The organism is Streptomyces sp. NPDC026672, assembly GCF_040638185.1.
Taxonomy (GTDB): domain Bacteria; phylum Actinomycetota; class Actinomycetes; order Streptomycetales; family Streptomycetaceae; genus Streptomyces.
In genome coordinates this window covers 1-113,127 of sequence record NZ_JBEZXS010000026.1, presented here as the reverse complement: position 1 = coordinate 113,127, position 113,127 = coordinate 1, and the positions used below count along the sequence as shown (strand labels likewise).

Genomic DNA, 113,127 nt, shown 5'->3' with positions numbered 1-113,127 from the left:
ATCAGCTGCGCCAGGACCGGTACGACTTGTCGGACGGACGGCACGAGCAGCTCGGCGTCCTCGTGGTCGTATGTGTTGATCATGTCGATCACGATGAGGGCGAGCCCCGTCGCGCTTGAGGTTCGTTCCACGGCCCTCGCCGCCCGTCCGGTGTTCCCGCGTCGTCAGTCGCGCAGGTGGGGAAGCATCTTGGTGTACGGACGGGCGTTCTCCACCGTGTAGTGCTTGCCGCGGTGGCTGATCTGCTCGCCGGTGAACAACTGCCGGATGATCTGCACCGCCTCCTCCGGTGTCGACCCCGAGCCGGCACCCCCGAGTACCCGGCGGGCAGTCGGCCTAACGGCGCGTGAGGGGTGTCCGGTGCGAGAGGGGCCACTGGGAAATCGATCGCGCGATCGGTCACGGCTGAAGTGACCCTCTCGGCCACGGTCAGCTCCATGCCCATCTCGGCCCGTTCTTTCGTTACAGCGGCGGCCCAGGGGTACCCGTGTGACGCGGCCGGCGTCGTCCGTCGTCCGTCGTCCGGCACCCGTTCCCCCACACCCCGTGGAGCAGGCCCGTGAAAGCCCTAGTCATCGCATCTCGGCCCCGGACCGGGCCCCGACAGCCCCGGTCGGGCGCACGGCCTCGGCCGCACGATCGCCGACAACCTCCACGGAGTGGCCCGGGCGCTCGCCCAGCACCCGCTGACGGCACACGGCTGACAGAAGTCCCGCGATGACGGCCGAATCCCTCACCTCCGCCTCCCGGTTCCGCTGCTGGACCCCGCCCGGGGTCTACCGGCCGCAGACCGACACCGGGCTGCTGCGGCGGGCGCTGCACCGGGAGCGGATCACCAGCCGTACCAAGGTCCTGGACCTCGGAACCGGCAGCGGAGCGCTCGCGGTGGAGGCGGCACGGCTGGGTGCCAGGGTGACTGCGGTGGACATCTCGTGGCAGGCCTTGGTCTCCGCCTGGTGCAACGCCCTGCTGAACGGGCAGGTGGTGCGTGTCCGCCACGGTGACCTGGCATCCGCCGTCCCCGGCCGCCGGTTCGACCTCGTGGTCACCAATCCGCCGTACGTCCCCGCCCCGCCCGGCGACGGCCCGCCCCGGGGCCCCGCCCGCGCCTGGGACGCCGGGACGGACGGCCGACTGCTGATCGACCGCATCTGCGCGGCGGCGCCGACGGTGCTGCGGCCGGGGGGCCGACTGCTGATGGTGCACTCGCACCTCAGCGGTGTGGCGGAGACGCTGACACGGCTGCGGGCTGCGGAACTGCGCGCCGAGGTCGTCGACCGTACCCGGTTGCCCTTCGGCCGCGTACTGCGTTCCCGGCTCGACTGGCTGCGCGAACGCGGGCTGGTCGCCGACAGCAACGACCGTACGGCGGAGGAGCTGGTGGTGATCCGTGCCGAACACATCTGAACGGCCGCGCCGTATCCGCGTCCAGCGCGACGGCCCAATCCTGGTGGAGGGACCGGTCGAAGTGCTGGGCGAGGAGGACGAGGCGACCGTGTCCCGGCGCATCACTGCCGCAGCACCTTCGCCACCGGTCAGTTGCTGCACATCGCCCTCGACGGCAGCGGCGCCCGGCGACACCGCCACCGAGCATCCCCGTGAGGTCGTACGCGCCCTGATCGCCGCGGTCACCGACGTCTGCCACGGACACCTGGCCGACGCGACGCCACCGTGCTCTGTTTGGACTGGCACGGCCCCCGTACCGAAGAAAGCCCCACCCCGGCACCCCCGAACACATAACAGGCCGGCCTGCGAAAGGGCAGGACCAGGGTTGACGCGCACGACAACCCCGGGGGCTGCTTCCTGTGCCGAATCAGTCGCGACGGGCTGTGCAACTCCGGCAGTGGACCGACCAGTTGCAGAGCGACGGAAACGCGCACCGCGTGCTCTTCCCGCACGCCGTGGACGACCGCCGGCAGCACGGAGCCGAGATCGCCGTGGAGGTCGTTGCGACCGGCCACTCCTACGAACGTTCACCGGACCACGGACACCGAATAGCCGCCGCCAGCCGCGGAAAAGACCCCGTCCGCCGAACCGTTCCCGGCCGACCGGACGCGCGGTCGTACGCTGCACCTGCGGCCTCGACAGCGGCATCGTGAGTCAGAACGACACCGGCGGCCGTTCGGTTCGCACAGCGCCGAGCATGATGCGGCCGATCGCGGCAGTCGCCTCGGTGTGACTCATCCGGCCGGCGCTCGCCTCGCGTGCGAGCGCTTCGGCGGCGCCGATGACACCGAGCATGAGCACCTTGCCCTCCCTCTCCGGCAAAACCACAAACTGTTCGAGGGCCGCCAGGTAGGTTTCGGCGTAGCGCTCCCGGCCTTCGCGTAGAAGTTCCTCCGTCTCCGCACCGGCGGACAGCGCCGCCGTCACCGTTCCGAACTCCTTGCCGATATGGAGTACACAATCCACGTACGCCTCGGCGAGGATCACGACTGCCTCTTCGAGCGTGTGGGCTTCGGCCTCCAGAGCGGCTCGGGCGGCCGCCGTCTGCTGGTCGTCGATCCGTTGGTACAGCGCCTGCAACAACCCGGTGCGGGTCTGGAAGTGCTCATAGGCGATCGGTTTCGACACACCCGCGTCCTCGGCCACGCGAGCCAGGGTCAGGACGTCGGCTCCTTCGGCGCGCACGATGGCCAGCGCGGTGTCGAGGAGTTGGAGGCGTCGCTGGGCCCGTGACATTCGCCGCGCAACCACAAGATGCCTCCGTCGTCCCTCACCGGCAGGTTACCGAAGCCAGCCTACTAGGTGTAACTTACCGTTGGCTCGGCCCTGCCGACGCGGACAGCGATGTTCGTCGGCTCACGACTCTCGGGCCAGAGTCGTGATGGCATCGGCGACGTCCTCGTAAAGCGCGGCCGGCAGGTTGTGGCCCATGCCCGGGATGGCCAAGAGCTCGGCGCCCGAAATGCATTCGGCGGTGTCCTGACCCGCCTCGATGGGCACCAGAGGATCATCGGTGCCGTGAATCACCAGCGTCGGAGCAGTGATTCCCTTCAGTTTGTCGCGCCGGTCGCCACCGGTGGCGATGGCGGCGAGTTGACGGCCGCAGCCCGCGGGGGCAAAAGCGCGCCGCGCCGCCTTCAGCAGACGGGCACGCAGTCCCGCCTCGTCGTCCGGGTATCCGGGGCTCCCGAGGGTCTTGGCGACGTGGAGCGCGTGAGCGAGATAGGCATCCTCGTCCGATGGATCGGGTGTGGGGGCGATGAGAACCGCCAGGGCTTCCGGGCGTGCCAGGGGGATCGCCGGGTTGCCCGTGCTCGACATGATCGAGGTCAGGGACAACACACGTGCCGGGTGGTCGGCCGCGAGAAGTTGGGCGATCATGCCGCCCATGGACACGCCGACCAGGTGCGCACGTGTAACTCCGAGTGCGTCGAGTACCGCCAACGCGTCGACGGCCATGTCCTCCAGGCCGTAAGGCACGTCGGGCGCCAGACCTTGAGCGGCTTCCGCCAGTGCGGTGGTCCAGTCCGGCACAGGTTCTTCGTCGAGATGTGTCGACAGGCCGGCGTCACGGTTGTCGAAGCGGATCACCCGGAAACCACGGTGAACGAGAGCCTGGTGGAACCCGTCGTCCCATTTGACCATCTGGTCGCCCAGTCCCTGCACGATCAGCAGAGGCTCGCCCGACACGGGCCCGAGCGTGTCGTACTCCAGCGCTATCCCGCCGACATGGACCACGGCCATGTGAAGTCCTCCTTCGCGAGTACGGAAGCACGTCAGTCGAGCGCCTGAGCGAGGTCGGCGATCAGGTCGTCATGGTTCTCGATGCCGACGGAGATACGGATGAGCGCGTCCGACAGGCCGATCTCTTCCCGAAGGTCCTTGGGCACACCCGAGTGGGTTGTCGACGCGGGGTGGCAGATGAGTGTTTCGGTGCCGCCCAGGCTCACGGCGAGCTTGCACACGGCAAGTCTGTCGAGGAAGGCGAAGGCTTCCTTCTCCCCGCCCTTGACGGAGAAGGAGAAGGTCGATCCCGGCTCGGTCGACTGCCGCAGAAACACCTCACGGGCAGGGTCGCTCGCGTCGAGGAAGCCCAGGTAGTCGACCTTGTCGATCTTCTCGTGCCGCCGCAGGTACTCGGCGAGGCGACGAGCGTTGTCGTTGGCCCGCTCGGCACGGATCTTCAGGGTCTCGAGGGATCGCAGCAGCATCCAGCTGGTGTGCGGGTCCAGTTGTGTTCCCAGGGCGCTGCGGGTCTGCACAACCTTACGGACGTACTCCGCGCTGCCCGTCACTCCGCCAGCGATGAGGTCGCTGTGTCCGCCCACGTACTTGGTGAGCGAGTAGACGGCCAGATCGGCTCCGTGCGCAAGCGGCTGCTGGAACATGGGACCGAGAAGGGTGTTGTCCACCACGACGAGCGGACGCCGGCCCTGACGGCGGCCTATTTCGTCCGCGACATCCGCCGTCAACCGGAGATCGACGAGCCCCCCGGTGGGATTGGCGGGTGTCTCGACGAAGATCACGCCGACGGAACCCTTGCTCATCGCCTCGTCCGCCGCGGCTCGGACACAGTGGATGTCGAGGCCGTCGGTGAAGCCGACAGCGTCGATACCGAAACCCGACAGCGTGTTGCGGATGAACGTCTCCGTGCCACCGTAGAGCGGTCGGGAGTGCAGGATCACATCACCCGGCCGAAGAAAAGTGAGCGCGGTCGTGGAGATCGCCGCCATTCCCGAGGCGAATACCGCACCGCGTTCGGCATCGTCCCAGACGGCCAGTCGGTCCTCCAGCATTTCGAAGTTGGGGTTGTTGAAGCGCGAGTAGACGAGACCGGCCTCCTCCCCCGCACGCGCCTCACGCCGTCCAGCCGTGATGTCGAACAGGTCCTTGCCCTGCTGCGCCGTCTCGAAGACGAACGTCGAGGTGAGGAATACCGGCGGCTTGAGGGAACCCTCCGAGAACGCCGGCGAATAGCCGTACCCCATCATCAACGTCTCCGGCCGCATGGACCGCCGGGCGATGGTGCGGTTCTTGTAGTCTTTCGACTTCATTTCACTTCCCTCTTCGAGATGATCGCTGACGGTGGACGGAGATGAGTCTTCTACGCCGACTCACGGAGAACGAGGAGAACACCGCACGCCTCTTGCGGCGGCACCACAAGCCCCGCGGCCGTCTCCTCGAAGGTGACACGGCCCTGGCGAAGGCAGTCGGCCGCCGTTTTCGCATCGCGCACCTTGACCGCCAGGACCGCGGGTCCTTCGGCCGCCACGGCGGACGTGTCGGCACCGGCATACCTTCGCGCCAGCGCGGCCCGCGTCGTGTAGAGAATCGGCGTGCCGCCGGTCGCGACCGTTACCTCCCCCTCTCCATTCTTCGAGGGAGTGCTGTCGAAAAGGCGCGCGTTGTCCGACGCGAGACCCTCCGGGTCCGGAGTTGTCACCGCGAGGTGTTCGATGCCCCACGCGGTGTTCGCGTGCTTCATCAGCGAGGGCACCCAGGTGTGTTCCGGAGTGTGCGCCTGACTGCAGAAGAACTGGCAGTACGGCGCCTTGACGTCGGGGAACTCCGCGATCATGAACGAAGCCTCCGCTTTTTCCCCACCGGGCAGGTCGACCGGCCTGCGTACGTGGTGCGGCTTTCTTGCCTCGATACCGGCCGACCGCACTTCTACCGATGCGGCCACGACGTCGTCCGTGCTCAGGGCAATCGCAGCGATACCTTCACGGAAACTCAACACGTGGCGCAATTCCTGGTTGAACGCTGTCGGCTCGATGATTCCGATGAGCTCTACGTAGTCACCTTCGAGCATGACGGTGTAGTTGCCGGTTCCCATATCTGCGCCGTGACGGCCGAACGGCGACAGCGTGAACCCCATTCTCGTGAATGCGTCATGAGCTCGCCCGAAGTCGTTCACGAGGACGCAGCAGTGATCGATGCCCTTCAGATGACGTCGCATGGGACATTCCCCTCGATGCTTGACGACGCGCCGAAACGGCGCGCCTGCCTTGTTTGGGAGCACATGAAGTCTGTTCCGAAGCGGACCGCAGGATCGCATGCCGATTTCCGCCACCGGCGCTTGCAGGTAGGTCTTCCTGGGGGTGTGAAGTCAACCTGGGATCGGTAACCTACCATCCGTAGCTTGCGCGTCAAGAGCACAGGCGAACGAGCTCCGGGAGGACGTCGTGCCGCACACCTTGAACCTTCGGCGGCCCGTGGAGCAGCGCGCCGATGGCCCACACGGACGTCGCCGAGGCCGCCGTTACCGACGGCAAGCGGGGCGGACGCCGACCGGCCGGTCTCCCCGGCGCCGTCCGACATCCCCTGCCGCCCGTCTCCGGCTTGGCCGTCCCCTCTTCCGCTGCCGGGACAGCCCTTAGGCTGGCGCGGTGACTGATGAGCAGGGGCGGGTGCAGCCGTCGGGAGTCTGGGCCACGGCGGTGGGAGTGGCCAAGGTGCGGGCGCTGGAGACCGAACGGGAGAACGCGCTGTTCCGTGACCCACTGGCACAGGCCTTCGCCACCGCCGGCGGCCTGGGGCCCTCCACGCCGCCGCTGCCCGGCGACGAGGCCGCACGGCGCCGCCGACTGGGCGTGGCGTTCTCCATCGTCATCCGGACGAAATTCCTCGACGACCTGTTGCAGCATGCCTCCGCGTCCGGGATCCGGCAGGTCGTGATGCTCGGCGCCGGCATGGACAGCCGGGCCTTCCGGATGGACTGGCCCGAGGGCACCCGGCTGTTCGAGGTCGACACCGCCGAGCCACTGGACTTCAAGGCTTCGGTTCTGCGCCGGGAGCGGGCCGTCGCACGCTGTGAGCGGATCACCGTCCCGGTGGACCTGCGTGAGGACTGGCCCACCGCGCTGGCCACCGCGGGGCACGACCCGGCGGTGCCGACCGTGTGGATCGCCGAAGGACTGCTGATCTACCTGCCCGAGGACGCGGTGGAACTGCTGCTGACCCGGATCGGCGCGCAGTCGGCGCCAGGCAGTCGGATGGGGCTGACACTGGGCTCACGCGGCGTCATCGAGCGCTTCGGCGCCGACGCCGTGCCGGGATCGGCGGCGTCCATGTGGGTCTCGGAGATGCCCGACGACCCGGTGGGCTGGCTGGCCGGACACGGCTGGGAGGCCAGCAGCCACACCCTGCGCGAACGCGCTGCCGCCTACGGCCGCCCGATCAGCACGCCGCCGCAACGCGAGGAACGGCCCGGCGGACTGATCTCGGCGATCCGCCGGTAGAGCGCCTCCCGGTTCCCCCGATGATCGAGCCTGCCGGAGGACTCGGAGGGCCGGAAGACCATGTGGGAGCGCGGCCCTGAGGCGTTACTGCGCTCCCACATGAATGTCCTCCCGCTGCCGCCTCCTGAACAGCGCATCGCCCCGGAGGTCGATGGATCACAGCACTGCACCCGCGGCTGCGGGCACACCAGAAAACGGTCAGAGAGCAGGAGCGCCGGCGGTGCCGTCCTTGGCGGATGCCGGCGCGAACTCGGCCTCGCCCGCCGACGTGAGGGACGAGGCCGGGTCGGCTGCTCGCGAGGCCATGGCCGTGCGGGCCTGAGATGTGTGCAGTCGCAGGGTGTAGACATCGGGGCGGGTGTAGTGACCGACTGCGTCGCGTGCCGTCTTGATCAGGGCCGCCGCCGACAGGTCGAGGTCGGCGAACAGCATTCCCTCCGCGTCAGGAGCGAGCGGTTCAGCGAGATCGCTGCCGTCCGGGCCGTAGATGCGTGCGAAGCCGCCACCGGATCCGAGGAGTTCCTTGTGCTCGGGCTTCGTGCAGAAGAAATCGACAGCCGTGGGGGTCACGACCTGTGTGGCGCACACGACGTACGTCTGGCCCTCCAGTGCGTACATCCGGGTGGCATCGCTCTGCCGGTCAGCACTCATCAAGGGGATCCCGGGCTGGTACCACGACATCCCCGGCCAACTGGCGACGTGCACCTGCTCGTTCTGCATGAACATGGCCTGCTTGGTCAGGGGCTGGAAGTGCTCCCAGCAGTTCAACGCTCCGACCCGGGCGAAGGGGAGCTGGTGGACCACCAGGTCGGAGCTGTCGCCTCGCCCGAACACCGTCTGCTCGACGTAGGCCGGCTGCAGCTTTCGGCGTGCCTGGATGAGGTTGCCGTCAGGGCCGATGATCAGCTGGCCCATGTAGAGGGTGCCGCCGGAACGCTCGCTGATCCCGATGACGACGGCGATCTCGTGTTCTCGCGCCGCGTCCAGGAGCTTGGCCACCTGCGGGCCGTCGACCTCGGGCGAGTTGGCCAGGTAGCGGCCCGCGAAGTTCGTGAGGCTGTGGGCCGGGCTGTCGAGCCAGATGTGGTACGGATAGCCCGGGACGAACACCTCGGGGAACGCGATCAGCGCCGCGCCGCCACGAGCGGCTTCGCCTATGAGTGAGATCGCTTTGTCGACGGTGGCGTCGAGGTCGAACCACACCGGTTCGGCCTGGACGGCGGCCACCCGGAATGTCGAGCTGTAGTCGATCACCTGTTGCTCCTCTCGAACGGGGTAGGGGCACCGTAGATCGCGCAGTCAGGACGCTCTTGTCCTCAGGTGCCGCGGCTCTTGTCCGATGACGCCGGAGTTCTTTCGTACGATGACCTCGTGGCGATGGTGTGAGGAACACGGCTTCTCCGCGCGGGAGTTCGGAAGGTGCCGGGCCGTGCGGATCGCCCACGTCGATCGCCGCCGAGGAGCTGAGCGCGAAGGAGCGGGCTGGTGAAGACGCCGATGGAACGCCGGGGCGGCGAGCCGGGTGCTCACTGGCACGACGCGCTGTGGCGTACCTGCCCGCCGGCTGCTCAGGCATTCGACGGGCGGGTACGGTCGCGTTGTGTCGGGGACATCCGGATCTCGACATCGGCCCTCGGAGCACGGGACGTGTTGTGGTCCCGGCAGCACATCGCGCAGCCGATGGATCGGTTCATGCTCATGTGGGTGCAGCACTCAGGCACCACGGAAGTCCGACAGCGCGGCAACCGAGCGGTTCTCGCCGCCGGCGATCTGACGGTCGTCAACGTCAGCGAGCCCTACCGGATCAGCACATCGAGCGACTCACGCTCCCGGGTGTTCCGCGTGCCCCGGAGCCGGTTCGGCAGCTCGCAGTCGTCAGTCGCGCGTCTCGCCGGTGTACCCATCTTCGGGACGACGGGATCGGCGCGCGTCGTATCGAGCTTCCTCGACGCCGTGGCCGACGAGACCACCGGCTCGGGCACGGACGTCAGCCCCGCCATCGTCGGTCAGGGGATCAGCCTCATCAGCGCCCTGGCCGAGGAGCTCGCCTCCGCCGCGGACGCCTCCACCGCGGAGGGCCGCGACCTGATGGCACGCATCGTCTCGTACATCGACGAGCATCTCGGCGACCCCGAGCTGACGGTGGCCTCGGCCGCCCGCGCCCACAGCATGTCCGTACGGTCGCTGCAAAGACTGTTCGCGACCACCGGCCGGACGGTGTCGGAGACGGTCCGAGACCGTCGCCTGGAGGCGATTCGCCACGAGCTGGAACAGCCCCGCTCCCGGACACGCACCATCGCAGCCATCGCCCGAGATCTCGGATACACCGACGCACCGCACTTCAGTCGCTCGTTCCGCCGCGCCTACGGGGTCAGCCCCCGGGAGTGGCAACGGCTTTCGGCCGCGGCCGACGGCTGAGGCACACCGGCCGATGACATCGATGGGGACGGTTGCGCTGTGCAGCAGCTCAGCCGCTCGCCGCAGCCTGTGAGTCCTCGCGTACCCATCGGTTCTCGGTGAAGTCAGTTCTCGGGGAGTTCGGCTCTCTCGCGGGCTTCCAGGACCTCCCCGGCGTGCGCTTCGGCCCATTCCCGCACGGCTGCGATGGACTGAAGCAGGCTGTGACCGAGGCCGGTGAGGCGGTACTCCACTTTGGGCGGGACCACCGGGTAGACCGTGCGCTCGACCAGCCCGTCCCGCTCCAGGGCGCGCAGTGTCTGGGTGAGGACCTTGGGGGTGATGACGGCGATCCGGTCGCGCAGTTCGGAGAACCGGTGCACTCCGTCGCTGAGGGCAAAGATGATCAGCATGGTCCATTTGTTGCCCACGATGCCCAGGGCCACCTGGGAGGGGCAGGTGGGATCGAGCACGTCCCTCACAGTATCCATAAGGTGAGTATGGCACTTTGAAGTACTCAGTTTCCCATGTATAGCGTCCGATTCATGAGGCGCTCACGGCGGGCGCCGTCAGGGATCCGGAGAAAAGAAATGCACGTTTTTCTGACGGGTGGCAGCGGCTATGTCGGCTCGGCGGTCCTGCGCCGTCTGGTCGGGGCGGGACACCGGGTGACGGCACTGGTACGCAGCGAGGAGTCGGCGGCGAAGGTCTCCGCGGCGGGTGCCGGGGCGCTGTTCGGCGACATCACCGACGTGGCATGGCTGGCGGAGCGGATGGCGGAAGGGGACGGGGTCATCCACACGGCCAGCCCCAACGACGCGACCAGCGAGCAGGTCGACCGGGCGGTCGTGCAGAGCGCCGGGCGAGCCTTGGGCGGAACCGGCAAGCCGTATGTCCACACGAGCGGAATGTGGGTGTTCGGCAGCGGTGACCGCATCACCGAGCAGAGCCCCTTCGACCCGGTCGCCGCGCTCGCCTGGCGTCCGCAGGTGACGCAGGAGGTGCTGGCGATGCCCACCCGGACCGGCATCGTGCTCCCCGGTGTCGTCTACGGCCACGGCCACGGCGGCAGCATCCCCACCCTCATCACCCAGGCACCCCGCACCGACACCGGTGCGCTCACCCTGCTCGGCGACGGCACCCAGCACTGGGTCACCGTGCACGTGGACGACCTGGCGGACCTCTACGCCCGCGTGCTGCTGGACGGGCGAACCGGCTCGTACTGGATCGGCTCCGACGGAAGGAACCCCAGCGTGCGCGCGCTCGGTGAAGCCGCCTCCCGGGCCGCGGGCGCACACGGTGCGGTAGTTCCCGAGAGCACCGAAGACACCACGCGGCGGCTGGGCGCATTCGCGGAAGGAGTGCTGCGCAGCCAGTCGGCCACCGGCGACAAGGCCCGTTCGGAACTGGGCTGGAAGCCTGTCCGGTCCTCCCTGCTGGAGGAACTGGAGCACGGCAGCTACGCCCCCGGCGGTAGGGCCTTGAACTAGGCGTTCTGCGGCTGCTTGAAAGATCTGTACGGCACGGAGGCGAAGCCCTGGCCCGACCCGCCCCACCCTCCACCACGTCACCGGGGCCCGCCTTCTGGATCACCTCGCGGACCAGATGAGGATGCCCGCGACGCGGAGGGCGGCGACGCGGAGGGCAGCGAGGCGGGGCCGGCAGCCGTGCGGCGGACCGCCCAGGCCCGGCTCGCCCCATCGTGCCTCGGCCTGGTGGTGGCCGTCGATGACGAACCGCGCCGCCCGTGGGACATCCACAGGCGGCAGCCAGGCGAGCCGGCCCTCCTTGAGTGCGCCGAGCGCCTTCTCACGGTCGAGTCCGATTTCAGCAACGAGGTCGGCGAGATCTTCGTCTCGGCCCAGGTGACACCCCTCCTCAAAATGAGCGGCGACAATCCGCGGAACTCCCGGTAGTCCTGTTCGCTTCCCTCGAACTCCTCGGACAGATCCGGCGCGAGTTCGAGCACCGATTGAAACGGCATGCTCCTCGTCGACTTCAGCAACCTGTAAAAAAAACAGAAGTCTGCCGACGGCCGCCCGCCGTCCCGTCGCATACTCCCCGGCGTCGGGACGTTCCCGAGCCGGACTCCGGCGCTCTCCTCCAGAGTGCCGGAGTCCGGCTCTTTCCTGTCCCCGTACAGGCTGGGCGGCAGTACCCCCACCCACAGCACGCCTCGGCACCTCACCGGCCACATCCGTCATGTGACTGCCCCCAACTACCCATCCCACCAAGGCCATTGAGGCAAGCACTGCGGATATGCCCCGGCCAGGGACACACGCGGCACGGCGGATGGCCGCAGGCGGCATCCGGACCGGCAGGTGCTCCAGGGCATCCTGTTCGGGCCGCGCACCCGATCATCCGGGAACACCACCGCGGGAACGCGTATGACCGCGAGATCCGACGAAGCCCCGCCGACCGAGGCAGGACGAGCAGCGAACCGTGTGTCCCGTCCAAGGCGAACCTGCGGGACAGCCAGGGGTTCCAGCCGCCGACCCTCGCGGCACCCGCCATCCGCTTCCGGTATGGACCGCGCCGACGGTGACATGCATGCATCCGGGCCAAACCTGCCGCCAGAAGCTCGCGAAACTCAGCTCACCAGACGTCTACCTACCTCAACGGCTCTCGCGGGGTGGGTAGTTCGGGGCAGTCACATGACGGATGTGGCGATCGGGGCGCCAAAGCAAGCTGTGAGTCGTCGCCGAGGCCGGGTGCAGGAGTGGTCACCGTCGACACCGCACCATCGCCGTACCTCTCGCACCCCTCGTCACCCCGCAGCGCGCCGCCTGGTCTCCGCGCTGTCGAGCGACGGGCGTGCACCCCACCCCCACGCAACCAACTGGATGGTTGCGATGTGGCGAGGACGGTGCTAGCTTTCCAGCAAGCCAAACAACCAGTTGGATTTAGGGGAATGATCATGGCAGCGAAGACGTGGTTCGTCACCGGAGCCTCGGCCGGCATCGGCCGTATCGTCACCGAGCAGCTGCTCGAACGCGGCGATCTGGTCGCGGCCACCGCCCGCCGTCCCGAGGCGCTGGCCGACCTGGCCGCCAAGTACGGCGCCCGGCTGTGGACCGCGGCACTCGACGTGACCGACACCCAGGCGCTGGGCGACGTTGTCGAGCGCGCCTTCTCCGAGCTCGGCCGGCTCGACGTCGTCTACTCCAACGCCGGCCGCGGTTCCCTCGGTGCCGCCGAGGAGATGACGGTCGAGGCCATCGACGAGCAGATCGCGCTCAACATGACCGCCCCGATCCATCTGCTGCGGGCCGTACTCCCCCACTTCCGGGCCCAGGGCGGAGGCCGGTTCATCCAGATGTCCACCATGGGTGCCCACATCTCGACGCCCGGCGCGAGCATGTACCACGCCTCGAAGTGGGGGGTCGAAGGCTTCTTCGAGTCGGTGATCCCCGAGGTGTCGTCCTTCGGCGTCGGCATCACCATGGTCGAGCCCGGCATCATCCGCACCACTTTCGGCGCCAACCTCGACATCGCACCGGGCATGCCCGAATACGCCGGCACCCCGGTCGGCCGGATGCGCCAGTACGTCGAGGCTGTCGACAACGTGACGGCCGAGGCTCCCGGCGACCCGCAGAAGGTGGCCGCCGCGATCATCGCCTCCGCCGACTCCGCGGTGGCTCCCCGCCGCCTGGCCCTCGGCAGCGACGCCTACAACGCCATCCGCGCCGCCCTCACCAACCGTGTCGAGGAGCTCGACGCCGGCAAGCAGACCGCCGCGTCCGTCGACTTCTAGAGCACACCGACCTCCCGACCACCGAACTTCCCGACCATCAAACACCCACAGGGGTCGTCGACCCGACGGCCTCATCCCGTCCTGCGTGCACCGAGCGCGTTCGACCCCCACTCACGAAAGCGGAAACATCCCATGTCCCAGGTTCTCGCCATCTTCGGTGCCGGCTCCGGCCTCGGCACCGGCCTCGCCCGACGCTTCGGCAGGGAGGGCTTCCGGGTCGCGCTCGTCGCCCGCCGCGCCGACAAGCTCAACGCGCTGGTGGAGGAACTCGCCGCCGACGGCGTCGAGGCCGCCGCGTTCCCGGCCGACCTGTCCGACCCGGCGGGCGCCCGCACCGTGGTCCAGGCCATCCAGGACCGCTTCGGACGCATCGACGTCGTGTCCTACCAGCCGCTTCCCGGCGGCACCGCCTTCGTCCCGGCCGCCGAACTCGACGCCGAGCGCCTGAGCCACTGGGTGAACCTCTTCCTGCTCACCCCGGTCGAGATCGCCCACGCCGTCCTGCCCGACATGATCTCGCGGAAGACCGGCGGGTTCATCGTCACCGGCGGCTTCACCGCCGCCGACCCGCAGCCCTTCATCAGCGGCATCGGCCCGGCCATGTCCGCCATCCGCAACTACGTCTACTCCCTCAACGGCGAGGTCGCCGACAGCGGCGTCTACGCCGGCGTCGCCACCCTGGCCGCATTGATCAAGGACAGCGAGTCCTACCGGGCGATGACCCCCGACCAGCTCGCCGAGATCACCGGCGGCACCACCGGCCTGCACGTCATCGACCCCGACGAACTCGCCGAGACCTACTGGCAGCTCTACACCAAGCGCGACCGCACCGAGTACCGCTTCCCCGCGCCTGCCGCCGGCTGAGACACCACCACACCACCCATCCCACCCGCAACTCAGAACTCAGACAAGGACAGAACCATGACCGACCTGACCGGCAAGACCGCCCTCATCACCGGCTCCGCCCGCGGCATCGGCAAGGCCATCGCCCTGCGCTACGCCAAGCTCGGCGCCAACATCGTCCTCAACTACTCGGCCAACGCCGCCAACGGCGAACAGGCACTCAAGGAGGTCCGCGAGCTCGGAGGGCAGGCGATCGCGGTCCAGGCCGACATCTCCAAGGCCGCCGACGTCGACCGCCTCTTCGCCGCCGCCACCGAGCAGTTCGGCTCCGTCGACATCGTCGTGGCCAACGCCGGCCTCGAACTCCTCGGCACCCCGATCGCCGACCTCAGCGACGAGCAGATCGACCGCATGGTCGACGTCAACGCCCGAGGCACGCTCCTGACGTTGCAGCGGGCCGCCAAGAACGTCGCCGACCAGGGGCGCATCATCTACGTCGCCTCCACCGCCATCGCGAACCCCGTGGCGGGGGCGGGCCTCTACACCGCGACGAAGGCCCCCGGCCGCTACTTCGCCGAAGTCCTCGCCCGGGAGACGGCCGAGCGTCGTATCACGGTCAACACCATCCAGCCCGGACCGATCGACGAGGCCGGAGTCTTCATCGACTCCATCCCCACCGACTCGCCGTTCCGCGGCATCCAGGCCGCCGGCCGCATCGAAGACCGTATCGGCACGCCCAGCGATGTCGCCGACGCCGCCGAATACCTGGTCGGCGACCTCGCCACCTGGGTCAGCGGCACCACCATCGCCGTCACCGGCGGACTCCCCCAGTAACAACGGTCGGTCCCGAGGCGACAAGACCACGGGACCACCTGCACCACCCCAACCCACACGGCGCGCCGGGCCCCCGGCGCGCCGTTCGTTCGTCGGAGACACCACGCACGACATCCGCGGGGCCGACGACGCGGGTACACGGTCCATCACCGCCACCTGCGCGGAGGAGGCCACGTCGGATCGGGAGTATCCCCGCGGTGGCGGGGAGCAGTTGTGCGGTGTCGCTTCTGGTCCTGCTGCGGGTGGAACATCCCCGCGGGTGCGGGGAAGGGATCGGTGGGTCTCCCGCAGCGATGCCCATGGAAGATTCCGTCCTCAGCACGGCGGCGCCGGGAGCTCAGAGGGCTATGCCGCCGCTGGCCTCCAGGCGCTGGCCGGTGACCCAACCGATGTCGGGGCCGAGGAGGGCCGCGATCACGCCGGCGATGTCCTCGGGCTCGCCCATCCGGCCCATCGCGGTCCTGCCACCGAGGGCTTCACGCAGCTGAGGAGTGCGCATGACTCCGCCGGCGAAGTCGGTCGCGGTGGCACCGGGAGCGACGGTGTTCACGCTGATCCGCCGCGGCCCGAGTTCGGCGGCGAGGTAACGGGTCAGTGTCTCCTGGCCGCCCTTCATCATGGCGTACGCCGTGGAGCCCGGGTAGTAGTAGCGGGTGAGCGCGGTGGACACGTTCACGATGCGGCCGCCGTCCCGGACCAGCGGCAGCAGCGACTGGGTGAGGAAGAAGACGCCCTTGAGGTGCACGTTCATCAGGGCGTCGAACTCTTCCTCGGTGACGTCGGCGAACGCCGTCCCGGATCCGATGCCGGCGTTGTTGACGAGGAAGTCGAAGTCCTCGCGGCCCCAGACGTCCGCCAGGACCTTCCGCACCGTGTCGGCGAAGGCCGCCAGTGAGTGGATGTCGGCGACGTCGAGCCGGAATGCCGCGGCGTTGCGTCCCATCGACCGTACTTCCTCGGCGACGGCGTCCGCCTCGTCGGGGTGGGTGCGGTAGGTGATGATCGGGTCGATGCCGTCCGCGGCGATGCGCAGTGCGGTCGCGCGGCCGAGCCCGCGACTGCCTCCCGTGATGAGGGCGACGCGGGATGTCGAGTGGGCAGTCATGAGTTTCCTTTCCTGAGCATTATTGGTCACTACTTCTGACAGTCACTGATGCTTACTTATTTGGGGGTGTGCCGGATCGTGAGGGTGTGCTTCGGACAGGGCCGCCGTGCCGCTCAGCCGGCGTGGACCAGCCCCGACTGGTAGGCGAACACGACGAGTTGGGCCCGGTCGCGGGCGTTGACCTTGGTCATGGCCCGGGATATGTGGGTGCGGGCGGTGGCCACGCTGATCACCAGGCGGTCCGCGATGTCGTCATTGGTCAGCCCCTGCGCGGCCAGGGCCGTGATCTCGCGTTCGCGGTCGGTCAGTTTGTCGAGCAGCGCGGTCTGTGCCGGGGTCCGCCGGGGTGTGGCGACGAACTCGGCTATCAGGCGGCGGGTGACGCTCGGGGAGAGCAGGGCCTCGCCGGCGGCGACAACACGGACCGCGTTGCGCAGGTCGTCGGGGTCGACGTCCTTGAGGAGGAAGCCGCTGGCGCCCACGCGCAGCGCGGCGAAGACGTACTCGTCGATCTCGAACGTCGTCAGCATCACCACCCGTACGGTTCCCAGCGCGGGGTGGGCGCAGATCTCGCGGGTGGCCTCGATGCCGTCGAGGCCGGGCATCCGCACGTCCATCAGCACGACGTCCGGGCGGGTGCGCACCGCCAGTTCGACGGCGGCCCGACCGTCCGCCGCCTCCCCTACGACCTCGATGTCCGGGGTGTTCTCCAGCAGCGCCCGGAAGCCCGCGCGGACCAGCGCCTGGTCGTCGGCCAACGCCAACCGCACCGTCATCGAACACCTCCGAGGTCGAGCCGGGCGGACACCGTGAAGCCGCCGCCGGGGGCCGGTCCGGCGTCGAAAGCGCCGCCGACCGCACGGACGCGTTCCCGCATGCCGATCATGCCGTGGCCGGGCTGTGCACCAGGTACCGCGGTCCCGTTGTCGGTCACCTCCACGTGCAGGCAGTCCGCGTGGTGGGTGATGCGCACGGTGGCCGTTGTCGCGTGCGCATGCCGGATGACGTTGGTCAGCGCTTCCTGCACGACCCGGTACGCCGTCAGCTCGACACCGGCCGGCAGGTCCGGCGCGGTCCCGGTCGTCACGAGGTCGACGCGTATCCCCGCGCCCCGGGCGAGGTCCATGAGCTGGGCGAGCTGGGCGAGTCGGGGCTGCGGATTCAGCGAGTCGGCGGTGTTGATGTCGCGGAGGACGCGCAGGGTGCTGCGCAGTTCGGCCATGGCGTCCTTGGCGGCGCCGCGGATCGTGCGCAGCGCCGATTCGGCCTGTGCGGGCCGTGCGGGCAGCGCGTCCAGGCCCGCCGCGGCCTGCACGGTGATCAGCGTGATGGTGTGGGCGAGTACGTCGTGCAGCTCACGGGCGATGGTCAGCCGCTCGTCGACCAGGCGCCGCTCCGATTCCCGGGTGACGTGCCGGAGTTGCTCGTCGGCCGCGAACCGCAGGGCCCTCCGCGCCTCGGCCAGCGCGAGCATCGCCGCCAGACAGGTCACGATGCCGGCGTTGGTGCTGAAGTCGATCCCGTTCGGTGGCAGCGGCGGCAGCATCGAGATGGCCGGCACCCCCAGCGAGGCCACGGCGCCGACGACCAGGGAGCGGCGGCTGTCGCCTTCGGCGACGAGCGTGTAGCACGCCGGGTAGAACGCCGCGGCCAGCGCGAGGCCGGGGTATCCGAGCACGTGGTAGACCAGGCACACCGCCAAGATCGCGACGACGACGGCCAGCGGGGCCCGCCGGCGCAGCGCCGCCACCACCACGGTGAGCACGGCCAGTGCGACGGCCAGGGCGAGCGGCGGCATCGGACGTACCGCGTACCGGTATTCGCTGATCACGCCGACGACACCGACCACCGCCGTGGCGCCGAGCACCGCGGCTTCGGCGAGATGCCGCTTCATCCGTCCTCCCACTGCCCTCACAGCACTGTCACGGTGGCCATCATGGCCATGTCCTCGTGCTCGAGGTTGTGGCAGTGCAGCACATAGCGTCCCCGGTAGTCAGTGAACCGTACGATCACTTCGGCGACTTCGGCCGGTCTGAGGTCCAGGGTGTCCTTCCAGCCGGCGTCGGCCGGGCCGCGTCCGTGTCCGTTGCGCGACAGCACCTGGAACGGCACCAGGTGCAGATGCACGGGGTGGTGGAAGTCGGTGACGAACCGCCAGATCTCGCAGTCGCCCAGCCGGGGCGTGGCGATGGGGCGCCTGGGGTCGAACAACTGGCCGTTGATTCCCCAGTACTTCGGCCCCTTCTGGAACCTGAAGTCCCGGATCGTCGTGGCCTCGCCGCGGTGCAGCCGCTGTACGTCGCTGAGCCGGTCGGGCACATAGGTGTCGTCCGGCACCTGCTCACCGACCTGGAACCGCATGACCGATGCGGTGCCGCCGGAACCGAACTCGTTGGTCAGGGTGAGGACCCGGCCGGCGTGCCGGCTGAAGTCGACGATCACGTCGAATCGTTCCGCCGGTGCCACGTCGAGCGTGTTGTGGGTGACGGGGTGGTTGAGCAGACCGCCGTCCGATCCTATTTGGACGAAGGGCAGGCCGCCGAGGCGGAAGCGGTAGCGTCGCGCGTTGGAGGCGTTGAGCAGGCGGAGCCGGTACCGGCACGCCCGGACGTCGGCGACCGGCCAGGGTGCGCCGTTGACGAGGATCACGTCACCGAGGGCGCCGTCCATCGCTGCGGAGTAGCGGAACGAGCCGTCCTGGTCGAACGACCGGTCGACGACCATCAGCGGGATGTCGCGGTCGCCGGAGGGCAGCGGCAGGGCGTCCTCCTCGTCGTCGTGAACGAGGTGGAATCCGGCGAGGCCGTTCCAGACGTCCATGCCGGTCGCGCCCATGCGGTGGTCGTGGTACCAGAGCGTGGCGGCGCGCTGGTTCATCGGATAGCGGTAGTCACGGTGCCCGACCATGGTGACCGCCGCCGGGTCGTCGACCATCGGGGGCATGTCGGCCATGCCGGGCATGTCTGTCATGTTGTGCCGGCTCGGCCGGTAGTTCTCGGGGAAGACCAGATCCGTGGGAAATCCGTCGCTGGCCGACGGCACGTGGCCGCCGTGCAGATGGTTGACGGTGGGCACCGGCAGTCGGTTGATGCGCCGGACGACCGTGGGCCGGCCGGACCGGGAGACGACGGTCGGCCCGGGAAAGGTGCCGCTCGGCGCCCAGATCCGCGTCCACGTGTTCGGCACGATCTCCTGGTGGGCGACCTGGTCGGTGATCTCGTAGTAGTCCGCGCCCGGATGATCGGGGTGGCTGCCCGGCGTGAGGGTGGGCGGGACGGGGAGGCCGGTCCGGAACGGTGCCGGCAGCGGCAGTCGGCTGGGAATCAGCGTCCCCGGTTCCACGGTGCCCTTGAGTGTCGGGATGCCGAATCCCATTGCCGCCGCGCCGCCGAGGTAGCCCAGCAGCCGCCGTCGGGTGTACGCGGCGCTCACCTGCGCCACGCCCGGACCGCGAGGACCGTGGTCAGCGCGACGATGGCCACGCCCAGGGGGATGTGGACGCCGAGCTCCCGGTTGAACCCCATGGAGATCTGCACGAAGATCATGGCGGTCAGCACGACGGCGAGCACCGGCATGTGGCCCGAGACGTGCTTCGCGCGCCAGGCGATCACGGCCATGACGATGAGGACGTACGACAGCGTGGTCAGGTTGTTCGTGCCGTTGTCGCGGTGCAGCAGCAGCATGCCGACGTCACCGGACAGGAACCGGCCGGCGAGTATCGCCTGTGCGTAGGCGTCGACCGCGACCACCGTGGTCACGAGCCGCAGCCCCCACCGTATCCACGGTCGGGTCGACGACTCTGTCGTTCGGGATGTTTCGGTGAGCATGATGCAAGCGTCTCGGAAAGCCCTGCCCCGGTCGTCCGTCCAGAACATGCTTCGCCCTACCGGATCGAACGTAGTCCACCAGTGTCCGGCCTACCGCATCCACGGTAGAAACCCCGAGTTGCTTAGGGTGGCGACGTCACCGGCTGTAGTAACTGATCATTTCAGAATGAGACGGGCAAGCTGAGAAGGCGGTCAGCCCTCAAGCCGTTGAAGGATCTGGGTGAACTCGCCGTTCTCGATCAGGCCGATGAGGACCTGGGTCATGTTGCTGATGCCGGGATCGCGGACGATGAGCCCGTCCGAGCACCAGAAGTAGCGGCCGCCGAGGGCTTCCCCGCTGGCGGCCCATCGCTTCATGAGGATCTCGACCTGGGCGAGGGTGATGATGGTCGTGCTCCACCGGGAGCCGTCCTTGAGGTCGACGAAGACGTCGACGTTGTCCACGGACTCCAGGTCCTCACCGGCGTTCGGCAGGAACGCGGCCTCAAACTGCTCGGTGTGGACGCGGTACCAGGGCCCGTCCCAGTTGCCCAATGGTGTTGTGTCACTCACTGGGCGAGTGTGTCGGGCCGAATCGGCCTCCTCAACTGCTTTGTTCTGGCACGCTTCCGGCGTGAACAGTGATCTTGTGCCCGATGACCTGTGGGAGCGGATCGCCCCGCTGATTCCGCCCCGGCCACCGCGGCGGCACCGGTTTCCCGGTCGGAAGCCGATCGACGACCGCACCGCGCTGGCCGGGATCGTGTATGTCCTGCGCAAGGGCGTCTCGTGGGCGGATGGCCCTGCCGAACGGATCGGCTGCTCCGGGGTCACCTGCTGGCGGCGGCTGCGGGACTGGACCGAGGCTGGGGTATGGACCCGCCTCCATGAAGCCCTGCTCGTCGAGCTGCGACGTGCCGGGCTGCTGGACATGGACGACTGCGCGATCGACGGCTCGCACGTCAGGGCCCTCAAAGGGGGGATCACACCGGGCCTTCACCAGTCGACCGCAACCGTCCTGGCAGCAAGCACCATGTGATCGTCGATCACCACGGCACCCCACTCGCCATCTCACTGACCGGCGGCAACCGGCACGACGTCACCCAGCTCATCCCGCTACTGGAAGCGATCCCGCGCATCCGGGGCCGCCTCGGCCGTCCCCGCCACAAACCGAAGCGCCTGTACGCCGACCGCGGCTACGACTTCCGCAAGCACCTCCGACTCCTGTGGGCCCGAGGCATCGTCCCGAAGATCGCCCGACGCGGCGCCCCGCACGGCTCCGGCTTGGGCAAGACCCGATGGGTGGTAGAGAGAACCTTCGCGTGGCTGCACCAGTTCAAGCGTCTGCGCATCCGCTACGAGATACGCGCCGACCTTCACCAAGGACTCCTCCAACTCGCCTGCACCATCATCTGCTTGAGGCGGCTACGCACCGCATTCTGAAACGATCAGTAAGTCCCCATGAACAACAGCGCGTAGCGTGTCGAGGCATGACGCAGCTGCCGAACCTGCCTCAGAACGCGGCGTTGCTCGATCTGCTGCGGCAGCAGGGTGTTCCGCAGGAGCGTGGTGCCTACGCCTACGAGGGGTGGGAGTTGCATACTCACCCCGATCTGGTCGAGAGACTTGAGGACCTTGCCCCCCAGTGGCCCGTCCTGGCGACGTTCGGGGCGCCGGTGCTTTCGGGCAAGGGCATCGCCGCGGTCGTCGCCTGGGGCACGGACATGCTGCTGGTGCGTCTTCCCGAAGCGCCGGCCGAGCCCCTGAAGCCCGCAGATCCCTGCCCGCCCCTGACGGATCCGGGCCAGGACTGGTACTCGCTCTGTCCATGGCAGAGTGAGCTTCCCTCGGCGGAGTCCAAGCGCCTGTTGTCGCTGCTGATCCAGCATGCGCTCTCGTATGCGGCGGGCCTGTCGGAGGACAACAGCATCGGCTGACGGGACGCTCGGGGTACGGGCCGTACCCACCGATCGGCAGGTACGGCCCGATGAACTCCCCTTCCTCGTCCCTCAGTTGCACTCGCGTCCCGTGAAACGATCTACCACGTCAAGACCCGGAGTGAGGGCGCGCCCAAAGATGATCACGACTCAACACGCGCCCCAGGTGCGTGCGCTTCGAGGGTCGGTGCGTCGGCGGTCGGGTCGGGATGGTTACAGGCGGGTCAGTCCCTCGATCTGCCAGACGGAGCCGTTCTGCGCGTTGGAGATGGCGTGTGCCACACCCTGCGTGTCGATGGTCAGGAGGTACGAGTACAGACCGGACAGCCTGGTGACCAGGGTCTCCCGGCCGGTGGCCGGGTCGTACCGGTGCAATTCGTCGCTGACGGCGAAGTACACACGGCCGTCCGGTCCGTAGGACAGCGAGTCGGGCTCATAGGCTTCCGTGGCGACGGTGGTGACGGCGCCGCCGGCCAGGTTGATGCGCAGGATGCGCCCGGTGAACATGTCACCCGTATAGGCGGCGCCCTTGCCGTCGAGGGCGATGCTCTGGGAGTAGCCGATGTTGCTCGCCACGGTGCGGACCGGCGCGCCCTCGCGCACCTCGAAGAGCTTGCCGCTGCCTCCGGCGACGTACACCGCTCCGTCGCGGTAGGCCAGGCCCTGCGCCGAGCCCAGGCCGGAGGCCAGCCGGACGGTGGAGCCGGTGGCGAGGTCGATCTTCGTGATGTTGCCGTCGAAGTCGCCCGTGAAGACGTGGCCGGCGCCGTCGGCGGCCACGCCCCGGAGGTTGCCCAGCCCTCGGGCGACGGTGCGTGTCGCCCCCGTCGCGGTCGTGACCTCGACCACTCTTCCGTCGCTGAACGTCTGGTAGTCGTGGCCGGCGTTGTCGGTGGCGACACGCACCGCGTCGCCCTGGCCGGTCACTGCGACCTTGCACACCGCGGACGGGCAGGCAACTGACGCGGGAGTCGCGGCAGACGCGCCGGAGGCGAACGGGTTCGCGAGGGCGATGGCCGCGGCCACCAGGGTCAAGGCTGCCGCGCGGCGGAGTCGGGGGGTCGAAGCGGGTGACGTCATCGTTTTTCTCCCTTGGCTGGTGGGGAACAGGTGGCCGTCGAGGTCGGCCACCTGCCGGTGGTGAGAATCCCGTGACCGGCCGACGCCGCGGTGGGTCCGCGGGCCGGCCTTCATCAACTGAACGGACGTAGGCGGGGGTTCGGTTCACAGCACGTCGTGTCACTGCCGCGGCGTGGGGAGCCCCGGTACCGGTTCGCTCCGGCACGCGGACATGGAACGGGCGAATCGCCCCTACCGTCGGACTCGACCTCTGGATATCAACCAGCCGGTTGGTTTAGACTGGGTCCATGACATACGACTCTGCTGCCACCCGAGCCAGGTTGCTCAACGCCGCCTATGACGAGTTCGTCAAGGTGGGTCTGGCCGGTGGACGCGTGGATCGCATCGCCAGTGCCGCATCGGCCAACAAGCAAGCGATCTACGCCTACTTCGGTTCCAAGGAAGCTCTGTTCGAGGCCGTCATGGCGGACCGACTGCGTGTGCTCGCCGACGTCGCGCCGATCACGCCGGACGATCTCCCCAGTTATGCCGGCGCCCTGTTCGACGCGCTCGTCGCAGACCCCGGACTTCAGCGACTGAGCCAGTGGCGGATGCTCGAGTTCCCCGAGGCGTCCGAGCGGGAGATCGCATCGCACGTCAGCAAGGCCACCGAGATCGCCGACCGGAACGGCGTGTCCCTCCAGGTGGCCACTGACGTCATGATGATCGCGCTGGCCGCGGCGTTGGCGTGGAACACCACGGACCCCAAGATTCGCAACCCACTCGACGACGAGGTGGTGGAGCGCCTGGCTGAGCACCGGAACGCCGTCGTCACCGCCGTCGCGGCGATGACGAACGCGCTCCTCGGTACGAAGGTCACCTCAGCTCAGGGTGCGAAGGCGGTGACGGTCTGATGGCCCGCAGTTGGTTCATCACCGGTGCCACGAGCGGTCTCGGCCGTGAGATGACGGAGCAGTTCCTGGCCCGTGGCGACCGGGTCGCGGCGGTCGGGACACGGCCGCGCTGGAGGAGCTGAAGGGGAAGCACGACAGCGCCTTCTGGCCGGCCGTCCTCGACGTGACGGACGTCGACGCGGTGAGAGCCACGGTTGATCAGGCGGCTGAGGCGCTGGGGCGGCTCGATGTGGTCGTCAACAACGCCGGTTACGGCCTGTTCGGCGCAGCCGAGGAGTTCACCGACGAGCAGATTGATCACCACCTGGCGACGAACCTCGGCGGGCCCATCGCGGTCGCCCGCGCGGCGCTTCCGTATCTGCGAGGCCAGGGCGGCGGTCGGATCGTGCAGATCTCCACCTACGGCGGCCAGGCCGCCAACGCCGGTGGATCGCTGTACAGCGCGGGCAAGTTCGGGATCGAGGGCTTCGTGGAAGCGCTCGCGGCCGAGGTGGCACCGTTCAACATCGGAGTGACCATCGTCGAACCTGGCGGAACCGGTACCGGATTCCGCCGCAACGCTCTCTTCGGCACACCCATGGCGGCCTACGACGGGACCCCGGCCGCGGCGGTACGAGGCCTCTCGGGCAGCTCACGCCCGTCCCCGGACGACCCCGTCAAGGTCGCCGCACTGACGATCACGGCAGCACTCCGAGAGCCGGCACCCCTGCGAGTGGTACTGGGCAGCGACTCCTACCAGTTCGTCCACCAGGCATTGACCGACCGTGTGGCCGACGTGACCGACCAAGCCGCCACGGCCGCGGCCTCTGATCGGGACCAAGTGCCTTGGGGGTTGGCCGGTGAAGGTGAACAGGTGAACAGGTCCTCGCCATGACCGTGAGAGGCAAGTCTCTATGGCACCGGGCCACGCGGGCCAGAACGGTTCCTGGGCAGTCCGAAGCCCGCCATCTGCTTCTCCTCGTAGGACAAGAAGCCCAGGCTCCGGTAGAACGCGTGGTTGCGCTTGCCTTCCGGCGACGACGCGTGGTCTGTGGAGAGGAGGAAGAAGCGGCAGTGCGAGTAGCGTCGCATGAGGTGTTCGACCAGGGCCCTGCCGACGCCCTGCCGTTGATACGCAGGATTGACCACAACGTCCTGGACATAGCAGATGTGTTCGTCGTCGGAGACGGTCCGGGCCAGTCCGAGGAGTGTTCCTGAACCGTCTCGTGCGGTGATGACGAGGTGAGAATTCCGCAGACCGCGGCAGAGTCTGTCGACGTCGGCGGTGTAGCCCTCCCAACCGACCGAGTCGTAGAGGGTCAGCATCTCCCCAGGATCGAAAACGTCCTCTTCCGTGATGAACACGCCAAACCCCCTGCGGTGGCGCCGCTCCTCGATGCCAACTCCTCACTGCATCTGACTTCACGCTCGTCAGTCACGTCAAGATCGGCAGCAGTCGAGCCCAGCCCAAGGAGTCGCGCTCGTGAACGCCAGTCCGGGTGGCCCAAGGGGGACCGGATACAGTGCGCGAGACAGCAGCCTGGGTAGAGAGGGCAAGCGTGACCGATACCAGCAACACCCGGCCCGCCGAGGGTGAAGCGCAAGCGCCGCGGCAGAGCACGCTGCACCGCGTGATCCGCTACATCCCCCTGATCGCTCCCGTCCTGCTGTGGGCCGTGCCCTACTGGGTGCTTCTGCACGGCGGCCAGCACTGGCCGCTGCCCGTCACGCTGGTCGGCACCGCCCTGTTCGTCCTCGGCCTCATCGGTATGCCGCTCGCGATGGCGCGCGGCCACGGCCGGCGCCAGCAGGACTGGGCGGCGATCATCGGTGACACCCTGCTGGGCAGCAGCTGGATCCTGTTCACCTGGTCCGTTCTGCTCGGGATCTTCTTGCGGCTCGCCCTGACCGTGGCCGGTGTCGGCGAGAGTCAGGACCGGGCCCGAATCGTCACTTGGGCCATCCTCGGCGTATCCGCCGTACTGCTCGTCTGGGGGTATGCCGAGGCCCGCCGCGTGCCACGCGTACGCCGACTCGACGTGCAACTTCCGCGACTGGGTGCCGGGTTGGACGGTCTCCGCGTCGCCCTCATCACCGACACCCACTACGGCCCGCTCGATCGCGCTCGCTGGTCGGCACGGGTGTGCGACACGGTGAACACCCTGGAAGCCGACCTCGTCTGCCACACCGGCGACATCGCGGACGGCACAGCCGAACGCCGCCGCGCCCAGGCCGCCCCACTCGGTACCGTGCGTGCCACCCGGGCCCGTGTGTACGTCACCGGCAACCACGAGTACTACAGCGAGGCCCAGGGCTGGGTCGACCTGATGGACGAGCTGGGCTGGGAGCCGCTGCGCAACCGTCATCTGCTGCTCGAACGCGGGGGCGACACCCTCGTGGTGGCCGGTGTGGACGACGTCACCGCCGAGTCCTCCGGCCTGGCAGGCCACCGCGCCCACCTCGCCGGAGCCCTGGACGGCGCCGACCCCGACCTGCCCGTGCTGCTCCTGGCCCACCAGCCGAAGTTCGTCGACCGGGCGGCAGCCGCGGGCATCGACCTCCAACTCTCCGGCCACACCCACGGCGGCCAGATCTGGCCCTTCCACCACCTGGTCCGCATCGACCAGCCCGCCCTCGCCGGCCTCAGCCACCACGGCGCCCGCACCCTCCTCTACACCAGCCGCGGCACCGGCTTCTGGGGCCCGCCGTTCCGCGTCTTCGCCCCCAGCGAGATCACCCTGCTCGTGCTCCGCTCCCCCACCTCGCTGTAGCGCTGGGCGGGCGTTCCCTGACCCGTCAAGCACTACGCCGACAGTTCTTTGTGCCACTCCTGGGGGTGCGGTCCGACAAGGCCGCACCCCCAGGGGTATTTCCCCAACCCCCCGGTGCCGACAAGTGCGCCTGGGCGAACTCGGCATGACCCGCGCCGCCCCGGAGTGCGCGCCAGATCCCGCGGCTCGGGGACCGATGGCGCCGCGGACGGTTCCGCGAAGAGCGGCCTTCACATCCCCTCGGAGCCGCATACCGCCTCGTAGACGGCACTCGGGACCGAGCGAGCGTCCAACTCGGACTCATAATTTAGGAATTATTATTGACGTGCGCCGGTGACCCCTGCAAGATCCTGCCAAGCAACCCGTAGGCGAGCGGGCGTTGACCGGTTCCAAGAACAACCGCCGCCCCACTGGGCGGCGGTGCCTCGGACTCACGACCGGGGACGGTTCAGCACGCCTGATCGGACAACGAAGGATCCGATGTGAAACGACATCTCACCGTCCTCCTGGCCCTCCTGACCGGCCTATTGGTCGTTCAGGCGCCCGCCCACGCCGCCCCACCGGCCGGCGGCCCCGCCACCACGGCGTCGGCGCCCAAGCAACTGCTGAGCCCCACGCCCTACATGGGCTGGAACACGTACTACGCGGTGGGTGGCGACCCCACCGAGGCCGAGATCAAGTCGACGGCCGACTTCCTGGTCAGCAGCGGTCTGCGCGACACCGGCTACCAGTACGTCTGGATCGACGGCAACTGGGCGGCGCCGACCCCGCGCAACTCGGCCGGCGACCTCGTGCCCAACCCCGACCAGTTCCCGAACGGGCTGAAGCCGCTGGTCGACTACATCCACTCCAAGGGCCTCAAGGCCGGTATCTACACCGACGCCGGCCCGTACATCCCGGGCAAGTGCGGACTCGGCAGCCACGGCTACTACCAGCACGACGCGAACCAGTTCGCGGCCTGGAAGTTCGACGCCGTCAAGGTGGACTACCTCTGCGGGATCGCCGCGAACCTCGACCCGAAGACCGTCTACACCGAATTCGCGCACGCGTTGCGGAACAACTCCAGCGGGCGCCCCATGATCTTCAACCTCTGCAACCCGGTGACCTCCCCGGACTGGGGCAACTACCCGGAGGAGCAGCAGTCGACGTACTCCTGGTCCTACGCGCCGGCGATCGCGCAGTCCTGGCGGACGTACACGGACGTCGGTTTCGTCGGTGAGATCAAGTTCAAGGACGTACTGCGGAACTACGACGCGAACGCGCGGCACCCGGAGGCCGCCGGGCCGGGGCACTTCAACGACCCGGACTACCTCGGCCCCGAACTGGGGATGACGGACGAGGAGTTCCGTACCCAGATGACGCTCTGGTCGGTGGCGGCCGCGCCGCTGGTGATCGGCAGCGACATCCGTAAGCTCAGCAAGACCTCCCTCGACATCCTCTCGGACCGCGATGTCGTCGCGATCGACCAGGACCCCGCCGGCGTCCAGGCCGTCCGCGTCGGCCCCGCCGGAACCACGGAAACCTGGGTGAAGCGCCTCGCGAACGGCGACCGCGCCGTCGTGCTGCTGAACCGCGGCGACAGCCCGGCGACCCTGACCACGAAGGCGTCGTCGGTCGGCCTGTCCGGAGACCGGTTCACCCTGAAGAACGCCTGGACCAACAAGGTCACCGAGAGCGCCGGCACCATCAGTGCCGCCGTCCCGGCCCACGGCGCCGCCCTGTTCCGCGTCTCCCGGGCGACGGGCAAGCCCGCCGCTCCGCACGTCGTCGCGGGCCTCCCGCAGGTGACGAAGGTCGGTGACGACGCGGTGGCGGCCGGGACCGCCCCGGTGGCCGCCGGCGGCGACCAGGCCCAGGTCGAGGTCACCGTCCGCAACGACAGTGCACGGCCGGTCTTCGCGCCGCGCGTCGCACTCACGGTGCCCGCGGGCTGGACGGCCCGCCCGATCGGCACGGCGCCGAAGCTGCTGGAGCCCAACCGCTCCACGACGCTGGCCTTCACGATCACCCTTCCGGAGACCGCCGCAGCGGGCAACGCCACCCTGACCGCCACCACCTCCTACGAGGTGCCCGGCCAGGGACGGATGTCGCAGGAGGGGGCCACGGCACTCGTGGTGGCGCCGGCTCCGCCGCACGGCGACGCCGTCCTGTCGCACCACGACTGGATCAGCGCCACCAGCGGGTGGATGAGCCCGACGGTCGACCAGAGCGTCGGTGGGTGGACGCCGATCAGCATGCTCGGCCAGGTGTACCCGACCGGCATCGGGGTCGCCTCGCCCTCCACGATCCGCTACTACCTCGGTGACCGATGCACCCGACTGACCACGACCGTCGGCATCGACGACGCGGTGCGCAATGTCGGCCCGGAGGGCGGCACCTCGACCTTCCAGGTGATCGGTGACGGCAAGGTGCTGTTCGACAGCGGTGTGCTCGGCCGCGACGACACCCGTCAGGCCGACATCGACCTGACCGGTGTCCGGGTGCTCGACCTGGTGGTCGGCGACGGCGGCGACGGCGGCTACAACGACCGCGCCGACTGGGCCGGTCTGAACGCCACCTGCTGATCCGACTCGGCCGCACCCGGGTGACACCACACCTGGGTGCGGCCGCTCCATCAGGAGGTACCAAGAGCTGGGCCGTCGTCGTGGCGTGGCCACGGTCCGCTCAGGGCTGGGAGCGGCCGATGATGGTGTCGATCTGCGCCGCCGTCAGAGGGGCGTGCAGGAGCGCGGGAGTGTCGGGACCCCAGCCGACGAGGACCATCTCCAGGTGTCGTCGCCAGCCATCCGTGGACGCGCCTCGTTCGATGTCGAGGATCCCCGTGACGGCGAAGAGCACAACCGCTACATCCTCGGGAACGAGGTCGGCTCGGACAGAGCCGTGATGCTGGGCTTGGCGCAGCAGGGCGGCTTGTGCCGCGCGCGAGCGGTCCGTGAGCGGGGCCGATCCGGGGAAGTTCCAGATGGTGCGGATGATTCCCGGCTGGGTCGACAGCAGCTCGCCGACCTCCCAGAGGTAGTCGCGCAGAGCGTCCTCGCCGCTCGCCACGTGGCGCTCCGCGATTCCGACCGCCGCCTCCAAGAGCTGCCTGGCCAGCTCGCTGACCAGAGCTTCCTTGTTGGCGAAATGGCGATAGATCGTGCCGAGCCCGAGGCCGGAACGTTCCGCGACGGCTTCGATGCTCGTCGCCGTGCCCTCGGCGGCGAACACCTCACGCGCAGCGTCGATCACGCGGACGAAGTTCTCTTCGGCGTCGCGTCGACGTCTGCGCGTTCGCGGGGCACTCTTGTTGTCGCTCATGCCACGAGCATGCCGCATGCGAGGCCGGCAGGCCCCAAGGGCCTCGGCACGGAGGCCGGTGAGCGCACGCCGGTCGCTGCTCCGCTTCTTCGAGCGGTGCGACGTCGGGTTCGACGGTGACGTGGCCACGGTGCGCTTCTACGAAGAGGCGCTTCACGTCCACCCGACGCACTCCACGGGCAACCCGAGGTTCCTCGCGGACGTCGCCGCTCTGACCGCATGACGGGCGCCATGACCGACCAGCCGGCCGCTGCGGCGGTAAGACTCACGAGCACGGATCCGGAGGCTTGAGAGCACCGAGCAGGTTCACGAGATGACCGGAGGTCGCGGTACGGATGCCGTGTTCGGCGGCGCGGGGCTGTTGGCCTGCGCCGCCTCCGGCACCTCGACGGTCTCGATCGGAGAGGTACACCCGACCTACGGTCGTCGCGCCCGAGCGATCAGGCGACGAGCGTGCCCCCGTCGACCACCGAGACGGTTCCGGTCACATAGTCCTGGTCCATCAGCGCGAGGAACGCCTTGGCGACGTCCTCGGGCTCCCCGACCCGGCGCAGCGGGAGCGAGGAGGACAGACCGGCGTACATGCCCTCGCGGTCGGCCTCACTCATCTGGGACCACAGCGGCGAGCGCACGACACCGGGGGCGACGACGTTGACGCGCAGCGGAGCGAGCTCGACGGCGAGGCTGCGGGCGACGGAGACGACGGCGCCGGAGACGGCCGTGCCGAGGGTCCAGCCGGTGCCGCCCTTGAACGCGGCCGTTCCGCTCATGAGGGTGATGGAGCCGTTCGGGGTGAGGTGCGGGACGGCGAGGCGGACGGCGTCGAGCATGTGGAAGAAGCGCAGCGCGAAGAACTGCTGGGCGCTCTCGACGGTGTAGTCGGCCAGCGGGAATCCGGTGAGGTTCTCCGCGGCGGTGTAGGCGAAGTGGTCGAACTGGCCGACCTCGTCGAAGAAAGTGGCGACCGCCTCGCTGGAACTGGCGTCGACCGCGCGGCCGACGACACCGGCCGGGAGCTGACCCAAGGCGCGCTCGACGGACTCGGGGCGGCGCGAGGCGATGGTCACGGAGGCACCGGCTTCGGCGGCGCGGCGCGCGGTGGCCAGGCCGATCCCGCTGGTGGCACCGATGAGGACAACACGGGAGTTGGCTGAAACTGTCATGCCTCCAGGATCTGTCGGGGCTCGGGTCCCCGTCCAAAACCCTTTCCGTCGTCGGTGATGTCCGCAGGGTATGAGCCGTCCCGACGGCCGCGCCAGGTGCTCCCGCCGCAAGCCGCAAGCCCGTGGCTCATTTACACAATCTCTTCTGTTAAATACAGGACTTGATTGGTACTACTCTTCCTCAAGGCGAGACCCCACTCCATTGGGCGTCCGATCCCGAGAAGGGCATGGCACATGGGAGCATCACCGACAGCGGGGGCGTCCCCGCCGAAGGCCGCGCGAATGATCGCCCGCGGATGGGTCCAGGCGGCGATCCTCGTCACGCTCGGCGGATTCTGCGTCCTCGGTTTCCTGGCGATCCGGACCTACCAGGCCCAGCCCCCCATCCCCGACCGCACGGTCACGGCCGACGGCGGCCTGGTCTTCACCGGTGACGACGTCCGTGACGGCCAGAAGGTGTTCCTGCGCACCGGCCTGATGCAGTACGGCTCGATCTACGGCCACGGCGCCTACCTGGGACCGGACTTCACCGCCGACTACCTCAACCGCAGTGCCACGATGGTGCGCGAGTACTACGGTGGCGCCAACTCGGGTGACGCCGCGGGCCGGACGGTGAAGGACTACCGCACCAACCGCTACGACGACAGCACCAAGACCCTGGTCTGGAGCGAGGCGCAGGCCGCAGCGTTCACGAAGCTGACGGAGCACTACGCCGACACGCTCGGTCGGCCCGACGGAAAGCGGGGCCTCAGGCCGGACGCGATCACCGATCCGGGCGAAATCCACGACGTCACGGCCTACTTCGGCTGGACGGCGTGGACCGCGGCGGCCGAACGTCCCGGTCACGACTACTCGTACACCAACAACTGGCCGTCGGAGCCCCTGGTCGGCAACAGGCCGACCGGCCACACCGTGACCTGGAGCGTCCTGTCGCTGGTCTTTCTACTGGCGGGGACCGGCGCGCTGTTCGCCGCGTTCGGGCGCTGGAACTTCCTCGGCTGGCACCAACGTGACCACCGGGAACTGCGCTTCCACTCCCCCGACAGCGTCCGGCTCACCCCGGCACAGCGCAGCACCGCCTGGTTCTTCCTGGTGATGGCCGGACTGTTCCTGGCCCAGGCGCTGTTGGGAGCGGCCGCCCAGCACTACCGGGCCGACCTCGGCAGTTTCTTCGGCATCCCGCTCGACCACTGGTTGCCCTACAACCTGGCCCGCACCTGGCACACCCAGCTGGCGATCTTCTGGGTGGTCACCTCGTTCCTGGCCATCGGCATCTTCATCACCCCGCTGATCGCCCGGGGTTGGGAGCCGCGCAGGCAGGCACTGCTCAGCAGGATCCTGCTCGGCGCGCTGGTCGTCGTGGTCGTCGTGGTCGTCGGCAGCCTGCTGGGCGAACTGGCCGGTCAGCGTGGCCGGCTCGGCAACTTGTGGAGCGTGCTGGGCAACCAGGGCTGGGAGTATCTGGACCTCGGCCGGCTGTGGCAGGTCCTGCTGACCGCCGGGATGGTGCTCTGGGTCGTGATCCTCTTCCGCGGACTGCGCCGCAGACTGCGTCGGGAGAGCGTCGCGAACATGCCGTGGCTGTTCTTCCTGGCCGCGCTCGCACTGCCCGCGTTCTACGCCGTCGGCCTCCTGGCCGGCCCCGACACGCAGTTCACCGCCGCCGACTTCTGGCGCTTCATCGTGGTGCACCTGTGGGTCGAGGACTTCATGGAGCTCTTCACCACCGCGACCGTCGCCTACCTCTTCGTCCTCCTGGGCGTCGTCCGCGAACGGGTGGCACTGTCCGTGATCTTCCTCGACATCGTGCTGTACGGCGCGGGCGGTGTGATCGGCACCATGCACCACCTGTACTTCTCGGGTGAGCCCGCCGAACACCTGGCACTGGGCGCGACGTTCTCCGCCCTCGAAGTGGTGCCCCTGCTCTTCCTCACCGTCGAGGCGTGGAGCTTCCTCCAGATCGGCGCCCGTCGGCACAGCCCGTCGAGCACACCGTTCCCGCACCGCTGGGCCGTGATGTTCCTGGCCGCGGTCGGCTTCTGGAACTTCCTGGGGGCCGGCGTGTTCGGCTTCCTGGTCAACCTGCCGGCCGTCTCGTACTACGAAATGGGCACCGGTCTGACGGCCAACCACGCGCACGCCGCGATGATGGGCGTCTACGGCATGCTGGCGGTCGGCTTCGCGGTGTTCGCACTGCGCTACCTGATCCCCGAGGACAAGTGGTCCGACCGCTGGCCCCGGCTGGCCTTCTGGTCGCTCAACCTCGGTCTGGCGTGGATGTCGTTCGCAACCCTGCTGCCCAGTGGCGCACTGCAGTTGTACAAGGTGGTCGAGAGCGGTTACGCGGACGCCCGCAGCCTCGGCTATCTCCAGGGCGACACCCATGTGTTCCTGGAGTGGCTGCGCATGCCCGGAGACGTGGTGTTCCTGGTCGGCGGCGTACTGCCGCTCCTGTGGATGACCTGGCTGGGCGTGCGCCAGAGCGGCGGCCGGACCAGGCAGCCGGAGGACGCCGAACCGAGTCTGCTGTTCACCGAGGTGGGACCCGACGTATCGGAGACCGGGGCCACGCCGACCGGCCCGTCCCCCGAGCCGCCGACCACCGAGCCGCCGACCACCGAGGCAGCGGCCCCATGAGCGCGGAGACACTGCTCGCCGCCGGGTACGTGGCGGTGCTCCTGCTGGTCGTGATCGGCCTGGATGTCCATGGCCGCAGAGGCACCGGCGCCTGGGAGTCCCGCGTCTTCACCGGATACCACCGGTCGATCCAGGAGACTCCGGAGCCCGTCGGCCCCGACGACTGGCCGCACTCGGAGGTGCACCGCTTCCACCGGGCCGTCTCACTGTCCGTCTCCGTGGTCGCCGTCGTACTGGCGGGCGCGGAGACGATCCGCCACCACGCACCGGCGGAAGTCGCGCTCCTCGTGGTGGTGTCCGTCCCGCACGGGGCACTCCTCGCCCTGCTGGGCCGCAGGCTGCGCCACGCAGAGGTTAGAAACAGAAGTTCCTGTTTCTAACCCCTATGCCTGTATCATCCTCGCATGGCACCACGACCACAGCTCACCGACCCCGGCACCGGCGCTCCGGCACAGCGGGGACGGCGCACCGCCGTCCTGCAAGTACTGCGCGAGACGGACGGCCCGGTGAGCGTGGCCGACGTGGCCGAGCGTGTCGGTGTCCACCTCAACACCGCCCGCTTCCACCTGGACGCACTGGTCGCCGACGGCATGGTGACCCGGGGCACCGCACCACGTGACGAGCCGGGGCGGCCGAAGGTGGTCTACTCGGCCGTCGCGGGTGACGGACCGGACGGCTCCCGCAGTTTCCGTCTGCTCTCCGACATCCTCCTCGGCGTCGTCTCCACCTCGGTGGAGGATCCGGTGGACGCCGCCACCCGGGCCGGTCGTTCATGGGGCTCCTACCTGACCGACGCACCCGCCCCCACCGAGCGCGTCAGCGCGGAGGACGGGGAACGCCGACTGGTGGCGGTCCTGGAGGACATCGGCTTCGTCACGGAGACGGAGACGGCGGCTGACGCGGACGGCCCCGGCGAGGAAGGCACGCCGGTCCGGAGCGCCGACCGGCGGCTCCGCCTGCATCACTGCCCGTTCCGCGAAGTGGCCCAGCGCCGCCCCGACATCGTCTGCGCGATCCACCTCGGTCTGATGCAGGGCACGGTCGAGACGCTTCGGGCCCCGCTCACCGCGGAGAGTCTCCAGCCCTTCGTCACGCCGCACCTGTGCGTGGCGACCCTACGGCGCACCGACGCGGCCTGAAGTCCGGCCTCAGGCCGGTTCCGCACCGTCCGTCCCACCACCGGCACCGCTGTCCTGAGCAAGCCGACAGCCGGAGGTCTCCTCCGCGATCCGGGCCATCAGCCCGTCGAGCACCCGCTCCGCCTGCTCCGGATCGAAGTCCTCCCCCAGCCGCTTGCGCACTCCGTCGTCGCTGAGGAGATGGTGCACGGTGGGCGTCACGCCGTGCCGGGCAAGGCAGTTGCGGGCGCACTGGAGCACACATCCGTCGACGGCGACGATCGGACGGTCGCTGCGGGCCTTGCGGACGAGGCTCGGCACATCCCCTCCGACACCGGCGATGCACGACATCTCCGCGATGCCACGCCGGTCGAGCTGGACGGCGATCCAGTTGGTCATCTGGGCCGCGCTCGAACAGCCCGAGCAGGAGTAGACAAGCGGCAGATCACGGCGGCGTTTCACCAAGGGGCCTCGCTCACGACGGCAGGGGTCGCCCGTGCACGATCCGGCGCACGGCGGCCGCGCACCGCACGGAACGGTACGCACCCCGCGAGGCTAGGCCGGGCAGTTGACGGGAGGAAGGGCCGAACGGCGGTGCCCGCCAAGGCCGTTCGGCACCCGCTCCGGCACGGGAAGGGCGTCCCCGCCTTGCTCGTCCCGTCGTTGACGAGGGTCGGCTCACTCAATCACCTCACAGCGAGCCGACGTTCCGTACTTCCAGGGGACCCGGATGGCATCGGCGCAGGAGCCGTTCCAGGCGCTGGTGCAACGTGAACCAGGCGGCGGGGCAGCCGTGACAGGCACCGCGGAGGCGGACACTGACGACGCCGTCACACACGTCGACGAGCTCGATGGTGCCACCGTGGGACCGTGCGAGGTCGCCCACCGGTCCTGCGAGGACTTCCCGGGCCGCGGTGTACAGCGCCGTGTCGTCGTGGCCATCACCCGCGTCGGTGGCCCGGACCCATCCCGCCGGGTCATCGAGGGCGAGGTGCAGCGCGGTACGGACCCGCGCACCCTCCTGGGACCAACGGCGGTCCGCACCGAGACAGGTGACGACCGTGCCGGACTCCGTCATGACCCGGGCGAGCGTGCCGTCGTCCAGCAGCGTGGCCAGCGGTGCGGGCACCTGCGCGAAGGGGCCGGTACCGGTGAGGATGCCCGCGGGGACGATCCAGCGCAGCCGGTCGGACCGGCCCGGCACCGCCTGGGGATGCAGGGGGATCATCGGCTCCGCTCACCCGCCCAGCACGATGACGAGTGTCCGGGCCAGATAGGCCATCAGCCAGGCCAGTGCCGTCAGACAGACGAATGCCGTCGCCGGCCATTTCCAGGTGCCGGTCTCCCGGCGCAGGACGGCCACGGTGGCCATGCACTGGAGCGCGTAGACGAAGTAGACCAGCAGTGCCGCGATGGTCGGCGCGGTGAACACCGCCTCGCCGGCGCGGGGCCCGTCGGAGTAGGTCATGTCCCGCAGCGCTCGCGCCGGGTCGTCGGAATCCTGGGCGGCGACCTGTCCGAGGGTGGCGACGAAGGTCTCCCGGGCGGACTGGGCGGACAGCACACCGACGTTGACGCGCCAGTCGAAGCCCAGGGGGTCGAAGACGGGGGCGACCAGCCGGCCCAGCCCTGCCGCATAGCTGTGGTCGACGGTGCAGGCGGACACGGCGACCGAGTCCGCGGGATCGACGCCTGCCGCACACGCCTGCGCGGCAGAGTGCACCGGCAGGTTCAACAGCAACCACAGGACGACGCTGGTGGCCACGATGACCGTTGAGCACTTACGCAGGAACGAACGTGCCGAGGACCACATCGCCACCAGCACCGCGCGTGCGGCGGGCAGCCGATAGGGCGGCATCTCCATGTAGAACGGCACCGCGCGGCCGTCGCGGTCCCCGAATCTCTTGAACACCCAGGCGGCCGCCAGCGCGGAGACGGCACCGAGCAGGTACAGGCCGAACATGACCAGGCCCTGCGCGCCGAACGGCCCGATCCTGACCGCCGGATCGACCAGCAGCCCGATGAGCAGGACGTACACCGGCAGTCGCGCCGAGCAGGTCATCAGCGGGGCGGCCATCATCGTGGCGAGGCGGTCCCTGGCCGAAGGCAGCGTACGGGTGGCCATGATGCCGGGGATCGCGCAGGCGAACGACGACAACAGCGCGACGAAAGCCCGGCCCTCCAGCCCGAAGCGCGCCATCACCCGGTCCATCAGGAACGCCGCCCGCGCCATGTAGCCCACGCCCTCGAGCAGGGCCAGGAGCAGGAACAGCAGCACGATCTGCGGTACGAAGACCAGCACGCCGCCCACCCCGCCGATGAGGGCGTCGCCCAGGAGCCCGGACAACCAGGGGTTGCCGACATGCGCGTCCACCTGGCCCGACAGCCGTGCGAACAGCGACTCCACCCCGTCCTGCAACGGTGCGGCCAGGGTGAACACAGTTTGGAAGAACAGCACCATCACCGCGAAGAAGACCACCGTCCCCCACAGCGGATGCAGCAGCACCGCGTCCACGCGCTGCGTGGTCCGGTGGCGCTCCGGTGGCCGGTAGTCGGCGAACGCCAGGACGGACTCGGCCCAGGCGTCCCGCTCGCCCGGCTCGGAGGGCGGTGCGAGAACCGGAACCGGCCAGGAACTCCACGTGGCAAGCTGCTCGCGCAACTGTGTGACGCCGTATCCTCGGTGCCCGACCACGGACAGCACCGGCACGCCGAGTGCCCGGGCCAACGCGTCGACGTCCAATCGGCCCTGACGACGGGCCAGTTCGTCGGTGAACGTCGCCACCACACAGGTCGGCAGCCCACGGGCCAGGATCTGCGCGAGGAGCCCCAGCGACCGCCGTAGCGTGGTGGCGTCCACGACGGCGAGCAGTGCGTCGGGCCGCTCCGCCCCCTCCAGTCGGCCGTCCAGCACATCGACCGCGATGCGCTCGTCCGGGCTGATGGGTTCCAGTCCGTAGGTCCCCGGCAGGTCCTCGACCACATACCTGTGCCCGCCGGACCGGCAGACGCCGATGGACTGGGACACGGTCACCCCGGGATAGTTGCCGGTCTTGGCACCCAGCCCCGTCAGACCGTTGAACACGCTGCTCTTGCCCGAGTTGGGACTGCCCACCAAAGCGATCCGCGGCGCCCCGGTCCGTGACGCGTCCCGGCCACCGCCCTCGTGGCAGCCCGCGCTCACCGCTTCTCCTCTGCGCCGGTCTCTCCTGCGCCGGTCTCCTCTACGACGGTCTCCTCTACGACGTGCACAGACACGGCCTGCTCCCGACGCAGGCACACCTCGTAGTCCCGCACCCGGTAGATGACCGGGTCGCGCAGCGGTGCCCGGCACACCACCTCCACGGGCGTCCCGGGCGTGAACCCCAAGTCGCCCAACCGGCGCGCCACTTCAGGTACGCCGTCGGCGATGACGGCCGCGACCTCGGCGCGAGCACCAGGTGCCAGGTCGGCGAGAGTACGCGGGGCGGCCTGGACGACGGCGGCCCCCTGTCCGACGGGCTTGCCGGATTCCCCTTCAGCGCTGCTCATTCGTCCCTCCCACGCATGGAGCGGGCAAACCCCACCCCAAGTGTTAGTAAGGCTAGGCTCACCTTATGAGTCGAGCTGGGGTTGTTCGGCCCGTACGCCTGGGCCTTCCGACCCCACCCATCGGGGCCGCACAGCCCCGAGGCAGCCTGCTGTTGGGAGGCGGCGGCACGAGCGGCGTTCAAGCCGGATACACAGCACCTGCCTTCGATTCCTCGCCGTCAGGCTTGGCGGGCGTAGGACGCGAGGCGGTCGGCGAGCGCGGTGACGGCGTCGCGCAGTTCATCGGGGCGTTCGATGACAAACGGCCGGTCGAGTGAGGCGAGTACGGGAGGCAACCAGTCGAGCCGCTGCGCCCGTAGTTCGACGCGCATCCAGCGCTCGGCCGCCCTCTCCCGGCCTGCCGCGGGCTCGTACTCCTCCAGGGTCGCGATGCCGGCGGGCAGGCGGGCGCGGATCTGCTCGACCGTCCCGTGGATCCGCAGGACCACCTCATGCCGGTACTCGGCCGTGGCGAATCCCGACAACAGGCGCTGTGCCGGACCGGGGCCCGCGGGCACCTCGAAGGAGCCGGGCAGCGCCCTCGCGTCCGCGATGCGATCGAGCCGGAAGGTCCGGTCCTCGCCGATCTCGGGGTCCGCGCCCGTGACGTACCACCGGCCCGCATGGGCGACGATCCCGAACGCGTGCAGCGTGCGTTCGCTGCGCCGTCCGTCGCGGTCGGTGTAGCGGATCAGGACCGGTCGACGGTGGCGCACCGCATCGGCGACGGCCAGCAGGACCCCGGCGTCCGGGGTGTCGAACTCGCCGGGCCGGTCCGTGAAGGCAAGGGCCTCCATGAGTGTGTCGAGCCGACGGGCGATGTGCTTGGGCAGCACCCGCCGGATCTTCGCCGACGCCGTCTCGTTCGCCGTGCGCTCCGCCGTCGTCAAACCTGCTCGGCGGCCGGCGACCAGGCCGAGCAGCACGGCAAGCGCCTCGTCGTCGCTGAGCATGAGCGGCGGCAGGCGGTACCCGGGGGCGAGCCGGTAACCGCCGTAGCGGCCGCGCACCGATTCCACGGGCACGTCCAGGTCGATCAACTGGTCGACGTACCGCCGCACGGTGCGCCCTTCGACGCCGAGCCGGTCGGCGAGTTCGGCCACGGTCCGGGTGCCGCCCGATTGCAGCAGTTCCAGGAGTGTCAGCACGCGGCCGGTGGGTCGAGACATGTGCACAATCTAAGGCGGATACCGGACCTATTCTGTCCGCTATTTCTCCTAGCCTGCGGAGCGCACGCCTTCAGCACAGCCAGGGAGATCCCATGGACTTCGTTTCCATCCGCATCATCACCAGCGACGTGGCGCGTCTCGTCGCGTTCTACGAGCGCGCCACGGGGGCGCGGGCGACATGGGCCACCGAGGACTTCGCCGAGCTCAGGACCGCGGGCGCGACCCTCGCGATCGCCGGCACCCGCACCGTCCCGCTGTTCGCCCCGGGCTCCGCCCGCCCGGCGGACAACCACAGTGTGATCACCGAGTTCCTCGTGGACGACGTGGACCGTGTGCACCGGGACCTGACCGGTTTCGTCACGGACTTCGTCACCGAGCCCACCACGATGCCCTGGGGCAACCGGTCGCTGTTGTTCCGCGACCCCGACGGCAACCTCGTCAACTTCTTCACGCCCGTCACCCCGGCGGCCATAGTGAAGTTCGCACGCTGACGTCACGCACCTCCGCTCACTTGAGGTCGGCGGCGGCGTCGTACGTGCGCTGGTGGCTGCGGATCTCCTCGTGCCGGTCGGCGGACCAGGCCGCCAGTTCCAGCACGGTGGTCAACAGGGACGTGCCGAGCGCGGTCAAGGAGTACTCGACGCGGGGCGGGACCTCCGCGTACGCGGTCCGCTCGACCAGCCCGCTACGGCAGAGCTGCTTGAGGGTGAGGGTCAGCATCCGCTGGGAAATGCCCGGGATGGCGTGGGCGAGGTCGGAGTAGCGCACGGGGCCGTCGGACAGGGTGCCGACGATCAGCACGCTCCACTTGTCCCCGACCAGGTCGAGGATCTCGCGGATGAAGTCGGCGTCCTCGTCCGCCCAGTGGGCGCACGGCCCGGGGGCCTGCCGGACGTTCGCCCGTACGTTCGTACGCCCCTGTCGGAGCTCCTTGCCGGCGCTCACACCCGCCCCTCTCTCGCGATCCACACACATGGATGTGCCTTTTGTATCGCTTGTGAGTCTAATGCACAGTGTGGCTACGAACAGATAGTGAGTTTCGAGAGAGGCCACCCGTGAAAATCGAGTTCTGGTCGGACATCATCTGCCCGTACTGCGGCTTGATGGACCACCGGCTCCGGCTGGCGCTGGAGCGTTTCGAGCACGCCGACGAGGTCCAGGTCGTCCACCGCTCCTTCCAGCTCCACCCCGACCTGCCGCGCACCGGTGTCACCCAGCGGCGGCTGCTGGAGATGCACAACATCCCCGCATCGAAGGGAGAGCAGATCTTCGCCCCCATCGAGAGCGCCGCCCGCGCGGAAGGTCTGGAGCCCTACCACGCGCTGGAACGGACGATGGGCCCGACCGACCACGCGCACGAGCTGCTCGCCCTCGCCACCGACAAGGGGCGCGGAAGCGAGGTGTGGACGGCGATGTTCCGCGCCCATTTCGGGCAGAACCGCGCCTTGTGGACCATGGACGAGGTCCTCGACTTCGCCACCGACGTCGGCCTGGACCCCGCCGAGGCCGCCGAGGCGCTGCGCACACGGCGCTACCGGACCCGAGTGGCCGCCGATCAGCACGAGGCCCAGCGGCTCGGCGCCCGGGGCACACCGTTCATCACCCTCGGCCGCACCTACGCCGTGCCGGGCGCCGTCAGCACCGACGAACTCCTCGCCACGATGACCAAGGCGTGGGAGAGCACCCACCCCGATCCCCAGCCACTGCGGGTACTCGCCGAAGCCGACGGCGCCTGCGGTCCGGACAGCTGCGCCGTACCCCCGCCTGCGGCCTCCTGACCCGATTCCGCTCCGTCCCGGACTTCACCCGTCCCGGACTTCACGCCGTCCCGACAGCACACCATCCCGAACATCGCGCCGGAAGAAAGATCACCGTCCCATGTCCTATCTGCTGCGCATCGACGCCTCCGCCTCCGGCGACTCCTCCTTCTCCCGCCAGGTCGCCGACTCCTTCACCGACGCGTGGAGCGGCGCCGTCGTCCACCGCGACCTCGCACTCGACCCCGTCGGCCACCTGGACGCCGTCGGCATCACCGCCCGCACCACGGACCCCGGCGAGCACACCCCGGAGCAGAAGGCCGCGGCCCTCCTCCAGGACGAGCTGGTCGAGGAATTCCTCGGTGCCGACGCCTACCTCTTCGCCGTACCGCTCTACAACTACTCGATGCCCTCGGTCTTCAAGGCGTGGCTGGACCACACCATGGTCGTCGGCAGGACCATCGGCCTGGGCAGCTCCGTGCCCAGCGCCGGCCGCCCCGCCCTCGTCGTCTCCGCCCGTGGCGGCGGATACGGCCCGGGCTCACCCCAGCACGGAAAGGACTTCCTGGTCCCCACTCTGGAAACCGTCCTCGGCGATCCGAACCTGATGGCCCTCGACGTCCGCACCATCACTCCCGAGCTGACCTACGCGCTCATCGCGGAACCCCTCCGGCACCTGCTGCCGCAGCACCGGTCCTCCCTGGAGGAGGCGCACACGCAGGCGCTCCGGCAGGCCGAGGAGTTCGCCCGCATCACGGCCGCCCGGGCAAGGGCCTGACACGTGGACGTGCGGGTCTGAACGACTTCCCGAATCCGGTGTCACAAGCAGAGCGGCTGTCCGGTCTCATCCAGTGCAGGCCGCTCGCTTGCATCGGTGCCGATGAACAGCTCCCCCGCCGGGGCGGACGGCACCGAGGAGACAACACCTCGGAAGGGAATCCGTCATGAAGGTCGTAGTGATCGGTGGGACCGGGCTCATCGGCTCGAAGGTCGTCGCCAGGCTCAACGAGCACGGGCACGAGGCGGTCGCGGCCGCGCCCAACACCGGTGTGAACACCCTGACCGGTGTGGGCCTGGCCGAGGTCCTGGAGGGCGCGTCGGTCGTGGTCGACGTGTCCAACTCCCCCTCGTTCGACGACGAGGCGGTGTGGGAGTTCTTCCGCACCTCCACGACCAATCTGCTGAAGGCGGAGGCCGCCGCCGGTGTACGGCATCACGTGGCGCTGTCCGTGGTCGGCACCGACCGCCTCCAGAAGAGCGGGTACTTCCGCGCCAAGCAGGCCCAGGAAGAGCTGATCAAGGCGTCCGGCACCCCCTACTCCATCGTCCACGCCACCCAGTTCTTCGAGTTCGCGAAGGGACTCGCCGACGGGATGACCGAGGGTGACACCGTGCGTGTGCCCGCCGCGAGGATCCAGCCCATCGCCTCCGACGACGTGGCCGCTGCCGTCGGCCGCGCCGCGGTCGGTGCTCCGGTCGACGGGGTGGTGGAGGTCGCGGGCCCTGAGGCGTTCCAGCTCGACGAGTTCATTCGTACGGGGCTCGCCGCCCAGAACGACCCCCGTACGGTCGTCACCGACCCGAGCTCCACCTACTGGGGTGCCGAACTGCACGACGACACGCTCCTGCCGGGCCCCGACGCCGGCATCGGCGAGATCGCCTTCGCCGACTGGCTCGCCCGGCAGCGGTAGGGCGCGAAGGGTGGCTCCTGCCGGAAGGCGGGGGCCACCCAACCCGTCCGTGCGGGGGTCAGCTGCTCCAGCTGTCCAGGTTCAGCCCGCCGTTGACGAACTCCACCCGCACCGTGTGCACGGTGTTCTGGGTGAAGGTGAAGTGCCCGGCGTTCACGGTCCGGTAGTTCTCCCAGCCGGCGGCGGGGACCGCGGTGACCGGGCCCGCCTTGCCGTCGACGACGACCCTCACCTGGCGGCCCGCCTGGTCGGTGGACATCCGCAGCGTGATGTCGGCCGAAGTACCGCCCAGCGCAACCTCGTTCCACTGCACCCAGTCACCCGAGGCGGTGCTGCCGACGGCCCACCCGTTGTTCGGCTCGGTGCGCACCACCGTCAGACCGTCGTCCCGGTAGACCGGATTGCCGTTGCCCGCACCGTTCTTGGCGTAGGAGTCGGCGGTCTCACCCTGGATGGTGCGATGCGCCGGGTAGGGGTTCGGGCCGCACTGGCGCAGGATGTTGAGCATCTGGCCCGGGTAGTCGTAGTGCGTCTGGTCGTACGGGGCGTTGCGGCCGCGCCACATCGCCGCGTTCTCCTCCCAGTCGGTGAAGCCCTCGACCAAGGTGATGGCGGCGCCCCCGTCCACCGTGGCGGCCAGGTTCTTCTTGAAGGTGTTGCCGTGGTCGGGGTCGATGTTCATGTTGGTGCTTCCACTGGCGAAGTGGAATCCCGGCACGGTGGCGGCGAACTTCTTCCCCTTGAAGGTCTCCATGGTGTACGGCTGCGACATGTTGAACCAGCTGTCCACGCCGTCCGCCACATCGGCGACGGCCGGGTCCTCGTTCAGCCAGGCGGTGTCGACGATCATGAAGGGGTCGACCCCGAACTCGGCCTTGGCCCGGTCCTTCACATAGCGAAGCATGGCCGCGGCGTTGCCGTTGCCCTGGTTGGTGAACATCGCGTCACCCAGCGACCATTCGTAGATGACCGGGCGCCCGTCGATGGTCTGGCGCATGTCCGCGGGGACGGCCTCGAAGTAGTGACGGAGGTTGTAGTCCCAGATGTACTTGTAGCCGCCCTCCCCCGTGCCGTTCTTGTCGCCGACGTCGAACTTGGGGTCGTAGCCGCCCTTGCCGTGCTTGTCGAGGTTCTTGTGGTCGGTCAGCGAGGCCGCGGTGTCGTCGAGGGCGCTGACCTTGAGCCCGGAGCCGCTCCGCCGGATCGCGGCGACCAGGTCGGCCAGCTTGGTGGTGTCGCCCGCGCTGTTGGCGTTCTGCGGGTTCGACGGAATGTGGCCGCGGATCGTGGGGGCGACGAAGCTCACGCCCGCCGTGTTCAGCTCCTCGACATAGGAGTCCCAGAAGTGGGCCTCGTTGCCGTCGGGCCGGAACATCGGCTTGTTGTAGATCGCATTGCCCTGGTTGTTGTACGGGCCGCCCTTCAGCGTGGTCCCCGAGAAGCCGAACGTGACGCCGAGCGGCCCTCGTGCGGCCGCCACCCCGGCCGGCTCGGCCGCGGGCGCGGCGCCCCCGGTAGTGGTGGCCGCCCCCGCCGTCTGGAGCCCGGACCCGCCCACAAGGGCGAGCGCGAGGATCCCGCTGCTCCAGCCAACTCGTCTGCCACGTAAGCCTGTACGGCCGCGAAGACGCATCGCCGTCCCTCTTCCCTCGAAGTCACTCAAACGTTTGCGTGACAGAGTCGTGGAGAAACCCGACGGGCCGCAAGTGACCTCCACACCATCAACCCGTTGTCTGCCGGAGGACCACACGTATGCCGTCGCAAGGTCTACAACCTCAACGACCTGATCAGCCCGGCCGAGTCCGATACTCCCTTCCGGGAAACCACGGCCCAGCGGATCGACCAGATCCTCAGACCAGCTACGCCTGTTGACCCGACGTTGGGTGCGGTTCCTTGCAGGGAAAGGAGCGTCTTGGCTGGGTGCGGCTATGAAGCGTCGTCGTAGGCGAGGTGGGTGCCGCAGACGGTGCAGCGGAAGAGCACTTGCGTCCTGCCCGAGGTGGTTCAGAAAGTTCTCGAGCCGGGATGCGTCGCGCCAACCGCCGATCCGTAGGTCGGTTCGAAGCTGGTCGAGTGCGTCGGATGGTAACGGAAGGAGGGCAGGTTGGCGCTCACCAGTGCGGACAGACTGCGACCCATGAGGTTCACAGGTGTGCCCACCGACACGCAGACCACCAGCGTTGATGCGTAGTCCCGTGATCAAGCGACGAGTTCCAACCGCCGCCGGTCCGGGGTGGGGTGGCGGCGTTCGTGCTCGCGTGCGCCGTGGAAACGCCGGTAGGGATCGCGCCGGTAGCGATCGGCCACCCGTTGTTGAGCGCGGTGTTGTAGTGAAGCTCGTCGAGGTGGCCGATCAGGTAGCGAGGGCTTGTCTCCCCCCTGAGGTTGGCCGTCACCATCAACCGGCGGTGGAAAACGCAGCGGAGCGGAGAGCTCAGTTTCGGCGGTGTCGGTCGTAGTGCCGTTGCGCCTTGGCGCGGTTGCCGCAGGCGGTCATCGAGCACCAGCGACGTGTGCCGTTCTTCGAGATGTCGTAGAAGTGCAGGACGCACTCGTGGTTGGCGCAGGGGCGGATTCGTTCGGGCCGGTCGGCGACGAGCGTCAGCCAGTTCTCCGCCGCCAGCCAGGCCGGCAGCCAGGCCACGTCCGCCTCGGGCGTGGTTTCCGGTCCTCCGTCGGGGCGCAGCAGCCGCCGGATCCTCCCGTGTTCCAGCACCTCGTTGAGGCCCTCTATCGCCTCGGGCGCGGGCCGGTCCAAGGATGTGACGATTTGAGCGAGGGCCGCGCGGGTCTTCAGGAGGGCGTCCAGAGTCCGGCGGTCGGCCACGACCCGCACGTCTCTCAGGAGCGGGCGTACCGACTCGCTCTCCAGCCACACGGCCAAGCCCTCGGTGCTGTCCAGCAGGTCGTGCCGAACTCCTGCGTCGACCCATCGGGTGTTCAGCAGGTCGATGGAGAGGGGCTCGCCCGTCAGTGGCCGGGGGTCGGCGTGCGGGGAGGGGGACAAGGGCGTGCCTTTCTCGTCAGGACTACGAATTCCCCTACCAGCCTAACCGGTAAAGGCGCGAACACGAGTTGACGATCTCGGAACCTAACCCCTAACGTCACTTTCAACGGTTGCGAGGGCTTCTCGCGGCCCTTCACCGACCCGAAGGCATGGCGATTCCACGATGAGCACGGCGAACAACCTGCAGACCGGCCACATCGGCCTGAACGTCACCGACCTGGACCGCTCGCTCGCCTTCTACCAGAAGGTGTTCGATTTCGAGGTGATGGCAGAGGGCAAGGACGACGGCCGCCGCTGGGCCTTCCTCGGTCGCGACTCCAGGCTCCTCGTCACGCTCTGGCAGCAGAGCGACGGCGCGTTCCCGACGGACAAGGCGGGCTTGCACCACCTGTCCTTCCAGGTCGACTCCATGGAAGAGGTCAAGGCCACCGAAGCCGTCCTGAAGGCCATGGGGGCCGAGTTCGCCTACCAGGGCGTGGTCCCGCACGGCGAGAGCGGGACCTCCGGCGGGATCTTCTTCACCGACCCTGACGGCATCCGCCTCGAGATCTACGCGCCCACCGGTGCCGACCCCGCCGACGCCCCCACCGCCGGAGCACCCACCTGCGGCTTCTTCTAGGACCCCGACCACAAGGGCCCGCCAGGCGGACCCCGGCGCCCGCTCCCCCTCGGTCACCTCGAAGGAAAGGAATGCCATGGCCACGTACCACAGCGGTGAGATCGCCGTGCAGGAGCGAGCGCAGCTCGCCCATCGGGCGAGCTCCTCCCTCGGAGGCATCGGCGACTCCATACCCGCCGTAGCGGCGGAATTCCTCGCCCAACAGCCGATGATCGTCATCGGGGGGACCGACTCCGCTGGCCGGGTCTGGGCCACTCAGCTGACGGGGGCGCCAGGTTTCCTCCGCGTACCCGACCCCCATACCCTCACGGTGCACACCCTCCCCCACCCGGAGGATCCCCTGGCCGAGGTCCTCTTTCCGGCCGGCGGACACTCCACAGACCCTCCCACCAGCGCTCCTGCCCGGATCGGCATGATCGCCATCGAACCCGCCACCCGGCGCAGGATGCGCGTCAACGGCCGCGCCTTCAGGGAAGGGGACGGACTGCGCGTCGAACTCGACCAGGTCGTCGCCAACTGCCCCAAGTACCTGCAGAAGCGGGAGTACGGGACACTCACCTCCCGCGAGACCGAGACCGGTGCAGGTTCGCGTACCGTCACCGATGGCACTGAGCTGACCGCCGCACAACAGCGCTCCGTGAGCCTCGCGGACACCTTCTTCATCGCCACCACCTCCGACAACGGCGACGCCGACGCATCCCACCGCGGCGGCAACCCCGGATTCCTCCAGGTCCTGTCCCCCACCCTGCTGCGCTGGCCGGACTACACGGGCAACGCGATGTTCCTGACACTGGGGAACCTCCTGGTCAACCCGGCCGCAGGCGTCCTCGTGCCCGACTGGGACACGGGCTCGCTCCTGCACCTCAGCGGTACCGCCCACACGGTGTGGGACGCCGAGGAGATCGCCGCCGTACCGGGGGCGCAACGCCTGGTGGAGTTCCGTATCGAGGCGGTTCGGGAGATACCGGCAGCCTCGCCGCTGCGCTGGACCCCGCCCGACTACTCACGCTTCAACCCACCTGTCGCCTGACACACAAGGGGCCGACGTCCGCAGCCGACAGCGCTTGGCCGCCCTGAGCAGCACGCTCACCGACACCACCGCCAGGCAGAGCGGGTCGACGGCCCAGCACTGGCTCCGTTTCTCATCACCAGCTCGCCCCACCGCCTCCGACACGCTCCCGCCGAGGTGACGAAAGCCGCGGCCCCCCGCCCCGTACCCGCCATCACGATCCACCCAGCCACGCCATGAATGGGCCCGCCCCCTCGAACGTGGTGATCGTAGGCACCTCACTCGCCGACCTGCGCACCGCCGAAGCCCTGCGAGCGCAGGCCTCACTGTTTCATGCACTGCTCGACGATGGTCGCGACCCGTTCTGTCACCTGTGAGTTCTGGTGTGCTCGGCGGGCGAGTCCCAGGGTGACGGATTCGGTCTCGACGAGCGGTGTGTAGGCGACGCCGTCCAGGCGGAGACTTTGCACGGATTCCGGGACCAGGGCGACGCCGTGGCCGGCCGCGACGAAGACGACCAGGGTGGAGGTCTCGCCCACCTCGATCAGTGGCGAGGGTTCGAAGCCGGCGCGGGCGCAGGCGGCGAGGACTCGGCCGTGCATGGAGGACCGGCCGCGGGAGGGGTGGATGACAAAGGGCTCGTCGGCCAGTGCCGCGAGGGGAATCGGGCCCTGGCCTGCCAGCGGATGGCTGGTGGGAAGAGCGGCCACCAGTCGTTCCGACCGGAGAGCGGTGAAGTCGACGGTCGCGTCCGTCGGGTTGCCGGAGCGCAGGAGGGCGAGGTCGTAGGTGCCGTCCCGAAGACCCTCGATCAGCTCGGGGCTGAGCAGTTCACCGCGCAGTTCGAGGACCACGTCCGGGAGCTGCGCCTGTACGGTGCGAGCGATCCGCGGCAGGACGTCGTACGTGGCCGTGCCGACGAAGCCGATGGACACGCGTCCGGCGCGACCGGCGGCCAGCAGTGCCATGTGTTCCTCGGCCCGTTCGACCTCGGCCAGGATCGACCGCGCGTGTGTGACCAGGTGACGACCGGCTTCGGTGGGTTCGACCCGCCTCGTGGTGCGGGTGAAGAGCGTCGTCCCGAGTTCCCGCTCCAGTTGCTTCAGCTGCTGCGAGAGGGCGGATTGCGCTACGTGCAGGCGCTGCGCCGCGCGGCCGAAGTGACATTCCTCGGCGAGTGCGAGGACGTAGCGGGCATGTCGGAGCTCCATGGAGCCATCTTATCCGTCTCAGTGATTAATCAAGAAGTAATAGGTATTGGACGAGATCAATGGATGGGACCTAGATTCGGCCCCATGGTTGCCAGCTTCGTTTACAGCGCGGTGCGAACGCCGTTCGGCCGGTACGGTGGGGCGCTCGCCGAGATCCGGCCCGACGATCTCGCGGCCGCCGCCATCACAGGTGTGCTGGGCAAGGCACCCGACCTCGATCCCTCCGCGATCGACGACGTGGTCTGGGGCAATGCCAACGGCGCGGGTGAGGACAACCGCAATGTCGGCCGGATGGCCGTCCTGCTGGCAGGGCTGCCGACGACGGTCCCTGCCACGACGGTCAACCGGCTGTGCGGCTCGTCGCTCGACGCGGCGATCATCGGGTCTCGCGCCGTGGAGAGCGGTGACGCCGACATCGTGCTGACGGGCGGTGTGGAGTCGATGACGCGGGCGCCGTGGGTGCTGCCCAAGCCGTCCCGCGCGTTTCCCGCAGGCAACACGACCGCTGTGTCGACCACCTTGGGTTGGCGGCTGGTCAATGAGCGCATGCCCAAGGAGTGGACGGTCTCCCTGGGGGAGGCCAACGAACAACTGGCCGAGCGTTTCACCATTCCAAGGGAACGACAGGACGAGTTCGCCGCCCGCTCCCACGCCCTCGCCGACAGCGCCTGGAACGCCGGTTTCTACGACGACCTGGTGATACCCGTCGTAGCGGACGGTGCGCCCGTCCTCACCCGTGACGAGGGCATTCGGCCCGGCTCCACTCCGCAGAAGCTGGCCGGCCTCAAGCCGTCCTTCCGTTCCGACGGCTCCATCACCGCGGGCAACGCGTCACCGCTCAACGACGGTGCGGGCAGCGTGCTGATCGGCTCCGAGGCGGCCTCGTCCCGTATCGGTCTCGAACCACTGGCCAGGATCGCCGGTCGTGGGGTGTCGGCGCTCGACCCGCACATGTTCGGATTCGCGCCCGTCGAGGCGGCCGAGCGCGCCCTCGGGCGGGCCGGCATCTCCTGGTCGGACGTGTCGGCGGTCGAGCTCAACGAAGCCTTCGCCGTTCAGGCGCTGGCCTGCGTGGACGCATGGAAGATCGATCCTGCCATCGTGAACACCAAGGGCGGTGCGATCGCGCTCGGTCACCCGCTCGGTGCCTCCGGCAGCCGGATCCTGGGCACGTTGGCGGCGCGTCTGCGCGAGTCGGGGACGCGGTGGGGAGTCGCCGCGATCTGCATCGGTGTCGGGCAGGCGCTGGCCGTGGTCCTGGAGAGTGTGGCATGAGCGTTCAGGTGTGTGTCGATCCCGATGAGGCCGTCGCCGGGATCGAGGACGGCTCGACCGTACTGGTCGGTGGATTCGGTATGGCAGGCATGCCGGTCGACCTGATCGACGCGCTCATCCGGCAGGGAGCGGGCGAGCTGACCGTGGTGTCGAACAATGCCGGAAACGGCGACACCGGCCTGGCGGCGCTGCTGGCCACCGGGCGCGTGCGCAGGATCGTGTGCTCGTTCCCGCGCCAGTCCGACTCGTGGGTCTTCGACCGGCTCTACCGTGAGGGACGCATCGAGCTCGAGGTCGTTCCGCAGGGCACGCTCGCCGAGCGGCTGCGCGCGGCCGGGGCCGGCATCGGAGCGTTCTACTCGCCGACGGGGGTCGGCACTCTGCTCGCCGAGGGCAAGGAGACCAGGGACATAGCGGGCCGCACGTACGTCCTGGAGCACCCGATCAAGGGCGACGTCGCTCTGATCGGCGCCCACCGGGCCGATCGGATGGGCAACCTCGTCTACCGCAAGACCGCCCGCAACTTCGGGCCGGTCATGGCCACGTCGGCGACCACCGTCGTGGCCCAGGTGCGCGAGATCGTCGAGGTGGGCGAACTCGACCCGGAGTCCGTGGTGACCCCGAGCATCTACGTCGACCGCGTCGTACAGGTGGTGTCCGCAGCATGAACCCGACGACCCCTCAGGTATCACCGGTGTCGCTCCCTCAGACATCACCGGTATCGCTGGTGGAGAACCTCGACCGAGGGCCGCTCACCAAGGACGAGACAGCCGCGCGGGTGGCGCGCGACATCGCGCACGGTTCCTACGTCAACCTGGGCATCGGCCAACCGACCCTCGTCGCCGACCACCTTCCCGACGGGTCGGGAGTGGTCCTGCACACCGAGAACGGCATGCTGAACATGGGACCGGCGGCCAAGGAGGGGGAGGCCGACCCGGACCTCACCAACGCCGGGAAGATCCCGGTCGAGGAACTGCCGGGAGCGGCCTACTTCCACCACGCCGACTCCTTCGCCATGATGCGTGGCGGGCACCTCGACTACTGCGTGCTGGGTGCGTACCAGGTGTCGACGGCGGGCGACCTCGCCAACTGGCACACCGGTGCTCCCGACGCCATCCCGGCCGTCGGGGGTGCGATGGATCTGGCGATCGGCGCCAAGCGGGTGTTCGTGATGATGACCCTGTTCACCAAGGACGGCGCGCCCAAGCTGGTCCCGAGGTGCACTTACCCCCTCACCGGCCTCGGGTGTGTCGACCGCCTCTACACGGACTTCGCGACCTTCCAGCTCGGTGCCGGCGGAGCGATCGTGCTGGAGACCTTCGGCATCACGTACGACGACCTCGCCCAGCGCATCGAGGGCCCTCTGTCACGACCGGAAACCATCTGAAGTCCGCCCGGGAAGCATCTTCCCCCTCCTAGGCTTCTCGCCCCTCCTACGCTTCCCGCACCTTCTACGCTGCCCGCCCCTTCCCCTTCCGCACCTGCCGCACTTCCCGCTCCTACGCCAGGCGCAACGGCTCGTTCTCCGGGCCGTACGGCGTGGTGATCACTTCGAGCGAGTGGCCGTACTCCACGAAGCGATCGGCACGTGGTGTAGGAGATGGCTCGTCGCCCCGGCGCGAAGACGTCTGCTGCCTCATCCGGGCCGGCAAGGGGTGCTGACGACGCTCAGTTCCTCACGTGCCAACACCCCGTTTCCGGCCAACACCCCTTGTTCCGGAGGCGGCTGAGCCGCGGCGCCGTCCTCCGTGAACGGGAATCCCCGTGGGGAAACGTGGGCATACATGGGCCCGCACCGTCATCCCCCACATGAGGAGTGCGAAGCCCCGTGAACGCGATGCCTCCCACAGCCGCGCCTGCCCCCTCAGCCCCCGGCGGCCTGCCCCTGATCGGCCACGCCCACCGCCTCGCCCGCTCCCCCCTGCCCTTCATCACCTCCCTGCGCCGGCACGGCAGCGTCGTCCGCATCCGCATCGGCACCACCCCCGCCTACGTCATCACCGAACCCGCCCTCACCCGCCGCGTCCTCGTCACCGACGCCGCGAACTTCACCAAGGGCGGCACGATCATCGACGCACTCCGTGTGTTCTTCGGCGACGGACTCGCCACCGTCGCCGACGGCGACACCCACCTGCGCCACCGCCGCCTCATGCAGCCCATGTTCAACAAGGCCCACATCGCCACCCGTGGCTCCGCCATGATCGACCAGGTCCAGGCGCTGGTCCGCGCATGGCCGGAAGGCCAACCCCGCGACGTCTACGCCGACATGAACGACATCACGCTCGCCGCGTTCCTCGTCGCCCTCTTCGGAACCGACCTCCCCGCCCACCTCCAGCACGACTTCACCGCCCTCATGCCCGCCATCATGAAAGGAACGATTCGCCAGACCGTCCTGCCCGCCTGGCTCACCCGCCTGCCCCTGCCGGCCAACCGCGCACACGCCGATCGCGTCGCCCGACTGCGCTCCCTCATCGACCAGGCCATCGACCACCGCTCGGCCCCCACCACACCCGCCACTCCCCCCACAGCAGCCGCGTGCCCCCACACATCAGCGGCCGCTCCCGACGGCCTGTTCACCACCCTGCTCACCGCCGAGACACCGCTCAGCCGCCAGCAGCTTCAGGACGAGGCCATCACACTCCTGACCGGCGCGATAGAGACCACCGGCACCACCCTGGCCTGGACCCTCTACGAAATCAGCCGGCACCCCGACATCGAACAACGGCTACGCACCGAAATCGCGGCTGTCCGCCCCGATCGCGGCCTGCACCACGACGACCTCGACCGCATGCCCTACACACGCCAGGTCCTCCAAGAAGCCATCCGCAAATACGGACCGGCCTGGATGGTCACCCGAACCGCCGCCCGCGACTACACCCTCGACGGCCACCACATCCCCGAGGGCGCCGACGTCATCTGGAGTCCCTACCTCCACCAGCACGACCCCCGCCACTACCCCGACCCGGACACCTTCGACCCGGACCGCTGGAACCCCCAACATCCGCCCTCCACACGCGAAGCCTTCTACGCCTTCGGCGACGGACGCCGCAAATGCATCGGTGAAAACTTCGCCTGGACCGAACTCCAGATCATCCTCACCACCATCCTCCAGAACTGGAACCACCTCCAGCTCACCTCGCGCCCACCACGCCCCCAGGCAGTCGTCACCGTCAAACCCGACACCCTGACCATGACGTACCACCACGCAAAGGATGCGTCTGCCTAACTCCCTCTCAACATCGCCCAATTGGACCGGCCACTGGCGTGTCGATCAGGATGCGCCGACGGAGGCGATTCTTGGTCGGTGGGCCAAGGTCTCGATCCGGCCGAACTGGCGGACCTGGTGGATACGGTGAGCAACTCCGCCTCCCCGAAGGCGGGACGATCAAGTCCTATGTCTGGCCGGCCCGTCTGCGAGATCTCTATCCGTCGCGAGCCTCTAGGACAGTGAGTGGCCTAGCGGGTGTCTAGCGTCAGCACCGCACATTGAGGCACTCACACCCGGAGGCCCGAGAATCCACCCTCGGCTGACGAACCCTGAACTCATCTGGCCGGCGGTCGCATAGGCCCTGCTCGGCTTCAGCTCCGCGGCTCACTGGCGTTCTCGTATCCACCGCAGCGATCCAGGTACGTCTACGGGTCGATGGAGGCGGCATGGCGTCGGGTCTCCGTGAGGTGGAGGTTGATGTACCTGGTGAGGGTCAGCGCGTCCTGTGCTTGTCGACCTGGAAGGTTACGCGGCGCAGCAGGCTGACCCCGTCGAGCGCGACGCCCTCACGGGCGAGGACGAAGACGAGGGTGAGGAAGGCGGACCGGGTGTTGCCGTCGGCGAAGGTCAGGGCTCCCGCCTCCGGGTGCTCCCCCACTCGCCACCGGTACACCGACCACGGCCACGGATACCCCTCCGCGGGTTCCCCGTCCCCCAACGGTCACAGGCAGGTGAGGCGCGAGCCGGGGCAGCCATGTCCGCTCCGTCAACACGTCGTTGGCCCCGTCCCGCACGAGCGGCAGCCGTACGGCCATGTCGTCGCCCAGCCGGTACATGGCGTTGACCGTCCCACCGGACCGAACCCGCTCTACCGCCGGCCCCGCCCACCGCGGGAACTGCCCGGATATCAGCCGCCGCACAAGCCCGACCTGCACGGGTACATGCCGGGATGCATCTGCCCTGGACCACTCATGACACGTCATCCGACCGCCGGCACCGGCAGGCGTCAACCGCGTTTCCGGCGGCACCGCTGCCCCGCGCCGCCCGTCCCACGAGCGTCGTTGTCAGTGGTCACCGGTACGTTCGTCTGTGTCGCGGTGATCGGCCGCGACACATCCCCCGTGCTGCGCCGATTCGGCGTGCGCAGCCATGCGCGGCGAAGGAGACGGTGCGTTGTCGGACTGGGAGAAAACGAGCACGGCCCGGGTGGTGCCACCGGCGCGGCCACGCAAGCTCGCCAAGGTCCCCTTCGTCGAACTGGCCGACGGACGCCTCCAGGGTGTGGTCTCCAGCGGCTCGGACATCGAGCGTGTGTACGTCTCGTCGGTCGCGTCCGGCACGTACGCCTTCGCGTGCAGCACCAACAACAACCGTCCCTGCGGCGGCGCCCGCGGCTCGTTCTGCAACCACATCCGCGCCCTGATCACCGAGGCGGTGCTCCAGTACGGCGCCGACCGCGTCGCCCGGTATCTGCGCGCCGAGCCTGTCGACGGCGGCACGGACGCCGCGACCCTCACCGCGGCCATGACCGGCACCCGCCCGCCACAGGCCGACGGCAAGACACTCGCCGCACCCGTCTTCACCAGGTTCCTGCGCCACCTCGCCTACCTCGAACTCGCCCCGGTCACCACACCGTTGCCGGAGATGCAGTGGTTCCCGCCGACCCGGGCGGTGGAGTCAGCGGCGTCCCCGGCCGAGGGCACCGTGGGCGCGGGAGAGCGCGCGGGGCTGCTGACCGCACCCGTGGACGGCCTGGACGAGGCCCTGGCGGCGGTCGACGCCTTCGACCGGGCCCTTGTGTCGGGTCTGCTGCGTCCTCGTCCCGACCGCGCCGCGGACCTGCTGGAACTGGCGCGCGCCACAGGCGGCAGCCCACTGGCCGCCGGGGTTGCCGAGGCGGTCGAGAAGGCCGCGGCCGGTGCCGCCGGGGAGGAGCACTTCGTCGCCCTCGCCGCCGCCCGCACCGCCCTCCTGGGCGCCGCCCACGACGCGCTCGCCTCCCGGATCGACGAGTCCACCGGCCGTACCCGCGGCGAGCCGGAGTCCGCGGCCGCCGGCGACCGGCAGACCGTCAATCTGCTGGCGGCGGCCCGGACCTGGCTCGCCGACCTGGCGCGTGCCGGCTGGCAGGGCATCGACCACGAACTGGTCGGCGGAGCGGCCCCGATCGTCTCGGCGCTTCTCCCCCGGCCCGAACTGCGCCGCCTGGCCACGCTGCTCGACGGGTTCGCCGCCGAACTCGCCGCTTCCTGCCCGGGTGCGGCCCTCGCCCGGATCCCGGCCCGCCGCTGGGGCGACCTGTGGTCCCGCGCCCTGCTGCTGACCTGCCCCGGCGCCGCCGAACCCGCCGCGCTCGCCCCGGTCTCCGGCCGGCTGCTGCCGCTCGGCGTCGACCTGCACGAACACGCGACGGCCGCACAGGCCCAGGTGCACGGCGTGTTCGAGCCCGCCGACGGCAGTGCGCCCCGGCTGGTCCGCGCGAGCGTCTGCGTGCCGAAGCCCGACACCGTCGTCGCGGCCGGTGTCTGGCAGTTGCTGCGTCCGCACCTCTCGCTCCTCGCGGCGCTCGGCGAGGGCCGGTCCATGCACCTCGACGCGATGCCCCTCACCGACGAGGGCGACCTGCTCTGGGACGACGAGCTCGCCCGTCCCGGCGACCCCGCCGACGCCCTCGCCACCGCCCGTGTCGCCCTGCCCACGGCCACCACACCGCCCGTCGCCCCACTGAACCGCCACCCCGTGCGCATCGCCGAGCCGGTGTTCCTGGAGGGCTACGGCACCCACCAGGACGGCGACACCCTCACCTTCACGATCGCCGGACAGCCGCTCCCGGTCGACACCGACCGCATCCCGGTCGCCGGCCCGCTCACGCCCGAGGCGGTCGCCGCCTCCGGCGCCTGTGTCGCCCTGCTCCGTTGGGACGACGGGGTGTTCCGGGTGCAGCCGCTCGCCGTCGAGACGACGGTGCGCAAGAAGCCCGTCGTCCTCCACGCGGGCGCGTGGGCCGGAGGTACCACCGACAAGGCCGGCGTCAAGGCGGAGAAGGCGGCCACCGACGCCGTCACCGTCCTGCGGGAGCGGGCGGGAAGGCTGCTGCGGAAATGAGCGAACACCTCGTGGAAGCCCTGCCCGACGACAACCGCCGACAGGTGCTGTACTGGCGGCTCCTCGCGCGTCTCTTCGACCCCGAGGAGCAGCCCTCGCTGGAACTGGCCAGCCTCGCCGTCGTCGAGGACATGGGTCTGCCGGCCGCGCTGCTGGACCCGCAGGCCTCGGTCGACTCGATCGTGCAGCGCCATCCGGAGCTGGCGGCGGAGTTCGACGGGCTGATGGTCACCGGGACGGAAACCTCGGCCACGGAAGGCGGGCTGTTGGCCACCGAGACGGAACCCTCGGCCACGGAAGGCAGGCTGATGGTCACCGAGGCGGAGGCCCCGGCCGCGGAAGGCAGGCTGATGGTCACCGAGACAGAGCCCTCGGCCGCGGAAGGCACCCCGAGCGCCGATCCCGCCGAACAGCCGGACGCTCCTGAGCCCGCTCGTGCCGGAGCCGCCGAGGTGCGGCGTGCCGCGCTCGTCTCCAAGGTGCTGCTCAACGTCTTCGCCACCGGCAGCGGACCCGTCGGTGCCGAGCAGTTGTCCCGCTGGCAGTCCGACGCCGGGTGGCTGGAGCGCGCCCTCGGCTGCGCCCCGGGCGACCTGCGCGGCGGCCGGGCGCCGGGCGGCCCCCGCGGCGTCAGCCCGACCGGCACGGGTGGCAACGGCCGGACACCGGACCTCAGCAGGCTGATCCCGGCGATCGGCCCCGAACTGGGCGCCCTGGAGGCCGACCTCGTCAAGCGCATGCAGCTGCGCGAGGTGCTCGCCGATCCGCAGCTCGCGGCCCGGCTCACCCCGAGCATGTCGCTCGTCGAGCAGCTCCTGCGCGACAAGAACAACCTCTCCGGCGTGGCACTCGCCAACGCCAAGGCCCTGATCCGCCGTTTCGTCGACGAGGTCGCCGAGGTGCTGCGCACCCAGGTGGAGAAGGCCACGGTCGGCGAGGTCGACCGTTCCGTCCCGCCCAAGCGGGTCTTCCGCAACCTCGACCTCGACCGCACCATCTGGAAGAACCTCACCAACTACAGCCCCGAAGAGGAACGCCTCTACGTCGACCGCCTCTACTACCGGCACACCGCCCGCAAGACGACCCCGCAGCGGCTCATCGTCGTGGTGGACCAGTCGGGCTCGATGGTCGACTCCATGGTCAACTGCACCATCCTGGCGTCGATCTTCGCCGGGCTGCCGAAGGTCGACGTCCACCTGATCGCGTACGACACCCAGGCGCTCGACCTCACCCCCTGGGTGCACGACCCCTTCGAGACGCTGCTGCGCACCAACCTCGGCGGCGGCACCGACGGCACGGTCGCCATGACCCTGGCCCAACCGAAGGTCGCCGAGCCGCGCAACACCGTCGTGGTGTGGATATCCGACTTCTACGAGTGGCGCAGCCAGCCCCTGTTCGACAGCATGGCGGCCCTCCACCGGTCCGGGGTGAAGTTCATCCCCGTCGGCTCGGTGACCAGCTCCGGGCGCGGCAGCGTCAACCCGTGGTTCCGGGAGCGCTTCAAGGACCAGGGCACCCCGGTCCTCTCCGGCCACATCCGCAAACTCGTCCAGGAACTCAAGACGTTCCTCGGCTGATACGCCCCCCGCTTCTGCTGACACATCCCCGGCTCCCGCCGATACGCCCCCGGCATCTTCCGAGAAAGGCCCTGACATGTCCGACCTGTTGCGCGCTCCCGCCGAGATCAAGTACGCCGAGGAGCTGGACTGGCTCGAATCGATCGACGACAACCCCAAGCCGTTCTCCTGGCGGCTGTCGCCGAAGATGATCCGTCTGTTCATCCTGGGCTCCGAGCGCGCCGACGGACTGGACCGTGAGGTCGCCCAGAAGTGGTTCGGCGACCGCAGCTTCGTCGAGCGGTCCATCGTCACCCTCGCCTCCGACCGCGGTCTGCTGCTGATCGGCGACCCCGGTACCGGCAAGAGCTGGCTCGCGGAGCTGCTCGCCGCCGCGATCTGCCGTACGTCCACCCAGGTCGTGCAGGGCACGGCAGGCACCACCGAGGACCACATCAAGTACTCGTGGAACGTGTCCATGGTGATCGCCAAGGGCCAGTCCAGGGAGTCGATGATCCCCTCGCCGATCATGACCGCGATGGAGACCGGGACGATCGGCCGCTTCGAGGAGCTGACCCGCTCGACCAGCGACGTCCAGGACGCGCTCATCTCGATCCTCTCCGAGAAGTACATCTCCGTCCCCGAACTCGACGGCGCGGGCGGCGACAACATCGTCTTCGCCAAGCCCGGCTTCTCCGTCATCGCCACCGCCAACAGCCGCGACCGGGGCGTCAACGACCTCTCCTCCGCGCTCAAGCGCCGCTTCAACTTCGTCCGCATCCCGGTCATCACGAACAAGAAGAGCGAGGCGGAGATCGTCCGCTTCCGCACCGAGGAACTGCTGCGCCGCCACCAGATCGAGCTCGACGTCCCGCCGACCCTGCTGGACGTGCTGCTCCAGAGCTTCGCCGACCTGCGCGCCTCCTCCGCCGCGGCCGGCAGCGACGACGAGAAGCTGGAGTCCGCACTGTCCACAGCCGAGCAGATCGGCGTCCTGGAGGACGCCATCCTGCACAGCAACTTCTTCGGCGTTCGCACCCTGACCGCCCGCACCCTCGCCTCCTCCCTCGTCGGCTCGCTGACCCGTCGCGAACCGGAGGACCTGGCGATCCTCAACAAGTACCTGCACGGTGTCGTCGAACCGCGCAGCAAGGACGAGGGCGGCTCCTGGCCGGAGTTCCTCGAGGGCGGCCGCGACGCGATCGCGACCCTGTCGTGAGCGGCGGCTTCGAGGCCCTGCGCGGCCAACTGCACGAGGCGGCAACGGCGTTCGCCGACGGACCGGACGCCCTGGAAGGCATCCTGCGGGGCATCGTCGACGACGTGGAGCGCGCCGTGGGTGAGCCGCTGGAGATCTTCCCGGTGTGCCACCACTCACCGGCCTCCGCGATCGCCATGGCCCGCCGGCTGCGCGAGAAGCAGCCCAAGGTGGTGTACCTGGAGCTGTGCGAGGACATGGCCCCGCTCCTCACCGAGCTGCGCAACTGCCGGCTGCCGGTGGCGGTCCAGGCGTTCGCGAGCGAGGTCGAGGGCTTCCCCGCCGACTGGAGCCCGCTGTCGGTGGTCGCCCCGGTCACCGAGGCGTCCGCCGAGTACCAGGCCATCGCCTACGCCCTCGACACCCCCGGCGTCGAACTCGTCCTCGTCGACCGCTCCTCCGACCACGTCTTCCAGTGGGAGACCCGGCGTGAGGACCAGCGGGCGCAGGGGCCGGATACCGGCGAAACCGACTCCGACGCGCCGGCGGCGGAGACGGAGAGCGCCCTGCACGGAGACGCCGTCGGTGTGGAGATCGGCGACCTGCGCCCGCGCTTCGCCGAACTGGAGGAGCACCTGCTGCGCCACGGCCGGGTACGGCACTGGTCGGAGTGGTGGCACCAGTACGTCGAACTGCCCCTCGGCGACAGCGACCACGACACCTACCGCCAGGTGATGCTGCTCATCGGCAGCCTCCTGCGCCGCCTCGCCCCGGGCGACGAGCGGCGGGTCAGGGTGGACGAGGACCGCGAGCGGTACATGTGGACCCGGATGCGTGAACACCTCGCCGCCACCGGCACCGACCCCGCCGACTGCCTCTACGTCTGCGGCGCCTTCCACGCGGCCAGCCGCGTCGAGGAGTTCGGCGTGCACGGCAGCGACACGTTCACCATCAGCCCGCCGAGCGGCACCACTTGGCGGCACGGTCTGATCCCGTCCAGCCACGCGGCCATCGAGGCGCAGTTCGCCCTGGCGCCCGGTTCGGTCTCCATCGCCGCGACCGAGTGGCAGAAGAACCTCAAGCGCACCCGCGTCAAGCCGTACCGGCTCGCCGGGCAGGCGGGCACGAAAAAGCCCGCGAAGGCCGTACAGCCCGTCCGCGCCCTGCCCGCCCCCGAGGCACCGGCCGCCGACCGGCTCACCGGCTTCCTCCAGCGCCCGCCCGTCCTCGACCGGCTCGACGAGGCGGAACTGCTCGGCTGGTCCGTGGACATCGTGCGCGCCGCCCGGCGCAACGGTTATCTCGCGTCCACCGCCGACGCCATCTCCGTGTTCGAGACGTCGATCCTGCTGGCCGGCATGCGCGACCGCGCCAAGCCGACGCCGTACGACTTCCAGGACGCGGCCGTCACCTGCATCGAGAAGGACCGTGTCCCGGGTCGTCGGGACGTCCGCAGGCTGGTCGAGATCATGATGGGCGGCGACCGTGTCGGCCAGGTCGGCTACGACGCGCTGCCGCCGCTGGCCCGCGACGTCCACGACCGGCTCGAACCCCTCGGCCTGCGGCTCCAGCAGCGCGGGGTGCAGCGGGCCCTGCTCGACATGGCATCCCGGCCCGAGCTGGAGCGCTGCTCCGACGTCCTGTGGATGCTGCGCCGGCTGATGCCCCACGGTGCCGCCCGGCCCGTCATGGGCGACCGGCGGCTCGGCGAACGCCCCATCCAGGAGTCCTGGGACCTGGCCCTGGGCACCCACCAGCGCACCCTGATCGAACTCGGCTACGAGGGCGTCAGCATCGAGCAGGTGCTGGAGCAACGGCTCCGGCGCACCGCGTACGCGCCGCAGGCCACCGCGGCCACCGTCCTCGAAGCCGTCGAGGACGCGATCCTCTACCTGCACAGCGGGCGCCTCGCCGACGAACTGGGCACCCACGCCCTTGAGGTCCTGGCGCGCGAACGCAGCGTCGACGGAGCGCCGGAGGTCCTGCGCCGCATCCGCCGACTGCTCACCCACTACCGCACCACCGAGCCCGTGCTGCCATCGTGGATCGAGTCGTTCGTCAAGGCGGGTTACGCCCATTACTGCACGCTGCTGCCGACGGCGTTCACCGACGACGACGCGACCGTCCGGCAGGTCGCGGCCATGCTGGGCTTCCTGTTCACCATGGAGGGACTCGCCCTCTCGCTCGGCTGCGACCGCACCCAGCTGGAACTGGCCCTGGCCCAGTCCCACCCGGTCGAGCCCGCCCGGACCGCCCTGCTGTGGGCGGCCGGGACGCACCTGGGCACCCTGTCCCGGGCCGCGCTGCGCGAGCGCTGCGACGAACTGCTCGGCAACCCGCTGGTGGTGCCCGCCTACCCGCGCTACCTCAGCGGGTTCGTGCACGCCCTGGAACCGGTGCCGGGCCTCGCCGACTTCGTCGTCGAGGCGGTGTCGAACGCCTTCGCCCGGCTGCCCGACCCGGTCCTGCTGCCATGGCTGCCGACCCTGATCACCACGCTGCGCGCGAGCGGTACCGAGCTGGCGCCCCTCCTCATCCGTGAGGCCGGCCGGGTCTTCCCCGCCCGGCTCGCTGAACTGGACAGCTGGGTGCCTCCGTGGCAACTCCCGCAGCGGACTTCGGGCCCGGTCCCGAAGTCGGCGGCGGAACCGGTCGGCGGCGCGGCGCTGCTGGCCGCCCACCCCGCGACCTGCGACACGCTGGCCGACCTGCTGGGCTACGACGGCACTTGGGACAGCGCGGCGCCCACCGAGTCGGGAGCGGCGCTCCTCACCCGGCACCCGCACACCGCACGGGCGCTCCAGGAGCTGCTGGACGTGGGCTGACCGGCAGCGCCGCCATCGGCCGCCGAGGTGACCCGCTCGACGGTCGCGGGCGCCTCCCGGGATCACGGGCGGTCAGGGCGCGTGATCGGTCAGGCTGGCTCGGTGGCCGGTCGAGGGTGCCCGGAAATGCTTTGCGGCGGCACAATCCGGGGCCCAGACTGTGCCGGTGCTGATCCGACGTGAAACGCCTGCCGATGTCTCCGCCGTGCACGCCGTCACCGCGGCGGCCTTCGCCAAGCCGCGGACTCCGGTTCCGGCGGAGGCGACCCTCCTCGACGAGCTGCGCGCCTGCGACGCCTGGCTGCCGGAGTTGTCGCTCGTGGCCCTCGGCGACGAGGGCCAGGTGGTGGGCCACGTGCTCTGCACCCGGGGCCACGTCGGAACCGCCCCCGTCCTCGGCCTCGGCCCGCTCAGCGTTCACCCCGACCACCAGCGTCGCGGCGTCGGCCTCGCCCTCGTCCACACGGTGCTCGGCGCGGCGGACGCCCTGGGCGAGCCACTGGTCGCCCTGCTGGGCAGTCCCGCGTACTACGGCCGCTATGGCTTCCGCACCAGCACGGAGTACGGCATCACCGCACCCGACCCCTCCTGGGGACAGTACTTCCAGGTCCGCACCCTGACCGCCCACACCCCCTCGCTGCGGGGTGTCTTCACGTACGCGGAGCCGTTCGAACGGGTCTGACACGGGTACGGCGGTCAGAGCGAGCCTGAGGTCAAGACAGGCGGATGTTGTCGTACCTGGTGTTCGCCTTCCCGTTGGCGTACACACAGGGAGTCCCCGAGCTGGGCGTGTGGCGTGGTCAGGGGATCAGCAGCCTCCCGGTGCGCGGCGGTATCGCGGCGAGGGGTTCATCGACGCCGGGCGGGGTCACCAGCGGGGCCTCCTCGTCCGTCCAGTTCACCACGACGGTCGCCCGACGGCCGTCCCGGAGCACGCCGGAGCGGCTGACCAGTCCGGGCACGGACTTCTGCCAGGGCGACGCGGACCGGTGCGCGTCGGCGTCCAGGAGGGCGACGACGGCCGCGCGAGTGCTGTCGTCCGCGGAGACGCCGTAGTGGAGTCCGGGGTGGGTGGCGATGGTGATGGCGGTGCCTTCACCCACCTGATGGAGAGTCACCGCGGGGCCGCCGTCGGTGAACCGGCCGACCGTGACGGCCGTTCCCTCGCGCAGCGAGTCGCGTTGCCACCGTCCGGCCAGGGTCGTTCCCGAGTCGAGCCGGATCGTCGACACGGTGCGCGCGTCGGGCTCGATCTGGGTGATGCCGAACAACGTGCCGAGCAGACCGGGGGGCACGACGGGCCGGCGGCGGCCGAGCCTGTCGTACTCTCCCGCCCCGGCCTCGGCGACCAGTGTGCCTCCGCGTTCGACGAAGGCGTGGAGCCGGTCGGCCAACTCGTCGGAGGACGTCGACGGCATGGGCCACAGGAGGGACGTGAGGTGGTCCGGAACACCGTCGCGTTCCACCAGGTCCTCGTGGAGGAGTTCGACGGGGGTGTTGTTGTCGATGAGCAGCCGGTAGGCGCCCAGGACGGCGTCCCGGTAGAGGTCCATCGTGCGGTCGGTGGCGTACGCGTGCAGGGCGGACCTGCGGGAGAGCAGCAGTCCGCAGGAGGGTCGGTCGGGCTGCCAGCCGTCGAGCAGGGCCACGTCGGGGTCGGTGGCCACGTCGCGCACGGCCGCCACGCGGTCGGTGAACGCCCCGTCGGGCGCGCACAGTCCGTATCCGGGAGCCTCGGGGCCCGTCAGTTCCGGCCGCCACTGCCAGAACATGATGCCGGTCGCGCCACTGGCCAGGGCGTTCCACATCCACAGCGAGACCGTGGACGGGTCCGGGTGCGGCGTACTGCGCACACCGTCACGGCGGCCTCGGCCGCCTTGCAGTTCGGCCTGCCAGAAGGGTTTTCCCGCCGCCGCGTCGCGGGCGGTGTCCAGGTTGAACAGGTGCTCCACGTGGTCGTCGGCCATCAGCCAGGTGGGAAAGCTCGATGTTCCGAAGAGGTCGACGGAGTCGGTGAGGGTGAATTCGTCGAGGGTGTGGGTGGCGAGTTGCCCGGTGAATCCGCTGAGGGCGACATGTGTCATGACCGGGTGGGCGGTGTCGGCCCTCCTGACCGCAGCCTGGCGGCGGTCGAGCCATGTGCGCAGGTTGTCGAACCAGAAGGCGCGCCAGTCGAGCATGTCGGGAACGGACTCGTGGCGGCGTGGGGCGTCGACCTCCTCCCAGGCGGAGTGGCGGCGCTGCCAGGCGCGGTTGAGATCGTCCAGGGACGTGTAGCGGGTGCGCAGCCATGCGCGGAAGACCTTGAGCGAGGCCGGGCAGTAGCAGTAGATCCGCTCGGGGTGGTACGAGGCCGGCTCCAGGTGCGGCTCGTTCCACACGTCCCAGACGCGCAGTGCCGGGTGGTCCCGGTAGCGGGTGGTCAGCTCGGTCAGGAAGGACCGTGCCTGCTCCCAGACGGATTCGTTGTCGAAGCACAGTCCTGGCCAGCCGCCACCCGGGGTGTTCATGGCGGCGCCGAGCGGTACCGGCCTGTCCTCGGAGTCCAGGTAGCGGGCCCGGGGGTATGACCGTTCGAGGCGGTAGGGGGCGTTTTCGAGGATGGTGTTGACGACCACGCCCAGGTCGTTGCGGGCGGCCAGGTCCATCAGCTCGTCCAGGTCGGCGAAGTCGACCGTGCCCTCGTGCGGGGCCATCCAGCTCCAACAGGCCCAGAACTTGACGGTGTTGAGGCCCGCCTCGCGCATCCGGCCCAAGTCCCGTGCCCAGTCCTGCCGAGGCGGGTTCGGGGGGCGGTAGTACTGCGCACCGATGGTGATCATCCTTTGACGGCTCCTAGTGTCAGTCCGCGGACCAGGAATCGCTGGGCCGCGAGGCCGAGGACAAAAATGGGGATCAGGGCGATGACGGCGGCGGCCGAACTCCCGCCCCAGTCGATCGAGACGGAGCCGACGAAGCCGGCGACGCCGATGGGAGCGGTCTGGGTCCGGTCGGAGGAGAGGACCAGGGCGAAGAGGAACTCGTTCCACGAGAAGATCAGGCAGAGCATGGCGGTCGCCGCTATACCCGGCGTCACCAGCGGCAGGGCTATCCGGTGGAACGCGCCGAACCGGGTGGAGCCGTCGACCTGGGCGGCCTCCTCCAGATCCGTCGGAAGGTCCTCGAAGAAGCTGCGCATCATCCAGATCACGATCGGCAGGTTGAAGGTGGTGTGGGCGGCGATGAGCGCCCAGTACGTGCCGAGCATCCGCAGGTTCTGGAAGATGACGAACATGGGGACGACGAGTGCCACCGCCGGCGCCATGCGGGTGAACAGGACGGCGCGTGCCCACCATTCGCGGCCCGGTAGCGGGAGTCGCGCCAGCGCGTACGCGCCGGGCACGCCTATCAGCAGGGAGAGCGCGGTACTGCCCGCGGCCACCAGGGTGCTGTTGGCCAGGTAGTGCACGAAGTCGAGTTCTCCGAACACATGCCGGTAGTTGGCGAGCGTCGGGGAGAAGGTCACGTCGGGTGTGGAGGTGAAGATGTCCTTGGGTCGTTTGAAGGAGTTCAGGGCCACCATCAGGATCGGCACCAGGACCCACACCAGGAACAGTGCCACGAGCACCCGGTACGCCACGCGCCACGGATCGCGCCATACGGCCCCTCGCCCGCTCATGCCGCCACCTCGTCCCGTGTGCGGAGCAGCCGCAGGTAGAAGGCGCTGATCACGGCGATCGTCACGAGGATGAACACGCTGAGGGCCATCGCGTACCCCATGTCGAAGAAGGAGAAGCCGGTTCTGTACGTGTAGAGGCCGAGGGTGTTGGTGGACGTGCCCGGGCCGCCCTTGGTGAGGACGAAGACGGTGTCGAAGATCCGGTAGGTGTCCATCGTGCGGAACAGCAGGATCAGCAGGAGTTGGGGCCCCAGCGCCGGGATGACCACGTGGCGCAGGACCTTCCAGCGTCCGGCGCCGTCGACGCGCGCCGCCTCGAAGCGCTCCTCGGGGATGGCGAGCATGCCCGCGTGGAGGATGAGGATCACGAACGGGGTCCACTGCCAGACGTCGACCATCATCAGGGACGGCAGGGCCAGCCGCGGACTGCCGAACCAGTCGATGCCGCTGTCGTGGCCGAACACGCTCATGACCTGGCTCACGATCCCGAACTGCGGGTCGAGCAGGTACCGCCACAGCAGGGACGTCACGACGGGTGCGATGATCATGGGCAGCAGGACGATGGAGTGCGTGAGCTTCCGGCCCCGGGTGAGGTCGAAGAGCGCGACGACCACCACGAAGCCCAGCAGCAGTTCGGCCGCGACGCAGCCCACGACGTAGAGCGCGGTGTGGGACAGCGCGGTGCGCAGTTGTCCGTCGTGGAAGAGGTGGGTGAAGTTGTCCAGCCCGGTGAAGGGCTTGGTCAGGTCGATCTCGGTCAACTGCCAGCGGAAAAGGGCGAGACAGACCGAGTAGCCCACCGGTACGAGGATCAGTGCGCACAGCAGCACGGCTGTGGGAGCGATCATGACGTAACCGAGTGCGGGGGCGCCGGCCGGTCCGCCCCGGCCGGTGGAGCGGTCGTTGCGTTTCACGGGTGCCATTCCCTTCAGCTCCCCTGGGCGGAGGTCATGGCGTGCCGCAGGGCACGGACCGTGGCCGGGACGGAGCTGTCGCCGGAGATCGCGTTCTGGACGGCGACCTCGATGTCGTTCTGCGCCTGGGGCCACCACGGCAGATTGGGCTGTGGCCGGGCGTTGCCCAGTGCCTTGTTCAGGGCGGGGAGGAAGGGGAGGTCCGCCGCGAGTTCCTCGGCCTGGTAGAAGTCCTTCGTCGCGCCGGCCGTGCCCGACTCTCGGGCGATGACGGACTGCTGGGCGGTGTCGGTGTACCAGCGCAGGAAGGAGTAGGCGGCGTCCTTGTGTCCGGAGCGTGCCGCGATGCACCACATCCAGTAGATGAGTTCACCCCCCGGGCGGTCGGCGGTGTAGGCGATCGGGAGGTATCCCCAGCGTCCGGCCGTACGGGACTTGGCCGGGTCCTCCAGCGCTTGCAGGGAAGGGGTGGTGCTCACCACCATCGCGGCCCGGCCCTGTGCGGCGAGGGTGGCGACGTCGTCGACGGCGACGTTGAACAGCCCCTTGGGGGTGTACTTCGCCGCTTCGACGTAGAAGTTCACGGCGGCGGTCGCGGCGGCGGTGTCGAGTGACGGCTGTTCGTCCTCGTCGAACCACCAGGTGTCCTGGGCGGCCAGGAGGGTCGCCATCACGTCGGCGACGGCACCGGTGGCCTTGCCCGGAAGGGTGATGCCCGCCATTCCGTTCTTGCCGTTCAGCGTCCTGGCGGCGGTCAGGATCTCGGGGACGGTTCCCAGCGCGGTGATGCCTGCGGCTTCGAGGACGTCGGTGCGGTAGGCGACCACGATCGTGGAGACGAAGTCGGGAAGGCCGTAGTGCCTGCCGTCGTGCAGGCTCTGGGCCAGCACGTTGGGCACGTAGGAGGAGGACCCCCGGCCCCGCGGGTTGCGCCTGGGGTCGTCGAGCATCGAGTCGATGGGGGCCAGCAGTTCGGCCCTGGCGAACTCGCGCAGCGAACTGGGGTGGAGATAGAGGATGTCGTAGTCGCCGGCGCCGACGAGGGACAGCACCTGCTTGTCGTGGAGGTTCTCGTAGGGGACGGCACTGATGTTGATGTGGCCGCCCGTGACACGGCCCCAGCGGGCGGCGGCCTTCTGCTGGGCGCTCGTCCACGGGTCGCCCGACCAGCGTGACAGGGTGAGGCGCTGACCGGTGAACCGGCCGATCGGATCACCCGGCGCAGCGGGAGCCGCATGGGGACGTGAGGAGCCGTCGGCGCTGCCGCCACAGCCTGGGACCAGGGCCATCGCACCGGCGGCCGCGGCGCCGGCGAGGAAATCACGACGGCCGACGTTCATCGGCTCTGCTCGTTCATGTGCGGTCATCCTCCGAGGGTCGGGCGGGCCCGGCGGCTTCCATGTGCCGCCGGACCCGCCTGAATTCATCCGGTGGTCCGTGTCGGCACGGCGACGGCGTGCGGGGACTGCGGTGTGCCGCCTTCCGCGGCCGAGCGGTAGCCGGCCTCGATGACCTCCAGGCACGCCACCCCGTCGTCGAGGGTGGGCCCGTAGGGACGCCGGTCGGCCAGATAGCGCGCGATGTACGAGGCGACCTCGCGCTTGTAGTGGTGGACGTGCGGGGCCCAACCCGTGTAGTCGTGGGGCTCGTTCGCCGCCGGCTCGATGTGGGGGACGGTCCAGCCTCGGTACAGCTCCGGCTCGCCGGCCCGGTAGACCTCCACCCGGGGGAACGGATCGGTGGCCCGCACGACCAGGCTGCCGCCGGTTCCGTAGATCTCCAGCCAGTTGCGCATGCCGATGTCGGCGGTCATGCTCCAGACGGTCGACATCTCACCGAGCGCCCCGTTCTCGAAGCGCAGCGTGACCGCCGCCACGTCCTCGCCCCGGAGGCCGGGTTTGGCCCGGTTGGCGGTCATCGCCGAGACCGTACGGATGTCGCCGACCAGCCAGCGCAGCAGGTCGATGCCGTGCGAGCCCTCGTCGATCCAGGCTCCGCCGCCCCCGAGTTCGGGGTCGCTCATCCACGCGGCCATGTCCGGGGGGCAGCCGATCTCGGCGATGCCCGCCAGGCCGATCAGGCTGCGGGTCAGCAGCACGTCGCCGAGCGTCCCGCTGTCGACGATGGCCTTGGCCCGGTGAGCCTCCTGGCTGAAGCGGCTGACGAAGGCGGCGGTGCCGTCGACCCCCGCCTCGCGCACGGCATCGGCCATGGCTCGCGCGTCCTGCACACGGGTGGCGACGGGCTTCTCGCAGAAGACGTGTTTGCCGGCCCGTGCGGCGCCCACGACCTGGTCGACATGGCGCGCGTTCTCCGAGTGGACCATCACGATGTCGATGTCGTCGCGTGCTACGAGCTCACGCCAGTCGGTGGTGAAGTCGTCGACGCCCCAGCGCCGTGCGGCGGCACGGCCGCGCTCCTCGTCCTCGTCCGCGATGGCGACGATCCGCGCGCCGGGGATCTCGCTGAGGGCACGGGCGCGGAACTCCGCGTGCACATGCGCCCAGCTGATCATCCCTATGCGTGCTCCGGTGCGGGTCATGATGCGGTGCTCTCCTTCTTGCCGTCGACGGGAGCGCTCGGGGTACGGTCCGGTGCGATGGTCTGACGGATGCCGGTACGGGCGGCCTCGGTCGCCGCTTCCACGACGGCGAGCACCCGCAGACCGACCTCGCCCTCGGACAGGGACGGTTCTCCGGTGCGGAGGCAGTCGACGAAGTGGCGCAGCATGTTCAGGTGTCCGTCGGCCACCAGCCCGGGAATGGGCAGCGGGAAGCTCCAGTCGGATGAGGAGCCGCCGGGAACGCTGTCGCTGACGACCTGGAGCGGTTGCCGGTGCAGATTGTCGATGAGGACACGGCCCTTGGTTCCGAACACCTCGAACCGCGAGTCCATGGCCCCGGTCAGGCTCCAGCTGTCCTCGCACTGGCCGATGACACCGTTGGTGAAGCGGAGGGTCACGACCGCGGTGTCCTCGGCGGACGTGCGGTCGCCCCAGACGTACGTCCCGGTGTCGGCGTAGACGGTGCTGACCCGGCCGCCGGCGAAGTAGCGGCAGAACTCCATGCTGTGCACCGCCATGTCGATCAGTGCGCCGCCCCCGCTGGTCTCCGGATCGAAGAACCAGTCCGAGTGCGGGGCGGCGATCCCTTCGCACGCCTTCACCCGGAAGACGTCGCCGATGCGGCCGGAGTCGACGATCTCCTTGGCCTGCCGCACGGCGGGGATGAAGGGCACGTTCTCGGCGTACAGCAGTCGGGTGCCGGCCTCCCGCGCGGCCGAGAGCATCGCCTCGGCCTCGGACACCGACCGGGCGAGCGGTTTGATGCAGATGACGTCCTTGCCGTGCCGGGCGGCCGCGATGGCGGCGGGGGCGTGGACGGCGGGTGGGGCGACGATGTCGACGACGTCGATCTCGCACTCGCGCAGGGCGGTCTCCAGATCGGTGTACCAGTGCTCGACACCGAACTCCGCGGCCACCCGCGCCGCGGACTCCTTCGACGCGGCCACCACGCAGGTCACCTCGACGTCGCCGAGCAGTCGCAGGGCGGGCAGGTGCATCGCGCGTGCCCACATGCCGGCGCCGACGACACAGACGCGGGTGGTCACAGCGTCACCGTCCGCTTCTCGTCGAGGGAGCGCTGGGCGGCGAGCACCAGAGCCAGCGCGTCACGGGCCTCGGCCGGGGTGGCGGCGGCGCTTCCGTCGGCGCGGCCCGCGACGCGGTCCACGAAGTACTGCTGTTCGCCGGTGTATCCGTAGTCCCAGACCAGGTCCGGGAAGGCCCAGCCCGAGGCGCCGCCCGACGCGGCGACGGCTCTCGGGGTGCGGAACGCCCTCATGGTCTGGCTCTGCACGAGGTCCACTCCCAGTCGGCCCTCGGTGCCGTAGACGTCGACGGTGAAGTTGCCGTGCCCGGCGGTCCACGAGACGTAGAGGCTGGAGACCGCGCCGTTGGTGTGCTTGATCAGGACGGTCGCGTTGTCCGGGCTGTTGTACCGCTTGGCGCCGTCCAGGACGTACGCGCCGCCCTCGGTGTGCACGCTCTGCGCCGGGCCGAACAGCCAGAGGATCAACTCGCCGAAGTGCACGAGTGTGTCGAGGATGACGCCGCCGCCCTTGGCCGGGTCGTAGAACCACTCGTTGGTGGGCTCCCAGCCGAACACCGCCGCCTGCGCCGCCACCGGGTCGCCGAGCGCGCCCGACGCGAGTTGCTGCCGCAGCTGGGCCATGGGTGGTGTGAAACGGAGCATGAAGCCGTGCTGGAGTATCTGCGGCCGGTCCGCCGCGTGCGCGACGACACGGTCGGCCTCGGACAGGGTCAGCGCGATCGGCTTCTGGCAGAAGACGTGCTTGCCCGCCTCCAGCGCGGCGATCGTCTGGTCGGGATGCAGTGCGTTGGGCGAGGCGACGAGGACCGCGTCGATGGTGTCGTCGGCGAGGAGGGCGTCCAGGTCGGGCGCCACCTTCAGGGAGAAGTCCTCGGCGAGGGCGTCCGCCGCCGCCGTGACCGGGTCGGTGCAGGCGGTCAGGCGTCCGCCGTGGACACGCTCGTAGGCGGCGGCGTGCACACGGGCTATGCGGCCGGCGCCGACCAGTGCGACCGAGACGTCCTTGCTCATCCGGCTGCCCCCTGCTCCGTACCGGGGGTGAACGGGAAGGAGACGTGACGGCCTTCGCGTGCGGACTCGTAGGCGGCGAGGATCATCTCCAGCGCCCTGCGGCCGTCCTCGGCGTCGGGCACCGGCGGTGTGTCGTTGCGGATGGAGTCGGCGAACGCGACCAGGAGATCGCGGTAGCAGGCCTCATAGCGCTCCTCGCCGACCAGGTCGAGGTACTGGCGGCCCTCCCAGGGGGAGACCGTTCCCTGGATCTCGATCTGCGGGCTCTTCTGGTAGTGCAGTTCGACCTCCCCGCGGGTGCCGCTGAGGGAGGCGTGGTCGGGGCTGGAGAGCGGGCCGAAGTAGTCGGCCGCGTGCCAGGTCGACTCGACCGTGACGATCGCGCCGTTCTCCAGGGTGTACGTCGCGATCCCGTAGTCCTCCACGGGGAGGTCGGGGTAGGTCAGATCGCCGATGTGCGCGCTGACCTTCACCGGTTCGCTCTTGAAGAACCAGCGGAAGAAGTCGGTGAAGTGCACGCCGTGATCGAGGAATCCACCGCCGCCGCCCTTGACCGGATCGGCGTACCAGCCCTGGCTTTCGGCGCCCGGGTGGTCCTTGATCGCGCCGACGGGGAAGCGGATCGAGTAGAAGCCGGACCGCAGTTCGCCGACCGCGCCGTTCTCCACCGCGTTGTACGCCTTGCGGTAGACGGGGAGGTAACGCAGCAGGTAGGCCAGCATGACCTTGACCTGCCGGCCCGCGGCGACGATCCGGTCGGCGTCCTCCAGGGTCGTGGAGATCGGCTTGTCGAGCAGCACGTGCTTGCCGTGACGGGCCGCCAGTTCCACGTGGTCGGCGTGGGCGGAGGTGTACGAGGTGACGATCACCGCGTCGATGTCGTCCCGGCCGATGAGCTCCGCGTAGTCGGCCGTCCAGTCCCCGCCGCAGTACTCGGCGGCGAAGCCCTTGGCCAGGTCCTCCCGCTCGTCGGCGACGGCGACCAGCGTCATGCCGTCGAGGCCGCGCCGCAGGAAGTCCGCGAAGGGGTAGGCGTGGTAGTGGTTGTGCAGCCCCACGATGCCTATGCGTAATGGCTTCAACGAAGAATCCTTCCATAGAGCTGATTTGCAGCAGGTCAGACCCATGAAATGTACGCAACCGTTTGAGCGCGTAGGGATTTTTTACCTCAGCGAAACGAGCCGCACAAGACGCTCGACGCGTTGGGTTACCAGCTCGTCGGGGTGACTCTGGGGGCTGCGATACAGTTGGTGAGCAAACGGTTGAGTGAACTCCATACAAGGTGGGATCGCGTGCGTGAGAAGACCGCACAGGCTGCGGGGGGCGCGGGCGCCGGCAGCCCGACCATCAAGGACATCGCGGAGCTGGCGGGGGTCACGGCGGGGACCGTCTCCCGGGTCGTCAACGGCCGACCAGGCGTCGGGGCGGCGACCCGCGCGCGGATCGAGAAGCTCGTCGCCGAGCACGGTTACCGCATCAACTCCAGCGCGCGCCAACTCTCCACGGGCCGCAGCCACACGATCGCCATGGTCTTCCCGCAGCACGCGTCGGAAGTGGTGATGCACCCCGTCTATCCGGAGCTGCTCGGCGCGGTGGGCGACGCGGCCGAGGCCGCCGACCACGACCTGCTGCTGGTCACCGTGGCGGCGCCCGACAAGCTGGAGCGGGCCGTCGACGCCATGATCCGGCGCCGTATCGACGGGGCGATCCTGCCCGCCGCGGGTTCGCGCGACCGGGTGCGCACCGCGCTGTCCAAGGCCAGGATCCCCACCGTGACCATAGGCCACCGCACCACGGTCAGCGGGAGCGCATGGGTCGACACCACCCACGACCTGGCCGCGGAGGAACTGACCGCACGACTCATCCGGGCGGGATACCGGCGGCTGCACATGCTGAACGGCCCGGAGCACGTGTCGGCGTGCGTACTGCGCTCGCGCGGTTTCTGGCGGGCCGTCGAGGACGCCGGGGGCGCGGTCGAGGATGCCGGGAGCGCGGTCAAGGACGACGGGAGCACGGTCGAGGCAGCCGGGGGCACGGTCGAGGCCGCGGAGGAATCACACGTGCCGTTCGACACCGCCCCGGCACGGGACGCGGCGCTCGATCTGCTGTCCGCACGCCTGCGACCGACCGCCGTCGTCGCCGGCTCGGACCTGATCGCCTCCGCCGTGCTGGACGCCGCCCGGCAACTGTCCCTGCGCGTTCCGGAGGACCTGGCGGTGACCGGCTTCGACGACCAGACGCTCGCCCGGCACACCACGCCCCAACTCACCACGGTGCGGGCGCCCTTGCGCGAGATCGGCGCCGCGGCGGTACGGATCCTGCTGGCCGAGATCGGCAACACGTCGGACCGACGGCGAAGGATTCTCCTGCCGGCCGAGGTCGTCGTCCGCCAGTCGACGCCACCGGGCTACTGAGCGGTCGCGGTCGGGCACAAATAACAGGACTTATATAAGCACTGTTACGATGTGTCTCATGGCCGACGATCGAGCACTCGACCCGACACAGCAGAGCCTCTGGCGCCCCCTCCGTCTGCTCCAGGCGTCCTTGGACGCCGACATCGCCCAGGTCTACTCCGAGCAGCAGGTCGACGGGCTCAAGCCCAGCTTCGTCATGGAGCTGCTCCGACTCCACGCCCGTGGCCCCATGACCATCGCGGAACTGGCCGAGTCGGTCCAGCGCACGCATTCGGCGCTCAGTCAGAAAGTCGCCGCGATGCGCAAGGCCGGCTGGGTCCAGACCGTCGTGGGCGACGACGCACGCACCAGGAAGGTGACGCTCACCGACAAGGCTCGCGATGTCGTCGGTCGCCTGGCGGCCGAATGGCGGGCCACCGAGGCCGCCCTCGCCGACCTGGAGGCCGAGATCCCCTACCCGCTCTCCCAGGTCGTCACCGATATCGAACGGGCCCTGGAGCACAGGAGTTTCCACGACCGGATCGCCGAGAAACTGGCCGAGGATCCCGCGTGGGGATGAGACACACGCTGATCGACGTGACGCCGTTACGGTCGTCACCGCCGTTCCGGCGTTTGTGGATCGGCCAGACCCTGTCCGGTTTCGGCGGCCAGATGACACTCGTCGCCGTGATGTTCCAGGTCTGGCAGACGACGAGGAGCACCACGTGGACGGGCGCCGTCGGGCTGGCACAAGCGATTCCCCTCGTCGTGCTGGGCCTGTTCGCCGGATCGCTCGTCGACCGAGTGGACCGCCGCAGGTTCTATCTGCTCACGACCACGGGCCAGGCCGGGTGTTCGCTCCTCCTCGCACTCCAGGGCTTCCTCGGGCACGCTCCTGTCGCCGGTGTACTCGGGCTCGTCGCGCTCCAGTCCTGCTTCGGCGCGGGCGGCGGCCCCGCCTCACGCACCTTCATTCCGCACCTCCTGCCCAAGCACCAACTGGCCGCAGGACTGGCGCTGAGACGGATCGCGTTCCAGGGCGCCATGCTGCTCGGGCCCGCGCTGAGCGGAGTGATCGTGGGAGGGCCGGGAGTCGGCGCCTGCTATCTGATCGACGCCCTGACCTTCATCGCCGCGCTCCACGGTGCGTTCGGCTTGCCGCGGATGAACCCCGGGGACGAGCCCGCGCGGCCCGGCTTGCGCGGGGTGCTGGACGGTCTGGCCTTCCTGGCCCGCACCCCCGTCATCCGTGGGGCCCTGCTCACCGACGTGGCCACCACCGTGCTGTCGATGCCCCTCAGCCTGTTCCCCCTGATCAACGCCGAACGATTCGGCGACAACCCCCGAACCCTTGGTCTGTTCCTCACGGCCATCGCCGTCGGTGGTGTTGCCGCGTCGCTCTTCTCCGCGACGTTCACCCGGTTCCCCCGCCCCGGCCTGGTCATGCTCGGCGGATCGGCAACGTGGGGCGCGTCGTTGACGCTGTTCGGCTTCTCGCCCAACCCTTGGGCCGGTCTGGCCTTCCTCGCCATGGCCGGCGCCGCCGACACCGTCTCCGTCGTCTCCCGGAGCACCGTCGTCCAGATGCACACCCCGCACGATCTGCTCGGCCGCGTCAGCGCCGCTGAACAGATCGTCGGGCAGGCCGGCCCCGACATCGGCAACATGCGCGGCGGACTCGTCGCAGACGCCACCTCGGGAGCGGCAGCCCTCATCAGCGGTGGCCTGCTGTGCCTCGGCTCCGTTCTCGCGGTGGGCATGACGACGGCAGACCTGCGGAGGTCCTCCGCGGCGTCCTGTCCCGACACAGCCGCAGTGGGCCCATGAGCCGGCGAGAACGACCCGAGATGGGTGTCGCCGGTCCGGAGCGGGATCGGCCGGGGCCGGCGGGTGCCGGGTGAGAAGACGATCACTCTTCGGGAAGGACGCGCCGGACGGGGGCGCTCCGACGCCGAAGACTGACGGGCCGACCCCGCCACTGATCATGTTGATGCATTGCTCTTGTTGTTGCAAGCTATTCGCAATAGTGGCTTAGGGTGTTCCAGACGATCACTCACCCGGAAAGGGGACGTGCCTGATGGGCACCTACGCGCTTCCCGACCTGCCCTACGACTACGCCGCGCTGGAACCGGCCATCACCGGGCAGATCCTGGAACTGCACCACGCCAAGCACCACGCCGCCTACGTCAAGGGCGCCAACGACACCCTCGAACAGATCGCCGAAGTCCGCGACAAGGACCAGATCACGCCCACCTCGCTGGTCGGCCTGGAGAAGACCTTCGCCTTCAACCTCTCCGGCCACGTCCTGCACTCGATCTTCTGGCAGAACCTCTCCCCCGACGGCGGCGACCGTCCCGACGGCGCCCTCGGCGACGCCATCGACGAACACCTCGGCGGCTTCGAGCAGTTCAAAAAGCAGCTCACCGTCGCCACCAGCGGCGTCCAGGGCTCCGGCTGGGGCGTACTCGCCTGGGAACCCCTCGGCAAGCGCCTGATCGTGGAACAGGTCTACGACCACCACGGCAACGTCGGCCAGGGCAGCACCCCGCTGCTGGTCTTCGACGCCTGGGAGCACGCCTACTACCTGCAGTACAAGAACGTCCGCCCCGACTACGTCACCAAACTCTGGGACCTCGTCAACTGGGAAGACGTCGCCGCCCGGTTCACCAAGGCGGCCAACGTCTGACCGGCAGTACCACAGAACCACAACGGGCCGGGAAGCCCCAACGCCTCCCGGCCCGCCCCACGACACCGGGCAGAGGTACTGAAAGCAGAGGTACTGAAAGCCGAGGTCGTCATCGCTTGCCATTCAGGACAGGAGCTGACCCAACTCACGCCTAACATCGCTGCCTCCCACCGACATCAGCGAGAGGACCGAGATGCCCGAGCAGACCAGCGCCGCGCCCGAGGGCTACACCACCGTTGCGCCCTGGGTCGTCACCGACGACACGGGGGCCTTCCTCGACTTCGTGGCCCAGGCGTTCGGCGGTGAGGAACTGGGGCGGGTGTCGACCGAGGACGGCTTGATCGGTCACGGTGAGATCCGAGTCGGCGACACCGTCGTGTTGGCCTTCGACCGACACGCGGACTGGCCCGTCATGCCGAGCCTGCTGCGCGTTTTCGTCGCCGACGCGGACGAGGCGTTCTCACAGGCCGTCGCGGCCGGCGGCCATGTCGTCACTCCCCTCGCCGACGACGCCTTCGGGCAGCGCGGAGGGCGTATCAAGGACCCCTTCGGCAACATCTGGTGGGTGGTCGGCCGCGTTGAGGACGTCTCCGAGGGTGAGATGTGGAAGCGGCTGCAGGATCCCGTGTACGCCGAGGTCATGCGCGTGGCCCAGGAGACCCTCGACGCCGAGCTCAGCGGTCGAGACCACGGGCGCAGCAGTGCACCCGTCAGGACAACCAGCTGACCCAGGTGTCGGGGTTCGTATGCGTCAGGCCGGTGGTCGTACTCACCATGGGTGCACCCTGGGTGGCTACGACCTCTCGCACACCGCGGTTTCTCGTCGGCCGGCGAACACTGGACGGGCCTGTCGTCCCTTACTCGATCGCACCGCGCTTGGTACGTATCAGCGCTGCTCAGTGCCGTACGCGAGGAGGCTTTCGGCGGTGTCGGCGATGGAGTCCTCGACGGGGCGCGCCTTCCACCCCAGGAGCCGTTCTGCCTTGGCTCCGGTGGCGTCGAAGTCCTGGCCGAGCTGGGGTCGAATCAAGCGCAGGTGCGGGTTGAACCGGCTGAGCAGGCGGGCGATCGGCAGCGGCAGCTCACGGGTCGGTGCCTTCGCGGCACGGTCGCCGAGACGCGCGCGCAGGATACGGGCGACCTCCACCATGCGCAGGCTCGGACCCGCGGAGGCCAGCCAACGCTCACCGGCTGCCGCCGGGTCGGTCATGGCCCGCAGATGGAGGTCGGCGACGTCGCGGACGTCGACCCAACTGCTGCCGAACGGCGGGCAGACGGGCACGTCCCCGTTCAGCATGCTGCTGATGGTGCGCAGCGAGGGCGGGTCGTCGGGGCCGAGAACCGGACCGAGCACCCCGACCGGGTGCACGGCCGCGAGTTCGAGGCCGTTGCCCTCCTCTGCGATGAACTTCCAGGCGGCACGCTCGGCGAGGGTCTTGGACCGCTGGTACGGCGGGATGTCGGCGTCGACGTTGGTCCAGTCCTCCTCGGTGAAGGGAGTGGAGCGGCGCGGGTGGCCGTATCCGATCGCGCCGAAGGCGCTGGTGAGCACCACCCGCCGTACCCCCGCGTCGCGGGCGGCGCGCAGGACACGCAGCACACCGTCTCGGGCGGCGGCCACCATCGCCTGCTCGCTCTCCGGTGCGGTGCGCAGGGTCGGGGAGGCGACGTGGAGGACGTAGTCGCATCCAGCGACTGCCTCTGCCCAGCCGTCGTCGCTCTGCAGGTCGGCCCTGACGACCGTCAGACGTGCGTCGTCGAACTGCTCGGCGGCGTGCAGTTGTTGCCGCAGAGCGGGCTCGCGCCGCAGGTTGCGTACGGTGGTGCGCACGTCGTGGCCGGCTTGGAGCAGGGTGAGGACGCACCAGCTTCCGATGAATCCGGTCCCGCCGGTGACGAGTACCTGTGCCATTTCGGGGCTCCTTGGGTCTGGGGGTGGCCTGCGCGGCGTTCACACGCGGCAGGTCGATGCAGGTGGGGGTGACGAGTGCTGGGGCGTGACGTCCGGGCCGGTGGTGCCGAGCTCGACGTACCGCATGGGGGTGCCGTTCGGTTGTCGAGGCGTCCTAGGAGGCGGGCACGGCGGCTTCGCGGCGCAGCAGCAGGGCGGTGCTGAGGGCCGCGACGGCGAAGATGGCGGCCGAGGTCCAGTAGGCGGTGGTGTAGCCGTGGACGGCTGCTGCGGCCGACAGCGTGGCGGTGGACCGATGGTCGGAGACATGGCTGGTGAGGTAGCCGGCGGTGGCGGATGCGGCGATGGCGTTGAGGACGGCCACGCCGATCGAGCCGCCGACCTGCTGGAAGGTGCCGACCAGGGCGGAGCCGACGCCGGCGTCCTCGGGCAGCAGGCCGCGGGTGGACAGCGCCGTGCTGATGGGGAAGAACAGACCGAGGCCGAAACCGAGCACGATGATCGCCGGCAGCATGTCGGCGGCGTAGTTCGAGTTCGAGTCGAGACGCGTCAGCCACAGCACGGCGAGGGTCGCGAGGAGCAGCCCGGCGGGCATCACGGCCTTGGAGCCGAAGCGGCGGTTCAGGCGCGGCCCGAGGACGACTCCGGCGGTGATGAGGGCCACGGGCTGCGGCAGGAAGGCGACCCCCGTCTTCAACGCGCTCCACCCGAGGACGCCTTGCAGGTAGTAGGCGCTGAACAGCACTACGCCGAACAGGCTCGCGGTGCCCACGAAGATGCCGACGAGACCGCCGACGCGGTCGCGGTCGCGCAGCACGCGCAGCGGCAGCAGCGGGTGGGCGACCCGGGACTGGAGGAGGACGAACAGGGCGAGCAGGACCGCACCCGCGATGAGCGGGGCGACGGTCCAGAAGTCACCCCAGTGGTGCTCGCCGGCGTTGGTGAAGCCGTAGACGATGCCGACGAGGCCGGCCGAGACGGTCAGGGTGCTCGGCAGGTCGATGCGGGCGACACCGGTACGCCCCCGAGGTGCGAGAAGGACGGCGAAGAGGATCGCGGGGATCGCGAAGAGGATGTTGATGTACATCGCCCAGCGCCAGGACAGGTACTCGGTGAGCACACCGCCGAGGATGAGGCCCACCGAGGCGCCGGCCACACCGATCGCGCCGAAGATGCCGAACGCGCGCGCCCGGTCGGGCCCGCTCGGGAAGGTCGTGGTCACCGTCGCCAGGGCCGCTGGCGCCAGCAGTGCGGCGAACACGCCCTGGACGGCGCGGGCGACGATCAGCACGGCGAAGGTCGGTGCCGCTCCTCCGACGGCGGAGGCGAGCATGAAGCCGATCAGGCCGATGACGAGCACGTTGCGCCGCCCGATCCGATCGGCCAGGCGTCCGCTGAGGAGCAGCAGGCCGGCGAAGGCGACCGTATAGGCGGTGAGCACCCAGGAACGGCTGGCCGCGCTGAAGCCGAGGTCGGCCTGCGCCGAGGGAAGGGCGATGTTCATGATCGTCGCGTCGAGCGTGACCATGATCTGCGCCAGCCCGAGGCCGGCGAGCAGCCACCAGCGACGAGCCGGCGCCGTGGCGACGCCTGCCGCGCTGTCGGCGGGAGCGGTGGTGTCTGTCATGCGAGGTCTTTCATCCATGGGGCAAGGCCGCGAAGTGCCAGGCACTGGCGGCGTCTCCAGCCGGGCGGTCCTGATAGAGTCATGTGATGCGGAGGATGCTCCGCAAGTAATTCCAAACTAGCGGAGGATCATCCGCGAGTCAAACGAAGGCAGAATTCAGTCATGAGCGAGGAGACACAGACCGGCTACGGCACCCAGCGCAAGGCGGCCGCGCGCAACCGTGTGGCGATCATCGAGGCAGCACACCAGCTACTGGGGGAAAACCCCCTCGTACCGCTCAGCGACGTCGCGAAGCACGCCGGCGTCGGCATCGGGACGCTCTATCGGCACTTCCCGACCCGCAACGAACTGATCGTCGCCGCCTACCAGCACGACGTCGACCAACTGGTCAGCAGGGCCGACGAGGTACTCAGCCGCTGCACTTCGGCGAAGGCCGCCTTCATCGAGTGGTTCGAGACCCTCGCCGGTTACATCCGCCGCAAGCACGGCCTCGGCGACGCGCTGCACTCGGCCGCCGCCCAGAAAGTCGTCGCGGAGGCCTGGGGCCCGGCGAGCGAGGCCGTCGGCAGGCTCGTCGACGCCTGCGTCGCCGAGGGCACCATCGCGCCCGGCCACGACCCGGCCGACCTCATCATGCTGATGAGCTTCCTGTGGCGCGTCGCACCCAACGACGACGGGGTCGCCCAGGGCCGACGGCTGATCGCCACGGTCTTCAACGGGATCCAGACGGAGCCGCAGAGCCTCTAGCGTGAAGCGCTCCAGCGCGATGCGCCGGACATCGCGGGCTTGAGTCGCTTGCTGGTTTGCGGTGGCTGTGGCCGGCGGAGCGACTTTGGTGAGCTGGTCGGAGTGAAGTGGGCATGGAAACGGGGGTACTTGCCCTGTCGAAGACCGTGGTGCGGCGGCTTCGGTCCGCCGGACCTCGGCTGCACCTGGCCGCCACCACAGCAGGGACTGCGGCCAAGTGCCCGACACCGCTTGCATGTTGCCGGGGGCTACCCCCACCTTTCCCCGTGGCATCAACGACACCACTGATCGGGTGGCTGCCGGATGTCCTCCAGCTCGGTGACGGACGAAGAATTCTGCGTGTCCGAACACAACCGCAGCATTTTTCCCAGGGATCACTCATGGCGCGTCTCCACCTTTCCGGCCGACACATGCACCGCGCGATGTCCGGCATCACCCTGCTGGCGGTCACCGCCGGTGTCCTCACGGCGTGCAGCGACGAGGGCTCCTCCGCGTCCGCCTCGACCTCCTCGGCACACGTTGCGGCGGAGACGAAGCTGCACATGGTCGAGAACAACGGTCACCGCCTCGCCTTCCACGTCACCGACGGGAGCGGCCCCGTCATCGTCCTGGACGCAGGCGGCGGCGAGGGCTCCTCGTACTGGAAGGACATCGTCACCGAGCTCCACACGGCCACCGGCGCCGAGATCATCACCTATGACCGGGCCGGACTGGGCCGGAGCGAGGCGGTCGCCGGACCGTGGCAGGTGAAGAGCGCCGTCAGCGACCTGAAGACGGGTCTGGAGAAGCTCGGGGTGACCAAGGACGTGATCCTCGTGTCCCATTCGCAGGCAGGCGAGATCGCCACCTACCTCACCAAGGAGAACCCCGGGCTGGTGTCCGGCTCCGTGCTGGTCGACGCGAGTCTGCCTCCGCTGTACACGGACGAGGAGATCGCCCGCATCGTCGCCGCCAACCAGCCCGCGGTCGACGCCGCGAAGAAGGACCCTTCCAACCCGCAGAACATGCAGCTGATCTCCACGGCGGAGAGCTACGTCCCGATGCACAAGGCGTACCACCAGATCGCGTGGCCCGACGCCGTCCCCGCGACCGTCATCGTGTCGGAGAAGACCCCCTTCGACGGATCGCCCGAGGACGCCCAGCGCTGGCGGGACGCCGCGGCGACGTTCGTACGACAGGGGCCGAACCGGACCCTCGTCACCGCGGAGGGCAGCTCGCACGACGTACCGAAGGACCGCCCCGCCCTCGTACTCAAGGAGATCGAGAAGATGGCGAGCACACAGAGCTGACACGGCGACCTCCGGGGCCACGCAACGTGAACCCACCGCGGAGGAGAGCAGGCTCAGCACCAGGATGTCGCGGGCGTCCTGGGTTGCCGACGGCACTAGGGTCCGCCTTCAAAGATCGCTAGGTGGTGGATCACGGTCAAGTGCGCCGACATGAACTCCGGACCGGCATCACCTGGCGTAACCTGCCCGAACGGTACGGGCCCTGGAAGACCGTCTACACCCGCTTCCGCCGCTACCCGCTGGAAGGCGTCTTCACCCGCGCCCTCCAGCAGATCCGGGCCCAGGCCGACACGGCCGGCGACACCGACTGGCTGGTACAGATCGACTCCACCATCGTCCGGGCCCACCAGCACGCCGGCGCCACCGGCCGAAAAGGGGGCGGCACCGGCGGGAGGAACCGGACGATCACGCCTTCGGCCGATCCCGAGGCGGCCTGACCAGCAAAATCCACCTCGCCTGCGATGGCCGGGGACGACCGCTGGCCATCCTCCTCAGCCCCGGCCAACGGCATGACGGCGTCTGCGCCCAGCCGTTGCTGGAACGCATCCGGGGACCCCGTACGGGTCTCGGCCGACCCCGCTGCCGTCCCGACCACGTGGTGGCCGACAAGGCTTACAGCTCCTGCGGACTCCGTTTCTACCTGCGCAAACGCGGAATCGGCCGCACCGTCCCGGAGAAGATGGACCAGCAGCGCCACCGTCGTAACCGGGGCCGCTGCGGCGGTCGGCCACCAGGCTTCGACCGCGAGATCTACCGGCGCCGCAACGCTGTCGAGCGGTGTTTCAACGCGCTCAAGCACTTCCGTGGCATCGCGACGAGATACGACAAGACCGCGTTGGTGTGGTCGATGCTCGTGCGGGTTGTGTCGTCCACCTGCACCCGGAGCTCACGTGAGCAGGGTAGCGGCCCGGCCATCCCCGCTACAGCCACTCCGTCCCGCCTCCGCGGGCGTTCTCGCAGACATTCCAAGATGTTCCACACGTCAAGTTGAAATGTATGCCGTCATGCATAATATGGAGGGTGTGGCGCTGAGACGCTTCGCACTGGCACCGAGAATCTGCCAGGGACGACGGGTGGACCGAGTGCCCGTTCGCGGTCTCGGCTCTCGATTGCCTGCGCCTGTTCGAGATCGAGGACGGCGACTTCGTACGGGCGTGGATCTACCCGAAACCGCGTAGTTCACGACCTTGCGAGCGCCACGCGGCGACCGGGGCCCGTCGCCATGTGCGTCCGTTCCACCAGCACCATCCGCAGTCCACAACGAGGAGATTCGTCATGTCGTCCGTACTCATCACCGGCGCGTCCAAGGGCATAGGCCGTGCCATCGCCGTCGAACTGGCGAGCCGGGGCCATCGGGTCATCGCGACCGCCCGCCAGCCGGAATTGCTGGCCGACCTTCCTGTCGACCAGCGGTTGAGGCTGGACGTGACCGACCAGGACAGTGTCGACCAGGCCGTCCAGGACGCCGGCGAGATCGATGTCATGGTCAGCAACGCCGGCGCGACCGTCCGCGCACCACTCGAGAGTGTTCCGCTCTCCGAGGTCGAGAGCCTGTTCCAGCTCAACACCCTGGGTGCATTGCGGGTGGCCCAGGGCGTGTTGCCGCAGATGCGGAAGCGGGGCGCGGGCCGGCTGGTGTTCGTTTCCAGCATCCAGGGTCGGCTGGTGCTGCCGATCATCGCCCCGTACGGCGCCAGCAAGTGGGCGTTGGAGGCCATCGCTGAGGGGCTGGCTCTGGAGGCGGGCCACTTCGGCGTCAAGGTGAGCATCGTTCAGCCCGGTGCGGTCGCCACCGACGGCGCCGCAGGGGCGAAGTCCTTCTTCGCCGCCGACGACCCCTACCTCCCGCTCCTCAAGCAGCTCGGCGCCCTGCGCGGCGAGGTCGTCACCCCGGAAGAGGTGGCCTCCGTGGTAGCCGACACGATCGAGCGGCCCGAGCCGCCGCTGCGCGTGCCCGTCGGCGCGCCGGCCGAGCGGCCCCTGAAGGCCCGCAAGGAGGCTCCCGAGGACAAGCCATTCTTGCCGGTCGAGCTCGAGTGGTAGCAGTCGGCGTGTTTCGACCATGGTGGATCCGAAGGGAATATCAATGATTGAGGAAACAGGCCACACCACGTTCGGGGACGTGGAGGTCGCTCGCGTGAACGAATGGCAGGGCAAGCTTTTCACCCGTGGTGACCTGCTGCCCGAGTCCAACCGGCAGGACTGGGAGGCGCAGCGCTCATGGCTGGAACCCGACTGGTGGGCACCGGAGTCGGAGGATGCCTGGTTGACCTCACAGAGCTTCCTCATCCGCAGCGGCGGCCAGACTGTCCTGCTCGACTCCGGCATCGGTAACCACAAGGTCGGGCGCGGCGCACCGCCCTTCAACGGTCTGGACACCGCTTATCTGGACGAGCTCGCCGCCCTCGGTGTCCGGCCCGAGGACGTCGATCTGGTGATCAACACACACCTGCACCCGGACCACATCGGCTGGAACACGGTCCTGGACGACGGAGAGTGGCGTCCCACCTTCCCGAATGCGACCTACCTGCTGCCGAAGGCCGACTTCGACCACCTGTCAGACATGGCGAAGGCCGGCGACGCACCGGACCCGTTCGGGTTCGCAACCGCATTCCTGGACAGTGTCATGCCCGTCGCGGAACATGCGAAGACGCAACTGTGGGACGGTGACGAACACATCATCAACGACGCTCTCCGCCTGGTCGCCAGCCCTGGCCATTCACCTGGAGCCTGCGTTCTGACTGTCACGTCACAGGGCCAGAACGCTCTGTTCGCCGGCGACCTCGTGCATCACCCGATGCAGATCCTGGCCCCACGACAGCAAAACACCCTCGATGCCGACGGCATGCTTGCCGCACAGTCCCGGCTGCGCCTTCTGAACTGGGCGACGGAAAACGTGGCGCCCGTCTTCGGCGCTCACTTCCCGGGCGCCCGCGGGGCCAACATCAGTCGCGCCGGCAGCACGTTCCGCATCGACTCATGGACATCCATGTAAGCATGGCAGCGCCGCCATCCTCGCCTCCGCGACACCCAGGGGAGCGAGGGGCGGCGTACATGGGCGAGTGCGTTCGGCTGGTGATACTTCGTAATGGAGTCCGAACACACACCGGGTCGTTGAGCAGCGGAGTTTACGGAGGAGTCGCCAGGACTCAAGGGTGGCGACGGCCTCCTGCTCGACCGAGGCTCAGATCTTCGCTTGGGACTGGTTGACGGACTGTCGGCCGGCGGACAGCTTGTCCCATCGGCCGCGGTACGGGTGACGCCAGCGCGAGCCTTGGGGTTCCCGGCCTCACCGCGCACCGGGCACTGACCGTCAGCGAGGATGGCCCGACCCGGCTCGGACCCGGCTCGTCGGCCGACCGAACGGTGCTGGTGCAGGGCAGCGCCGGAGCAGTGGGCAATGCCGCAATCCAGTTGGCCGTCCGGGCCGGTGCCCACGTGATCACGACCATCAGCAGTGACGCCAAGGCCCAGCCGGCTCGATCAGCCGGTACCGATGAGGTCGTCGATTACACGCTGGGCAACGTGGCCGAGCGGGTGCGGACGCTGGCGCCGAAGGGCATCGACATCGTGGTCGAAGTTGCTCCGGCCGCGAACCTCGCCACCGACCTCGCACTGGTCAAATCCCGTGGCACGGTGGCGATCTACGCCAACGACGGCGGCAATCAGCTGGACCTGAACGTCGCCGCAGCCATCGCCTCGAACGCCCGTCTGCAGTGGGCGATGCTCCCTGCGACAGGCGCGGCAGAACTCCGAGTCGCCGGCAACGACCTGACCGATGCGGTCGCCGCTCGCGCTTTCGACGTGGGCCTGGAACACGGCCTGCCACTGCATCACTTCTCGCTCGACCAGGCCGCCGAAGCACACTCCGCAGTCGAGTCCGGAGCAGTCGGCAAGGTTATGCTCGACGTGAGCGAGGCCTGACCTTCCGGGACATGCCCGCCGCGTGATCGGCCAGGGCTGCCTTCACCGCGTCGTAAGGGGCGGAACTGCGACGGGCACGGGAGGTGATCATCGCTCCCTCAACCCCGGCGACCACGGCGTCGGCGAGAGAACGGGCCGCTGCTTGGTCGACACCGAAGGCGATGAAGTGGAACGCGAGCCGGTCGATCATCTCCGAGAACGCTCGGCGACCGGTCTCGCCGACCTCGGCGGACTCCTGCGCCGCGCCTTCGGTCACAAGAGGTGCGATCGCACAGCCCCGTGAGAAGTCACTGGCCATCATGCCTTCGCGGCCGAGGTCGACGTATCGTTCGACGAATTCGACCGCAGAACCTGCCTGTTCCGCCGCGCGGTCGATGATCTCGACCTGCTCGTGTGCGTGCGCGTCGGCTGCCTCCCTTGCCAGTTGGGTCTTGCCATCGGGGAAATGGAAGTACACCGAGCCGCGTGGCGCCCCGCTGAGCTCGAGCACGTCAGAGAAGGCCGTCGCACGGTATCCCCGCTCCCGCATGAGCTGCTTGGCCGCCTGCACCATCCTTTGCTTGGCATCCGAACGCGCCGCCACTCCGCCCACCTCCAGCAGTTACATGTATGCCAGTATGCATACTAACAGCTCCGAGGGGAAAGCCGTTGGCGCGAGGCGGCCGCGCAAGTCCTGAGTGGGATCACCGTCGGCGGCGTCGGCGTGATCTGCCACCCGGCACCCGCACCGTCCTCGCGACTCCAGCGGAGACGACTGGTCTATTCTTGTGTTACGGTGCAGCCATGGCAGTCACCAAGGTGGAAACGCGCCGGAGTCTCCTGGACACCGCACGGCGGATCGTCGTGGCCAAGGGATATGCGGCGGTCGGCATCAACGAGATACTTGCCGAGGCCGGCGTACCCAAGGGGTCGTTCTATCACTACTTCGACTCCAAGGACGCCTTCGGTGAGGCGATGATGAAGAGCTACTTCGACGACTACTTCACCACCATGGACGGCATCGCCGCCCAGAAGGAGAAGAGCGCCGCGGAGCGCCTGACGGAGTACTGGCGGTACTTCTACGACACACAGGTCAAGGACGACTGCCAGGGCGGCTGCCTGGTCGTCAAGCTGGGCGCGGAGATCGCCGACCTCTCCGAGGCCATGCGCATTACGACGAAGGCCGGGACCACGGCGATCATCGACCGGCTGGAGCGGATGATCGCCGACGGCCTCGCGGACAGCTCGGTGTCCGCCGACGACAGCCCCCGCGCACTGGCCGAGTCCCTCTACGGCCTGTGGATCGGCGCGAGCATGATGGCGAAGATCCACGGCCACCCCGGCCACCTGGACCGGGCGATGGCCGTCACCCGCCAGGTCCTGCACATCTGACCCGAACCCCGCAGTCCGCGGCACACCAGCCGCGGGGTGGCGGCGCAAGCAAAGGAGTAGACCGGTCCAATAGAGTAGACCGGTCTAGAAACAAGGAACCGTCATGACCACTGATCTCACCCGTTCAGACGCGACCGAACTCGCGGAGCTGATCCGCGCCAGGAAGGTCACCTCCGTCGAGGTGGTGCAGGCGCACCTCGACCGCATCGAAGCCGTCAACCCGCAGCTCAACGCCATCGTCACGCTCGCCGACGGCGCGCTGGAGGCCGCGAAGGCCGCGGACGAGCAGCTCGCGGCCGGTGTGAAGGTCGGGCCGCTGCACGGCGTGCCCTTCACGGCCAAGGACTCGTTCGACACCGCCGGGGTGCTCACCCAGCGCGGCTCACCGATCTTCGCGGGCCGTGTCCCGGAGACGGACGCCACCAGCGTGGCGCGCATGAAGGGCGCCGGCGGCATCCTCCTGGCGAAGACCAACCTCCCGGAGTTCTCGTTCTGGGTCGAGTCCGACAACCTCCTGACCGGCAGAACGAACAACCCCTGGGACGTCAACCGCTCGTCCGGCGGTTCGAGCGGCGGCGAGTCGGCGGCGATCGCAGCCGGTATGTCGCCCATCGGACTCGCGAGCGACCTGTCCATCTCGGTACGCGGACCGGCCGCCGACACCGGTGTCGTGTCGTTCAAGCCGACGCACGGGCGCATCCCGATGACGGGCCTCTGGCCGCGCGAACCGCGCCGCAACTGGCACGTCGGCCCCATGGCCCGCAGCATCCGCGACCTGGTCCTGGCCTACTCCGTACTGGCCGGTCCCGATGGCGCCGACGGCTTCTCCACCACCCCGCCCGAGTTCGACACCGGCCTGGGCGCCTCCCCCGACCGCCCCGTGCGCGTGGGCTGGCTCACCGACTCCGGACTGGGTCCGACCGACGCAGAGGTCGCGGCAACCGTCCGGGCGGCTGCCGAAGCCCTCCGGACCGCGGGAGCCAAGGTCGACGCCGTGCACATATCCGCCCTTGAGCGGGACAACGCCCTCGACATCTGGACCAAGCTGGCCGTCATGGAGGTCAAGCCGGCCTTCGACAAGGTCACCAAGGGCCACGAAGACCAGATGTTCACCTATTCCAAGTTCCTGGCCGACCTGCCCGACACGTCAATGGAAGACTTCATCGACGCCGAGCAGGGCATCGAGCGGATCCGGGACGGCTTCGCGGAGTACTTCCACAAGTACGACATCCTGCTGCTCCCGGTGACCACGATCCCCGCCCACGAGCACCAGCTCGGGGAGTTCACGCTCAACGGCCAGACGGTCAGCCCCTTCCACGTGAGCTCGACGACCGTCCCGTTCAGCCTGACGGGGCACCCGGCCCTGGCCATGCGGTTCGGCACGAGCAGCGACGGCATGCCCATCGCCGTGCAGGTGGTGGCCAACCTGCACGCGGAGTCGACGATCCTGCACATCGCCTCCCTCCTGGAGACCCTCAGCCCGGTCCGTGGCCGGCACCCCGCCATCTGACGACCGGAAAGCACCGCACGCCGGGCACTTCGAGGGGACCGCGGCCACCGCGACCCCCGAAGCGCCCGGCGCTTTGGCCCGGGGCCGGAGACGAAACGGGAGTGGGCCCCGCGCTACGGACTCCGCACCGACGTTGAGCGACCTTCTGCCATTCTGCTTGCCATGTCCGTACGAAACGGAGACTGCCGCGGCACCGTGCCCGGCCACTGACCACCACCGACATCAACGAGTGTCTCGGGCCTTGCACGAGCCGCGTCACGGACCTGGCAACTGACTCCCCATCAGCACTGCTGGCGGCTCACCAACGGCCACCTCACTCACGGCGGGCTGCCCTGAACAGAGTCTTCAACCCAGCGGTTGACAAAGCCCGGGACCGGCGTAGCGTGGTCCTCAACCAATCGGTTGAAAAAGTGTCTGGAGGACATCGGTGGCCGAGGACCAGCTCTCCCGGGCATTCACCGCGCTCGCCGACCCGACCAGGCGGGACATCGTCGCCCGGCTGTCGCTCGGCGACGCGACACCCGGCCGGTTGGCCGAGCCCTTCGCCATGTCGCTCCAGGCAGTCTCCAAGCACCTGAAGGTGCTGGAGGAGGCCGGTCTGATCAGCCGGAGCCGCGACGCACAGCGCCGTCCGTGCCATCTGGAGACGGCCATGCTCGACGAGATGACCGCCTGGGTCGACCGCTACCGACGCAACGCCGAGGAACGGTTCCGTCGCCTGGACGACGTGCTGGCGACCATGAACGCGGACACACCACAGGAAGACGAAGACCAGCAGGACGAAGGAGTTGCCCCACCATGACCACCGACCGACCGCTCCGCGAGACCACCATCGAGGCAGACCCCCAGCTGCCGACCATCCGCATCACCCGCGAGTTCGACGCACCCGTCGCACACGTCTACCGCGCCTGGACCGAACCCGAGCTCGTCGGACAGTGGCTCGGCCCCAAGGACCTCACCACCAAGTTCGACCACTGGGACCTGCGCACCGGCGGCAGTTACCGCTACCGCCAGCTGCGCGCCGGCCAGGAAGTCGCCTCCTTCTACGGCTCCTTCCACGAGGCACGCCCCGACAAGCGCCTCGTCCAGACCTTCACCTACGACGGCGTCCCCGACGGTGTCAGCCTCGACACCGTGACATTCGAGGACATCGGAGACGGCCGCACCCGGGTCACCGTCCTCGGGGTCGTCGAGAACTTGACCGCCCGCGACATGATCCTGGCCAGCGGCATGGACCGCGGCGTCACCGAGGGCTATGAGCAACTGGACGCGGTGCTGCGCACCCTCGGCTGACCGACCGACCTCCGCAGAGCGTGCAGGTCGTCTGCCGCAACAGCGAAGACCTGAAGCCATGATCGAGGGTCACCGAACAAGACACGACCCTCATGACGGCCAAGGCCGCCGAGCAGCGGGACGCGGTCAGCCGCGCAGTCGCACAGTCGCACAGCGATAATCCCGGCGACGTCGACGGTCGTCCCGGGATACTGATCGCCATGGATGAGGTCAAGGTCGTGGTCGCCCATTCCGAGCGCGCGACCCTGCGCGTCGGGGACGTGTTCCTGAAGGTGGACTCCGATCAGGCGCGCATCGACGTCGAGGTCCAGGCGATGGCCCTGGCACCGGTCCCGACCCCGGAGGTCCTGTGGCGCAAGCCGCCCGTGCTCGCGATCGCCGCGGTCCCGGGGACGGCGCTCGGCCGCCTCGGCGAGCCGTCGACCGCGTCGCCGGTGGCGTGGGCCAAAGCGGGTGCCGCCATCCGGAAGTTGCACGACGCGCCGTTGCCACCCTGGCCCGGCCGGGGCGTTGACGAGTTGGCGGCGGAGCTCGACGGCGAGTGCGAGCGGCTTGTGACGAACGGCGTGCTGCCCGCCGACCTGGTCACCCGCAACCGCCAGGTCGCCGAGGCCGCGCTCCGGCCGTGGACTCCGGTGTTCACGCACGGCGACTTGCAGATCACTCACGTGTTCGTCGAAGGGGACGAGGTCACGGGCATCATCGACTGGTCCGAGGCCGGCCAGGGTGATGCCCTGTTCGACCTCGCCATCTTGACACTCGGACACGAGGAGCGCCTCGGCGACGTCGTCGCCGGCTATGGCACCGACGTCGACCTCGACGTGATCCGCGGGTGGTGGTCCTTGCGAAGCCTGCTGGCGGTTCGCTGGCTGGTCGAGCACGGCTTCGACCCGTTCGCGCCGGGCTGTGAGGTCGACGTGCTGAGATCCCGGATGTGAGGCTGCGCGGACCCGACCGTGACAACTGGCACAGTTTCTGGTCCACGCGACCTGCCGTCTTGTGTGCGGTCATCAGTCCCTCTCTCCATGCCATGGGCGTGAGGGTCGCTCCCGCCACGCTCACGCCGTCACACCCGCGGCCGTCAGTCACCGTCGGACTTTCGGCGCGCTGCTGCTCGGAACGGGACTGGCCGGATCGGTGGGGACAGTGGGCACCGCGCACGCATCGGTGGCCGAGTGCACCAACGACGCCAACGGTTTCGTCAGCATCCCCTACAACAAGAGCGGCAGCGTGAAGACGAGCGTCTCGCTGGGACGCGCCACCGTTCAGCTGCCCGTCGGTCCGATCAGCGGCAAGGACTACGGCTGGGCGAAGATCACCGGATCAACGGTGGCGGGCGACCAGGTCTGGATGGACTGGACGACCACTTGTCCGTCCTCGGCGGACAGCAAAAAGCAAAGGCAAGGAGGTTACCCACTCCTTGCCACTCTCAACTTATAGCGCACGGGGGGCCTTGCGGCAAGACCCGGGTCATGGCGCAGAATCGTCGGCCGGGGCCAGTATTCGGAGACATCAGGGGTTCGCAAAGTCCGTGCGCCTTTGTCGACCGTGGGTTCCGCGTGATGTGAAACCGCCGGTGGGACCCGGGGTGTGGTTGCGGGCGCGCGGCGCGGAGTTCCGGGTGTGCGCGTCGCCGGACCGCGTAGAGCAGCTGGCTGAAAAGCAACCTTATTGGATGAGGGGTTCATGATCGATGTGATCGTTGCCGGCGGCGGACCGACCGGTTTGATGCTGGCCGGCGAGTTGCGGCTGCACGGCGTGCACGTGCTCGTGCTGGAGAAGGACGCGGAGCCGACCAGGATCGTCCGCTCGCTCGGCCTGCACGCGCGCAGCGTCGAGGTGATGGACCAGCGCGGTCTGCTGGAGCGGTTCCTCGCGGTCGGCAGGCGGCACCCGGTCGGTGGTTTCTTCGCCGCCATGGACAAGCCGGCGCCGGACCGGCTGGACACCGCGCATCCGTACACCCTCGGCATCCCGCAGACCACCACCGATCGCCTGCTCGCCGAGCGTGCCACCGAACTCGGCGTCGAGATCCGGCGCGGCTGCGAACTCGTCGGGCTGAGCCAGGACGAACACGGGGTGACCGCCGAACTCGCCGACGGAACGCGGCTGTGCTCGCGCTACCTCGTCGGTTGTGACGGCGGCCGCAGCACGGTGCGCAAGTTGCTCGGCGTCGGCTTCCCCGGCGAGCCCTCCAGGGTCGAGACGCTGCTGGGCGAGGTGGAGCTGACCGCGCCGCCGGACACGCTGAACGCCGTGATGGCCGAAGTCCGCAAGACCCACAAGCGGTTCGGTGCCATGCCCCTCGGGGACGGGGTGTACCGCATCGTCGCGCCCGCCGAAGGGGTGGCCGAGGACCGCACGGTCCCGCCGACCCTGGACGAGCTGAAGCGGCAGGTGCGGAAGCTCGCCGGCACCGACTTCGGCGTGCACTCACCACGTTGGCTCTCCCGCTTCGGCGACGCCACCCGGCTGGCCGAGCGCTACCGGACCGGCCGGGTGCTGCTGGCCGGCGACGCGGCGCACATCCACCCGCCGACCGGCGGGCAGGGGCTCAACCTCGGTATCCAGGACGCGTTCAACCTCGGCTGGAAACTGGCCGCCGAAGTCAACGGCTGGGCACCGGAGGGACTGCTGGACAGCTACCACACCGAACGGCACGCGGTGGCCGCCGATGTGCTGGACAACACCCGCGCGCAGATGGAGCTGATGTCCGTCGAGCCGGGTCCCCGAGCGGTGCGCCGGTTGGTGTCGGAACTGATGGACTTCGAGGAGGTGAACCGGCACCTGATGGAGAAGATCACTGCGATCGGGGTCCGCTACGACTTCGGCGAGGGGCATGAACTGCTCGGCCGACGGCTGCGGGACGTGGGGCTGAAGCGGGGGCGCCTCTACGGGCTGATGCACGGCGGTCGCGGGCTGTTGCTCGACCAGACAGGGCGTCTCTCGGTGGCGGGCTGGGCGGATCGGGTCGACCACGTCGCCGATGTCAGCGAGGAACTGGACGCGCCCGCGGTGCTGCTGCGGCCGGACGGCCACGTGGCGTGGGTCGGTGACGATCAGCAGGATCTGCTCGACCGGCTTCCCCAGTGGTTCGGCGCTGCGACCGGCTGAGCGCGCACGTGGGGCGCGAAAGCGCGCTGTCCTCGCGGCTTGCTCATCCGTCAGAAACCCGACCGGCGCGCCCATGCCTCCGGACAGTCAGTGATCAACACGACTGCCCGGAGGTGCCGGCCTCGCTGAACCCCGGGTCACGGATGTCGTCCCGAGTGGTCGGGTGTCCCTCGGCGACGCGCTCCGGCGCGTCGGTGTTCAGACCATCGGGCGGCGGCAGTGGTACACGAGCGCGGGTGGCAGGTTGCTCCACACGGTTCGTCCGATGACGACCTCTTCGAATCCTGAGCGCAGGGTGCCCAGCAGTCGTCGGGCCGGTGGAGCCCACCTGGCGTGCACATAGGCGAACGTGGTGAACACGCCGTGAGGGGGCAGGGTCGTGCGCACTCCGTCGAGCACGTCGTCCTGGTCCTTCGCGGCGAAGGCCGCCCACGGCAAGCCGCTGACTATCACGTCGGCCGCCGCGATGTGCCGTTCGGCGAGGACTTTCCTGATGTGCCGGGCGTCGGTGCCCACCACGTCGACCGAGGGGTGGGAGAAGGCCAGCCGCCGGGCGAACTCTTGATTCACCTCGACCGCTATGTGGCGTCCGCGCCCGCCCAGACGTTCTTGGATGACGCCCGTGAACGCGCCTGATCCGGGGCCCAGTTCGACCACCACCGGGTGCCCCGAGCGGGGCACGGTGGAGGTGACGACCTGGGCGAGGGCCCGTCCGCTGGGAGCGATTGCTCCCACGGTCATGGGGCTACGAACGAACTCCCGCAGGAATGACATCGGGTGGGGGGCCTTTCCGAGGACGAGCTGTGCTTGCTCAGGCGGTTGTGGCGGGTTCGGTGTGGTGGGTGGTGGGGGTGTCGGCGGTGGCGGGGAGATGGTCCTCGGGCCGTCCTTCGATGCTGAACTGCGGCAGGCGCCGGTCGAGCCATCGGGGCAGCCACCAGTTGGCCCGCTTGAGGAGGTGCATGGTGGCGGGGACGAGGAGGAGGCGGACGACGGTGGCGTCGAGGAAGATGGCGGCGGCCATGCCGACGCCGAGGATCTTCAGGATGACGTCGGGGCTGGGGACGAACGCCGTGAACACCGCGATCATGATGGCGGCGGCGGCCGTGATGATGCGGGCCGTTCCCGCCAGGCCCTCGGTGACGGAGCGGGCGTAGTCACCGGTGCGGGTCCAGGTCTCCCGCATCCGGCTGACGAGGAACACCTCGTAGTCCATCGACAGTCCGAACAGCACCGCGAACATCATGACCGGCACGAACGGCGGCAGGGGGGTGGGGCTGTCGACGCCGACGAGCCCGCCGGCCCAGCCGCCCTGGAGCACCACGGCGATCACGCCGTAGGCGGCGGCCACGGACAGCAGGTTCATCACGGCGGCCTTGACCATGACCGCGACGCTGCGGAAGGACACCAGCAGAACGAGCATGGACAGCAGGACCACGCCGCCGATGAGGAAGGGGATGCGGCCCGCGAGGTAGGCGGTGCCGTCGATCGACTGTGCGGTGGGACCTCCCACGTGTGCCTCGACGCGTGTCCCCGAGAGGGCATCGGGAATGGCCTCGTCACGCAGGACGCGGACCAGGTCCTGGGTCCTGTCGTCCTGCGGGCCCGTACTGGGGACGACGCGCAGCACGGCGGTGTCCTGGGCCCGGTTGAACTGCGCGGGAGACACGCTGTCGACGCCCGGGGTGCCGGCGAGCTCGGTCCGCAGTCGGCCCACCGCGTCGGCCTGCCCGCCGTCCGGTACCTCGACCGCCACCGTCAGCGGCGCGTTCGCACCGCGCCCGAACCCCTCGCTGACCATGTCGTACGCCTGACGCGTGGTGGTGTCCGGAGCGCGGGTGCCCGCGTCGGGGAACCCGAACCGCACACCGAGGAAGGGCAGGGCGACGGCCACCAGAACCGCACCGCCGGCAGCGGCGGCCACCACGCGGTGACGCCGTACGAACTCGCTCCAGCGCTGCCAGAACGCGCTAGGGGTCACATGCCCGTCGGCCGAGACGGTGTTCCCGGGCCGGCGTCGGCCCAACGGCAGCCGCAGCCGGTCGACATGCCGACCCAGATATCCCATCACCGCCGGGAACAGCGTCATGTTCGCCAGGAGCACGACCACCACCCCGGCCATCGTGACGAGTGCCGCACCACGCATGTACGCGAGCCCCATGGCGAACAGGCCCAACATGCTCACCACGACCGTGCTGCCCGCGACCAGCACCGCGCGGCCGGCCGTGTCCAGAGTCGCCCCGGTGGCCGCCTCGGGGGACAGCCCGGCCGCACGCCACTCACGGAAACGCGTCACCAGCAGCAGCGCGTAGTCGATGCCGATGCCGATTCCCATCATGGCGGCCAAGGACGTCGACCACTCGGGCGCGTCGGTCGTCAGAATCACCAGGGACGTCAGCGACGTACTGACGGCGAGCCCCGCCAGAGCCAGCAGGATCGGCAGACCTGCGGCGACGACGGAGCCGAACGTGATCAGCAGGATGACCGCGGCCACCGCCAGACCGATGCCCTCCGATCCGACCTGACCACCCTCCGCCTTCTGCACGGCCTGGCCGCCCAGGGCCACCTCCAGCCCGTTGCCGCTGCTGTCCTCGGCGATGTCGATCAGACGCCTGCCGTCCTCGACAGGCATCCTGTCCGGGTTGGTCATGTCGAGCCGCAACGACGTCACCAGCGTCGTGCCGTCCTCCGAGACCGCGCCGGGGGAAGAGAACGGATCGTCCGCACCGGCCACGTGCGGCACGTCGGTCATACGCCCCAGCGTCCGCTCGACTTCCGAACGCACCGACGCCACACCCGAGTCCGCCCGCATGGCCACGGTGACCGTCGCCCCCGACCGCTCCGGGAACTGCCGCTCCAGCACACGCTGGGCCTTCTGCGAGTCGGACCCCGGGGACGAGTAGTCGACCGTGAAACTCCCCCCGAACGCCCCCGCCAGTCCGAAGGCCACCACGATCGCGGCGATCCAGACGAGCACGACCGTGCCGCGCCGCCGGAAGGCGAGACGCCCCAACCTGGCCAGCATCCCGCCCGCGGGCGGTGGCCCTGAGGACACCACGACACCAGACATGACAAACACCTCCACATATGAGCCCGGGGACACAGAACACGGCTGACACCTGTGCCGGTGCGCCGACCGGAGCACCAGGCCGCCGAGTGGGCGCGGGTCGGCGCCGGAGCCCGGCCGCACCGGCCGACCGACCGGGAATCCGTGCAACGTGTGAGCTCACGCTAAGTAGCCGCCGGTACGCACGTCTTCCTGCCCCGGGCCGGTCCGGCGGCCGATGGGAGGAGGCGGGAGGGCCGGAAGGAGGGGGCGGCCGTCGTCGGGGCACACGTAAGGTGAGGCCGTGAGCGCATTTCGAGGGCGCCGCCCCTGGCTGGACGTCGCCATCGGCACGGCGGCTTCAGGTATCGGCGCCGCCACTGTCGTACTGGGACCGCCCTCGGACAGGTCCGGTGCGCTGTGGTTTCTGATCGAGGCCGCTGCGGCCGCCCTGGCGCTGGTACGGGTCCTGCCCGTGGCGGTGCTCGCCTTCGAGGTGGTCCTGGTCGTCGTCACCGACATGGTGGCCACCAACCCCACTCATGTGGCGACCTTCGCCGCGGCGCTGGCGCTCGGTGCGGTCGCCTACTCCCGAGCCACCCTCACCATCGTTCTGTCATGGGCCGCGACCTTCACGGCGGTCCTCATCAGCATGGGACGCGACCCCGAAGGGCTCCTCTGCGGTGCCGACGGCATCCTCCGCATCCTGTCGTCGGCTCTGGCGGTCTCCGCCCCGGTGGCCTTCGGCCGGTACCTCTCCGCACTGCGCCAGGCCGCGGCGGTCGCGGAGGAACGGGCGCGTGACGCGGAGGAACGCCGCCTCGTGGAGACGCGTGTCGTGCGGATGACGGAGCGTGCCCGCATCGCCGGTGACCTGCATGACCTCGTGGCCCATCATGTGTCCGCCATCGCGTTGACGGCAGGATCCGCCCGGTATGCCGCCACACACGCCGCCGACCGGCAGCAACGTCTTGATGCCGCCCTGGACGGCATCGAGACGATTCACGCGAGCGCCCACCAGGCCCTCGTCGACCTGCGCGGGCTGCTGCACATCCTGCGTGACCCCGATGTCCCCGAATCGATCACGGATCCGGAGCAGATGATCGCCGAAGCCGTGGACCGCAGCCGTACTGCCGGTCTCCGCATCGCCCTCACCCATGACGCACGTGCGGCGCAGGCGCCACTGGCGCTGCGCGTCACGGCCGCCCGCGTGATGCAGGAAGCGTTGACCAACGCCCTCAAACACGCCGGCCCCGGCTCGGACGTCGCCGCCACGGTCGGCGTCGCCGACGGCCGGTTGCTCATCGACGTCGCCAACACGGTGCCCCGCGAGCGACCCCCTGCCCTGCCGCCGTCGGGCTACGGTCTGGCAGGGATGCAGGAACGCGTCGAAATGCTGGGCGGAACGCTCACCGCGGGTCCCGCCGACAACGGCTGGCGTCTGCACGCGGCCCTGCCCCTGGCGGTGCGGGGATGATCCGGGTCCTGGTAGTCGACGACCAGGCGCTGGTCCGCGCCGGCGTCACCATGCTCCTGCGCACCGCCGGCGAGGAGGTCGTCGGAGAGGCGGCGGACGGACAGGAAGCCGTCCGGCTCGCCCAGCAACTGCGCCCCGACGTCGTTCTCATGGACCTGCGCATGCCCCGCATGAACGGTGTCGAGGCCACCCGCCGCATCCTCGCCGCCCTTCCGGAGACCCATGTACTGATGCTGACCACCTTCGACGAGGACGCGGAGGTGTACGGCGCCCTGCGAGCCGGGGCCGTGGGCTATCTGCTCAAGGACGGCTCCCCGGAAGCCATGATCGACGCGGTACGCCGCAGCGCCCGCGGCGAGCCCCTGCTCGCGCCCGCCGTCATGGCCCGGGTCCTGGCCCGCGCCATGGAGGCACACAGCGAGACCGTGACGCGGACGGCCGCCGACGTCGGCAACAACCGCATGGCCGCTCTGACACCTCGTGAACGCGACGTACTCGCCCTGATCGGGGCCGGGCACTCCAACGCCGAGATCGGTGAAGCCCTCCACCTGGGAGTGACGACCGTGAAGACCCACGTCGGAGCCATCACGCAGAAGTTGGGACTGCGCAACCGGATCCAAGCGGCCGTACTCGCCCACCAGTTCGGCCTGGTGGACGACAAGTTCCGTCCCACAGACCGCTCCGACTGATGCGGGCCATGACGGTTGCGGCATGAGGGGGCGGGGGCGTGGCGTCTGGCCGCGCACATCCGTTGCCACGCCCGGCCCCGTTTGCCACCCCGCTCTGAGCAGCAGAAACTGGAAATGATGACGTGGAGCCACCGACGGTCCGACTCTGCGCCGCCCCGACGAGCACGAGCAAAGGGGCTGACCCGGTGGAGAACGAACTGCAGATCCTCCTCACCGAAGAGGACGCCGAAGCCGAACGTGTCGCGGAGCTGACCGACTACCTGCGCGAGGAACTGCTCGATCTCGACGTGGACGACGTCACGGCACTCCCCGGCGGAGAGGTCCCTCCCGGAGCGCGGGCCGTGGACGTCACCCAGATCGGCGCCCTGATGGTGACCCTGGGTAGCTCGGCGACCGCCCTGAGCCAGGTGATGACCGTGATCAGGTCATGGCTGGGACGGAGCCATGACACACACCCCTCCTTGCACCTGGAGATGGGCGGCGACGTCCTGGAGGTGTCCGAGGCGACCGACGATCAGGTCGCGGAGGCGTTCAAGATGTTCGTCCAGCGCCATTCCGCGGCTGAGGCCGAGCCATGACGGATTCCAGACACGCGCTGATCATCGCCAACGACCGGTACGCCGACCAGGGGCTCAAGAAGCTCAGGGCGCCCGCCCAGGACGCCGCGGCCCTGCAGAGAGTGTTGCACGACCCGCAGATCGGCGACTTCGAGGTGGAGGTCGTGCACAACGCGTCCGCCGACCTCATGCGCCGACGCATCCAAGGCTTCTTCAACAACCGCAGCCGCACCGATACTCTCTTGCTGCACTTCTCCTGCCACGGCCTCAAGAGCGAGTCCGGCGAACTGTACTTCGCCGCGAGCGACACCGAGCCCCCGCTGCTGGCCGCCACGGCCATCCCCTCCCAGTTCGTGCGCAGTTGCATGTCCGGCACCCGTGCGGGCAGCACCGTCCTGTTCCTGGACTGCTGCTACGGCGGCGCCTTCTCCCGGGGCTCGTCCTCCGTGCGCGCTTCCGGAGATGTCAACGTCCTCGAGTCGTTCGCGAAGGACAAGCCGGTCAGCGGGCGGGGTTGGGCCGTCATCACCGCGTCCGACTCCATGGAGTACTCCTTCGAGGGCAGCCAACTCGCCGAGAACTCCGCTCCGTTGCCTTCGGTGTTCACACACGCGGTGGTCGAGGGCCTGGAGACCGGCGAGGCCGACCTGGACGAGGACGGGAACGTCTCCCTTGACGACCTGTACGAGTACGTCTACGAACACGTGCGGGAGCAGAACCCTCATCAGACGCCGCCGAAGAAGGCCGCAGAGCTGCACGGTGAGCTGCACCTGGCGCACAGTCGGCGTGGCCGCATCAAGATCGTCGCCCTTCCCTCGCCGCCCGCCCTGCAGGCCGCCATGAGCAGCGACGACGTCCTCACCCGGCAGGGCGCCGTGATGGAGCTGCGCAAACGACTGCGGCACACGGAGCTGCCCTTGGCGGAAGGGGCACGTCAGCATCTGGAGGAGGTCGCGCGCAACGACATCCAGCAGATCGCCGATCTGGCGACCGACGCCTTGAGGGAGATCCGCCTGGCGCCGGTCCCGAACCGCCTGGACTTTGGCCTGGTGCCCAGGGGTTCGCCCCCGCAGCACCAGACCGTGACCATGTACGGCCCACCGCTGGCCCGGCACTGCGTGGCCCAGCTCAATCAGTCGTGGCTGCGGGCCGATCCGATCCCGAGCGGGTTGGAGGTGAACGTCGACACGGCTGCCGAGGGGCGTCTGTCCGGCGACATCGTCCTGAAGGGCGTGGCCGACGAGTCGGTGATCCATGTCGAGGCGGTGGTGGGCTCGGCGGGCGAGTCCAAAACCCCGGATACAGGCACCGGGTCCTCGAAAGGCTCCACAGGGGGGACGGAGGGATCGGACGGCAAGGGGGGCACGGCGATCGTCGGGGCCCTGACCACCACGGGCGGGACACGCACGGGCCGGTCGTCCCCGTCCGGACGCGCTCCCGCCCTCGCCGGTGGTGCCCTCGCCCTCGCCGTGACGGCGGTCGTCACGTTCGTCCTGGCCATCCAGGCGGCAACGGTGGCCGTCCTGGAACGGAGCCGCGAAGGGCTGTACGGCAACGTCGAGGACAACATCCGCGCGCACGGAGCGCTCACACCGCTCACCGTGTGTCTCCTCACCGGTGCGGTGGCGCTGGTCGTCGGCGCGTTCGCCCGGCACGATCTGGGAGCACGGCGGGAGCACTACTCGGGGCGGGCGGAGGGCGGTACACGCACGATGACCTCGATCACGAAGGGGCTGGCGATCCCGGCGCTGGTCCTGGCCGTCCTGGTGGGGCTCGCCTACCTGGTGGGCAGCCCCCATTGGTGACTGCTTCAGGAGCCGGGACATGACGGGTCTTGCCGAGCGGGGGGTGCCGCGTATCGGAACGGTGGGGTCAGACCACGGTCACCGGGTGCTTCACCACCGCGTCGAACAGATAGCCCTGCGTGTTGAACACAGCGGTGTCCCGCTGGGTGCGGCCCGCCGTGTCGGTGGCCCGGGCGAGCAGGTGCGTGGAGCCGGGCGTGCCGGGCGTCCAAGGGAGGGACCAGCGCGTCCAGGTGTCGGAGCGCGGCCGGTCGTGCAGTCGGGCCCGCCGCCAGCTCGCCCCGCCGTCGGTGCTGACATCAACCCGCGCGACGGCGCCCGCGCCCGACCAGGACCGACCGTGCAGTACCTGGCCCTCCCCCGCCGGGAACGTCGCACCGCTCGCCAGCTCGAAGGCACTCTTGATCGTCTGCCGGGTGAGCGGTGCACTGCCCTCCTGCGGATGGGCGGGACCGAACAGCCGGTAGAAAGTGGTGTTCCACGGCGAGTACAGCGGCTGCGCGGACACCTCGATGTCACCCACCCATTTGATCGACGCGATTCCCACCCACGAGGGCACGAGCACCCGCACCGGGTAGCCGTGGTCGTACGGCAGCGGCTCGCCGTTCATCTCGTACGCGAGCAGCACGTCGTCCAGCGCCTTGGCCAGCGGCAGCGGTCGGCGTACGTGGCCGAGGCTCTCGCCCTCGCTGACGTACTCGGCGTCCAGGCCGCGAGGCTGCACGTCCACGGCGTACCGGGACAGCCCGGCCCTGCGCAGTACGTCGGCCAGACGCGCTCCGCGCCAGCGCGCCACGCCGACCGCGCCCAGTGTCCAGGCGGTGCCGGTCACCGTCTGCCCCTGTTGCGTCGTGTAATGACTGCGGCCGTTTCCGGCACACTCGACGAACGCGGTGCGGGTCACGGCGGGCAGTGCCCGCAGGTCGTCGTACCCGAACTCCACCGGCCTGTCCTCGGTGGGCGTGCCACGCAGCCCGTCGCCCCACAGCCTCAGCCGCCAGTCGGCGGCGTCCAGGACGGGTGTCGCCGTGTGGTTGCGGACGAAGAACAGTTCGTTGGGTGTGTGGTGACCGGTCCCGCGCAATGCCTCCCAGCGGGTCTCGGCGTTGGTGCCGCGCTGGATGAACCACTCGGGCGGCAACGGCTTGACGATCGGCGAGTCGGCGCGAACCGGAGCCGGGGCGGGGAGCGCGGTGGCACCGGCGATCGCGGCGAGCAGGGTGAGCAGCCGACGCCGTGTGACGCCCTCCGCTCTGGCCTCTCCGGCGAGCCACTGGCGCAGCCTGCGGCGGTCGTGGGCGAACTCGTGGTGGGCGGCGGAACCGGCAGCGGACATGGCAATCCTCGTCATGCGTAGGTGTCATGCGTAGGCAGGGAGATGGGCCCGGTCCTGGCGCCATTCGCGCCGGCACTCAGGGGGCGTCCTCGGCAGACCCGCGGATACCGACGGCGCGTGCTCGGCGCGGCCGTCGAAGAAAAGGACCGGGAGGAAACCGATCAGCCGGGGAACCGACACAACGCGGCGGCCACGCGGACGAGGTCCACGGCGCGGCGACGGGTCAGAGGCTCCAGCGAAGGCATGACAGGATGCAAGCACGCGCCACAGCACGTGTCAACGGACCTACTGCGCAGGGCGGTTGACCACCTGGACCTGAAGGTCGGCGGCGGGCGCGATGTCCCGTTGGCGGTCCGCACGCAGCGGGTCACCGCCACCGTGGAAAGACTGGTCGAGGCCGGCGCCCGTGTGCTTCGGATCACGGATGAGCCGGACATTGGAGTCCATGAGGGTGACACCGGGCGGAATGTGCGGCCCGTCAGCTGTACACCAGTAGGTGGTCGCACGTGCTCGTGCCGTCGTGGAGGGACATGTCGCTGTTGAGGACGTAGAAGGAACCGGCGAATCCGGTGGTCGTCATCTTCGGGACCACGATCATGGTCTGGTCCGCCATGCTCAGTGAGTTCGGGACCACCACGTTCCGGTACAGCAGCGTGAAGAGGTTCTGCTGGAGGTCCTGGAGCCTGAGGATGCGGTAGACGCGGTCGCCCGAACCCGCGGGCCCCGAGATGGGCGCCTGGTTGCCCGGGGCGGCCCATTGGGAGGGCTGGGTGGCCATGCGACCCTGGGATTCCAGCTCCTGGAGTCGCCTCTGTGTGCTCGCCCTGATTCCGGCCATGTGAATGTGCAGCTGGTGGAAGCGACGGGCTCCCTGCGAATTGATCCCCAGCCCGATATTCGGGTACTGCACGGGGACGCTTCCTCCGCTTCTCGCGTTCTCCCATGCTTCGTGCCAGTAGTTCGCCGCCGAGTCCGTGTGGATGAACGGGCATTCGATACCCGTGATCCGGCACGAGGGGAGGAGGAGATAGTTGTGCGTGTTCTCCGGTTTCCCGTGCAGGACGACATGATTCGGGGTCATCGTCAAGCAGTCGGGCTTGGGCTGCGGCGCCGGAGGGACGATGCCCTGCGTGCAGTACTGGACGTCGTGCCACAGCGGGTCGTTGTCGGTGGGCCTGCCGCAGAGGGACTGCATCTGGGAAGGCGGACAGGGGCTCGCGGCCCCACCGGGAGGCGGGGTCGAGGGGCACGACGGGTCGGGTGACGGCCCTCCGTGCGCCGGATTCGCCGTGGCGGTCGCGCCTGCCATGACTCCGGCACCGGTCAAAAGCGCCGCGACACCGAAGGTGCCCGAGAGCGCAACGAATCGACGTCGAGGAAATTCGCTGGCGTTCTTCTGGTCGTTCATGCGTGTGATCTCCGATGGTGACAACCGCTGCCCGAATTTGGCGGCCATGAGCGAGGGGGCTTTCAGCCCTGACTTTCACCCCGCGGTGATCTTTCCACAGAAAAGGGGCAGGAGATCGGATTGCCCATCGCCCGAACGGGTTGGTGCGGCATCGTGTGACGGCCGGAGCCTCCACACGATGCCGTCTTCTCGGTCATTTCACTGCGTGCCGCTCTCGGCTTTCTCGGTCTTGAGGTGCAGAAGATCCTCGAAGCCCATTCGCATGACGTACTGTTCCTGGGCCCGGTACATCACCTCGTTGACCGCGCCCACGCCACCGTCGGAGAAGTCCACGACGGAACGCAGGGGCCGGGTGCCGAAGGGAAGGTCGATGATCCTGGCGATGTCCTCGGCCACCGCCTTCGGGTCCGCGTTCACGTCCGGCGCGAACAGCCCGTTCGTGGCCTCCTCGTTGCGGGCCACCATGGGGTCCAGCGCCGCGTACGCCCGGGTACGGTCCTCGTCCGACGCGTGAGTGGCGTTCGGAAAGTGTTGGGTGCCGGCGGTGAACGGGCCGGGCATCACGATGGACGTCTCGATTCCGTACTGGCCGACTTCGTAGGCGGTGACCTGCGCGAGAGCGTCGAAAGCGGCCTTCGACGCCACGTAGGGGCCGATGAAGGGCGGCAGGAGCACGGAGGTGGTGCTTCCCACGTAGACCAGCGTGCCCGTCCCTCGGGAGCGCATGTGCGGGAGAACGGCCCGGTTGACGCGGTGGGCGCCGATCGCGTTGATGTCGAAGAGGTGCCGGACGTCTTCCGGCGTGAACGCCTCGACGTAACCGACGTACAGGTGCCCCGCGTTGTGCACCACGGCGTCGAGACGGCCTTCACGGGCGAGGACCGTGGCCACGGCGGCTTCGGCCGACTCCTCGGACTGGACGTCGAGTTCCACCACGTGCAGGTTCCGCCCCGTGCGGTGCCCGAGTTCGACCAGGTCCTTGGCGTGCTGCGCGTTCGTCGTCTCCGTGTTGCGCATGCTGGCGTACACGGTGTGTCCGTGGGCCGCGAGTTCACGGGCGGCGAGGTTTCCGATCCCGGTCGCGGCGCCGGTGATCAATATGACGGATGCCATGACGTGCCTTTCAGGCGAAGAGGGAAGTAAGCAGGGGAATGCAGGAAGGCGGGAATGGGGGACGGCCGACCTGACAGGCGGGCTCGAAGTCGGGCCGTCGGCCCGGGCGATCCGGGTCAGGAGTTGAACGACTGATCGCCGAGCACGCCGAGGAAGGCGAAGCTCTCCGCGGTGGTCGATCCGGGTTGCGGACGGAAGATCACCATGCGGTGGCCCGTGGCATTGCTGAGCACGACGTCGCACTGCACGTCCAGGGAGCCCGCCTGAGGGTGGATCATGTGTTTGCGGGTGGACCGGAGCGGTTCGACGGCCATGTCGTCCCAGTAGTGGGCGAACTCGCCGCTGGCGGCCAGCAGTTCGGTGACGAGTCGGGCGGCCGTGGCGTCCTCGCCCCGCCGTGCGATGCTCGCCCGGAGGTCCGCCGCGTACCCGCGGCCGATCGCCTCGTGTTCCCCGGCGACGTTGAGCGCCCGGGAGGCGGGGTCGGTGAACCAGCGCCAGGTGACGTTGCCAGCTCGGTCGTCGCCCGCCGCCCAGGGACCGACAAGGGCTCGGCTGAGCGCGTTCTGCGCCAGAACGGTGTGCAGGTCGTCCGTGACGTGCGCGGGCACCGTGGTCAAGGCGTCCAGCAGGAACATCATCGCCGGATCGACGTAACCGCCTCCCGTGCCGCGGGCCGGCGGAGTGTAGCCGGCCAACCGGTAGAGGTGGTCCCGCTCGTCGACCGACAGGCGCAGTGCCCTGGCCAGAGAGCCCACCAGCGCCTCGGAGGGGTGTGCGTTGCGCGCCTGTTCCAGGCGCTCGTAGTAGTCGACGGAGACGTCCGCCAGCAGTGCGACCTCGGACCGGCGCAGGCCGGTGGCGCGTCGCCGGCCGCCGGGGACGAGTCCGACGTCGGCCGGTCGCAGCGCGTCGCGTCGGGCCCGCAGGAAGCGGCCCAACTCACCGTGGTTCATCGCACCGTCACTCTTGGACGGCCCGCATGGCCTGGGGGACGTACCGCTCGCCCGCCACCTCCTCGGCCGGAATGGCGTCGTTGAGCATGGCCAGCGTGGTGTCGTCCAGGACGATCGACGCGGCAGCGGCGTTCTCCTCCAGGTAGGCCCGCCGCTTGGTGCCGGGGATGGCGGTGGCGCCCTGGGCCAGCACCCAGGCCAGAGCCAGCTGCCCGGGCGTCACTCCGACCTTCTCCGCGATGTCGCGGACACGATCGGCCAGGGTGAGGTTGTGGGCGAAGTACTCATCGCTGAAACGGGGCGCGGTGCGGCGGAAGTCGTTCGCCGGCAGATCGGCCGTCGAGCGCAGCGAGCCGGTCAGCAGTCCCCGGCCCAGGGGCGCGTACCCGACGAATCCGATGCCCAGTTCGCGCACCGTCTCGAGTACGCCGTTGGTCTCCACGGTCCGTGTGAACAGCGAGTACTCGGTCTGCACCGCGGACAGCGGGGCCGCGGCGTGGGCCTCGCGGATGGTCTGCGCGGATGCCTCGCTGATGCCCAGGTAGCCCACCTTGCCCTCGGCCACCAGCTCGCCCAGGGCGCCGAAGGTCTCCGCCACCGGCACGTTCGGGTCGACGCGGTGCTGGTAGTACAGGTCGATGCGGTCCGTGCCGAGCCTGCGCAGCGACCCCTCCAGCGAACGCCGGATGTAGTCGGGCCGGCCGTTGGGTCCGCCGACGACGTTGCCCTCGTCGTCCAGGGTGACCCCGCCGAACTTCGTGGCCAGCACGATCCGGTCCCGGTACGGCGCCAGGGCCCGCCCCACCAACTCCTCGCCGGTCAAGGGGCCGTAGAAGTCCGACGTGTCGAACAGCGTGACCCCGAGCTCGACCGCCCGGTGCAGGGTCCGTGTCGACTCGTCGTCGTCCCGGGTGCCGTACATCGCCGTCATGCCCATCGTGCCCAGTCCCTCGACCGAGGTCACCAGGCCCTGGCTGCCGACCGCGTGCTTATCCATGCTCATGTCTCTCCTCGTGGTGACGGGCCGCCGTGCTTCGGCGGCCCGGTAAGAAGCATCTGCCAGTTCCGTGCGGGCTCGATCGTCCACATCAACCCCGGTTTCCGAGGACGACCACAAGGAGCACCCGGGGACTGGCATGCAGGTCAACGGCCCACTCCTCGCACGCCGTTGCTCGGCGGGCGGGCCGAGCGTCAGTCGGCCCGTCGGTCAACCGGAGAAGCGGTGACCAGAGAAGCAAGAGCCTCGTCGAGCGGCGTGCTCCCGTGGCGAACCTCCGCCCCGGCGGGCACGTCGATCAACCCGGCGTTGTGGGCGTCGAAGAATTCGACGTTCAGCCTGGCGAAGGCGGGGGTGGCACCCACCGCGGTCAGCACGGGTTCCCACTGCTCACGCGGGAGTTCGCGTGCGGTGACGTCGGTCGCGGTGACCTTCGCCAGTGCGGCGGCGACCTCCAGCGCGCTGTAGCGGCGGGGGCCCTCCACATGGATGAACCGCGGCGATCCGGGCTGCGGGGCCGGGGAGAGCAGGAGGTCGGCCGTGATCGTGCCGACGTCCGGGGCGTGCACCATCGGCAAGGGCCTGGTCAGCGGCTGGTGCATGCTCGCGAACGTCCCCGTCTCCAGTACGGCCGGCAGCTGGCGTGCCCAGTTGTGCATGTGCTCCGCCGAACGCACGAACGTCACCGGGTTCGGCAACTCCCCCAGGCGTGCCTCGAACTGGTGGAAGAGAGCGGGGATGCCCGTCCCGGAGGGGTCCTGCGCGCCGTAGTCGGAGACGACCAGGACGGCCGGCGCCGGGACGGCGCCCAGGCCCTGGACCAACGACTCGGCGAAGGCGCCCACCAGTGCGCCCGGGTCCGCTGCCACGGGTGACACCGGGCAGATCACCTGCGCGCTGTCGCATCCCTCCACGGCGGCCGTGACGGCCTTGGCGTCGAGCAGATCGGCCCGTACCACGGAGTCCGCTCCCTCGATGCGTGCATCGGTGGACGTTCGATGGACCACCGCCCGCACCGACGCGCCCGATTGGGCGAGGCGGCGGACGGTGGCAGTCCCGACGTGTCCTGTCGCTCCGAACACTGCAATAGTACTCATGCGCACATGATAAGCAGACGCCTATCATTAGCACCAGTCGGATCGTCCGCGATGACGGGCTATATTCGACGCATGTCATGTGCAGACCGTGAGGATCTGGCGGCCCTGTTCGCGTGGACCGCCCGCCGGCTCGCCGACGCCGAAGCGCCGCTGCTGGCCGCCAACGGACTGACCATGTGGGAGTACATCGCCCTCTCGCGGCTGGCCCGCCGTCCCGCGCCGAACCAGCTGACGCTGGCGCGCGAGATCGGTCACGACAAGACGAGGCTGATCAAGCTGCTGGACCAGCTCCAGCAGCGCGGGCTCATCGACCGCCGGCCCGACGCGGCCGACCGCCGGTCCCACACCGTCTCCATCACCGACGAAGGCCGCGCGCTGCACACCACCGTCCGCACGGCGATCCGCAGGATGGAGACCGAATTCCTCACGGTCCTCACCCCCGAGGAACGCCGATCGCTGCTCGCGATACTGCCCCGGCTCGCCTCGTCCGAGGACGACGCGTAGCGGCCCCGGCCGGACGGCGACCGTAGAAATCCCCCTCCGCACCACACCCCGGGCCACAACAGGGTCCGCTTCAGCGGTGTGTGCCGTGTCACGCGCCCCAATGGGTGCCTAAGTTGACTGCATCACAGCGGAAATGTCCCTTTAGGGTTCATGCTCGACGCGGTTGCCCGTTCCCGAAGTCGGGCCTGTCGGCAACCTCTTGGGTACGAAGTCCAAAGTGACCCATGACACAGCACTCATGACATTCCCCTCCCCCCGGAAGGTGACCCATCATGGCCGCTTACCTCTGTCCGCCTGCCGTGATACACGGCGAACACACCGTTCAGACCAGTCAGATCGTGGCGGAGGTGCGCGACCGGCACCCGCACGCGGCGTGGGCGCCGCGGATCGACGGCATCGCCGCCGGCACGGGCATCGAGGCCCGCGGGTGGATGCTGCCGCTGGAGGCCGCCGTGGCGCCCGGCAAGGGCGGTGGCCTGCGGGCCGTCGGCGTCGGCGCGGCCCAAGAGGCGCTGTCACGCGACGGTTTCACCCAGCAGGACGTCGACCGTGTGATCGGCTCACTGGAGGCGATACCCACGCTGCAGACCGTCCAGGAACGCACCGCGCCGGCCTGGGAGGCCGTGCAGTCCTACGGGGAGCGTGCGGCGCGCGGGGCCCTGCAGATCGCCGGCCTCGATGCCGCGGACGTCGACTGTCTGATCACCAGTCACTCCACCACCCCGGCGCTGCCGGGTCTGGACGTCGCCCTGACCAACAAGCTCGGGCTCCGCAACGACGTGCTGCTGCTGCCCGCCACGCAGTGGGCCTGCATAGCGGGGACCCGCTCCCTGGCGCTGGCCGCGGATCTCGTGGCCGCGGACCCCGACCGGGTGGTCCTGGTCGTGATCGCGGAGGCGCTGAGCACGACGTACCAGCCCGCGGACGACACGCTGGAGTCCCTGATCGTCCGGTTGTTGTTCGCGGACACCGCGGTCGCCACGGTGGTGACGGGCCGTCCGAGGCGCGAGTCGGCGCTGCGACTGGACGCCGCCTGGCACCACACCCTGCCCGGCACCCAGAACCTGCACCGCCTGGACACACGGGCGGACGGCACCCATTTCGTGATGGACCGGCGCGGGCCGCGCGCCGTGCAGGAGACGGTCACCGCCATGTGGGAGTGGCTGCGCGTCCGTGCCCAGGACGACCCCGAGTCCTGGCACCCCGACGTGCTGCTGGCACACCCCGGCGGGACCCGGGTGCTGGAGTACATGGAGCAGACGATGCCCGACACATGGCCGTCGGGGCTGCTGGACTACAGCCGGGACAGCTACACGAGCGGCAACCGCGGAGGCGCCGCCGTGTTCGACATCATGCGGCGGGCGTACGACGCCGGGCAGAAGTCGGGCAGTCGCGCGGTCCTGTACGCGGCGGCACCGGGCCTCACCGCCACCGCCCTCCAAGGGGAGTGGCTGTAGGGCGGGCCACGCCACCCGGCTTCGGTCGCGCCACCCTGCCACGGCCGCACCACCCGGCCCGCCCGTACCGCCCGGCCCGGCCGCGTCACCTCTCGACCTCGGCCCAGACCACCTTGCCGGTGTCCGTCCACCGCACCCCCCACCGGGTGGTGAGCCTGTGCACGACGTGCAGGCCACGGCCGCCGTCGTCGAACGGGCCGCCCCGGCTCAGCCGCGGCCTGCCGTTGCCGGTGTCCCCCACCTCGCACAGCAGGCCGTGACCGGTCCTGATCAGCCGTACCGTGACGGGCCCCGTGGAAAACCGCACCACGTTCGTGACCAGCTCGCTGACCAGGAGCAGCACGTTGTCCCGGGTGTCGTCCCTGGTACGCCATCGCCGCAGCAGCGCGGAGACCTGCGCGCGGGCGCGGGCGGGGGCGTCGTCGCGGGCGGGCAGCCGCCAGGTCGCGGTGTCCTCCTTGCGGTAGCCCATCATCCGCGCGAGCAGCAGGGTCACGTCGTCGCGCTGGCGCACGGGCGCGAGCGCGGAGACGACGTGCCGTGCGGCCTGCTGGAGGGCGTCCCAGGGGTGCACCGTGGACACGGTGTCGGCCAGTCTGCCGATGCCCTCGTCGATCGACGCGGCCGGATCCTCCACCAGGCCGTCGGTGTAGAGGGCGAGCAGGGAGCCCGGGGGTGCGTCGAACGTGTGCACGTCGAACGGTTCTCGCAACGCGAATTCGGCACCGAGACCGGGGTGAGTGCGGACCATGAGCGGGCCCGCGTGCCCGTCCGGGGAGACCAGGACCGGGGGGAGGTGGCCGGCGCTGGACAGCGCCACCTGGTGGCTGACCGGGTCGTAGATGGCGATGCAGCAGGTCGACCCGAGGGCGCTGTAGCCGGCCGCGAGCCCGGAATCCGCGTCGTCCAGCATCGTCACGGTCTCGTCGAGGTGTTCCAGCACCTCGTCGGGCGCCAGCCCCGCGGACAGCAGTGCGCGGGCCTCCATGCTCAGCTGGCCCATGGTCGCCGCGGCGCCCAGGCCATGCCCGACGACGTCGCCGACCACCAGAGCGGTGCGGCCGTCCGGCAGCGGAAAGCTGTTCACCCAGTCGCCTCCGACGCCCGCGCTGTCGGGCGTGGCGGGCTGGTAGACGCTGGCGATCTCGATGGTGCCGCCGCCGCTGCGGGGCAGCAGACGGCGCTGCAACGCCAGCACCTGGGTGTGCTCGCGCTGGTGCTGACGGGCCAGGTCGACGTGGTGGGCGGTCCTGGCCACCAGTTCCTGGAGGTCGAACAGCTCGCTGTCGCGGAAGGGGCAGTCCGCCCGCCGCCAGACCTCGGCCACACCCAGGACGACGGGCGGCGAGCGGTCCAGGACCAGCGGTATGCACACCACGCCCGCCGACAGGTCGCCGGGCACCAGGGCGCGCATCACGCGCGGGCTGCCGAGTACCCGTTCGACCGCCTCGCGGTCGGGCATGACGATGGCCTGCGGGGAGTCGTCCCGCCGCACCGCTTGCGCCAGCAGCCGGCTCGCGTCGCTGGGAAGGTCGTCACCCGGAGTGGCGTAGCCCTCGGGCCACGCCCGGTCCGGCACCAGGGCGGCCCGCCTCAGCCGGATGCGCCCCTGCCCCTGCCCGGTGACGCCCTCGCCGGTCCACACGGCGAAGTCCAGGTCGACGGCGGCCACGTCTCCCCACGCCAGCAGGGACTGCGCGAGTGACTGCGCGGTGTCGCCGATGTCCAGCGAGGTGCCGATCGCGGTCTCCGCGGCGTACAAGTGCAGTCGCTTGGCCATGGCGATCACGGAGACGGTCAGGCCCTCCTGGGGCACCGCTGCGGGCAGGATGCTCAGCGAGACCACCAGTTCCGACCCGTCGGCGCGCCGCAGGCGCTGGATCCGGGCGACGTGCGCCTCACCGGTCTCCAGCACCTGGCGCAATCGCCGGGTGACCGTCGGTACGTCCCCGGGGGGCAGGAGATCGACGAAGGGACTCCCGGCCTCGGCCTCCAGACCCGTGAACACGGGGGCGCCCAGGTTGCTGCGGGTGACCCTCAGATCCTTGTCCAGGTTGATCGCGCCCAGGATCTGGTCCTGCCGACCGGCCGGCGGGTCGTCGGGTACGCGCCGACGCGGGGTGCGGTCGCCCCGCGCGCCCGCGGAACCTGCGGACGCTGCCGCTCCTCCGCGTGGGATGTAGCGCCCCAGAGCGCTGCTGACCAGGTCGAACGGCGACGATGACGAGGGAGAGGGTGTGGAGTCCATGTGGCTCTCTCAGCAGTCCCCGGCGCGGCGCCGGGGCCGTACTCGGCCCGTGCGACCGGGCCCCGAGACCTGACCGCACACCTCATTGAATAACACCGGAGGTCACTACGCCCACACCAGCGGATCTCCCGCCGACCGGGCACGGTCCGGCCCGCTCGGTCGGCCGGGCCCGGACACAAAACCGAATCCATGATCATCGGTGGTTCGATCAGCCGGGTGCCGCGGGCTACTTTGTGGGCGGAGGTGACCATGCTGGAAGTTCTCGGGCTGGACCAGCCTGCCGAGGCGTTGTACTTCGTCCTCGTCGACAACCCGCCGCTGTCCGTGGCGGAGTTGTGCCGCCGTACCGGCATCGAGCCGGACGTGGCCGACGCCGCCCTGGTGCGGCTGGAGAACGGCGGTCTCATATCCCGGCTGCCCGGCAGCCCGCCCTCGTACACGGCGCTGCCGCCCGAGCACGCCATGGAGGTCCTGCTGCTCGCCCGCGAGCGGGACATCCACCGGGTGCGGGCGCTGACCGAGCAGCTCACCGAGCGGCACCGCGAGGCCCGCCGCAGTCGCGACTCGACCGCGCTGATCGAGGTCGTCACCGGTCGTGACGGTGTCGCCCGGTGCGGGCAGCAGTTGTTCAACCGCGCCGAGCGGGAGATCCGCGGCATCGACGCGCCTCCCTATGCCCAGGCGAGTGACGGCGAACGCGTCAACTCCGCCACCGCCATCGCCGGGCGCAACGTGCGCAGCCGTTTCATCCACGCCCGTGACACCCTGAGCATGCCCGGGGCGGTGGCACGGGTGGAGGTCGACATCGCCGCGGGCGAGGAGGTGCGGTTCCTGCCCGAGGCCCCGATGAAGCTGATCATCGCGGACGACCAGGCCGCGCTGATCCCGCTGCTGGCCACCCCCCAGGTCCTGGACGCGTGCATCCTCGTCCACCCCTCGGCCCTGCTGGACGCGCTGTCCACCCTCTTCGAGTCGCTGTGGGACCAGGCCCAGCCCTACATGCCGGGCGAGACCGCGTCGATGGGCCCCGACCAGTTCATCAGCGACGAGGAGCGGCGCATCATCTCGCTGCTGGCCATGGGCTTGCCGGACGAGGCCATCGCCCGCCAGCTGGGGATCGGCTACCGCACGGTGCAGCGCCGGGTACAGGCGTTGCTGGGCCGGCTGGGGGCGGCGAGCCGGTTCCAGGCGGGAGTCCTCGCGGCCAGCCGCGGCTGGTGGCGGCCCGAGCCCCCGCAGCCGGCCGTGCCGCTGCCGGTGAGCGGCGAGTCCGGGAACGCCGTCCCGTAGGCCGCGGTGGGTGAACGGCCGCGGCCCGGCGGTGCGCAGGCGCCGCCGGGCTCGGTTCCACCGCCCGGCTCGCCCTGCGCGCC

General features: G+C 69.5%; 105 protein-coding genes and 7 pseudogenes (1 of these 112 only partly in view). 63 read left to right on the top strand and 49 right to left on the bottom strand.

The window, feature by feature from the left end:
* Both AB0F77_RS27690 and AB0F77_RS27685 read right to left on the bottom strand, forming a co-directional pair.
* Window positions 1-131, bottom strand: the start of a protein-coding gene (locus tag AB0F77_RS27690; RefSeq protein ID WP_361954217.1) for an isochorismatase family cysteine hydrolase. The gene continues 487 nt to the left of window position 1, outside the view; 131 of the gene's 618 nt are visible here — the first part of the coding sequence; it begins with the start codon at window positions 129-131; its stop codon lies off the left edge, out of view.
* Window positions 132-191: 60 nt separating this feature from the next.
* Window positions 192-287: pseudogene (locus AB0F77_RS27685) on the bottom strand (LLM class F420-dependent oxidoreductase); the annotation flags it as partial.
* Between the two features lie 430 nt (window positions 288-717).
* Here AB0F77_RS27685 and AB0F77_RS27680 point away from each other — a divergent pair.
* Window positions 718-1,407 carry a HemK2/MTQ2 family protein methyltransferase gene (locus AB0F77_RS27680; protein ID WP_361954215.1) on the top strand — a complete coding sequence of 230 codons (690 nt, stop codon included), beginning with the start codon at window positions 718-720 and terminating at the stop codon, window positions 1,405-1,407.
* Window positions 1,408-1,576: 169 nt separating this feature from the next.
* Window positions 1,577-1,740, top strand: a pseudogene (locus AB0F77_RS27675) (serine/threonine-protein phosphatase); the annotation flags it as partial.
* Window positions 1,741-2,100: 360 nt separating this feature from the next.
* On the opposite strand, the gene AB0F77_RS27670 reads toward AB0F77_RS27675, so the two are convergent.
* The 4 genes from AB0F77_RS27670 to AB0F77_RS27655 all read right to left on the bottom strand — a co-directional run bounded on the left by AB0F77_RS27670 (window position 2,101) and on the right by AB0F77_RS27655 (window position 5,905).
* Window positions 2,101-2,682: a TetR/AcrR family transcriptional regulator gene (locus AB0F77_RS27670; RefSeq protein WP_361954213.1), complete on the bottom strand. Its 582-nt coding sequence runs from the start codon at window positions 2,680-2,682 to the stop codon at window positions 2,101-2,103.
* 120 nt (window positions 2,683-2,802) lie between these two features.
* Window positions 2,803-3,690, bottom strand: a complete 888-nt coding sequence (locus tag AB0F77_RS27665) for an alpha/beta hydrolase (RefSeq protein WP_361954211.1) — start codon at window positions 3,688-3,690, stop codon at window positions 2,803-2,805.
* A 32-nt stretch (window positions 3,691-3,722) separates the two neighbouring features.
* Window positions 3,723-5,000, bottom strand: coding sequence for a cystathionine gamma-synthase family protein (locus AB0F77_RS27660; RefSeq protein ID WP_361954209.1), 1,278 nt, complete (start codon window positions 4,998-5,000; stop codon window positions 3,723-3,725).
* Window positions 5,001-5,050: 50 nt separating this feature from the next.
* Entirely contained in the window at window positions 5,051-5,905 is an 855-nt protein-coding gene (locus tag AB0F77_RS27655) for a VOC family protein (protein ID WP_361954206.1), read from the bottom strand.
* A gap of 430 nt (window positions 5,906-6,335) precedes the next feature.
* Here AB0F77_RS27655 and AB0F77_RS27650 point away from each other — a divergent pair, with 430 nt between their 5' ends.
* Window positions 6,336-7,187: a class I SAM-dependent methyltransferase gene (locus AB0F77_RS27650; RefSeq protein ID WP_361954204.1), complete on the top strand. Its 852-nt coding sequence runs from the start codon at window positions 6,336-6,338 to the stop codon at window positions 7,185-7,187.
* Between the two features lie 198 nt (window positions 7,188-7,385).
* Here the strand turns inward: AB0F77_RS27650 and AB0F77_RS27645 are convergent, their stop codons facing one another.
* Window positions 7,386-8,441, bottom strand: a complete 1,056-nt coding sequence (locus AB0F77_RS27645) for a carbon-nitrogen hydrolase family protein (protein WP_361954202.1) — start codon at window positions 8,439-8,441, stop codon at window positions 7,386-7,388.
* Window positions 8,442-8,684: 243 nt separating this feature from the next.
* Between AB0F77_RS27645 and AB0F77_RS27640 the strand changes: the two genes are divergently transcribed.
* Complete coding sequence (locus AB0F77_RS27640) at window positions 8,685-9,605, top strand: helix-turn-helix domain-containing protein (RefSeq protein ID WP_361954261.1); 921 nt, start codon at window positions 8,685-8,687, stop codon at window positions 9,603-9,605.
* A 104-nt stretch (window positions 9,606-9,709) separates the two neighbouring features.
* On the opposite strand, the gene AB0F77_RS27635 is transcribed toward AB0F77_RS27640, so the two are convergent.
* Window positions 9,710-10,075: a helix-turn-helix domain-containing protein gene (locus AB0F77_RS27635; protein WP_361954200.1), complete on the bottom strand. Its 366-nt coding sequence runs from the start codon at window positions 10,073-10,075 to the stop codon at window positions 9,710-9,712.
* Between the two features lie 99 nt (window positions 10,076-10,174).
* Here AB0F77_RS27635 and AB0F77_RS27630 point away from each other — a divergent pair, with 99 nt between their 5' ends.
* The 5 genes from AB0F77_RS27630 (at window position 10,175) to AB0F77_RS27610 (ending at window position 15,015) form a co-directional block, all read left to right on the top strand.
* A complete protein-coding gene (locus tag AB0F77_RS27630; RefSeq protein ID WP_361954198.1) occupies window positions 10,175-11,074 on the top strand; it encodes an NAD-dependent epimerase/dehydratase family protein in 900 nt (299 codons plus the stop codon).
* Window positions 11,075-11,251: 177 nt separating this feature from the next.
* Window positions 11,252-11,500, top strand: a complete 249-nt coding sequence (locus AB0F77_RS27625; RefSeq protein WP_361954196.1) for a hypothetical protein — start codon at window positions 11,252-11,254, stop codon at window positions 11,498-11,500.
* A 1,001-nt stretch (window positions 11,501-12,501) separates the two neighbouring features.
* On the top strand, window positions 12,502-13,338 hold the full coding sequence (locus tag AB0F77_RS27620; RefSeq protein WP_361954194.1) for an SDR family oxidoreductase: 837 nt from the start codon (window positions 12,502-12,504) through the stop codon (window positions 13,336-13,338).
* Window positions 13,339-13,470: 132 nt separating this feature from the next.
* A complete protein-coding gene (locus AB0F77_RS27615) occupies window positions 13,471-14,202 on the top strand; it encodes an SDR family NAD(P)-dependent oxidoreductase (protein WP_361954192.1) in 732 nt (243 codons plus the stop codon).
* A gap of 57 nt (window positions 14,203-14,259) precedes the next feature.
* Window positions 14,260-15,015, top strand: a complete 756-nt coding sequence (locus tag AB0F77_RS27610; RefSeq protein WP_361954190.1) for an SDR family NAD(P)-dependent oxidoreductase — start codon at window positions 14,260-14,262, stop codon at window positions 15,013-15,015.
* Between the two features lie 337 nt (window positions 15,016-15,352).
* Here AB0F77_RS27610 and AB0F77_RS27605 read toward each other — a convergent pair whose 3' ends face one another.
* The 6 genes from AB0F77_RS27605 to AB0F77_RS27580 form a co-directional block, all read right to left on the bottom strand.
* A complete protein-coding gene (locus AB0F77_RS27605) occupies window positions 15,353-16,120 on the bottom strand; it encodes an SDR family oxidoreductase (protein ID WP_361954188.1) in 768 nt (255 codons plus the stop codon).
* 113 nt (window positions 16,121-16,233) lie between these two features.
* Complete coding sequence (locus tag AB0F77_RS27600; protein ID WP_361954186.1) at window positions 16,234-16,896, bottom strand: response regulator transcription factor; 663 nt, start codon at window positions 16,894-16,896, stop codon at window positions 16,234-16,236.
* A complete protein-coding gene (locus AB0F77_RS27595; protein WP_361954184.1) occupies window positions 16,893-18,014 on the bottom strand; it encodes a sensor histidine kinase in 1,122 nt (373 codons plus the stop codon). The genes AB0F77_RS27600 and AB0F77_RS27595 overlap by 4 nt, the downstream gene beginning before the upstream one ends.
* A gap of 17 nt (window positions 18,015-18,031) precedes the next feature.
* Window positions 18,032-19,561: a multicopper oxidase family protein gene (locus tag AB0F77_RS27590; protein ID WP_361954182.1), complete on the bottom strand. Its 1,530-nt coding sequence runs from the start codon at window positions 19,559-19,561 to the stop codon at window positions 18,032-18,034.
* The gene (locus AB0F77_RS27585; RefSeq protein WP_361954180.1) at window positions 19,549-19,878 is read right to left on the bottom strand and encodes a hypothetical protein; all 330 of its coding nucleotides are present in this window, start codon (window positions 19,876-19,878) and stop codon (window positions 19,549-19,551) included. The genes AB0F77_RS27590 and AB0F77_RS27585 overlap by 13 nt, the downstream gene beginning before the upstream one ends.
* A 261-nt stretch (window positions 19,879-20,139) precedes the next feature.
* On the bottom strand, window positions 20,140-20,499 hold the full coding sequence (locus AB0F77_RS27580) for a hypothetical protein (RefSeq protein ID WP_361954178.1): 360 nt from the start codon (window positions 20,497-20,499) through the stop codon (window positions 20,140-20,142).
* Between the two features lie 61 nt (window positions 20,500-20,560).
* On the opposite strand from AB0F77_RS27580, the gene AB0F77_RS27575 reads away from it, so the two are divergent.
* Both AB0F77_RS27575 and AB0F77_RS27570 read left to right on the top strand, forming a co-directional pair.
* Window positions 20,561-21,369 (top strand): IS5 family transposase gene (locus tag AB0F77_RS27575; protein WP_361954259.1). Its coding sequence is split into 2 segments (ribosomal slippage): window positions 20,561-20,903 and window positions 20,903-21,369, totalling 810 coding nucleotides; the frame shifts between segments, so codons are not numbered across the junction.
* Window positions 21,370-21,416: 47 nt separating this feature from the next.
* Window positions 21,417-21,863 carry a hypothetical protein gene (locus AB0F77_RS27570; RefSeq protein ID WP_361954176.1) on the top strand — a complete coding sequence of 149 codons (447 nt, stop codon included), beginning with the start codon at window positions 21,417-21,419 and terminating at the stop codon, window positions 21,861-21,863.
* 213 nt (window positions 21,864-22,076) lie between these two features.
* Here AB0F77_RS27570 and AB0F77_RS27565 read toward each other — a convergent pair whose 3' ends face one another.
* Window positions 22,077-22,943, bottom strand: coding sequence for a hypothetical protein (locus AB0F77_RS27565; RefSeq protein WP_361954174.1), 867 nt, complete (start codon window positions 22,941-22,943; stop codon window positions 22,077-22,079).
* 287 nt (window positions 22,944-23,230) lie between these two features.
* Between AB0F77_RS27565 and AB0F77_RS27560 the strand changes: the two genes are divergently transcribed.
* Genes AB0F77_RS27560 through AB0F77_RS27550 form a run of 3 tightly spaced genes read left to right on the top strand, consistent with a single transcriptional unit; the run spans window position 23,231 to window position 24,710 of the window.
* Complete coding sequence (locus AB0F77_RS27560; protein ID WP_361954172.1) at window positions 23,231-23,836, top strand: TetR family transcriptional regulator; 606 nt, start codon at window positions 23,231-23,233, stop codon at window positions 23,834-23,836.
* A complete protein-coding gene (locus AB0F77_RS27555) occupies window positions 23,836-23,958 on the top strand; it encodes a hypothetical protein (RefSeq protein ID WP_361954170.1) in 123 nt (40 codons plus the stop codon). Before AB0F77_RS27560 ends, AB0F77_RS27555 begins: the two co-directional genes overlap by 1 nt.
* Window positions 23,959-23,999: 41 nt before the next feature.
* The gene (locus tag AB0F77_RS27550) at window positions 24,000-24,710 is read left to right on the top strand and encodes an SDR family NAD(P)-dependent oxidoreductase (protein WP_361954168.1); all 711 of its coding nucleotides are present in this window, start codon (window positions 24,000-24,002) and stop codon (window positions 24,708-24,710) included.
* Window positions 24,711-24,727: 17 nt separating this feature from the next.
* On the opposite strand, the gene AB0F77_RS27545 is transcribed toward AB0F77_RS27550, so the two are convergent.
* Entirely contained in the window at window positions 24,728-25,180 is a 453-nt protein-coding gene (locus tag AB0F77_RS27545; protein ID WP_361954166.1) for a GNAT family N-acetyltransferase, read from the bottom strand.
* A 194-nt stretch (window positions 25,181-25,374) separates the two neighbouring features.
* On the opposite strand from AB0F77_RS27545, the gene AB0F77_RS27540 reads away from it, so the two are divergent.
* The gene (locus tag AB0F77_RS27540) at window positions 25,375-26,586 is read left to right on the top strand and encodes a metallophosphoesterase (RefSeq protein ID WP_361954163.1); all 1,212 of its coding nucleotides are present in this window, start codon (window positions 25,375-25,377) and stop codon (window positions 26,584-26,586) included.
* Window positions 26,587-27,068: 482 nt separating this feature from the next.
* Window positions 27,069-29,150 carry an NPCBM/NEW2 domain-containing protein gene (locus tag AB0F77_RS27535; RefSeq protein WP_361954160.1) on the top strand — a complete coding sequence of 694 codons (2,082 nt, stop codon included), beginning with the start codon at window positions 27,069-27,071 and terminating at the stop codon, window positions 29,148-29,150.
* 100 nt (window positions 29,151-29,250) lie between these two features.
* On the opposite strand, the gene AB0F77_RS27530 is transcribed toward AB0F77_RS27535, so the two are convergent.
* Window positions 29,251-29,886 carry a helix-turn-helix domain-containing protein gene (locus AB0F77_RS27530; RefSeq protein ID WP_361954157.1) on the bottom strand — a complete coding sequence of 212 codons (636 nt, stop codon included), beginning with the start codon at window positions 29,884-29,886 and terminating at the stop codon, window positions 29,251-29,253.
* 58 nt (window positions 29,887-29,944) lie between these two features.
* Here AB0F77_RS27530 and AB0F77_RS27525 point away from each other — a divergent pair, with 58 nt between their 5' ends.
* Window positions 29,945-30,109: a hypothetical protein gene (locus tag AB0F77_RS27525; RefSeq protein ID WP_361954154.1), complete on the top strand. Its 165-nt coding sequence runs from the start codon at window positions 29,945-29,947 to the stop codon at window positions 30,107-30,109.
* A gap of 217 nt (window positions 30,110-30,326) precedes the next feature.
* Here the strand turns inward: AB0F77_RS27525 and AB0F77_RS27520 are convergent, their stop codons facing one another.
* Entirely contained in the window at window positions 30,327-31,049 is a 723-nt protein-coding gene (locus tag AB0F77_RS27520) for an SDR family oxidoreductase (RefSeq protein ID WP_361954151.1), read from the bottom strand.
* Window positions 31,050-31,331: 282 nt separating this feature from the next.
* On the opposite strand from AB0F77_RS27520, the gene AB0F77_RS27515 reads away from it, so the two are divergent.
* The 3 genes from AB0F77_RS27515 to AB0F77_RS27505 are packed head-to-tail and all read left to right on the top strand — an operon-like array spanning window position 31,332 to window position 34,825.
* A complete protein-coding gene (locus AB0F77_RS27515) occupies window positions 31,332-33,686 on the top strand; it encodes a cbb3-type cytochrome c oxidase subunit I (RefSeq protein WP_361954149.1) in 2,355 nt (784 codons plus the stop codon).
* A complete protein-coding gene (locus tag AB0F77_RS27510; RefSeq protein WP_361954146.1) occupies window positions 33,683-34,066 on the top strand; it encodes a hypothetical protein in 384 nt (127 codons plus the stop codon). The genes AB0F77_RS27515 and AB0F77_RS27510 overlap by 4 nt, the downstream gene beginning before the upstream one ends.
* Window positions 34,067-34,090: 24 nt before the next feature.
* Window positions 34,091-34,825 carry a helix-turn-helix domain-containing protein gene (locus AB0F77_RS27505; protein WP_361954143.1) on the top strand — a complete coding sequence of 245 codons (735 nt, stop codon included), beginning with the start codon at window positions 34,091-34,093 and terminating at the stop codon, window positions 34,823-34,825.
* 9 nt (window positions 34,826-34,834) lie between these two features.
* On the opposite strand, the gene AB0F77_RS27500 is transcribed toward AB0F77_RS27505, so the two are convergent.
* The 5 genes from AB0F77_RS27500 to AB0F77_RS27480 form a co-directional block, all read right to left on the bottom strand.
* Entirely contained in the window at window positions 34,835-35,266 is a 432-nt protein-coding gene (locus AB0F77_RS27500; protein WP_361954140.1) for a putative zinc-binding protein, read from the bottom strand.
* Window positions 35,267-35,495: 229 nt separating this feature from the next.
* Entirely contained in the window at window positions 35,496-35,690 is a 195-nt protein-coding gene (locus AB0F77_RS27495) for a NifU family protein (protein WP_361954257.1), read from the bottom strand.
* A gap of 351 nt (window positions 35,691-36,041) precedes the next feature.
* A complete protein-coding gene (locus tag AB0F77_RS27490) occupies window positions 36,042-37,988 on the bottom strand; it encodes a ferrous iron transporter B (protein ID WP_361954137.1) in 1,947 nt (648 codons plus the stop codon).
* Window positions 37,985-38,335, bottom strand: coding sequence for a FeoA family protein (locus tag AB0F77_RS27485; RefSeq protein ID WP_361954134.1), 351 nt, complete (start codon window positions 38,333-38,335; stop codon window positions 37,985-37,987). Before AB0F77_RS27485 ends, AB0F77_RS27490 begins: the two co-directional genes overlap by 4 nt.
* A 218-nt stretch (window positions 38,336-38,553) precedes the next feature.
* Window positions 38,554-39,543, bottom strand: a complete 990-nt coding sequence (locus AB0F77_RS27480; protein ID WP_361954131.1) for a YafY family protein — start codon at window positions 39,541-39,543, stop codon at window positions 38,554-38,556.
* A gap of 92 nt (window positions 39,544-39,635) precedes the next feature.
* Here AB0F77_RS27480 and AB0F77_RS27475 point away from each other — a divergent pair, with 92 nt between their 5' ends.
* Window positions 39,636-40,034, top strand: a complete 399-nt coding sequence (locus tag AB0F77_RS27475) for a VOC family protein (protein ID WP_361954128.1) — start codon at window positions 39,636-39,638, stop codon at window positions 40,032-40,034.
* Between the two features lie 16 nt (window positions 40,035-40,050).
* On the opposite strand, the gene AB0F77_RS27470 is transcribed toward AB0F77_RS27475, so the two are convergent.
* Entirely contained in the window at window positions 40,051-40,488 is a 438-nt protein-coding gene (locus tag AB0F77_RS27470; protein WP_361954125.1) for a helix-turn-helix domain-containing protein, read from the bottom strand.
* A 110-nt stretch (window positions 40,489-40,598) separates the two neighbouring features.
* On the opposite strand from AB0F77_RS27470, the gene AB0F77_RS27465 reads away from it, so the two are divergent.
* The 3 genes from AB0F77_RS27465 (at window position 40,599) to AB0F77_RS27455 (ending at window position 42,991) form a co-directional block, all read left to right on the top strand.
* Window positions 40,599-41,321, top strand: coding sequence for a DsbA family oxidoreductase (locus AB0F77_RS27465; RefSeq protein WP_361954122.1), 723 nt, complete (start codon window positions 40,599-40,601; stop codon window positions 41,319-41,321).
* A gap of 100 nt (window positions 41,322-41,421) precedes the next feature.
* Window positions 41,422-42,078 carry an NAD(P)H-dependent oxidoreductase gene (locus AB0F77_RS27460; RefSeq protein ID WP_361954119.1) on the top strand — a complete coding sequence of 219 codons (657 nt, stop codon included), beginning with the start codon at window positions 41,422-41,424 and terminating at the stop codon, window positions 42,076-42,078.
* Between the two features lie 166 nt (window positions 42,079-42,244).
* A complete protein-coding gene (locus tag AB0F77_RS27455) occupies window positions 42,245-42,991 on the top strand; it encodes an SDR family oxidoreductase (protein WP_361954116.1) in 747 nt (248 codons plus the stop codon).
* 58 nt (window positions 42,992-43,049) lie between these two features.
* Here AB0F77_RS27455 and AB0F77_RS27450 read toward each other — a convergent pair whose 3' ends face one another.
* Both AB0F77_RS27450 and AB0F77_RS27445 read right to left on the bottom strand, forming a co-directional pair.
* On the bottom strand, window positions 43,050-44,471 hold the full coding sequence (locus tag AB0F77_RS27450; RefSeq protein ID WP_361954113.1) for a DUF5010 domain-containing protein: 1,422 nt from the start codon (window positions 44,469-44,471) through the stop codon (window positions 43,050-43,052).
* Between the two features lie 954 nt (window positions 44,472-45,425).
* The gene (locus tag AB0F77_RS27445; RefSeq protein WP_361954110.1) at window positions 45,426-45,998 is read right to left on the bottom strand and encodes a CGNR zinc finger domain-containing protein; all 573 of its coding nucleotides are present in this window, start codon (window positions 45,996-45,998) and stop codon (window positions 45,426-45,428) included.
* Between the two features lie 163 nt (window positions 45,999-46,161).
* Here AB0F77_RS27445 and AB0F77_RS27440 point away from each other — a divergent pair, with 163 nt between their 5' ends.
* Both AB0F77_RS27440 and AB0F77_RS27435 read left to right on the top strand, forming a co-directional pair.
* Entirely contained in the window at window positions 46,162-46,617 is a 456-nt protein-coding gene (locus AB0F77_RS27440; protein ID WP_361954107.1) for a VOC family protein, read from the top strand.
* Between the two features lie 76 nt (window positions 46,618-46,693).
* Window positions 46,694-47,647, top strand: coding sequence for a pyridoxamine 5'-phosphate oxidase family protein (locus AB0F77_RS27435; protein ID WP_361954104.1), 954 nt, complete (start codon window positions 46,694-46,696; stop codon window positions 47,645-47,647).
* A gap of 302 nt (window positions 47,648-47,949) precedes the next feature.
* Here the strand turns inward: AB0F77_RS27435 and AB0F77_RS27430 are convergent, their stop codons facing one another.
* Entirely contained in the window at window positions 47,950-48,837 is an 888-nt protein-coding gene (locus AB0F77_RS27430) for a LysR family transcriptional regulator (protein ID WP_361954101.1), read from the bottom strand.
* A gap of 84 nt (window positions 48,838-48,921) precedes the next feature.
* On the opposite strand from AB0F77_RS27430, the gene AB0F77_RS27425 reads away from it, so the two are divergent.
* The 4 genes from AB0F77_RS27425 to AB0F77_RS27410 all read left to right on the top strand — a co-directional run bounded on the left by AB0F77_RS27425 (window position 48,922) and on the right by AB0F77_RS27410 (window position 53,338).
* Window positions 48,922-50,112 (top strand): thiolase family protein, encoded by a 1,191-nt coding sequence (locus AB0F77_RS27425; protein ID WP_361954255.1) that lies wholly within the window; start codon window positions 48,922-48,924, stop codon window positions 50,110-50,112.
* Window positions 50,109-50,780 (top strand): 3-oxoacid CoA-transferase subunit A, encoded by a 672-nt coding sequence (locus AB0F77_RS27420; RefSeq protein ID WP_361954098.1) that lies wholly within the window; start codon window positions 50,109-50,111, stop codon window positions 50,778-50,780. Before AB0F77_RS27425 ends, AB0F77_RS27420 begins: the two co-directional genes overlap by 4 nt.
* Window positions 50,781-50,806: 26 nt before the next feature.
* The gene (locus AB0F77_RS27415) at window positions 50,807-51,499 is read left to right on the top strand and encodes a 3-oxoacid CoA-transferase subunit B (RefSeq protein ID WP_361954095.1); all 693 of its coding nucleotides are present in this window, start codon (window positions 50,807-50,809) and stop codon (window positions 51,497-51,499) included.
* 450 nt (window positions 51,500-51,949) lie between these two features.
* Entirely contained in the window at window positions 51,950-53,338 is a 1,389-nt protein-coding gene (locus tag AB0F77_RS27410; protein ID WP_361954253.1) for a cytochrome P450, read from the top strand.
* 610 nt (window positions 53,339-53,948) lie between these two features.
* Here the strand turns inward: AB0F77_RS27410 and AB0F77_RS27405 are convergent.
* A pseudogene (locus AB0F77_RS27405) lies at window positions 53,949-54,275 on the bottom strand (phosphotransferase); the annotation flags it as partial.
* Window positions 54,276-54,469: 194 nt separating this feature from the next.
* Here AB0F77_RS27405 and AB0F77_RS27400 point away from each other — a divergent pair.
* The 6 genes and pseudogenes from AB0F77_RS27400 to AB0F77_RS27375 form a co-directional block, all read left to right on the top strand.
* Window positions 54,470-54,994, top strand: a pseudogene (locus AB0F77_RS27400) (hypothetical protein); the annotation flags it as partial.
* A 30-nt stretch (window positions 54,995-55,024) separates the two neighbouring features.
* A complete protein-coding gene (locus AB0F77_RS27395) occupies window positions 55,025-56,425 on the top strand; it encodes a hypothetical protein (protein ID WP_361954251.1) in 1,401 nt (466 codons plus the stop codon).
* The gene (locus AB0F77_RS27390; protein WP_361954092.1) at window positions 56,422-58,002 is read left to right on the top strand and encodes a VWA domain-containing protein; all 1,581 of its coding nucleotides are present in this window, start codon (window positions 56,422-56,424) and stop codon (window positions 58,000-58,002) included. Before AB0F77_RS27395 ends, AB0F77_RS27390 begins: the two co-directional genes overlap by 4 nt.
* A gap of 76 nt (window positions 58,003-58,078) precedes the next feature.
* A complete protein-coding gene (locus AB0F77_RS27385; RefSeq protein WP_361954089.1) occupies window positions 58,079-59,200 on the top strand; it encodes an AAA family ATPase in 1,122 nt (373 codons plus the stop codon).
* The gene (locus tag AB0F77_RS27380; protein WP_361954086.1) at window positions 59,197-62,004 is read left to right on the top strand and encodes a hypothetical protein; all 2,808 of its coding nucleotides are present in this window, start codon (window positions 59,197-59,199) and stop codon (window positions 62,002-62,004) included. The genes AB0F77_RS27385 and AB0F77_RS27380 overlap by 4 nt, the downstream gene beginning before the upstream one ends.
* Before the next feature lie 166 nt (window positions 62,005-62,170).
* Window positions 62,171-62,686 (top strand): N-acetyltransferase, encoded by a 516-nt coding sequence (locus AB0F77_RS27375; RefSeq protein ID WP_361954083.1) that lies wholly within the window; start codon window positions 62,171-62,173, stop codon window positions 62,684-62,686.
* Between the two features lie 118 nt (window positions 62,687-62,804).
* On the opposite strand, the gene AB0F77_RS27370 is transcribed toward AB0F77_RS27375, so the two are convergent.
* The 8 genes from AB0F77_RS27370 to AB0F77_RS27335 are packed head-to-tail and all read right to left on the bottom strand — an operon-like array spanning window position 62,805 to window position 72,280.
* Window positions 62,805-64,826 (bottom strand): beta-galactosidase, encoded by a 2,022-nt coding sequence (locus AB0F77_RS27370; protein ID WP_361954080.1) that lies wholly within the window; start codon window positions 64,824-64,826, stop codon window positions 62,805-62,807.
* Window positions 64,823-65,662, bottom strand: coding sequence for a carbohydrate ABC transporter permease (locus AB0F77_RS27365; RefSeq protein WP_361954077.1), 840 nt, complete (start codon window positions 65,660-65,662; stop codon window positions 64,823-64,825). Before AB0F77_RS27365 ends, AB0F77_RS27370 begins: the two co-directional genes overlap by 4 nt.
* The gene (locus AB0F77_RS27360) at window positions 65,659-66,576 is read right to left on the bottom strand and encodes a sugar ABC transporter permease (RefSeq protein WP_361954074.1); all 918 of its coding nucleotides are present in this window, start codon (window positions 66,574-66,576) and stop codon (window positions 65,659-65,661) included. Before AB0F77_RS27360 ends, AB0F77_RS27365 begins: the two co-directional genes overlap by 4 nt.
* 14 nt (window positions 66,577-66,590) lie before the next feature.
* Window positions 66,591-67,943, bottom strand: coding sequence for an extracellular solute-binding protein (locus tag AB0F77_RS27355; protein ID WP_361954071.1), 1,353 nt, complete (start codon window positions 67,941-67,943; stop codon window positions 66,591-66,593).
* 56 nt (window positions 67,944-67,999) lie between these two features.
* Window positions 68,000-69,118, bottom strand: coding sequence for a Gfo/Idh/MocA family oxidoreductase (locus tag AB0F77_RS27350; protein WP_361954068.1), 1,119 nt, complete (start codon window positions 69,116-69,118; stop codon window positions 68,000-68,002).
* Window positions 69,115-70,185 (bottom strand): Gfo/Idh/MocA family oxidoreductase, encoded by a 1,071-nt coding sequence (locus tag AB0F77_RS27345; protein WP_361954065.1) that lies wholly within the window; start codon window positions 70,183-70,185, stop codon window positions 69,115-69,117. The genes AB0F77_RS27350 and AB0F77_RS27345 overlap by 4 nt, the downstream gene beginning before the upstream one ends.
* A complete protein-coding gene (locus AB0F77_RS27340) occupies window positions 70,182-71,198 on the bottom strand; it encodes a Gfo/Idh/MocA family oxidoreductase (RefSeq protein ID WP_361954062.1) in 1,017 nt (338 codons plus the stop codon). Before AB0F77_RS27340 ends, AB0F77_RS27345 begins: the two co-directional genes overlap by 4 nt.
* Window positions 71,195-72,280, bottom strand: a complete 1,086-nt coding sequence (locus AB0F77_RS27335) for a Gfo/Idh/MocA family oxidoreductase (RefSeq protein WP_361954059.1) — start codon at window positions 72,278-72,280, stop codon at window positions 71,195-71,197. The genes AB0F77_RS27340 and AB0F77_RS27335 overlap by 4 nt, the downstream gene beginning before the upstream one ends.
* A 210-nt stretch (window positions 72,281-72,490) precedes the next feature.
* On the opposite strand from AB0F77_RS27335, the gene AB0F77_RS27330 reads away from it, so the two are divergent.
* From AB0F77_RS27330 to AB0F77_RS27310, 5 genes are all read left to right on the top strand, one after another.
* Window positions 72,491-73,612, top strand: a complete 1,122-nt coding sequence (locus AB0F77_RS27330; protein ID WP_361954056.1) for a LacI family DNA-binding transcriptional regulator — start codon at window positions 72,491-72,493, stop codon at window positions 73,610-73,612.
* Window positions 73,613-73,670: 58 nt separating this feature from the next.
* On the top strand, window positions 73,671-74,171 hold the full coding sequence (locus AB0F77_RS27325; RefSeq protein WP_361954053.1) for a MarR family transcriptional regulator: 501 nt from the start codon (window positions 73,671-73,673) through the stop codon (window positions 74,169-74,171).
* Window positions 74,168-75,418, top strand: coding sequence for an MFS transporter (locus AB0F77_RS27320; RefSeq protein ID WP_361954050.1), 1,251 nt, complete (start codon window positions 74,168-74,170; stop codon window positions 75,416-75,418). Before AB0F77_RS27325 ends, AB0F77_RS27320 begins: the two co-directional genes overlap by 4 nt.
* Window positions 75,419-75,668: 250 nt before the next feature.
* On the top strand, window positions 75,669-76,277 hold the full coding sequence (locus tag AB0F77_RS27315; protein ID WP_361954048.1) for a superoxide dismutase: 609 nt from the start codon (window positions 75,669-75,671) through the stop codon (window positions 76,275-76,277).
* Window positions 76,278-76,470: 193 nt separating this feature from the next.
* Entirely contained in the window at window positions 76,471-77,004 is a 534-nt protein-coding gene (locus AB0F77_RS27310) for a VOC family protein (RefSeq protein ID WP_361954045.1), read from the top strand.
* 159 nt (window positions 77,005-77,163) lie between these two features.
* Here the strand turns inward: AB0F77_RS27310 and AB0F77_RS27305 are convergent, their stop codons facing one another.
* Complete coding sequence (locus tag AB0F77_RS27305) at window positions 77,164-78,189, bottom strand: aldehyde reductase (RefSeq protein WP_361954042.1); 1,026 nt, start codon at window positions 78,187-78,189, stop codon at window positions 77,164-77,166.
* 154 nt (window positions 78,190-78,343) lie between these two features.
* Complete coding sequence (locus AB0F77_RS27300; protein WP_361954039.1) at window positions 78,344-79,816, bottom strand: MFS transporter; 1,473 nt, start codon at window positions 79,814-79,816, stop codon at window positions 78,344-78,346.
* A 162-nt stretch (window positions 79,817-79,978) separates the two neighbouring features.
* Here AB0F77_RS27300 and AB0F77_RS27295 point away from each other — a divergent pair, with 162 nt between their 5' ends.
* From AB0F77_RS27295 to AB0F77_RS27270, 6 genes and pseudogenes are all read left to right on the top strand, one after another.
* Complete coding sequence (locus AB0F77_RS27295; protein WP_361954036.1) at window positions 79,979-80,563, top strand: TetR/AcrR family transcriptional regulator; 585 nt, start codon at window positions 79,979-79,981, stop codon at window positions 80,561-80,563.
* Between the two features lie 380 nt (window positions 80,564-80,943).
* The gene (locus tag AB0F77_RS27290) at window positions 80,944-81,852 is read left to right on the top strand and encodes an alpha/beta hydrolase (protein ID WP_361954033.1); all 909 of its coding nucleotides are present in this window, start codon (window positions 80,944-80,946) and stop codon (window positions 81,850-81,852) included.
* 122 nt (window positions 81,853-81,974) lie between these two features.
* Window positions 81,975-82,100, top strand: a pseudogene (locus tag AB0F77_RS27285) (transposase); the annotation flags it as partial.
* Complete coding sequence (locus AB0F77_RS27280) at window positions 82,055-82,843, top strand: IS5 family transposase (protein ID WP_361954249.1); 789 nt, start codon at window positions 82,055-82,057, stop codon at window positions 82,841-82,843. The pseudogene AB0F77_RS27285 and the gene AB0F77_RS27280, both read left to right, overlap by 46 nt.
* A 284-nt stretch (window positions 82,844-83,127) precedes the next feature.
* Complete coding sequence (locus AB0F77_RS27275) at window positions 83,128-83,895, top strand: SDR family oxidoreductase (RefSeq protein WP_361954030.1); 768 nt, start codon at window positions 83,128-83,130, stop codon at window positions 83,893-83,895.
* 94 nt (window positions 83,896-83,989) lie between these two features.
* Window positions 83,990-84,847, top strand: a complete 858-nt coding sequence (locus AB0F77_RS27270; protein ID WP_361954027.1) for an MBL fold metallo-hydrolase — start codon at window positions 83,990-83,992, stop codon at window positions 84,845-84,847.
* Between the two features lie 111 nt (window positions 84,848-84,958).
* On the opposite strand, the pseudogene AB0F77_RS27265 reads toward AB0F77_RS27270, so the two are convergent.
* A pseudogene (locus tag AB0F77_RS27265) lies at window positions 84,959-85,114 on the bottom strand (IS5/IS1182 family transposase); the annotation flags it as partial.
* A gap of 104 nt (window positions 85,115-85,218) precedes the next feature.
* Here AB0F77_RS27265 and AB0F77_RS27260 point away from each other — a divergent pair.
* Window positions 85,219-85,776: a zinc-binding dehydrogenase gene (locus AB0F77_RS27260; protein ID WP_361954024.1), complete on the top strand. Its 558-nt coding sequence runs from the start codon at window positions 85,219-85,221 to the stop codon at window positions 85,774-85,776.
* Here AB0F77_RS27260 and AB0F77_RS27255 read toward each other — a convergent pair.
* Window positions 85,751-86,359 carry a TetR/AcrR family transcriptional regulator gene (locus AB0F77_RS27255; RefSeq protein ID WP_361954021.1) on the bottom strand — a complete coding sequence of 203 codons (609 nt, stop codon included), beginning with the start codon at window positions 86,357-86,359 and terminating at the stop codon, window positions 85,751-85,753. The two genes, AB0F77_RS27260 and AB0F77_RS27255, sit on opposite strands and share 26 nt — an antisense overlap.
* A gap of 200 nt (window positions 86,360-86,559) precedes the next feature.
* Between AB0F77_RS27255 and AB0F77_RS27250 the strand changes: the two genes are divergently transcribed.
* The 7 genes from AB0F77_RS27250 to rox all read left to right on the top strand — a co-directional run bounded on the left by AB0F77_RS27250 (window position 86,560) and on the right by rox (window position 93,064).
* Window positions 86,560-87,147 (top strand): TetR/AcrR family transcriptional regulator, encoded by a 588-nt coding sequence (locus AB0F77_RS27250; RefSeq protein WP_361954018.1) that lies wholly within the window; start codon window positions 86,560-86,562, stop codon window positions 87,145-87,147.
* Between the two features lie 103 nt (window positions 87,148-87,250).
* Window positions 87,251-88,657: an amidase gene (locus AB0F77_RS27245; protein ID WP_361954015.1), complete on the top strand. Its 1,407-nt coding sequence runs from the start codon at window positions 87,251-87,253 to the stop codon at window positions 88,655-88,657.
* A gap of 427 nt (window positions 88,658-89,084) precedes the next feature.
* A complete protein-coding gene (locus AB0F77_RS27240; RefSeq protein ID WP_361954012.1) occupies window positions 89,085-89,459 on the top strand; it encodes a metalloregulator ArsR/SmtB family transcription factor in 375 nt (124 codons plus the stop codon).
* On the top strand, window positions 89,456-89,950 hold the full coding sequence (locus AB0F77_RS27235) for an SRPBCC family protein (RefSeq protein WP_361954009.1): 495 nt from the start codon (window positions 89,456-89,458) through the stop codon (window positions 89,948-89,950). Before AB0F77_RS27240 ends, AB0F77_RS27235 begins: the two co-directional genes overlap by 4 nt.
* Window positions 89,951-90,150: 200 nt before the next feature.
* Window positions 90,151-90,888 carry an aminoglycoside phosphotransferase family protein gene (locus AB0F77_RS27230; RefSeq protein ID WP_361954247.1) on the top strand — a complete coding sequence of 246 codons (738 nt, stop codon included), beginning with the start codon at window positions 90,151-90,153 and terminating at the stop codon, window positions 90,886-90,888.
* Between the two features lie 208 nt (window positions 90,889-91,096).
* A complete protein-coding gene (locus tag AB0F77_RS27225) occupies window positions 91,097-91,390 on the top strand; it encodes a hypothetical protein (RefSeq protein WP_361954006.1) in 294 nt (97 codons plus the stop codon).
* A gap of 246 nt (window positions 91,391-91,636) precedes the next feature.
* Window positions 91,637-93,064 (top strand): rifampin monooxygenase, encoded by a 1,428-nt coding sequence (rox, locus tag AB0F77_RS27220; RefSeq protein ID WP_361954003.1) that lies wholly within the window; start codon window positions 91,637-91,639, stop codon window positions 93,062-93,064.
* Window positions 93,065-93,262: 198 nt separating this feature from the next.
* On the opposite strand, the gene AB0F77_RS27215 is transcribed toward rox, so the two are convergent.
* Complete coding sequence (locus tag AB0F77_RS27215) at window positions 93,263-93,805, bottom strand: SAM-dependent methyltransferase (RefSeq protein ID WP_361954000.1); 543 nt, start codon at window positions 93,803-93,805, stop codon at window positions 93,263-93,265.
* A gap of 70 nt (window positions 93,806-93,875) precedes the next feature.
* The gene (locus AB0F77_RS27210) at window positions 93,876-96,134 is read right to left on the bottom strand and encodes an MMPL family transporter (RefSeq protein ID WP_361953998.1); all 2,259 of its coding nucleotides are present in this window, start codon (window positions 96,132-96,134) and stop codon (window positions 93,876-93,878) included.
* Between the two features lie 280 nt (window positions 96,135-96,414).
* Here AB0F77_RS27210 and AB0F77_RS27205 point away from each other — a divergent pair, with 280 nt between their 5' ends.
* The 4 genes from AB0F77_RS27205 to AB0F77_RS27190 all read left to right on the top strand — a co-directional run bounded on the left by AB0F77_RS27205 (window position 96,415) and on the right by AB0F77_RS27190 (window position 100,638).
* Entirely contained in the window at window positions 96,415-97,587 is a 1,173-nt protein-coding gene (locus AB0F77_RS27205; protein ID WP_361953995.1) for a histidine kinase, read from the top strand.
* The gene (locus AB0F77_RS27200; RefSeq protein WP_361953992.1) at window positions 97,584-98,276 is read left to right on the top strand and encodes a response regulator transcription factor; all 693 of its coding nucleotides are present in this window, start codon (window positions 97,584-97,586) and stop codon (window positions 98,274-98,276) included. The genes AB0F77_RS27205 and AB0F77_RS27200 overlap by 4 nt, the downstream gene beginning before the upstream one ends.
* Window positions 98,277-98,461: 185 nt before the next feature.
* On the top strand, window positions 98,462-98,854 hold the full coding sequence (locus tag AB0F77_RS27195; protein WP_361953989.1) for a hypothetical protein: 393 nt from the start codon (window positions 98,462-98,464) through the stop codon (window positions 98,852-98,854).
* The gene (locus tag AB0F77_RS27190) at window positions 98,851-100,638 is read left to right on the top strand and encodes a caspase family protein (RefSeq protein WP_361953987.1); all 1,788 of its coding nucleotides are present in this window, start codon (window positions 98,851-98,853) and stop codon (window positions 100,636-100,638) included. The genes AB0F77_RS27195 and AB0F77_RS27190 overlap by 4 nt, the downstream gene beginning before the upstream one ends.
* A gap of 67 nt (window positions 100,639-100,705) precedes the next feature.
* Here the strand turns inward: AB0F77_RS27190 and AB0F77_RS27185 are convergent, their stop codons facing one another.
* Entirely contained in the window at window positions 100,706-101,974 is a 1,269-nt protein-coding gene (locus AB0F77_RS27185) for a sulfite oxidase (protein WP_361953984.1), read from the bottom strand.
* A gap of 306 nt (window positions 101,975-102,280) precedes the next feature.
* Between AB0F77_RS27185 and AB0F77_RS27180 the strand changes: the two are divergent.
* Window positions 102,281-102,517, top strand: a pseudogene (locus AB0F77_RS27180) (hypothetical protein); the annotation flags it as partial.
* On the opposite strand, the gene AB0F77_RS27175 reads toward AB0F77_RS27180, so the two are convergent.
* The 5 genes from AB0F77_RS27175 to AB0F77_RS27155 all read right to left on the bottom strand — a co-directional run bounded on the left by AB0F77_RS27175 (window position 102,453) and on the right by AB0F77_RS27155 (window position 107,545).
* The gene (locus AB0F77_RS27175) at window positions 102,453-103,169 is read right to left on the bottom strand and encodes a CDP-diacylglycerol diphosphatase (protein WP_361953981.1); all 717 of its coding nucleotides are present in this window, start codon (window positions 103,167-103,169) and stop codon (window positions 102,453-102,455) included. The pseudogene AB0F77_RS27180 and the gene AB0F77_RS27175 sit on opposite strands and share 65 nt — an antisense overlap.
* Before the next feature lie 411 nt (window positions 103,170-103,580).
* The gene (locus AB0F77_RS27170; protein ID WP_361953978.1) at window positions 103,581-104,495 is read right to left on the bottom strand and encodes an SDR family oxidoreductase; all 915 of its coding nucleotides are present in this window, start codon (window positions 104,493-104,495) and stop codon (window positions 103,581-103,583) included.
* Between the two features lie 116 nt (window positions 104,496-104,611).
* Window positions 104,612-105,451, bottom strand: a complete 840-nt coding sequence (locus tag AB0F77_RS27165) for a helix-turn-helix transcriptional regulator (protein ID WP_361953975.1) — start codon at window positions 105,449-105,451, stop codon at window positions 104,612-104,614.
* A gap of 7 nt (window positions 105,452-105,458) precedes the next feature.
* Window positions 105,459-106,448, bottom strand: coding sequence for an aldo/keto reductase (locus tag AB0F77_RS27160; RefSeq protein WP_361953972.1), 990 nt, complete (start codon window positions 106,446-106,448; stop codon window positions 105,459-105,461).
* A 194-nt stretch (window positions 106,449-106,642) separates the two neighbouring features.
* Window positions 106,643-107,545, bottom strand: coding sequence for an NAD(P)H-binding protein (locus tag AB0F77_RS27155; protein WP_361953969.1), 903 nt, complete (start codon window positions 107,543-107,545; stop codon window positions 106,643-106,645).
* 72 nt (window positions 107,546-107,617) lie between these two features.
* Between AB0F77_RS27155 and AB0F77_RS27150 the strand changes: the two genes are divergently transcribed.
* Together AB0F77_RS27150 and AB0F77_RS27145 are read left to right on the top strand one after the other, a co-directional pair.
* Window positions 107,618-108,049 carry a MarR family transcriptional regulator gene (locus AB0F77_RS27150; RefSeq protein WP_361953966.1) on the top strand — a complete coding sequence of 144 codons (432 nt, stop codon included), beginning with the start codon at window positions 107,618-107,620 and terminating at the stop codon, window positions 108,047-108,049.
* A gap of 272 nt (window positions 108,050-108,321) precedes the next feature.
* Window positions 108,322-109,506 carry a type III polyketide synthase gene (locus AB0F77_RS27145; RefSeq protein WP_361953963.1) on the top strand — a complete coding sequence of 395 codons (1,185 nt, stop codon included), beginning with the start codon at window positions 108,322-108,324 and terminating at the stop codon, window positions 109,504-109,506.
* A gap of 85 nt (window positions 109,507-109,591) precedes the next feature.
* Here AB0F77_RS27145 and AB0F77_RS27140 read toward each other — a convergent pair whose 3' ends face one another.
* The gene (locus AB0F77_RS27140; protein ID WP_361953960.1) at window positions 109,592-111,754 is read right to left on the bottom strand and encodes a SpoIIE family protein phosphatase; all 2,163 of its coding nucleotides are present in this window, start codon (window positions 111,752-111,754) and stop codon (window positions 109,592-109,594) included.
* A 249-nt stretch (window positions 111,755-112,003) separates the two neighbouring features.
* On the opposite strand from AB0F77_RS27140, the gene AB0F77_RS27135 reads away from it, so the two are divergent.
* Complete coding sequence (locus AB0F77_RS27135) at window positions 112,004-113,044, top strand: helix-turn-helix domain-containing protein (RefSeq protein WP_361953957.1); 1,041 nt, start codon at window positions 112,004-112,006, stop codon at window positions 113,042-113,044.
* Window positions 113,045-113,127: the final 83 nt, after the last annotated feature.

Excerpts from the sequence above, each read along its gene's own strand:
- AB0F77_RS27680 (WP_361954215.1), top strand. The coding sequence starts at position 718 with ATGACGGCCGAATCCCTCACCTCCGCCTCCCGGTTCCGCTGCTGGACC.
- AB0F77_RS27670 (WP_361954213.1), bottom strand. The coding sequence starts at position 2,682 with ATGTCACGGGCCCAGCGACGCCTCCAACTCCTCGACACCGCGCTGGCC.
- AB0F77_RS27665 (WP_361954211.1), bottom strand. The coding sequence starts at position 3,690 with ATGGCCGTGGTCCATGTCGGCGGGATAGCGCTGGAGTACGACACGCTC.
- AB0F77_RS27660 (WP_361954209.1), bottom strand. The coding sequence starts at position 5,000 with ATGAAGTCGAAAGACTACAAGAACCGCACCATCGCCCGGCGGTCCATG.
- AB0F77_RS27655 (WP_361954206.1), bottom strand. The coding sequence starts at position 5,905 with ATGCGACGTCATCTGAAGGGCATCGATCACTGCTGCGTCCTCGTGAAC.
- AB0F77_RS27640 (WP_361954261.1), top strand. The coding sequence starts at position 8,685 with ATGGAACGCCGGGGCGGCGAGCCGGGTGCTCACTGGCACGACGCGCTG.
- AB0F77_RS27635 (WP_361954200.1), bottom strand. The coding sequence starts at position 10,075 with ATGGATACTGTGAGGGACGTGCTCGATCCCACCTGCCCCTCCCAGGTG.
- AB0F77_RS27630 (WP_361954198.1), top strand. The coding sequence starts at position 10,175 with ATGCACGTTTTTCTGACGGGTGGCAGCGGCTATGTCGGCTCGGCGGTC.
- AB0F77_RS27620 (WP_361954194.1), top strand. The coding sequence starts at position 12,502 with ATGGCAGCGAAGACGTGGTTCGTCACCGGAGCCTCGGCCGGCATCGGC.
- AB0F77_RS27615 (WP_361954192.1), top strand. The coding sequence starts at position 13,471 with ATGTCCCAGGTTCTCGCCATCTTCGGTGCCGGCTCCGGCCTCGGCACC.
- AB0F77_RS27610 (WP_361954190.1), top strand. The coding sequence starts at position 14,260 with ATGACCGACCTGACCGGCAAGACCGCCCTCATCACCGGCTCCGCCCGC.
- AB0F77_RS27605 (WP_361954188.1), bottom strand. The coding sequence starts at position 16,120 with ATGACTGCCCACTCGACATCCCGCGTCGCCCTCATCACGGGAGGCAGT.
- AB0F77_RS27600 (WP_361954186.1), bottom strand. The coding sequence starts at position 16,896 with ATGACGGTGCGGTTGGCGTTGGCCGACGACCAGGCGCTGGTCCGCGCG.
- AB0F77_RS27595 (WP_361954184.1), bottom strand. The coding sequence starts at position 18,014 with ATGAAGCGGCATCTCGCCGAAGCCGCGGTGCTCGGCGCCACGGCGGTG.
- AB0F77_RS27570 (WP_361954176.1), top strand. The coding sequence starts at position 21,417 with ATGACGCAGCTGCCGAACCTGCCTCAGAACGCGGCGTTGCTCGATCTG.
- AB0F77_RS27565 (WP_361954174.1), bottom strand. The coding sequence starts at position 22,943 with ATGACGTCACCCGCTTCGACCCCCCGACTCCGCCGCGCGGCAGCCTTG.
- AB0F77_RS27560 (WP_361954172.1), top strand. The coding sequence starts at position 23,231 with ATGACATACGACTCTGCTGCCACCCGAGCCAGGTTGCTCAACGCCGCC.
- AB0F77_RS27555 (WP_361954170.1), top strand. The coding sequence starts at position 23,836 with ATGGCCCGCAGTTGGTTCATCACCGGTGCCACGAGCGGTCTCGGCCGT.
- AB0F77_RS27530 (WP_361954157.1), bottom strand. The coding sequence starts at position 29,886 with ATGAGCGACAACAAGAGTGCCCCGCGAACGCGCAGACGTCGACGCGAC.
- AB0F77_RS27520 (WP_361954151.1), bottom strand. The coding sequence starts at position 31,049 with ATGACAGTTTCAGCCAACTCCCGTGTTGTCCTCATCGGTGCCACCAGC.
- AB0F77_RS27515 (WP_361954149.1), top strand. The coding sequence starts at position 31,332 with ATGATCGCCCGCGGATGGGTCCAGGCGGCGATCCTCGTCACGCTCGGC.
- AB0F77_RS27510 (WP_361954146.1), top strand. The coding sequence starts at position 33,683 with ATGAGCGCGGAGACACTGCTCGCCGCCGGGTACGTGGCGGTGCTCCTG.
- AB0F77_RS27505 (WP_361954143.1), top strand. The coding sequence starts at position 34,091 with ATGGCACCACGACCACAGCTCACCGACCCCGGCACCGGCGCTCCGGCA.
- AB0F77_RS27485 (WP_361954134.1), bottom strand. The coding sequence starts at position 38,335 with ATGAGCAGCGCTGAAGGGGAATCCGGCAAGCCCGTCGGACAGGGGGCC.
- AB0F77_RS27480 (WP_361954131.1), bottom strand. The coding sequence starts at position 39,543 with ATGTCTCGACCCACCGGCCGCGTGCTGACACTCCTGGAACTGCTGCAA.
- AB0F77_RS27475 (WP_361954128.1), top strand. The coding sequence starts at position 39,636 with ATGGACTTCGTTTCCATCCGCATCATCACCAGCGACGTGGCGCGTCTC.
- AB0F77_RS27460 (WP_361954119.1), top strand. The coding sequence starts at position 41,422 with ATGTCCTATCTGCTGCGCATCGACGCCTCCGCCTCCGGCGACTCCTCC.
- AB0F77_RS27455 (WP_361954116.1), top strand. The coding sequence starts at position 42,245 with ATGAAGGTCGTAGTGATCGGTGGGACCGGGCTCATCGGCTCGAAGGTC.
- AB0F77_RS27440 (WP_361954107.1), top strand. The coding sequence starts at position 46,162 with ATGAGCACGGCGAACAACCTGCAGACCGGCCACATCGGCCTGAACGTC.
- AB0F77_RS27435 (WP_361954104.1), top strand. The coding sequence starts at position 46,694 with ATGGCCACGTACCACAGCGGTGAGATCGCCGTGCAGGAGCGAGCGCAG.
- AB0F77_RS27430 (WP_361954101.1), bottom strand. The coding sequence starts at position 48,837 with ATGGAGCTCCGACATGCCCGCTACGTCCTCGCACTCGCCGAGGAATGT.
- AB0F77_RS27425 (WP_361954255.1), top strand. The coding sequence starts at position 48,922 with ATGGTTGCCAGCTTCGTTTACAGCGCGGTGCGAACGCCGTTCGGCCGG.
- AB0F77_RS27420 (WP_361954098.1), top strand. The coding sequence starts at position 50,109 with ATGAGCGTTCAGGTGTGTGTCGATCCCGATGAGGCCGTCGCCGGGATC.
- AB0F77_RS27410 (WP_361954253.1), top strand. The coding sequence starts at position 51,950 with ATGCCTCCCACAGCCGCGCCTGCCCCCTCAGCCCCCGGCGGCCTGCCC.
- AB0F77_RS27390 (WP_361954092.1), top strand. The coding sequence starts at position 56,422 with ATGAGCGAACACCTCGTGGAAGCCCTGCCCGACGACAACCGCCGACAG.
- AB0F77_RS27385 (WP_361954089.1), top strand. The coding sequence starts at position 58,079 with ATGTCCGACCTGTTGCGCGCTCCCGCCGAGATCAAGTACGCCGAGGAG.
- AB0F77_RS27370 (WP_361954080.1), bottom strand. The coding sequence starts at position 64,826 with ATGATCACCATCGGTGCGCAGTACTACCGCCCCCCGAACCCGCCTCGG.
- AB0F77_RS27365 (WP_361954077.1), bottom strand. The coding sequence starts at position 65,662 with ATGAGCGGGCGAGGGGCCGTATGGCGCGATCCGTGGCGCGTGGCGTAC.
- AB0F77_RS27355 (WP_361954071.1), bottom strand. The coding sequence starts at position 67,943 with ATGACCGCACATGAACGAGCAGAGCCGATGAACGTCGGCCGTCGTGAT.
- AB0F77_RS27350 (WP_361954068.1), bottom strand. The coding sequence starts at position 69,118 with ATGACCCGCACCGGAGCACGCATAGGGATGATCAGCTGGGCGCATGTG.
- AB0F77_RS27340 (WP_361954062.1), bottom strand. The coding sequence starts at position 71,198 with ATGAGCAAGGACGTCTCGGTCGCACTGGTCGGCGCCGGCCGCATAGCC.
- AB0F77_RS27325 (WP_361954053.1), top strand. The coding sequence starts at position 73,671 with ATGGCCGACGATCGAGCACTCGACCCGACACAGCAGAGCCTCTGGCGC.
- AB0F77_RS27320 (WP_361954050.1), top strand. The coding sequence starts at position 74,168 with ATGAGACACACGCTGATCGACGTGACGCCGTTACGGTCGTCACCGCCG.
- AB0F77_RS27315 (WP_361954048.1), top strand. The coding sequence starts at position 75,669 with ATGGGCACCTACGCGCTTCCCGACCTGCCCTACGACTACGCCGCGCTG.
- AB0F77_RS27310 (WP_361954045.1), top strand. The coding sequence starts at position 76,471 with ATGCCCGAGCAGACCAGCGCCGCGCCCGAGGGCTACACCACCGTTGCG.
- AB0F77_RS27305 (WP_361954042.1), bottom strand. The coding sequence starts at position 78,189 with ATGGCACAGGTACTCGTCACCGGCGGGACCGGATTCATCGGAAGCTGG.
- AB0F77_RS27300 (WP_361954039.1), bottom strand. The coding sequence starts at position 79,816 with ATGACAGACACCACCGCTCCCGCCGACAGCGCGGCAGGCGTCGCCACG.
- AB0F77_RS27295 (WP_361954036.1), top strand. The coding sequence starts at position 79,979 with ATGAGCGAGGAGACACAGACCGGCTACGGCACCCAGCGCAAGGCGGCC.
- AB0F77_RS27290 (WP_361954033.1), top strand. The coding sequence starts at position 80,944 with ATGGCGCGTCTCCACCTTTCCGGCCGACACATGCACCGCGCGATGTCC.
- AB0F77_RS27275 (WP_361954030.1), top strand. The coding sequence starts at position 83,128 with ATGTCGTCCGTACTCATCACCGGCGCGTCCAAGGGCATAGGCCGTGCC.
- AB0F77_RS27250 (WP_361954018.1), top strand. The coding sequence starts at position 86,560 with ATGGCAGTCACCAAGGTGGAAACGCGCCGGAGTCTCCTGGACACCGCA.
- AB0F77_RS27245 (WP_361954015.1), top strand. The coding sequence starts at position 87,251 with ATGACCACTGATCTCACCCGTTCAGACGCGACCGAACTCGCGGAGCTG.
- AB0F77_RS27235 (WP_361954009.1), top strand. The coding sequence starts at position 89,456 with ATGACCACCGACCGACCGCTCCGCGAGACCACCATCGAGGCAGACCCC.
- AB0F77_RS27230 (WP_361954247.1), top strand. The coding sequence starts at position 90,151 with ATGGATGAGGTCAAGGTCGTGGTCGCCCATTCCGAGCGCGCGACCCTG.
- rox (WP_361954003.1), top strand. The coding sequence starts at position 91,637 with ATGATCGATGTGATCGTTGCCGGCGGCGGACCGACCGGTTTGATGCTG.
- AB0F77_RS27215 (WP_361954000.1), bottom strand. The coding sequence starts at position 93,805 with ATGACCGTGGGAGCAATCGCTCCCAGCGGACGGGCCCTCGCCCAGGTC.
- AB0F77_RS27210 (WP_361953998.1), bottom strand. The coding sequence starts at position 96,134 with ATGTCTGGTGTCGTGGTGTCCTCAGGGCCACCGCCCGCGGGCGGGATG.
- AB0F77_RS27200 (WP_361953992.1), top strand. The coding sequence starts at position 97,584 with ATGATCCGGGTCCTGGTAGTCGACGACCAGGCGCTGGTCCGCGCCGGC.
- AB0F77_RS27190 (WP_361953987.1), top strand. The coding sequence starts at position 98,851 with ATGACGGATTCCAGACACGCGCTGATCATCGCCAACGACCGGTACGCC.
- AB0F77_RS27185 (WP_361953984.1), bottom strand. The coding sequence starts at position 101,974 with ATGTCCGCTGCCGGTTCCGCCGCCCACCACGAGTTCGCCCACGACCGC.
- AB0F77_RS27175 (WP_361953981.1), bottom strand. The coding sequence starts at position 103,169 with ATGCAGTCCCTCTGCGGCAGGCCCACCGACAACGACCCGCTGTGGCAC.
- AB0F77_RS27170 (WP_361953978.1), bottom strand. The coding sequence starts at position 104,495 with ATGGCATCCGTCATATTGATCACCGGCGCCGCGACCGGGATCGGAAAC.
- AB0F77_RS27165 (WP_361953975.1), bottom strand. The coding sequence starts at position 105,451 with ATGAACCACGGTGAGTTGGGCCGCTTCCTGCGGGCCCGACGCGACGCG.
- AB0F77_RS27160 (WP_361953972.1), bottom strand. The coding sequence starts at position 106,448 with ATGGATAAGCACGCGGTCGGCAGCCAGGGCCTGGTGACCTCGGTCGAG.
- AB0F77_RS27155 (WP_361953969.1), bottom strand. The coding sequence starts at position 107,545 with ATGAGTACTATTGCAGTGTTCGGAGCGACAGGACACGTCGGGACTGCC.
- AB0F77_RS27150 (WP_361953966.1), top strand. The coding sequence starts at position 107,618 with ATGTCATGTGCAGACCGTGAGGATCTGGCGGCCCTGTTCGCGTGGACC.
- AB0F77_RS27145 (WP_361953963.1), top strand. The coding sequence starts at position 108,322 with ATGGCCGCTTACCTCTGTCCGCCTGCCGTGATACACGGCGAACACACC.
- AB0F77_RS27140 (WP_361953960.1), bottom strand. The coding sequence starts at position 111,754 with ATGGACTCCACACCCTCTCCCTCGTCATCGTCGCCGTTCGACCTGGTC.
- AB0F77_RS27135 (WP_361953957.1), top strand. The coding sequence starts at position 112,004 with ATGCTGGAAGTTCTCGGGCTGGACCAGCCTGCCGAGGCGTTGTACTTC.